The 115,343-nt window shown below is 45.7% G+C and carries 93 protein-coding genes (2 of these 93 only partly in view); 35 read left to right on the top strand and 58 right to left on the bottom strand.

Annotated features, from left to right (window positions below):
- Together NFI80_RS22395 and NFI80_RS22390 are read left to right on the top strand one after the other, a co-directional pair.
- Positions 1 to 531, top strand: the end of a protein-coding gene (locus NFI80_RS22395) for an FAD-dependent oxidoreductase (protein ID WP_254414161.1). The gene continues 1,032 nt to the left of window position 1, outside the view; only the last 531 of its 1,563 coding nucleotides appear in the window; the start codon falls outside the window, past its left edge; the stop codon is at positions 529 to 531.
- Between the two features lie 23 nt (positions 532 to 554).
- Positions 555 to 1,187, top strand: a complete 633-nt coding sequence (locus NFI80_RS22390; RefSeq protein WP_235163889.1) for a TetR/AcrR family transcriptional regulator — start codon at positions 555 to 557, stop codon at positions 1,185 to 1,187.
- A 1,065-nt stretch (positions 1,188 to 2,252) separates the two neighbouring features.
- Here NFI80_RS22390 and tal read toward each other — a convergent pair.
- From tal to NFI80_RS22360, 6 genes are all read right to left on the bottom strand, one after another.
- On the bottom strand, positions 2,253 to 3,359 hold the full coding sequence (tal, locus tag NFI80_RS22385; RefSeq protein WP_235166480.1) for a transaldolase: 1,107 nt from the start codon (positions 3,357 to 3,359) through the stop codon (positions 2,253 to 2,255).
- Positions 3,360 to 4,082: 723 nt separating this feature from the next.
- The gene (locus NFI80_RS22380; RefSeq protein WP_254414160.1) at positions 4,083 to 4,550 is read right to left on the bottom strand and encodes a hypothetical protein; all 468 of its coding nucleotides are present in this window, start codon (positions 4,548 to 4,550) and stop codon (positions 4,083 to 4,085) included.
- Positions 4,551 to 4,571: 21 nt separating this feature from the next.
- Entirely contained in the window at positions 4,572 to 4,823 is a 252-nt protein-coding gene (locus NFI80_RS22375) for a hypothetical protein (protein ID WP_235166482.1), read from the bottom strand.
- 120 nt (positions 4,824 to 4,943) lie between these two features.
- Positions 4,944 to 5,378, bottom strand: coding sequence for a response regulator (locus NFI80_RS22370; protein WP_235166483.1), 435 nt, complete (start codon positions 5,376 to 5,378; stop codon positions 4,944 to 4,946).
- Positions 5,379 to 5,423: 45 nt separating this feature from the next.
- Positions 5,424 to 6,443 carry a chemotaxis protein CheB gene (locus NFI80_RS22365; RefSeq protein ID WP_235179815.1) on the bottom strand — a complete coding sequence of 340 codons (1,020 nt, stop codon included), beginning with the start codon at positions 6,441 to 6,443 and terminating at the stop codon, positions 5,424 to 5,426.
- A gap of 60 nt (positions 6,444 to 6,503) precedes the next feature.
- The gene (locus NFI80_RS22360; protein ID WP_252172078.1) at positions 6,504 to 9,689 is read right to left on the bottom strand and encodes a CheR family methyltransferase; all 3,186 of its coding nucleotides are present in this window, start codon (positions 9,687 to 9,689) and stop codon (positions 6,504 to 6,506) included.
- Positions 9,690 to 9,911: 222 nt separating this feature from the next.
- Between NFI80_RS22360 and NFI80_RS22355 the strand changes: the two genes are divergently transcribed.
- Positions 9,912 to 10,334, top strand: coding sequence for a response regulator (locus tag NFI80_RS22355; protein ID WP_235166405.1), 423 nt, complete (start codon positions 9,912 to 9,914; stop codon positions 10,332 to 10,334).
- Between the two features lie 317 nt (positions 10,335 to 10,651).
- The gene (locus NFI80_RS22350; protein WP_235166404.1) at positions 10,652 to 11,962 is read left to right on the top strand and encodes an IS1182 family transposase; all 1,311 of its coding nucleotides are present in this window, start codon (positions 10,652 to 10,654) and stop codon (positions 11,960 to 11,962) included.
- 313 nt (positions 11,963 to 12,275) lie between these two features.
- Here the strand turns inward: NFI80_RS22350 and NFI80_RS22345 are convergent, their stop codons facing one another.
- From NFI80_RS22345 to NFI80_RS22305, 9 genes are all read right to left on the bottom strand, one after another.
- Entirely contained in the window at positions 12,276 to 12,860 is a 585-nt protein-coding gene (locus tag NFI80_RS22345) for a hypothetical protein (RefSeq protein WP_235166403.1), read from the bottom strand.
- Complete coding sequence (locus NFI80_RS22340; protein ID WP_235166402.1) at positions 12,857 to 13,792, bottom strand: relaxase/mobilization nuclease domain-containing protein; 936 nt, start codon at positions 13,790 to 13,792, stop codon at positions 12,857 to 12,859. Before NFI80_RS22340 ends, NFI80_RS22345 begins: the two co-directional genes overlap by 4 nt.
- Positions 13,782 to 14,159, bottom strand: a complete 378-nt coding sequence (locus NFI80_RS22335) for a MobC family plasmid mobilization relaxosome protein (protein WP_235166401.1) — start codon at positions 14,157 to 14,159, stop codon at positions 13,782 to 13,784. The genes NFI80_RS22340 and NFI80_RS22335 overlap by 11 nt, the downstream gene beginning before the upstream one ends.
- Positions 14,160 to 14,281: 122 nt before the next feature.
- Positions 14,282 to 15,211: a DUF8464 domain-containing protein gene (locus NFI80_RS22330; protein WP_235166400.1), complete on the bottom strand. Its 930-nt coding sequence runs from the start codon at positions 15,209 to 15,211 to the stop codon at positions 14,282 to 14,284.
- Positions 15,212 to 15,477: 266 nt separating this feature from the next.
- The gene (locus NFI80_RS22325) at positions 15,478 to 16,707 is read right to left on the bottom strand and encodes a primase-helicase family protein (RefSeq protein ID WP_235166399.1); all 1,230 of its coding nucleotides are present in this window, start codon (positions 16,705 to 16,707) and stop codon (positions 15,478 to 15,480) included.
- Positions 16,708 to 16,719: 12 nt separating this feature from the next.
- The gene (locus NFI80_RS22320) at positions 16,720 to 17,049 is read right to left on the bottom strand and encodes a helix-turn-helix domain-containing protein (RefSeq protein ID WP_235166398.1); all 330 of its coding nucleotides are present in this window, start codon (positions 17,047 to 17,049) and stop codon (positions 16,720 to 16,722) included.
- Positions 17,050 to 17,167: 118 nt separating this feature from the next.
- A complete protein-coding gene (locus NFI80_RS22315) occupies positions 17,168 to 18,181 on the bottom strand; it encodes a hypothetical protein (protein ID WP_235166397.1) in 1,014 nt (337 codons plus the stop codon).
- Between the two features lie 2 nt (positions 18,182 to 18,183).
- Entirely contained in the window at positions 18,184 to 19,437 is a 1,254-nt protein-coding gene (locus tag NFI80_RS22310) for a tyrosine-type recombinase/integrase (RefSeq protein ID WP_235166396.1), read from the bottom strand.
- A 363-nt stretch (positions 19,438 to 19,800) separates the two neighbouring features.
- On the bottom strand, positions 19,801 to 20,784 hold the full coding sequence (locus tag NFI80_RS22305; protein ID WP_235166395.1) for a phosphotransferase enzyme family protein: 984 nt from the start codon (positions 20,782 to 20,784) through the stop codon (positions 19,801 to 19,803).
- Between the two features lie 495 nt (positions 20,785 to 21,279).
- On the opposite strand from NFI80_RS22305, the gene NFI80_RS22300 reads away from it, so the two are divergent.
- The 6 genes from NFI80_RS22300 to NFI80_RS22275 all read left to right on the top strand — a co-directional run bounded on the left by NFI80_RS22300 (position 21,280) and on the right by NFI80_RS22275 (position 28,969).
- Entirely contained in the window at positions 21,280 to 22,680 is a 1,401-nt protein-coding gene (locus NFI80_RS22300) for an SGNH/GDSL hydrolase family protein (RefSeq protein WP_235166394.1), read from the top strand.
- A gap of 128 nt (positions 22,681 to 22,808) precedes the next feature.
- Entirely contained in the window at positions 22,809 to 24,251 is a 1,443-nt protein-coding gene (locus tag NFI80_RS22295; RefSeq protein WP_235166393.1) for an SGNH/GDSL hydrolase family protein, read from the top strand.
- Positions 24,252 to 24,549: 298 nt separating this feature from the next.
- The gene (locus NFI80_RS22290; RefSeq protein WP_235166392.1) at positions 24,550 to 26,106 is read left to right on the top strand and encodes a sialate O-acetylesterase; all 1,557 of its coding nucleotides are present in this window, start codon (positions 24,550 to 24,552) and stop codon (positions 26,104 to 26,106) included.
- Between the two features lie 129 nt (positions 26,107 to 26,235).
- Positions 26,236 to 27,816 (top strand): glycoside hydrolase family 43 protein, encoded by a 1,581-nt coding sequence (locus NFI80_RS22285; protein ID WP_235166391.1) that lies wholly within the window; start codon positions 26,236 to 26,238, stop codon positions 27,814 to 27,816.
- 79 nt (positions 27,817 to 27,895) lie between these two features.
- Positions 27,896 to 28,354 carry a hypothetical protein gene (locus tag NFI80_RS22280; protein ID WP_233797392.1) on the top strand — a complete coding sequence of 153 codons (459 nt, stop codon included), beginning with the start codon at positions 27,896 to 27,898 and terminating at the stop codon, positions 28,352 to 28,354.
- A gap of 3 nt (positions 28,355 to 28,357) precedes the next feature.
- Positions 28,358 to 28,969, top strand: a complete 612-nt coding sequence (locus NFI80_RS22275) for a TetR/AcrR family transcriptional regulator (protein WP_235166390.1) — start codon at positions 28,358 to 28,360, stop codon at positions 28,967 to 28,969.
- On the opposite strand, the gene NFI80_RS22270 is transcribed toward NFI80_RS22275, so the two are convergent.
- From NFI80_RS22270 to NFI80_RS22195, 16 genes are all read right to left on the bottom strand, one after another.
- On the bottom strand, positions 28,970 to 30,010 hold the full coding sequence (locus NFI80_RS22270) for an SDR family NAD(P)-dependent oxidoreductase (RefSeq protein ID WP_235166389.1): 1,041 nt from the start codon (positions 30,008 to 30,010) through the stop codon (positions 28,970 to 28,972). It abuts the gene before it with no gap.
- A 48-nt stretch (positions 30,011 to 30,058) separates the two neighbouring features.
- The gene (locus NFI80_RS22265) at positions 30,059 to 31,231 is read right to left on the bottom strand and encodes a glucuronyl esterase domain-containing protein (RefSeq protein WP_235166388.1); all 1,173 of its coding nucleotides are present in this window, start codon (positions 31,229 to 31,231) and stop codon (positions 30,059 to 30,061) included.
- Between the two features lie 68 nt (positions 31,232 to 31,299).
- Positions 31,300 to 31,716 (bottom strand): pyridoxamine 5'-phosphate oxidase family protein, encoded by a 417-nt coding sequence (locus tag NFI80_RS22260; RefSeq protein WP_233797396.1) that lies wholly within the window; start codon positions 31,714 to 31,716, stop codon positions 31,300 to 31,302.
- Positions 31,717 to 31,781: 65 nt separating this feature from the next.
- On the bottom strand, positions 31,782 to 33,998 hold the full coding sequence (locus NFI80_RS22255) for a TonB-dependent receptor family protein (protein WP_235166387.1): 2,217 nt from the start codon (positions 33,996 to 33,998) through the stop codon (positions 31,782 to 31,784).
- A gap of 22 nt (positions 33,999 to 34,020) precedes the next feature.
- The gene (locus NFI80_RS22250; protein ID WP_235166386.1) at positions 34,021 to 35,163 is read right to left on the bottom strand and encodes a DUF3179 domain-containing (seleno)protein; all 1,143 of its coding nucleotides are present in this window, start codon (positions 35,161 to 35,163) and stop codon (positions 34,021 to 34,023) included.
- A gap of 114 nt (positions 35,164 to 35,277) precedes the next feature.
- Positions 35,278 to 36,495, bottom strand: a complete 1,218-nt coding sequence (locus NFI80_RS22245; protein ID WP_235166385.1) for an MFS transporter — start codon at positions 36,493 to 36,495, stop codon at positions 35,278 to 35,280.
- Between the two features lie 17 nt (positions 36,496 to 36,512).
- Positions 36,513 to 39,284 (bottom strand): TonB-dependent receptor, encoded by a 2,772-nt coding sequence (locus NFI80_RS22240; protein WP_235166384.1) that lies wholly within the window; start codon positions 39,282 to 39,284, stop codon positions 36,513 to 36,515.
- A gap of 13 nt (positions 39,285 to 39,297) precedes the next feature.
- Entirely contained in the window at positions 39,298 to 39,870 is a 573-nt protein-coding gene (locus NFI80_RS22235; protein ID WP_235166383.1) for a carboxymuconolactone decarboxylase family protein, read from the bottom strand.
- A 29-nt stretch (positions 39,871 to 39,899) separates the two neighbouring features.
- Entirely contained in the window at positions 39,900 to 40,457 is a 558-nt protein-coding gene (locus NFI80_RS22230) for a carboxymuconolactone decarboxylase family protein (RefSeq protein WP_235166382.1), read from the bottom strand.
- Between the two features lie 144 nt (positions 40,458 to 40,601).
- Positions 40,602 to 41,156, bottom strand: coding sequence for a hypothetical protein (locus tag NFI80_RS22225; protein ID WP_235166381.1), 555 nt, complete (start codon positions 41,154 to 41,156; stop codon positions 40,602 to 40,604).
- Between the two features lie 74 nt (positions 41,157 to 41,230).
- Entirely contained in the window at positions 41,231 to 41,977 is a 747-nt protein-coding gene (locus tag NFI80_RS22220) for an SDR family NAD(P)-dependent oxidoreductase (protein WP_235166380.1), read from the bottom strand.
- Between the two features lie 283 nt (positions 41,978 to 42,260).
- Entirely contained in the window at positions 42,261 to 42,593 is a 333-nt protein-coding gene (locus NFI80_RS22215; protein WP_235160437.1) for a hypothetical protein, read from the bottom strand.
- Between the two features lie 138 nt (positions 42,594 to 42,731).
- Positions 42,732 to 43,904, bottom strand: coding sequence for a glutathionylspermidine synthase family protein (locus NFI80_RS22210; protein ID WP_235166379.1), 1,173 nt, complete (start codon positions 43,902 to 43,904; stop codon positions 42,732 to 42,734).
- Between the two features lie 11 nt (positions 43,905 to 43,915).
- Positions 43,916 to 44,527 (bottom strand): Cj0371 family chemotaxis-regulating polar lipoprotein, encoded by a 612-nt coding sequence (locus NFI80_RS22205; RefSeq protein WP_233797407.1) that lies wholly within the window; start codon positions 44,525 to 44,527, stop codon positions 43,916 to 43,918.
- A gap of 52 nt (positions 44,528 to 44,579) precedes the next feature.
- Positions 44,580 to 45,866, bottom strand: coding sequence for an aminotransferase class V-fold PLP-dependent enzyme (locus tag NFI80_RS22200; protein ID WP_235166378.1), 1,287 nt, complete (start codon positions 45,864 to 45,866; stop codon positions 44,580 to 44,582).
- A 67-nt stretch (positions 45,867 to 45,933) separates the two neighbouring features.
- Entirely contained in the window at positions 45,934 to 46,698 is a 765-nt protein-coding gene (locus NFI80_RS22195; RefSeq protein ID WP_235166377.1) for a M23 family metallopeptidase, read from the bottom strand.
- Between the two features lie 161 nt (positions 46,699 to 46,859).
- Here NFI80_RS22195 and NFI80_RS22190 point away from each other — a divergent pair, with 161 nt between their 5' ends.
- Positions 46,860 to 47,831, top strand: coding sequence for an aldo/keto reductase (locus tag NFI80_RS22190; RefSeq protein WP_235166376.1), 972 nt, complete (start codon positions 46,860 to 46,862; stop codon positions 47,829 to 47,831).
- Positions 47,832 to 47,871: 40 nt separating this feature from the next.
- Here NFI80_RS22190 and NFI80_RS22185 read toward each other — a convergent pair whose 3' ends face one another.
- Entirely contained in the window at positions 47,872 to 48,282 is a 411-nt protein-coding gene (locus tag NFI80_RS22185) for a DoxX family protein (protein ID WP_233797411.1), read from the bottom strand.
- Positions 48,283 to 48,476: 194 nt separating this feature from the next.
- On the opposite strand from NFI80_RS22185, the gene NFI80_RS22180 reads away from it, so the two are divergent.
- Both NFI80_RS22180 and NFI80_RS22175 read left to right on the top strand, forming a co-directional pair.
- Entirely contained in the window at positions 48,477 to 50,738 is a 2,262-nt protein-coding gene (locus tag NFI80_RS22180) for a TonB-dependent receptor (protein ID WP_235166375.1), read from the top strand.
- 149 nt (positions 50,739 to 50,887) lie between these two features.
- Complete coding sequence (locus NFI80_RS22175) at positions 50,888 to 51,199, top strand: isoamylase early set domain-containing protein (RefSeq protein WP_026628582.1); 312 nt, start codon at positions 50,888 to 50,890, stop codon at positions 51,197 to 51,199.
- 100 nt (positions 51,200 to 51,299) lie between these two features.
- Here the strand turns inward: NFI80_RS22175 and NFI80_RS22170 are convergent, their stop codons facing one another.
- Together NFI80_RS22170 and NFI80_RS22165 are read right to left on the bottom strand one after the other, a co-directional pair.
- Complete coding sequence (locus NFI80_RS22170; RefSeq protein ID WP_235166374.1) at positions 51,300 to 52,220, bottom strand: hydroxypyruvate isomerase family protein; 921 nt, start codon at positions 52,218 to 52,220, stop codon at positions 51,300 to 51,302.
- 80 nt (positions 52,221 to 52,300) lie between these two features.
- Complete coding sequence (locus tag NFI80_RS22165; protein ID WP_235166373.1) at positions 52,301 to 54,994, bottom strand: PVC-type heme-binding CxxCH protein; 2,694 nt, start codon at positions 54,992 to 54,994, stop codon at positions 52,301 to 52,303.
- Positions 54,995 to 55,364: 370 nt separating this feature from the next.
- On the opposite strand from NFI80_RS22165, the gene NFI80_RS22160 reads away from it, so the two are divergent.
- On the top strand, positions 55,365 to 55,781 hold the full coding sequence (locus tag NFI80_RS22160) for a hypothetical protein (protein ID WP_235166372.1): 417 nt from the start codon (positions 55,365 to 55,367) through the stop codon (positions 55,779 to 55,781).
- 54 nt (positions 55,782 to 55,835) lie between these two features.
- Here the strand turns inward: NFI80_RS22160 and NFI80_RS22155 are convergent, their stop codons facing one another.
- A complete protein-coding gene (locus NFI80_RS22155) occupies positions 55,836 to 58,919 on the bottom strand; it encodes a PVC-type heme-binding CxxCH protein (protein ID WP_235166371.1) in 3,084 nt (1,027 codons plus the stop codon).
- Between the two features lie 107 nt (positions 58,920 to 59,026).
- On the opposite strand from NFI80_RS22155, the gene NFI80_RS22150 reads away from it, so the two are divergent.
- The 3 genes from NFI80_RS22150 to NFI80_RS22140 all read left to right on the top strand — a co-directional run bounded on the left by NFI80_RS22150 (position 59,027) and on the right by NFI80_RS22140 (position 61,873).
- Entirely contained in the window at positions 59,027 to 59,617 is a 591-nt protein-coding gene (locus NFI80_RS22150; protein ID WP_235166370.1) for a hypothetical protein, read from the top strand.
- Positions 59,618 to 59,687: 70 nt separating this feature from the next.
- On the top strand, positions 59,688 to 60,617 hold the full coding sequence (locus tag NFI80_RS22145) for an alpha/beta hydrolase (RefSeq protein ID WP_235166369.1): 930 nt from the start codon (positions 59,688 to 59,690) through the stop codon (positions 60,615 to 60,617).
- Positions 60,618 to 60,685: 68 nt separating this feature from the next.
- The gene (locus tag NFI80_RS22140; RefSeq protein ID WP_235166368.1) at positions 60,686 to 61,873 is read left to right on the top strand and encodes a glycosyltransferase family 87 protein; all 1,188 of its coding nucleotides are present in this window, start codon (positions 60,686 to 60,688) and stop codon (positions 61,871 to 61,873) included.
- A 54-nt stretch (positions 61,874 to 61,927) separates the two neighbouring features.
- On the opposite strand, the gene NFI80_RS22135 is transcribed toward NFI80_RS22140, so the two are convergent.
- Complete coding sequence (locus NFI80_RS22135) at positions 61,928 to 62,341, bottom strand: T9SS type A sorting domain-containing protein (protein WP_233797419.1); 414 nt, start codon at positions 62,339 to 62,341, stop codon at positions 61,928 to 61,930.
- Positions 62,342 to 62,574: 233 nt separating this feature from the next.
- Here NFI80_RS22135 and NFI80_RS22130 point away from each other — a divergent pair, with 233 nt between their 5' ends.
- On the top strand, positions 62,575 to 62,796 hold the full coding sequence (locus NFI80_RS22130; protein WP_235160444.1) for a hypothetical protein: 222 nt from the start codon (positions 62,575 to 62,577) through the stop codon (positions 62,794 to 62,796).
- 3 nt (positions 62,797 to 62,799) lie between these two features.
- Positions 62,800 to 63,108 carry a type II toxin-antitoxin system RelE/ParE family toxin gene (locus NFI80_RS22125; RefSeq protein ID WP_235160445.1) on the top strand — a complete coding sequence of 103 codons (309 nt, stop codon included), beginning with the start codon at positions 62,800 to 62,802 and terminating at the stop codon, positions 63,106 to 63,108.
- Here NFI80_RS22125 and moaA read toward each other — a convergent pair whose 3' ends face one another.
- From moaA to NFI80_RS22100, 5 genes are all read right to left on the bottom strand, one after another.
- Positions 63,109 to 64,101 carry a GTP 3',8-cyclase MoaA gene (gene moaA, locus NFI80_RS22120; protein WP_233797420.1) on the bottom strand — a complete coding sequence of 331 codons (993 nt, stop codon included), beginning with the start codon at positions 64,099 to 64,101 and terminating at the stop codon, positions 63,109 to 63,111. It lies immediately after the preceding gene.
- A 9-nt stretch (positions 64,102 to 64,110) separates the two neighbouring features.
- Complete coding sequence (gene moaCB, locus NFI80_RS22115) at positions 64,111 to 65,019, bottom strand: bifunctional molybdenum cofactor biosynthesis protein MoaC/MoaB (protein ID WP_235166367.1); 909 nt, start codon at positions 65,017 to 65,019, stop codon at positions 64,111 to 64,113.
- Between the two features lie 102 nt (positions 65,020 to 65,121).
- Entirely contained in the window at positions 65,122 to 65,571 is a 450-nt protein-coding gene (locus NFI80_RS22110) for a molybdenum cofactor biosynthesis protein MoaE (RefSeq protein ID WP_235160447.1), read from the bottom strand.
- Between the two features lie 35 nt (positions 65,572 to 65,606).
- Positions 65,607 to 65,846, bottom strand: coding sequence for a MoaD/ThiS family protein (locus NFI80_RS22105; protein ID WP_235160448.1), 240 nt, complete (start codon positions 65,844 to 65,846; stop codon positions 65,607 to 65,609).
- A gap of 49 nt (positions 65,847 to 65,895) precedes the next feature.
- Entirely contained in the window at positions 65,896 to 67,086 is a 1,191-nt protein-coding gene (locus tag NFI80_RS22100; protein WP_235166366.1) for a molybdopterin molybdotransferase MoeA, read from the bottom strand.
- A gap of 478 nt (positions 67,087 to 67,564) precedes the next feature.
- Between NFI80_RS22100 and NFI80_RS22095 the strand changes: the two genes are divergently transcribed.
- Positions 67,565 to 68,329, top strand: coding sequence for a lytic transglycosylase domain-containing protein (locus NFI80_RS22095; RefSeq protein WP_235166365.1), 765 nt, complete (start codon positions 67,565 to 67,567; stop codon positions 68,327 to 68,329).
- Between the two features lie 129 nt (positions 68,330 to 68,458).
- A complete protein-coding gene (locus NFI80_RS22090; protein WP_026628598.1) occupies positions 68,459 to 68,902 on the top strand; it encodes a peptidylprolyl isomerase in 444 nt (147 codons plus the stop codon).
- Positions 68,903 to 68,973: 71 nt separating this feature from the next.
- Here NFI80_RS22090 and NFI80_RS22085 read toward each other — a convergent pair whose 3' ends face one another.
- The 3 genes from NFI80_RS22085 to purH all read right to left on the bottom strand — a co-directional run bounded on the left by NFI80_RS22085 (position 68,974) and on the right by purH (position 73,307).
- On the bottom strand, positions 68,974 to 70,593 hold the full coding sequence (locus NFI80_RS22085) for a sodium:solute symporter family transporter (RefSeq protein ID WP_235160451.1): 1,620 nt from the start codon (positions 70,591 to 70,593) through the stop codon (positions 68,974 to 68,976).
- Positions 70,594 to 70,753: 160 nt separating this feature from the next.
- Positions 70,754 to 71,629 (bottom strand): hypothetical protein, encoded by an 876-nt coding sequence (locus tag NFI80_RS22080; protein WP_235166364.1) that lies wholly within the window; start codon positions 71,627 to 71,629, stop codon positions 70,754 to 70,756.
- Between the two features lie 142 nt (positions 71,630 to 71,771).
- Positions 71,772 to 73,307: a bifunctional phosphoribosylaminoimidazolecarboxamide formyltransferase/IMP cyclohydrolase gene (gene purH, locus NFI80_RS22075; RefSeq protein WP_235166363.1), complete on the bottom strand. Its 1,536-nt coding sequence runs from the start codon at positions 73,305 to 73,307 to the stop codon at positions 71,772 to 71,774.
- A gap of 137 nt (positions 73,308 to 73,444) precedes the next feature.
- Here purH and NFI80_RS22070 point away from each other — a divergent pair, with 137 nt between their 5' ends.
- From NFI80_RS22070 to NFI80_RS22050, 5 genes are all read left to right on the top strand, one after another.
- Complete coding sequence (locus NFI80_RS22070) at positions 73,445 to 74,233, top strand: SDR family oxidoreductase (RefSeq protein WP_235166362.1); 789 nt, start codon at positions 73,445 to 73,447, stop codon at positions 74,231 to 74,233.
- Positions 74,234 to 74,281: 48 nt separating this feature from the next.
- Positions 74,282 to 75,610: a hypothetical protein gene (locus NFI80_RS22065; RefSeq protein ID WP_235166361.1), complete on the top strand. Its 1,329-nt coding sequence runs from the start codon at positions 74,282 to 74,284 to the stop codon at positions 75,608 to 75,610.
- A 203-nt stretch (positions 75,611 to 75,813) separates the two neighbouring features.
- Positions 75,814 to 78,555 (top strand): TIM-barrel domain-containing protein, encoded by a 2,742-nt coding sequence (locus tag NFI80_RS22060; RefSeq protein ID WP_235166360.1) that lies wholly within the window; start codon positions 75,814 to 75,816, stop codon positions 78,553 to 78,555.
- Between the two features lie 2 nt (positions 78,556 to 78,557).
- A complete protein-coding gene (locus NFI80_RS22055; RefSeq protein WP_235166359.1) occupies positions 78,558 to 79,769 on the top strand; it encodes a DUF4249 domain-containing protein in 1,212 nt (403 codons plus the stop codon).
- 11 nt (positions 79,770 to 79,780) lie between these two features.
- On the top strand, positions 79,781 to 82,171 hold the full coding sequence (locus tag NFI80_RS22050) for a TonB-dependent receptor (RefSeq protein WP_235166358.1): 2,391 nt from the start codon (positions 79,781 to 79,783) through the stop codon (positions 82,169 to 82,171).
- Positions 82,172 to 82,201: 30 nt separating this feature from the next.
- Here NFI80_RS22050 and NFI80_RS22045 read toward each other — a convergent pair whose 3' ends face one another.
- The 5 genes from NFI80_RS22045 to NFI80_RS22025 form a co-directional block, all read right to left on the bottom strand.
- Positions 82,202 to 85,537, bottom strand: a complete 3,336-nt coding sequence (locus tag NFI80_RS22045; protein WP_235166357.1) for a VCBS repeat-containing protein — start codon at positions 85,535 to 85,537, stop codon at positions 82,202 to 82,204.
- 3 nt (positions 85,538 to 85,540) lie between these two features.
- The gene (locus NFI80_RS22040) at positions 85,541 to 88,897 is read right to left on the bottom strand and encodes a VCBS repeat-containing protein (RefSeq protein ID WP_235160461.1); all 3,357 of its coding nucleotides are present in this window, start codon (positions 88,895 to 88,897) and stop codon (positions 85,541 to 85,543) included.
- On the bottom strand, positions 88,898 to 89,476 hold the full coding sequence (locus tag NFI80_RS22035; protein WP_235160462.1) for a hypothetical protein: 579 nt from the start codon (positions 89,474 to 89,476) through the stop codon (positions 88,898 to 88,900). It abuts the gene before it with no gap.
- An 87-nt stretch (positions 89,477 to 89,563) separates the two neighbouring features.
- Positions 89,564 to 91,054: a RagB/SusD family nutrient uptake outer membrane protein gene (locus NFI80_RS22030; protein WP_235160463.1), complete on the bottom strand. Its 1,491-nt coding sequence runs from the start codon at positions 91,052 to 91,054 to the stop codon at positions 89,564 to 89,566.
- 17 nt (positions 91,055 to 91,071) lie between these two features.
- The gene (locus NFI80_RS22025; RefSeq protein WP_254414159.1) at positions 91,072 to 94,149 is read right to left on the bottom strand and encodes a SusC/RagA family TonB-linked outer membrane protein; all 3,078 of its coding nucleotides are present in this window, start codon (positions 94,147 to 94,149) and stop codon (positions 91,072 to 91,074) included.
- A 426-nt stretch (positions 94,150 to 94,575) separates the two neighbouring features.
- On the opposite strand from NFI80_RS22025, the gene NFI80_RS22020 reads away from it, so the two are divergent.
- Positions 94,576 to 97,557, top strand: a complete 2,982-nt coding sequence (locus NFI80_RS22020) for an FAD-binding and (Fe-S)-binding domain-containing protein (protein WP_235166355.1) — start codon at positions 94,576 to 94,578, stop codon at positions 97,555 to 97,557.
- Positions 97,558 to 97,610: 53 nt separating this feature from the next.
- Here the strand turns inward: NFI80_RS22020 and NFI80_RS22015 are convergent, their stop codons facing one another.
- From NFI80_RS22015 to NFI80_RS21995, 5 genes are all read right to left on the bottom strand, one after another.
- Positions 97,611 to 100,403 carry a DUF5686 and carboxypeptidase regulatory-like domain-containing protein gene (locus NFI80_RS22015; RefSeq protein WP_235166354.1) on the bottom strand — a complete coding sequence of 931 codons (2,793 nt, stop codon included), beginning with the start codon at positions 100,401 to 100,403 and terminating at the stop codon, positions 97,611 to 97,613.
- A gap of 102 nt (positions 100,404 to 100,505) precedes the next feature.
- The gene (locus NFI80_RS22010) at positions 100,506 to 102,419 is read right to left on the bottom strand and encodes an AAA domain-containing protein (RefSeq protein ID WP_235166353.1); all 1,914 of its coding nucleotides are present in this window, start codon (positions 102,417 to 102,419) and stop codon (positions 100,506 to 100,508) included.
- A gap of 27 nt (positions 102,420 to 102,446) precedes the next feature.
- Positions 102,447 to 103,676, bottom strand: coding sequence for a multidrug effflux MFS transporter (locus NFI80_RS22005; protein WP_235166352.1), 1,230 nt, complete (start codon positions 103,674 to 103,676; stop codon positions 102,447 to 102,449).
- A 147-nt stretch (positions 103,677 to 103,823) separates the two neighbouring features.
- Entirely contained in the window at positions 103,824 to 104,018 is a 195-nt protein-coding gene (locus tag NFI80_RS22000; RefSeq protein ID WP_026628617.1) for a hypothetical protein, read from the bottom strand.
- Between the two features lie 24 nt (positions 104,019 to 104,042).
- Positions 104,043 to 104,255, bottom strand: coding sequence for a hypothetical protein (locus NFI80_RS21995; protein WP_026628618.1), 213 nt, complete (start codon positions 104,253 to 104,255; stop codon positions 104,043 to 104,045).
- A gap of 382 nt (positions 104,256 to 104,637) precedes the next feature.
- Here NFI80_RS21995 and NFI80_RS21990 point away from each other — a divergent pair, with 382 nt between their 5' ends.
- The 7 genes from NFI80_RS21990 to NFI80_RS21960 all read left to right on the top strand — a co-directional run bounded on the left by NFI80_RS21990 (position 104,638) and on the right by NFI80_RS21960 (position 112,386).
- Positions 104,638 to 106,803, top strand: coding sequence for a TonB-dependent receptor (locus NFI80_RS21990; protein WP_235166351.1), 2,166 nt, complete (start codon positions 104,638 to 104,640; stop codon positions 106,801 to 106,803).
- An 84-nt stretch (positions 106,804 to 106,887) separates the two neighbouring features.
- On the top strand, positions 106,888 to 107,541 hold the full coding sequence (locus NFI80_RS21985; protein ID WP_235166350.1) for a BRO1 domain-containing protein: 654 nt from the start codon (positions 106,888 to 106,890) through the stop codon (positions 107,539 to 107,541).
- A 45-nt stretch (positions 107,542 to 107,586) separates the two neighbouring features.
- Positions 107,587 to 108,645, top strand: a complete 1,059-nt coding sequence (locus NFI80_RS21980; RefSeq protein ID WP_235166349.1) for a sensor histidine kinase — start codon at positions 107,587 to 107,589, stop codon at positions 108,643 to 108,645.
- Entirely contained in the window at positions 108,642 to 109,394 is a 753-nt protein-coding gene (locus NFI80_RS21975) for a LytR/AlgR family response regulator transcription factor (RefSeq protein WP_235166348.1), read from the top strand. Before NFI80_RS21980 ends, NFI80_RS21975 begins: the two co-directional genes overlap by 4 nt.
- Before the next feature lie 60 nt (positions 109,395 to 109,454).
- On the top strand, positions 109,455 to 110,228 hold the full coding sequence (gene ku, locus NFI80_RS21970; RefSeq protein WP_233797448.1) for a non-homologous end joining protein Ku: 774 nt from the start codon (positions 109,455 to 109,457) through the stop codon (positions 110,226 to 110,228).
- 1 nt (position 110,229) lies between these two features.
- The gene (gene ligD / locus NFI80_RS21965; RefSeq protein ID WP_235166347.1) at positions 110,230 to 111,129 is read left to right on the top strand and encodes a non-homologous end-joining DNA ligase; all 900 of its coding nucleotides are present in this window, start codon (positions 110,230 to 110,232) and stop codon (positions 111,127 to 111,129) included.
- A gap of 78 nt (positions 111,130 to 111,207) precedes the next feature.
- Positions 111,208 to 112,386: a glycoside hydrolase family 18 protein gene (locus tag NFI80_RS21960; RefSeq protein ID WP_235166346.1), complete on the top strand. Its 1,179-nt coding sequence runs from the start codon at positions 111,208 to 111,210 to the stop codon at positions 112,384 to 112,386.
- Here NFI80_RS21960 and NFI80_RS21955 read toward each other — a convergent pair.
- Positions 112,383 to 113,111 carry an endonuclease V gene (locus NFI80_RS21955; protein WP_233797451.1) on the bottom strand — a complete coding sequence of 243 codons (729 nt, stop codon included), beginning with the start codon at positions 113,109 to 113,111 and terminating at the stop codon, positions 112,383 to 112,385. The genes NFI80_RS21960 and NFI80_RS21955 overlap by 4 nt on opposite strands.
- 71 nt (positions 113,112 to 113,182) lie before the next feature.
- Between NFI80_RS21955 and NFI80_RS21950 the strand changes: the two genes are divergently transcribed.
- Entirely contained in the window at positions 113,183 to 113,689 is a 507-nt protein-coding gene (locus tag NFI80_RS21950; protein ID WP_233797452.1) for a hypothetical protein, read from the top strand.
- Positions 113,690 to 113,759: 70 nt separating this feature from the next.
- On the opposite strand, the gene NFI80_RS21945 is transcribed toward NFI80_RS21950, so the two are convergent.
- From NFI80_RS21945 to NFI80_RS21935, 3 genes are all read right to left on the bottom strand, one after another.
- The gene (locus tag NFI80_RS21945) at positions 113,760 to 114,566 is read right to left on the bottom strand and encodes an isocitrate lyase/PEP mutase family protein (protein ID WP_235166345.1); all 807 of its coding nucleotides are present in this window, start codon (positions 114,564 to 114,566) and stop codon (positions 113,760 to 113,762) included.
- 10 nt (positions 114,567 to 114,576) lie between these two features.
- Positions 114,577 to 115,014: a carboxymuconolactone decarboxylase family protein gene (locus tag NFI80_RS21940; RefSeq protein ID WP_233797454.1), complete on the bottom strand. Its 438-nt coding sequence runs from the start codon at positions 115,012 to 115,014 to the stop codon at positions 114,577 to 114,579.
- Between the two features lie 171 nt (positions 115,015 to 115,185).
- On the bottom strand, positions 115,186 to 115,343 hold the final stretch of the coding sequence (locus NFI80_RS21935) for an IS110 family RNA-guided transposase (RefSeq protein WP_235166484.1). The gene runs 820 nt beyond the window's last position; 158 of the gene's 978 nt are visible here — the last part of the coding sequence; its start codon lies off the right edge, out of view; the stop codon is at positions 115,186 to 115,188.

Here is a 115,343-nt window from a genome sequence, read left to right as displayed (position 1 = left end):
CGCCAAGCGTTCGCTTACACGCTGGTAGAAACCACGGATCGTCTCTTCACCTTTGCCACAGCCGAAGGCAATTTTGCCGAATTCGTGCGTAACCGCATATCTCCGCTTTTCATCAGCGTTGCTTATAAGCTTGAAAGTGTACGGGAGTATATGTTTCGCGTCGTTTCTCAAACAACATTAAGTTATCATAAAAGTCCATTAAGTATTGGAAAGGCCGGTAGTGTCCATGGTGGTGACCGGTTACCTTGGGTACCCTTTTCAGGGAATGATAATTATGATTCGCTCTCAACAATACAATGGCAGGTACATGTATACGGTGAACCTAAACCGGATCTAAAAACATGGTGCGATCAACATAAACTTCCACTTCATACCTTTGCATGGCAATCGGCATATCAGAAAGCTGGTTTGGCGCAAGATGCGACCTATCTTTTGCGGCCTGACACTTACATTGCCTTGGCAGATCCGGAAGGATCAGTAGCTACACTTGACCAATATTTTAACGAGCGGGGAATTAATTTTAATTTATAAGTCCAAAGGGGGCAAAGATAAACGTGACAGACAACAAGCCTAAATGGAACCGACGTAAGGAGGCTCGGCCGACTGAGATTATTGAAGCAGCCATGCACGTGTTTATTGAACACGGGTTTGCAGCTACTAAGCTAACCGACGTCGCTAGTCGTGCTGGCATTGTCAAAGGAACCCTTTATCGTTATTACGAAACAAAGGAGGACTTGTTTCGGGCGGTTGTCCAGCACGCCGTTTCGGTCAATCTGCAAGAAATTGAAAATGCGGCAAAAGCTTTGCGAGGATCTTTTGTGGAACTGGTGCCAGATCTATTAGGACGTGCAGCTGAAAAGATGAGCCAGAGCCACATTCCGGCTTTGGCCCTGCTCGTTATCAGCGAGAGTCATAGTTTTCCCGATCTGGCCGGTATTTGGCATGACAATGTTGTGGCCAAAGTCCTGTCAATGCTAACAGACTTAATTACAGAAGCACAGAAACGTGGTGAGATTCGTCCCGGAGATCCAAAAGCTTTTGCGTTCTCAATAGTTGGCCCCATGGTAATGGCTGTCTTATTTCAGGAGGTGTTAGGTACTGGGAGTAACCACCTTCCAGACCTAGCAACCTTGGCCAAACAGCATGCCGAGACAATACTAAGAGGGATAATCGTTACAGAGGTCTAATCTTTGACTTCCCAACAAAATGCAGAACAACTAAAAGAAGTGACCAAACTCGTAGACGCTGGTATAATTCGAACGATCATTACAGCGGATCGACCGGTTGCTGATTAACTTGCCCAGGTGCATAAGGACTCTGGTAGCGCCAATGGCAAAGTTCTACTTGCGTTGAAAAACCTTAAAGTGCGTAGGTTAAGATAATTGGTCATCTACTAGCACAAGCCTGCTCAGCGTTCCCCGTGATCCATCGATAACATGTTTCAACAATCAATAATTTATTGCCAAATTGTAAGTAGGCTTTAATTGAAGTTTTCATGATGACTAGTGACTGTTTGAATAAACGAGCTATACTGCAAAGTATCGCTGTAATAAACAGTACAAAACAATTCTAAAATTCACAACAAAACGGGAAGGTAAACACAGGTGGTCTAGAGTACATAAATACCACCGAATTTTTTCACCTAGAATTGCATAGATATAACTTATAACTCGATATATATTGCGAGAATACGAGGCACCGTGTCAATTTGCCACATTCTATTAAACGTAGAATGGCAAATTGTCTATGGATAAGAAGTTTGAAGGTTTACGCTTATTATTTTAGAAACGTGAAGGTGCCTGGGTTGCAAATACCCACCAGATTCGCAATCAGCTTTACATGGTCTGGTTAAGCTGGACATTATACTTTGCAACTCGTCCACTGCCTGGCGGTAATGGTATTATACCAAAGGATTGGGCCACATACTAGCTAGAAACTACAATCAATTTTTAATCGCTAATAATAAATGGCTAAGCTGGAATCGGTGGGTTAAACAATTAGGTGGAGCACCATTTGTTTCCTAAGATCTGCCACGCCCATTACCCAGACAATGCTGGGACTGTAAAGAAGACCGCTGCTGAATTTGAATTGTCTTACCGTTAAACCTAACACTAATGGTTGCCTTAGAGGCCCCTACTGTTAGTCTGAAACATTTTGGAACACAGATTTTAGGATGCGATTGTATAAATATGCCTGATGATCACCGGACATTCAGAAATGAGCAGGCATATTATGATGGGTATAGCATTAGATTACACTCCGGCTTGTTCTTTCTGCTTTTCAATCGCATCCAGCAGTTTCTGAAAAGGCTCGGTGAACTTGTCTATTCCCTCATTTTCGAGCTGGACAGCCACAGCTTCCATATCAATCCCTCCGGCCTTTATTTTTTCCAAAATAGATGCTGCGCTGTCCAGGTCTTCTTCCAGGCGGCTTGCCGGATCTCCGTGATCCCGGAATGCTTCCAGCGTTTGCAGCGGAATGGTGTTGACCGTGTCTGGTCCAATGAGTGCTTCCACATACCGGGTGTCTTTGAAAGCAGGATCCTTACTACTGGTACTCGCCCACAGCAACCGCTGCGGTACTGCACCTTTTTCAGATAGCTTCTTCCAGCGCTCAGAGCTGAACAGTTTTTTATATATCTGGTAAGCCGTTTTTGCAGATGCGATGGCAACTTGCCCGCGCAGATCACCCAGCCCATTCTTGTCTAAAAACGGGTCTACCAAAATGTCGATCCGGCTCAAAAAGAAGCTCGCAACAGAAGAAACATGGTTAATGGGCAGTCCTTGTTTTTCCCTTTTTTCCAGTCCCGAAATATATGCTTCCACGACTGCTTCATAACGTATAAGGCTGAAAAGCAAGGTAACATTCACATTAATTCCCTCACTGATTGCTGTCTCGATGGCAATAATGCCCGCCTGGGTTCCAGGGATTTTAATCATTACATTGTCCTTATCAACCTGCTCCCAGAGCTCGCGCGCCTGCTTGATGGTAGCCTGGGTATCACGTGCCAGGAACGGGGACACTTCCAGGCTTACATAGCCATCAGCGCCAACCACGTCTTCTTGATTGTATACAGGTGCCAGCACATCGCATGCTAGTTTGATATCAGACACAGCCAGTCCAAAAAATACTTCATCCGTACTCAGACCTTCATTAGTCAGGCGGGCAATGTCCTGATCGTAATCGGAACTGCTGCTGATGGCCTTTTCAAAAATAGCCGGGTTGGATGTCACACCACGCACACCGTCTTCATCAATCAATTTCTTTAATTCTCCCGAGAAAATGATCTTGCGGTCAATGAAATCAAGCCAGATGCTCTGGCCATAATCATGTATCTGTTTTACCTTATTATTGTCCATATTCAAATCTGATTTTAGTGTATTGAATGCGATTATTTATTCTTTGTCAATCATGCCGGCAACTGACCGCAATACAGTTGCCAAAGCTGCCAGCAGTGAAGGCCTTCTCCTTCTGCGCCAATTTTCGGTGCGATCAGTAAATATGTTGCCAGCTCGTGCCGCGCTTCCCCAAAATCATCAAACTGATCAATGCTGCGGCAAATAAAGGCAAGCTAAAAAACTCTTTGAAGATCTGACTTGCCCCTGGTCTGATTACCTCGCCCGCTTTATCAGACCAACATATGATGGGGTGTGTAATACGTTGTCTATAAATGTCATAAAGTAATAATTAGTGCCGGATCTGGTGAATGGAGCCTTGCCTAGCAATTATCGATCCACTCAGCGCTTCTTACATCAAACTTTATTGATTTCCCAGACACGGCAGCAAGAAAGCTGCGCGAGAGATTGGAGCACTTTTAAACTAATTTAAGTTGCTCACCGATGGGATGTTTGGACCATATTTGTGCTATGCACTTGACACGCGAAACAAGCCATACTTGTAACAACCTTTACACCAATTCAGACCACATTTGGATCTATCTATCAAGGACAAGGTGGCACTGCACACCAGTTATCAGTTAATCCAGGATGCTGAGCCCCCTTTTAAATTGTCGGAGTTAATATTTCTTTTGGAAGGTTTTAACCACTAAAAGCCTGGTGCTTTTAATTGCCATTTGGAAAAAGTTACCGGAGTATTGGGGCCTTACCATAAATGATCAATGAACGAGCTGGCAGCGTCAACCGGACTGATTTACCATTCCTGTCTTCAACATTTAACTCGGCCGGGATTTGTTGGGGACCAAATAAAAGGTATAATTTTTCATCTGGTGCATACAAGTCTTTATCTATGGTTACATATACTATTGCCTGTTTATGCTGATCCAGGTTTATAGCACATAGGATTTCTTGCCCATTTAAAATCTTTGACCAAGCAAAAATCTTTTCTACACCACTAATATTACTGTTTGAGTTGGTGAATGTTGTCCCGTTCTCAGAACTCGGCCGCCAATAGTGCGAGCCATTTTTAATAGCTGGTTGCAAACCCATAAGTGATTGCAGGCCGGCCATCGCAGTAGGGTTTACTTTAAATTCTTTCCAAAAATTCTGTATTTCAGTGCCGGTATCGCCTGGTAGCCATTCGTTGCCATTCATTGTTTCCATTGTAATATCCATCTAAACACATGCCTTCAAAAAGTCTTTTACCTCATTTAGACTGGCTTGAAGCTCCGTTAAAAGCTGCGCAGTAACACGCTGCAAGCGCAAATTCTGCTTGATTTTCGGCTTGGTGATTTTGTCTTTCCCAAACGCAGACATGAAATGCTTCGAACCAATCCTTTCAATTTCTGCCTTATGTTGACTTGGCAAATTTTCATTTAATTGTATTTCGGGCAGCGTTTTTTTCTCGGCGCCATCTTCTTCTTCCATTTGTACTGGCCTAAGGCCTAGCCCTGCTCCTTACCTGGTTTTCGCGAGCTTTGCAGTCATTACTCTATGTCTTTCATCTAACCTGCAAACGGAGCCCAGTGCCTTCCCTACATTCACTTATTACTGAGCATTTTTGATATATTTTGGTGATTCACATTCTTGCCAGTACTCCACAATCTTTGCTATCATTTCTTTTAATCTATCATAATTACTTGGTTTGATAAAGAATCCCTGAATCGACCTTGAATACGCCTCGATCACATGCTTTTGTTCGGCACTGGTAGAAAAGAAAAGATATGGGATGGATTTGAGTCTCAAATCTTCATTGTTATGAATTTTTTCATACAGTTCCATCCCATTTAATTTTGGCATGTTAATGTCAGAAAGAACAAGAAAAGGTTCAATATTTATATGTGTCAAGTATTCCAAAGCTTGAACACCGTCTCCAAAGAAAACCAGCTCATTCTCATAATTCAATTCTTTGAATATTTCAGACAGGATATCCTGGTCGTCCATGTCATCTTCTATAATTACAATAGGTCCTTTTTTATTCATAACTGTTTATTGTTCTGATCCTTAGTAAGTACTGAAAAACGTGCATTAAGTGGGTGTATCCTGAGCAGTCCCCTTGTCATCAGCAAGCAGGATCGCCTTAATCCGGTCAATGTGCACCAGGGAAAGCTCTGCCCGTTCGAGCGCCGACTTCTTGATTGCCCCGGTTTGCTCTTTTGCAAAAGTGGTCAAAAGGTTCCTTCTTTCTTCAAACATCCGGAGCGCCGTCCACATCGTCTCTTCGATCTTCAAGGTTTGCTCGGCGATCAAAGCCTGCGCGGTATAAGCATGACCTGTATGGCAGCGGTAGCGTGTCAGAGGGCCTTTGTCCACTTTCCATAGCACACCACCACAGCCAGGGCAATTAAACGGAACCTGATCTCCCAGGGAATTGACAGCAGGTAAATCGCTTAACACGCGTTTGGCAATCTTTGCTTCGATCATTATATCTTTGGGGATCGGCCTGCTTTTTTCTGGTTTTGCCGCCAGGAGCTGATACAGTAAACCGCCCATTTCCATAAGAGGCAAGCAAAAATCGACTTCCACCTGTTTAATAGCATTGGCAGGCATATCAGGATATTCTGCATCTGCCGGATCTTGAACTATGCAGGTCCCGCCGCACCGCTTGATAGCAATCATCCCGGCCGTTCCGTCATCCAGATAACCCGTTAACAGAACCCCAATCACCTTGCTACCGAAAACAACGGCCGCCGACCTGAACAATGGATCAATCGCCGGCCGGGAGCGGTTTTCCTGCGCTCCTTTGGTAACCAGGATCTTCTGGTCATCACCAATCATCAAATGATGATCAGACGGTGCCAGGTACAAATGCCCATTTTTAAGGCTTTCCCCATTTACCGCATGCTGACAGTGGATATTGGTTTGCTTGTTAAGCACGTCTAAAAAAACGTCCCCCGTCGCGTCCGCTGAAATATGCTGGACAACCAGTATCGGCGCTGGAAAATCTTCTTGCAATTGGTTTATTAATATTTTCAATGCATTAAGGCCGCCAGCAGACGTGCCGATGACTACAACTTTTTCTGACGGGGAAAATTTGTTTTTTGCCATAGTAATTTGGTGATAAAGCGTAAATGATCTTGGTAAACCGTAGCACTCATTAGCTGTCTATTATTGCAGCCCGGCTACCGGGAAATAGATCACAAATTTGCTTCCCGTACCGAGTGCGCTTTCAACCCGGATATTGCCACCGGCAGCATCGATTATTTTCTTTGCCAGATAAAGCCCTATGCCCTGCCCTTCATGATCAGTTTGGAGCCTGTGGTATTTGTGAAAGATTTTATCAATGTCGCCTTCGGCTATGCCAGTCCCATTATCCTGGACTGTCAGGGCAGTGAATTCACCGACACGCAAAGTTTGAATGGTGACAACAGGTGTATCCTCTGATCGGTACTTGATCGCATTTGACACCAAGTTGAACAAGATGCTTCTCAGGTTCTTTTTAGAAAAAAGGATTTGACTCACTTTCAAATCGCTTGTGATCACCGCGCCGGTCTGCTTGATCTTATCGCCCAGGCTCCACAGGATGCTTTCCAAAATTTCATTCATATTAACCATCTCAGTCAAAAGAGCCTGGTCTTCAATTTTGGCTACTGTACCAATGTCCTTGATCAGGGCCCCGAACTTATTAACTGAATTGCCGATAATGTTTAAAATCGGTTTTAGTTCTACATCGTCTGCCCGCATTTCAGTTAATAGGCCGATACTGATACCTATATTACTGAGCGGTCCTAGCAGGTCATGAGATGCCGTATGTACAAAATTGTCCAGGTCGCCGTTAATGCGGGTCAGGATTTCATTCTTTTTGTCCAGCTGGTGTTGTATCTCTTTCAGGCTGGTAATTTCATTGAAAGTAATAATGGCACCCGTCCTTTTATTGCCAAGCTGCTGGATATAGGGCATCGTCATGACCTGGTACCATTTTCCATCATTGGCCTGGATTTCGCGGGTTATAGGATAACCGTTGTCCAGGACATGACTTATGTCATCAGAAAGGGTTTCGAACCTGAAATTGGTCGAGATATTACTGATTGGACGCCCAATGTCGCTTTCAACCAAGTTAATATGCCGGACGGTCCCAGGCGAAAATCGCATCAGGCGAAGATCTGAGCTGATAAAGAGCTGGCCATTGATGTTGCTTTTGAAATAATTGTTCAGATCATCGTTAAGCTCTAAGAGCTCGCGGTTCTTTAACTGGTAATCTGCATTAATCGTGTGCAGCTCTTCATTGATGGACTGCATTTCCTCATTGGTACTCTGCATTTCTTCGTTAGCCGAGAGTAGTTCTTCATTAAACGATTGCATATTCTCATTGAGTGCAAACAGCTTTTCGCTGGCAGCAGCCAGTTGCTCTTTCAGCTCTTTGTTTTCTTGCTCTAAAAACGTGGTATAGTCGTCCAGATAGAGCTTCTCGTCAAACTGCATTGCGCTTGCTGGCAAGCCCGAACCTTCATCTTCGGTGAACTGTACGACCAGGAACCCATTAGGCCGGCCTTTGAAGACCATCGGGCTAACCGACAGGGTTACTTTGATTGTCTGCTGTCCCTGCTGGATCTGCACCCCTGTGACCACTGCTTTTTTATGGGTTTCATTAACCTTCTTGCAGGCTGTCTTGAAGGCAATGTTTAATGGGCCTGGTAAAAGCTCGGACAGATCTGACGTTAAAATCTTTTGGGTAAGGAACTTGTCGGTTGGGCCATAAGATTTAAGGACCCTGTTGTTTTCATCAACACAAATCAGCAGGCTCTGGTCTTCGTTAAAGATGGTTTCATGGATTGCCCCATCCAGGGTGCGGTCGGGAATTTTATTTGTTTCTGGCTGAGAAACCCCTACGCTGGCCGGCTTATGGTATGTATATTCTGGCAGTGTAAACGTTTCAAAGTTTACCGAGGGGATAGCATCCAGTTTTTTATAGATCTTTGCATTTTTATCAATGACTTTAAGGCTTTTTAATATGGGCGACGGGTTCTCGCTAGACCCTAAAAACAGGTAACCCTCCGGTTTAAGCCCGAAAAGGAGCATGTGATAAATTTTCTGCTGCAAAGTCGGGGTAATGTAAATCAGCAGGTTGCGGCAGCTGATCAGATGCATATTGCAGTAGGGCGGGTTTTTTACCAAATCGTGCCTGGAAAAAATGACCATCTTCCGTAATGCAGCAGTTACCTTGTAATCTTCCCCTTCCTGCACAAAGTACTTTTCCAGGTAGGATTGCGGCATTTGGGCCACCACAGCAGCAGTGTAAATGCCTTTGCCAGCATGCGCCAGGGCAGCAGTGTCAATATCGGTAGCAAAGATTTTTACATCATGGTCTTGAATCTTTTCTCCCAAAAGTTCTCGCACCAGAATAGCCATCGAGTAGGCTTCTTCGCCCGTCGCGCAGCCAGTAACCCATATCCGGATCTCCTGGCCAGTGGAAAGACTTTTAATTATAGAAGGGAGTACCCGTTTTTTTAGCGTATCAAATGCTTCGGTGTCCCTGAAAAAAGCAGTCACGCTGATCAGGAAATCTTTGGCAAGCGCATCTATTTCATCTGGAGAACCTTTGGCAAATTCCAGGTAAGCTTCCAGGTGTTCGAAATTGTTATAGGCCGCCCTTCTTTTAATCCGGCGCAAAATGGTAGACTGCTTGTAATCTGAGAAATCCAGTGGAAGCTGCTGGCTGATAAGCTCGATCAAACCGGCCATGTTTTCTCCATCAGAGATGCTGGCAGCAAGTAGTTCAATTTCCCGCTTGACATATTCTTCGATGGCACCAGGCATCGCCTCGGGCTCCACAATGAAATCCACCATTCCAGTGGCAATGGCATTGGAAGGCATGCTGCTGAATTCAGTAGTTTCCGGGTTTCGGGCAACCACCATCCCGCCTGCTTTTTTGATGGCCTTGACGCCATCGCTGCCATCAGAGCCCAGGCCCGACAGGATCACGCCAATCGCCTTGGGGCCGTAGTCAGCGGCAAGGGAAGATAAGAAGGTATTAATGGTCATGTGCGGGCCACGCACGTTGGTTTTATCACTTAAATGTAAGTGTCCCCTTTTAATGGTCATAAATTTATCCCCGGGGATCACATAGACGAAATTGGCCGCAATGCCCGTCCCTTCTACTGCCTGCACCATGGTCAGCTCGCTGTACCGGGAGAGGACTTCTGTTAGCCTGCTTTCATAATCAGCGGATAAATGCTGGACTACAATGTAGGCAACACCATCAAGGGGTGTATTCTCAAAAAAAGAAATCAGCTCATCCAGTCCTCCGGCTGATGCGCCGATGGCAACGATGTGATTTGGTTCAATTGAATTCATTAGAAAGGTAAGGTAGGTGCATGATGTGACTATAAGTCTCACATCATCAAATAATTATTCCTATAAGGTATAAAAAGTTATTGGGGTTGGCACAATGTTTTTCCCATTAAGCAACCAGGCGTTAACTAATCACTTGCCTGTTTGAAGGTAAGCTATGTGTATGTGACTTAATATAACAAGCTTCATACGTAGGTGTTTAATCTACGCTAAACTTATTATCAAATGGATAAAAATGGCCCAATTATCATTATAGAAGATGACCCTGACGACAAATTCGTATTGGAAGAAGTTTTCTGTGAATTAGGATACCCTAATCCACGGATGTATTTTACGGATGGCCAATCGGCATTGGATTATCTTTATACCAGCAAAGACCTGCCTTTTATTATTATTTCAGATATTAACCTGCCACAGTTAAATGGATTAGAGCTTAGGAGAAAGGTACAGACCGACGCAGAACTCAGTCTTAAGTGCATTCCCTACGTTTACTTTACCACAGCGATCAATCAGCAGGTTGTTATTGACGCATATAGCACATCTGCACAAGGCTTTTTTGTTAAGCCAGGCGAATACGATGAAGTTAAGGCAACAATTAAAGTGATGATTGACTATTGGAAAAGGTGCGCGGCCCCTAATAATTTTTGAAGGCACCACATGATACCGGTTTGGCTCATTTACGAACCCCAATACAGTTAAACAGTTAACAATGAATACCAGTAGCATACGTCTTCGCAAGTGACATTTAAAGGTGGGTGCCATTTCTGTTTACTGTACTAGAAAGCCTTAATTTAGCTTCTATTCTAAGTAAATCGCATCAACCTCGCCTCTTGGAAGAATTTCGAAAATACCACGGTGGCCGTTGCAGAACTCAATGAAAAACAGCCTAAATCTATTCAATAGCTGCTGGGATTTTTGTATCTTCAGGAATGCAAGGAAGAAAAAATTACTCCGAAAAGTTATTCATGAACTTCCAGTTATCCGAGCGGATTCCAAAGGATAATTTTTACAGGAGGCTCAAAGAGACGCTCGATTTACAGTTTCTATACAACGACACGCGCGAGCTGTACGGCAAAACCGGTAATCCTTCAATCGATCCGGTTGTGTTCTTCAAATTGATGCTGACTGGATATCTGGAAAACATCACATCTGATCGTCGCTTGATGGAGCACTGTTCTATGCGAATGGATATTCTTTACTTTTTGGGATATGACATAGATGAACAGCTGCCTTGGCATTCCACAATCAGTCGCACGCGCCAGTTGTATCCTGCAGCGGTTTTCGAGAGCTTATTTAATAAGGTCTTTACCTTGTGTGTTGATAAAGGCATGGTCAGTGGCCATACTCAGGCAATGGACTCAGCTCCCATTAAGGCAAATGCTTCAATGGAAAGCCTCGAACTCAAAAAGCCATTTCAATCTATTGAAAGGCATTTTGAGGTTGTAGATTCAGAAAACAACCAGCAAACACAGGTCAAAATATCGAGTTCCGTTGGGTTGATTACCGCGCCCCAGCATCATTTGAACCGGGTTAAGTATAACCATGACAAACTGAGAAAGAATCCGGTCGGTGCCGCTGGCGCTGCACACGAAAAAGCTCAACTATATAGCAACAAAACGCATTACAGCCCTAATGATCCGGATGCCCGTATTTCAGTAAAACCTGGCAAAGCCAGAAAGCTCAATTATCATTGCAGCATGTCCGTGGATACTGCCGAAGGTGTCATTAGCCATATTCAGGCTGATTTTGCAGATGGACGGGATAGTCAATACTTGCCAGATATGACTGTTAAAGTTCAGTCCCGACTTAGAGAAAATGAGCTTCATATGACCGATCTTTTGGCTGATGCCGGCTATTCTAACGGTCCTAACTACGAATTTTTAGAGCTAAAAAACATAACCGGATGGATACCGCCTTTCGGTATGTATAAAGCAGAAAGAGAAGGGTTTGCTTACGACAAAGAAAAGGATGAGTTTACCTGCACTATGGGAAAGACGATTTCCTTCAAAAGATTTGACCGAAATGCAGATGGGCGGTTGCAAAAGAGTTACCGGGCATCTCGAAAAGACTGTATTCCATGTGTTTTAAAAGAATCTTGCACTCCAAACTTGCCGTGTAAAAGAATACAAACCACTGCATATGACGAACCCTACCGAAGAGCTCACGACAGACAGCAAAGTAAACGGGGACACAGAATGAAAAAGTTACGTCAAAGTACAGTGGAGCCAGTCTTCGGCAGTTTGGTTTATCATTACGGATTGAAAAAATTAATGTGATAGGCAAAGCAGGAGCCCATAAGGTTATGTTAATGGCTGCTACCTGCTTCAACCTCAAAAAATATCTTAAATCAATCAAAAGAAAGACCCTCAAAAGCGGAGCATTAGAAGCTCCGAAGTCCATAATCAACAACTTTATCGGCTGTCCACCTATTTCCCCTGCCTTTTCTCATGCATTTTGATAAAGAATCAGATAATCACAAATCTTGAACTTTTGAAAAACAGTTCTGCAACGGCCACGGTGGTATTTCTGTACCGACCGTCACAATATCATTTGTGAAGAGCTGATTGCACTTCTCCTCAATCAGGTAACTTATTCCTTTTTAAGTTGTTTGAGCAACTCCTTCGCTTTCTTGGCCTCCATTTGCTTGTGTTTCAAAAGTTCTTCCGCCTCTTTAATTGTTAGCTCATTTGCCTCACGCTTCTGGGTTTCAAGTTCAGCCAGGGCAGGATCTTCATAGTAAATACTATCCACTCGCGCGGTAAGCGCCGGACTGAGCTGCCTGGCAACACGAAATTTGAGATCCGTTTCTTTCAGTCGGCTGCTTTCGTTGTAATAGCTTATAGCTACTGCGATGCTTATGGCCGTTGAGAGCAGCAAGGCTGCTGCCGAGATAATGAAGCCCTTCGATTGAATGTCAAAATGATGGTGGTGCCTTACTTGGGATTCCTTGGGGACGTTTAAAACCGCTTGCTGAATCTGGGAAAGGTAAGTCTCTAAATATTGACTTGACAAATTGTGTTTTAAATGCTTTTTTAGCTCAATTAGCGTATCGGAAAGCGTCTTGTTTTGAGATTCACTGGCCGTTTGGATCAGCTTCTCAATCGATGCATTTTTCCTTATTACAAGTGAAAGCACTTCTTCAATCGATTCGAGTTGTTCTTCTATCTTTTTCATAAGCTTTGTCCTAAGTATTTTTTACGTTTTTTCTTTTTTGATGGATTCAAACTCTGCTGGTCAAATTGCTGGACAGGTCGTAGCAAGTCATCCAGTATTCGATCGTCCGGGATCTGCTGGGGGAGGGTTACAAGCCGGAATCTTTCTTGTGAGTAGTCAGGTGGATATTGGGGCTGCATCCGAAACTGCTGCGACATCATCAGTTTCTGGTTATGCCGGAGTAGTGCGTCCAGCTTGCCAAAGCTCAGGCTACGGTCGATCTTTGATCCTTTGAATTGCAAATCGCCTTTGGCGAAGCTGACACCCTGAATCTCACTTGTGCCAGATTTGTATTTAAAGATGGTCTGGATGCCTTGCCTTTCCAGCTTGGCGCGCAATTCATTCCAACTGCCAGCGGTTGCGCTTGCTGCCTTGATTGTATCATACAATTCATACCTGACTTCGTCTGCACCTTTAAGCTGCTGCCGGTTAACCTGCTGTTTTCCCTTCCCAAAATAATAGCCGTATTTGAGGGTGATCTCTTCGCATACTTTGTGGTTTCTTTCTTTTTGAAACCGGTCTGAGATCGTCTTGCCTTCATTGTTCACCCGGTTGTAGATGATATGCAGATGGGGATGATATTTATCCTGGTGCTCGACCAGGATAAACTGCGTGCCGGTGATCTTCATTTTTTCCATGTACTCCAATGCACGCTGCTTCATGGTCTCAGGTGATAGTCTGGCTGCATCTTCCTTGCTCCAACTAAGCGAGATATGCCCGACTGCCTTTGTCAGGTCAGGGTTCAGTTTTCTCTGCATATTGAAATCATCAATCACGGAGCGAACTTCATTTGTTCTCACACCTTCGGCTAGCAGCAGACTCGCCCCCTGCTTTTCCATCGCATACCGGATTACGCCGCCGAAGCTGCTGCCAATCGTTACCTTACCGATCATCGCTACCAAGCTTTTTCAGGATTGCATCGATTTGTGAAAGCAGCTCTTTGCAAGATTGCCGGATGAATGTCAATCCTTCCTTATGGGCAAGGTGCGTGAGCTGGTTCAAGTTATTAGCCACGCCTGTCAGTGTCCTCAGGTGCCTAAGGTCATCGGGTTTGAGCCTGGCTAAAACTTTTGCTTTCTTGGCAGCTTGCCGCATCCAGGCGCTTGGTCTCATGCCCGCATCCCTTGCTTTTTCTTCGATCAGAAAACGCTCGGTTTCTGTCAGCCTAACCATCAGCTGGCTCTGCCTTTTTACCTTTTTAGGAGGCCTGCCGCCTTTGGGATTGTAGGGCCTTCGGTCTTTGATTTCTGTCTTTTCCATCTCACATTCCATTATCTGTGTTAAACCTATTGCGACCAACGGGAGAAAAAGGCAAGTTTCAGTCACGCGGGAGCGGGACGGGTTTTTGCGAAGCGAAAACACAAACTTGCTCTCTGAAGACTTTACAAATGCAGCCCGCCAGACTTTTTGAAAGTCTGCTGTTTTTTGATCTGCTTTTCGGGCGATTTGCTTGCCATTAAAAGCTCGTTGAGATCCTTGTGGTTATGATAAATACCCGAGGCGTCCACGCACTTTAGTCCCGCATCCTGATATTTTCCTAATAGCTTTTTTCCTGCTTCGTCCCGGTCTGGATAAATGAAAGCGGTCCGGTAATCTTTGAGAATTTTCAGGCTCCGGTCTGCCAGACTGACGGAATTGAGCACCAGAAAATCGCTTTGGACCGGCGTGTGTTTTCGCAGTGTTAAAAGGGAAAGGAAATCCATGAAGCCTTCCAATACACACACTGACTTGTGCCCGCTATTGATATGGGTAATGTCCTTTGGGGATGATGAGCCTTTGAAGTGTAGGCTTCTGAGCTCAAAACCTCCTGAGCGATTCTCGAATCCCGCCGCATAGTAGCTTTTGTCTCCAACCTGATAGTAGACTTCCTTGCAATATTCCATGGCAATAGAGAGGTCAATGCCGCGATTTTGCAGGTATTGGCTGATAGCAACGTTACTACCCAAATCCTTTGTGTTTGTTATCTGGATTACCGGTTGTTTGGTTTCAGGCGTAACGTTCCTATCTATATGCGCATTCCGTTCAACGGACTGTTGCGGGTGAAACAAAAAATGTTCAGACCCAAATTTTTTCAGCAATGCTTTAGTATCGCACCGGAAAATCTGACGGCCCAAGTCTATGATATCGCCTCCCTGGCCGCTGCCGTGGTCATAGTATAGGTTCAATTTTGCATTGACCTTGAATGATGGCGTCTTCTCATCACGCAAAGGGGAGAGGTACCAATAGTCCTGGCCCCTGACGTATTGCGGATGGATGTTGCAGTTTTGCAGGAGTTCGACAATGGAAATCTCCCTGGCTTGTTCACAAGTCATAGTGATCGTTTTGATGTTGAATGAATGGATTTCGAAAACCGCGGTTTTTACGAGGTTAATGCACCTTGTTTTTTGATGATTTGATGAAAATTGTATTTAAGAACTTGAAAACAAGTAAGTTATCGCTCATCAGGACTTCATCATTTTCATCAACTTTTTGTCCTTTGAGCCGCAAACCTTCATCGTATTTGTATTTTAATGAAGCTTTGATGAACATTTGATGAATGATATCGTATTCACAAGCAGTTACTTATATTCTCTTTTCATCAAATCATCAGTTTATCAAGCTGGTCCTGGTCAATTTGATAGTAGCGCCCACGGTGCTGGCTTTCAAAGACACTGCTATCAGAAAGTAGGGTGTACCTGGTATAGGCATTCGAATTAGGGCTTGGTTTTAAGCCCCACTCGGTCTGCAATACACGCTTGATCTGTGTAGAATCGATACCACGCATCCCGCGCGTGGCAAGCCAGTTCAATGCGTCAGCTGTGCAAAAACATAACTTCGAAAGATCTCTGGCATCCATCACGTATTGAAGCGCCTCTATCAATTCAAGCTCGACCCTGCTGCGGTTGCGTTTGATCAGCTTTTTGAGCGCAGGTGTTTGGATCTGTTTCACATCAAACCACATCCTGGACTGGTTGGTGCTCCAAAGCGGGCGATTGAGCAAGAAATCCAGAAATGCCGGGATTTCTGAGTGCAACTCGGTTAGCAAGCGGATGTTTTCTTTTGCAAAAGGCTCGATTTTTCTGACCCAGTACCGGGTCTCACCAGGCTCGATGAAGACGAAACTGTCCTCATTATTGGAACAAAGCACGAACTTACCAAAGAACTCCACTTCGTTGCGGTCCTTGCCCTTTGCCTCAGACTTGTATTTAAGCGCCGTACTCAGGTTTTTGATCCTTTCACTATCCTGCTTTCGTTCCAGGAACGTCTCGTCGATCGCAATGATCAATGCCGATACCCAGTCATCATTGAAGTTCGAGCTGAATTCTTCATTGGTGTTAACGGTCATATTCCGGCCGAAAATCGATTTAAGAAAATTAAGGAAGGTTGTTTTTCCCGTGCTCCGTTCCCTGCTGACCAGACAAAGGATGGGCAGCTTCTGAAGGGGATTTTTCAAAAGCAACGTCAGGTAGTCAAGCCCAAGTTCGTACTGGTCCCCGAAGATATGCCTCACGAATTCTTGACATGTTTCACATTTTCCTGCCTTAGCCTCATGTTCAAAGGGGTGGTAAAGGTTATAAAACTTACCGACGACCTGTTGGAAACCGAAATGATCGGGGAACAGGCAGAAACCGTGCAGCTTGGGGATCTCTGAAACGAAATCCCTCCCATAATCGGCTTTGATGCATTCGACTGACCAAAGGGACAATTTACTTTCAAATGACCCGTCCAGGTTTGGACGGTCAACCAGTTTGTAATAGCTGGTCCCAATCCGGACGTATCCCGTCCTTGTTATTGCAGTGGCAATATATTGCTCGTGTTTGGCTTTCATGACAAGGAGGTTTTAGCGGTTTGACCGGAGCCATTCGATCAGCTCTTTGCGGAAGAAAATGTTTCGGCTGCCACTTTTGTGAAAGGGGATCTTGCCTTGTGAGCAGTAGGCATAGACCGTCTGCTTTGATTTTTTCACCAGCAATGCGGCTTCCTCGATCTCCATGGGGTGTTCGGTATCGTCGGCTATCTTTCTGGTGATCACGCGCTCTACGACTGTCTCGATCAGCGGCTCGGATACATTTAGCAGTGCTTTCTCGACAAGTCTCTGGACAAGGCCGTCAAATGTCGTCTCTTCCTCCCGGTAGGTGGTTTTGGTAATGTTTGATGGGTAAGTTTTCATTTTTGCAATTGTTAATAGTGGTTGATAAACAATTGCAAATGAAATTCGGAGAGGCGTCAAAATTGGTCATCTGACATGACAAGAGACCCGACATTGATAAACAGAAGTAAATAATGGATTAGTCGTGTAACCTGGAAGCATCTACCGAGGCGGTCACTTCATTGTAGAAAGCCCAGGCAACGTCATTTCTGTCTTTGTTTTCGAGCTGGGTAATGAAATCTGTGACAGCCAGATCAGATAGGATGTTCCGGCCGAACCGTATTGAAAAGCTGGCGGTATAGATATCAACCCGTTCCAGTTGGGTGCAATCGAAGAACCCATCACTAATCACACCGAGGTGCTTTAAAATGTAGGGTAATGCAAGGATGTGGGTGAGTTTATGGACGGTATTTTTCCTGGGGATGAAATCCAATGAGCTGTTCAAAATGCCGCGGTGACAGAGTTGCCCTTTGAAGCTTTCTACGTCCACGCCTTTCAAATAACTGTACATGTCACCTGCAGGACTTTTAGTAGGCCGATATACGGGAGCCGTCGGGGCGGAAGTTGTCGCCGGGATGTTTTGGGGCTGGGCTGTATGTTGGGCCAGATCAATGGCCCGTTGCCAAAACCTAAGTCCCATTCGTGGGTACTTGCTATAGCCATCAACAGGATAGAATTTGCTTTCAGCTGTGCGGAGCTTAATAAGATGTTCACTGACTTGCTTGGGACTAAGCTTATCCAGTATCAGCTGCCCTGATTCTATCCAATAATCGAATAGCGAGACATTGTTAAACGAAGCGGGTTGGCCGTAGATGACATAGTACAGGACTTCCCGCAGTTCTGTCCTGTTAAAATCAGGATCATCCTTTCCGAAAAAAGTTATCCCGGAAATGCGCTCAGAGAAGACAGCGAGTTCGCTTTCTCTGGAAGCAAGGAAACCGCCAATGATTTCTGACCGGAGATGAATTAATGCGGCCCATTCCACTAGCAGCTCGCCAAGTTGTTTAATAACGGCTTCCAGCTCGATGCCCCATTTTTGAAGGACTGTGGATTCACTTGTTGCAAACTCGATAATGCTGGGATCATCCTCATTGAAAAACCGGAAAAAACCATTTTTTTCTAGTAGAGCCAATCTTTCCGGAACGGTATCCATAGTTAAAAATTCAAAAGGCGGCTAGTGATCGTTTTTAAACGTTCGTCTTCAATACTTCCCACATAGCCCTCTGTGGTGGTGATACTTTTATGGCCGGTCATCGATTTGACCTCCATCAATGTACCACCTTCCGAGATCAGTTTGGTAACGAAGCTATGGCGCGCCACGTAGGTCGTTATCTCTTTTTCAATTTGAAGCTTCTCACCAATGCGCCGCATGTATTTGTTGATTTGCTTAACGAGCTGCTGCACAACCCTTTTCACTCTTAACGAATCCATACTTTCGTCCAGCACGGGGAAAATATAATTTTCATCAACAGGTGCATTGCCCCATTCCTCAATAATCTGTTTCATTCTAGGCAACAAGTGCACTTCTATCAGCGTACTATCGCGGTTGGTTCTTTTTGTTTTTTCACGCACAAAAACGACACGATCAGACCTAAGATTTGCATATTTGAGCCTTGCCATATCGGTTGGGTTCATTCCGTTACCCATGTACATGAAGAGCCAGTATGCCAGGTAGCGTTGTTCGAACTGGTCAGGTTGATAGTTGATGATTTTACGCAGATCTTCATTAGACAAAGCGCGTTTAGAATTCTTCTTGGTAGGGATTACATAGCGGCGAGGGCCAAATGGATACTCCTCCATTTTTTGTTTGTCGCTATCGATCATAATATTGACCACAGCACGTAGGTTCCGCAAATAAAATCCCACCGTAGTCAACGTGGCCCCATTGTCAACCATCCACTTCTCGTAGGCCCGCAGAAAACGGACATTGATGCTTCCCAATGAAAGCTTCTTTTTTGCGTGAAACTTCTTAAAACTAGTGAGGGCATTTTCGTAGGTGATCGCCGTCCCTATTCTGTCTTCGGATTTCAACGAAGCGATCTTTTCTTCGATCGCTTCAAAAACATCGTCCGAATCAGTAGAAGGCCGGTGGGCAGCCCGGTCCTCAAAAAAATCGAAGGTAAAAACCTTCATTTGGGAGATGATTTGATTGGCGTCATTGACGTGCTTGTTCAGACCATTGCTGACTGCTAGAAGCTGCGCGTACTCCTTTGTCCCAATGTATTTTTTTGCTCGCAGAAGCTCACAATCACGCTGCCTTACAAAATCTTCCTCAGTCATATCCTGACCTGTTGGGTAGTACTTGGATTCACGGCGGTACGTGATTCGAAGTTTTACCGGATACAATCCTTCTTTTTTTGCAAACCTTTTATCCAGGATGAGTGCCAATTTTGGGGCTGATGCTACCATACTGCAAGATTTTAATGTCAAAAATTTGCAAACAATTTGCAAACATTTTCAATAAATATAGGTAAACAGTAGTAAACTAAGAAATAAAAAACATCGAAATTAGCTCGTATGGGCGCTTTTACTTATAGGCATTTACCGCCATTTACCACTTTTCGCTGACTCATAATCAGTAGGTGCCTGGTTCGATTCCAGGTGGGCCCACTTGAAAATCAAGGACTTAGCTAAAAAAGCTAAGTCCTTTTTCTTTTGGTTGCAATAAAAGTTGCAATAGCTTTTGAGGGAAGTGGCATGCAAGACGCCGAAATAAAACTTTCCTGGGCATCAAAATGCCTTTTTGTAAATGCTGAACAGACAATGTTGTTTTTAGAACCAAAATTTCGTCTCTAGGTGTTTCAAAAATGTGACATAAACGTTCAATTGCGCAGGCTGTATAAAGCTGTAAAACTGATCATGGGTTGTATGAAAGCCCATATAAAACAACCAAAATCCAAGCGAGAGATATGGGACTGCCGCCAGCTCTTGCACACTAATTGCCCGATGTGACTGGTATCCGGAAAGGAAAATAGTATAGTTGTTATCAAAAGCCTGCTGCGTCATACGGCCTGCATAAACTTCGATAGCCATGTGTTGCCAGAATGATGCGATGTCATACATCAACCAACCGCGCCCCATAAAGTCAAAATCAAAAAATGTTATTGAATCTCCTACAAGGTGCATGTTTTTGGGAAGGAAGTCGAAATGACAATATCCGCTTGTAAATTTTGAGGTGTCAATGGAAGCCAAATGGCTGGCAACGCGACGCGCTGCATTTTGTAGCCAGGTGTAACTTTCCTGGTCATTCTCAAATGCTGCTTTTAGCTTGACCAACGGATCAAAAAGCGTCGTATTGTTATCAAAAGTCCATCTGTCTCCTGTTAATGTCAGCGCCGACGAAACCTTATGGAAGCGCGCCATTTGCTGACCAAAAATGTACAGCTGCCGTTCATTCAATGTTCTTTCTGCCTGACCAGGCGCGTAACTGAAAAGTACTGCACATCTTTGCCCTTCAATCGCGTTAATGGTCTGTATAGCTTCGCCATGACGGTCAATGATAGGATATGAAACGGGCACTGCTGCGTGCTTTAGAGTAAAAAGCAGCCCTACTTCCGCTTGAACATTAGAGAAGCTCCGATGAGACGAACGATAAAGACGAAGGATGAAGCGCCCTTGGAGCGAATTGATCAGGTACGTATCGCCTACACCCCGGACTAAAAGCGAGCAATCAACATTGTCTAATCTATAAGACTCTGCCACAAACTCCGCTAATGCAGACGGACATAGTGTAGAATAACTGGCAGGAAAGATCATTTTCTGGAATACTTGTTGGTCTGTCCGCATGTATTGTCGGCATTGGATACGTAATTAATTATCGATCAGACTAAATCAACGGTAAAATCATCTCAAAATAAGCTCTTTTTAAGTTTAGTCTTACATTATCATAAATTCGGGGAAGCCTGCAGGGCTTGCTCAATCTCCTTCTTAGCCGCCTTCCGGCATTCGACATTTACTCAATTTTCCGCTGCATTCGGAATTCATTTTCCGTTAAATAACCAGCACGGACCGCAGGAACATTATCCTATATTTTCGTCGCTTCGTTATAATGATATGCACTATCATTGAGCACAATTAACAGATAGTACTACAATCGTTAGATAATACTACAAGCATCCGACTCAACTTCATTTTCTGGAATCTGCCATTCAAAGCAGCAGGCATAATCACTTGTTATAACCCCAATTGTCTAATCTGAGGTTTTTCAGTGATCAGTTTCTGTTACATGTCCCATTTAAAAACAAATTGCGAATGAAGAAGTTGTTCCTATTAATCGCCCTCGCCGCATGTAATCAGCACTCACCCCGCTGGCCTGATCCGAAGCCAAAAGTGCCGGTTTACATTCCCACGGCAGAAGATTCCGCCAAAACGCGAGGGCCATTCATGCGCATTCACCCCATGGGCCGTTTTCCCGAAATGATTTATGACAATATTGAACGCAACCCAACACTCAAAATTGAAGAATGGCTATCATCGGAACTTCCTCTTGCCGATTTTGGCCGGATGCTCAAACCGGGACAGGAGATGGAGATGATTGCGTTCGGAGGCGGTCTGACTGCCGGAGTTATGAATGGCGGCATTACCCGGGAAAGCCAGCAAACCAATTACACAAATTTGCTCGCTCATCAAATGGGCATCAAAAACTTTGCGATGCCGCTGTTTGAAAAAGAAAATTATAATGGAACAGGTTATTGCGTATACCGTAATACGGAAAGCGAATACCCGCAATGGGACCGGGTTGTGAATAATACAATTTCGGTTGCTCCGGGCAGCCCGCCCACCATGCCCCGTTATCCGGGTAAGATTTCGAATTACGGATTATTTGAAGGCGGCACGGAATGGTTTGTTCCAGGCTGGGGCTGTGAGAATTGCGACTTGACTAAATTTCTGGTAACCAGATTTGACGGGCACATTCCAGCCGAAATACCCTACAATTTCGTAATCGTCGATGAGTTCTTCGACAGTTGGATGTATGGAATCCAAAATACACCCCGGATCGATCTTTTCAGTTATCCATTCAACGGCTCCATAATGAATACAGGCAGGATTGTGGATTATGCCATCAATTATAATTTTCACGGTAAGAAGGGTGTGATTTTTACCATCCCGCGATACCAGCATTTACCGTACATGAATTGGTATCCGATGGGGAAATTTAAAAATGTGTCTATCAGTTTTGATAAAAACCATGTTGGAGATGGTGCAATAAATCCTTTGAAACCATTTTCATTGATTCCGACTGCCAAGTTGGATGCCATTTGTAAAAGATCTCAAAATGGCTTTTTAGTCGCTAATTTTCCTGATGTCGAGGTAATTGACGCAGGAGAGACCTACGAGTCCGATCCACGACTATACTACAATCAAAAGATCAGAGACTACGCTGCAGAAAAAGATCTGGCCGTCGTCGATCTTTTTGATCTCTACCAGCGCATTTATCAAGGCGGCTATAAAACGGATGACGGAATCGCAATAGATGGCACTGCTCACGGCAATTTCTTTTCTTCGGACGGGATCTATCCTAACCCACTTGGACAGGCCATCATTGCAAATGAGGTAATCAAGGCGATCAATAATTATTACGGGGCAAAAATCCCTTTGATAGACCTTAAAGGGTTTGCTAAGTCCGTGGGGCCAGACAAGAATTTTCAATGATACACAAGCAGACATCTGTCTTCTGACCACGAATTCTCACAAAGTGTAACCTCGTAGCATTAGTTCACTTACTAACGATACCTGACTATAATTTTCATGTTCTCATATTTTATCTAAACAAAAAATCCATGAAGAAGTTGCTATTTCTCATTGCCCTTGTTGCATGTAATCAGCACTCACCCCGCTGGCCTGATCCGAAGCCAAAAGTACCGGTTTACATTCCCACGGCAGAAGATTCCGCCAAAACGCGCGGGCCATTCATGCGCATTCACCCCATGGGCCGGTTCCCCGAGATGATTTATGACAATATTGAACGCAACCCAACACTCAAAATTGAAGAATGGCTATCATCGGAACTTCCGCTTGCTGATTTCGGCCGGATCCTAAAACCGGGACAAGAAATGGAAATGGTCGCATTTGGCGGTGGGTTAACTGCCGGAGTCATGAATGGCGGCATTACGCGCGAGAGCCAGCAAACCAATTACACAAATTTGCTCGCTCATCAAATGGGTATCAAAAATTTTGCTATGCCCCTGTTTGAAAAAGAGCATTATAATGGAACGGGCTATTACGTATACCGTAATACGGATAGTGGATATCCGCAATGGGACCGGGTTGTGAATAATACCATTTCTGTCTCAGCTGGCGGCCTACCGACAATGCCGGAATATAAGGGGAAGATTTCCAACTTTGCATTGCCAGACGGTAGCGCAGAAAGGTTTATGATGGGCAATGATTGCGTAAACTGTGACTTAAATAAACTTTTTCTTTCGCGATTCAATCATTATAGGCGCCCATATCTGTCAGAAGCATTTAACGAAATCAAATCTGAAATACCCTATAATTTCGTGATCATTGAGGAATTTTTTGATCGATGGATGTACGGAATACAAACTGTAAGCCGGGTCGGCCTATGGGAATACTGCTTCAATGGATCGATTATGAATACTGGAAGGATTACTGACTCAGCAATTAACAACGTATTAAACAAGGGTCAGAAAGGTGTTATTTTCACTATTCCTCGTTTTCAGGATCTCGCTTATATGAAATGGTATTCGACCGAGGACCTGAAAAAGAGAACATCAAACATTTATATCACCTTTAATAAAAATAATGTGGGTGACGGGTTGGTAGATAGCGCAAAGCCGTTTTCCCTAATTCCAACAGCAAAACTTCATACTCTTTTTGAAAATTTTAAAGATGATGAGACTTTTAGGGCGAATCTTGAAGACAAAGAAGTTCTCGATTTCGATGAGTTATATATGGCTGACCCAGAGCTCTACTACAATCAAAAAATCAGAGAGTATGCAGCAAAAAGAGATTTGGCTTTAGTCGATCTTTTCGACCTCTATCAACGCATTCATAAGGGCGGCTTTAAGACGGATGACGGTGTATTAATCGACGGTTCACCTTCCGGAAATTTTTTCTCCTCTGACGGAATTTACCCGAGCCCACTTGGGCAAGCGATCATTGCAAATGAGGTCATCAAAGCTGTTAATCAACATTACGGTGCTAAAATTCCACTTATCAACATGTCGAATTTTGCAATGTCGGTCGACGTTAAAAGATAAAATTTATTGGTATCATCTATCATAATTCCTGACCATGAACATTTTTTCGAAATGCATATTTTTATGCACTTACTTAATATCCCAAATTTGCTGCGCGCAAACCGTATCGCTGTCATATCCGATCAACAATTCTGTGCTTCAGCGCAACATACAAAACAAGGCAACGGCAACAGTTTCAGGTCAACTTATTTCCAATAACCTTGCAGTTTCGCTGAGTTATAGGATTCGAACGGTAAGTGCAACAGGAATTCTTGGGGCGGCCGGGCCCTCTACCAACCTAAGTTTGGCAACAAACGGCATGTTTTACACTACACTCGTCGTCGATAAGGGTTGGTATTTAACTGAAATTCTTTTGAATGGTGTCGTGTATGCTTCGGCCAAATTTGGGATTGGCGATGTATTTATCATTGCTGGCCAGTCCAATGCGCAAGGAACAGGAAACGACAAAGATGCACTTCCATCAAATACAAATATTCCGGAGTGGGTGGTTGGCACCTTCGAGGATAAAACTTGCACAAAAAACTTTCCTGCATCTTTTACAAGCATGTTTTCATTGAATACCAGCGATCAAGCCAAACAATATGGACGATTAGGTCCATCGGGAAATAGCGTTTGGGCTTATGCTACGCTAGGCAAGCTTATCTCTGATGTAAATGGCGGAATGCCCGTTGCATTCTTCAATGCGGCCTCGGGAGGAACTACCATCACACAGTGGAAACAGGGCAGTGCGGGTGTTGAAGCCAAGCACCCCTACACGGGAGTACAGATATGTGTGGGACATAAGCAAGGTTCAATGATTCCTTCCGATTATTACGGCCAGCCTTACACAACGTTAAAAAATGCCCTGAATTATTATGGGTCTTTGTTTGGCGTACGGGCAGTGCTCTGGCACCAGGGAGAAGCTGACGCGGATTTGTCGATCAATGCCAGTTACAAAGCAACCAGTTCCGCAGATTATCAAACCAAACTGCAAGCCGTTATTGCCAAATCCCGCGCTGATTTCGGAGCACCAAATCTTACGTGGTATGTATCGAAAGCATCCATCAGCAAATTTGGACCTCTCAATTCTATGATTAGAACCGGGCAGGGCAACGTCGCAACAGGATTACCCAATCTAAACGGCTCCGAAACAGATTATGTAAGCGGAAGTTCCGGCACTACTACCGCAAGTGATGGCGGTGATGAATACCGAAGCGATAGCACCCACTTTTACGAAGGCGCTGGATCAATCAAAGGCCTTACCTGGCTTGCTAATAAATGGTTTTCGACCATTGGCGCATTAGTTAATCCGGTTGCGCCGGGCTGGGTGCCGCAACTGACCTACTCAAAAAATGCTGACTGGCGGACACTTACTGCACAAGGAGGGGCGGTTCAGTATATGTGGAGTAAGGTGGGTATCAATGGCCCTGCCGTGCCCGGTGGCAATGCGAGTGTGTATACGACGGATGAGAAATATTTGGGGATCCGCTGTTACATGAAGGATGCGAACGGCAACTGGCATGCATCGTCTGCGATCAATGTGGGAAAGTATGATAATCAGCGCGTAGCGGCTTACGTTGAAGAGAAGACAACAGAAAGTGAAGAACCCGGATTCGATCTGAATACATACCCAAATCCATTTACCGCACATTTCACGATTGCATTTGAAGTTCCTGAGAACAATAGCCAGGTCAGGTTAGAGATTGTAAACATGCAAGGCGAAATAGTAAAAACAGTCGTAGACAATCCCCACGCAAAAGGAAAATGGCAGTATGAAGTGCAAAACTTGCCTGACCAATCGACTGAAATTTTGTTTTGCAGACTGAAAATCAATGAGCATTCTACAATCAAAAAGTTGTTACAACTCACGAAATGATTGAAAAGAAGAAACATTCAACCTCATTTAAGCCCAAGGCACATAGATTTCGCGCAGACAGAATATCGATTTGGTTTCCTAAGTTGAAATAAAATCATTTCCTTAGCCGGAACAACCGATAACTGCAAAATGAAGCCTATATCCTTTCTTTTCTTTCTGATCCTGATTTCAATACCACATGCATTCGCACAAAAACCCAAGCCTAAACCAGCCCCTGGCCTGGTTGTCACTTACAGAAACCCGGTCATTGCGGGCGACTTTGCGGATCCTTCGGTGATCCGGGTGGGCGATATGTATTATGCTGTAGGGACTTCTTCGGAATGGGGACCGGCTTATCCTATATACAGCTCGAAAAATCTGGTCGACTGGGAGTATGTCGGACCGGTATTTAACGACTTGCCGGAATGGACGATGGGCAGTTACTGGGCACCGGAATTGTTTTTCCGGGATGGGACTTTCTATTGCTATTACACTGCCCGACGAAAATCCGATAAGCAATCTTTCATCGGTGTAGCAAGCACGAAGGATCTGAAACAAGGCTTCAAGGACCATGGCGTTATCATTGAATGGACAAAAGAGGCGATTGACGCTTTTATAGTGGAGGATAATGGCAAGCTTTTCATCACATGGAAGGCATATGGATTGGATAAGGACCGCGGGATCGAAATCCTGGGTGCAGAACTGGCTCCCGACGGATTAAAAGTGGCGGGCAAAGAATTTACCCTTATCAAAGCTGACCAAACTGGCTGGGAAGCCGGCGGCGCGGAAGGGCAATCGATCTTCAAACGAGGTAAATACTGGTATATGCTTTATTCAGGCAATGCTTGTTGCGGAGCCAATTGCGACTATCAGGTGGGTTTTGCAAGGGCGGAAAATTTGCAAGGACCCTGGACAAAATATGCCGGTAATCCTGCTCTTTTCGGCGATGAAACCTGGAAATGCCCGGGCCATGGAACCGTTGTGATGACGCCCGACAACCGCTATTTTTATTTACATCACGCCTACAACGGCGTTGACTTTACATTTGCAGGCAGACAAGGCGTTTTGAGCGAGCTGGTGTGGGACGAAACCACCAAATGGCCGGCTTTCCGATATGGAAAAACTACTCCCGCGCAGGCAGAAGCGCCCATCGCGATAGGTGCGCTGATCAACCACAACTTTTCGATCAATTACAATAAGGATACCCTCAAAGCACCCTGGGTTTATGATGTAAGCTTTTCTAAACCGAATTACGCAGTCCAAAACGGTGCATTACAAATCGAAAATGAGAACCGGACCAATACGGGGAATTTTCTGGGATTAACGATCAAAAATGGCAGCCATACATTCACAGCTGAGGTAACAGCCAAGAAAGACCTGACGCAGAACATCATGGTATATGGTGATGCCAAGAATGCGATCGGGTATGGCGTGCGGGATAACCACATTACATTGTGGCAGGTGAAGGATGGCGTGCAGGAAGTGATCAAAACGCAGGAGATTCCTGATAAATACAAAGACATTAAACTCAGCTTGCAGAGTCGTTATGGCCGTTTCTATGAATTTCGCTGGGATGTAAAAGGACAAAAGATCGACTCGCTGACGAGTGCGACGCAGATTGAAACTCCCTGGCTGCCACGCTGGGACCGGGCGCCAAGGGTGGGCGTAAATGTTGCAGGCAGCGGCTCCGGCAAAAGTGAGATCAGGGCCGTACAGATGAAGTATGATTGATATATTTTGTCCGTGAAAAATAACCGCTACATTTGCAAAACATACTGGTTAGTATGTTTTGCAAAATTGCTTTGCTGTTATGTATGCTATCCTTCTTTTCCTGCACGGAATTTTCCGGTGGCTCGTAGTCACGAGTCTTATTTACACGATTGTTATGGCCGTTAAAGGCTATTTCGAAAACACACCATTCACTAAAAAAACTGACCTGATAAGGCATTCAACTGCCACGATAGCGCATTTGCAACTCACGATCGGTTTTACGCTTTACACGCAAAGCCCTTTGGTAAAATACTTTTTCACTAATCCCAAGACATTCGATCTTTCTGAAATCACATTTTTCAGCATCATTCATGGAACGGCCATGCTCATTGCCATCATTGTTATCACAATCGGATCGGCGTTAGCAAAGCGAAAAGTGAATGACCGCGATAAATTCAAAACAATCCTCATTTATTACAGCATTGCTTTGCTGATCATTTTCCTTGCTATTCCTTGGCCGTTCTCACCACTTTCTCAGCGGCCGTACATCCGGTTTTAAGACATGAATAAATCTGCCGGAACACGTCTGGACATTTTGCAAAAGGCTTTTGAACTGATCTATAAGAATGGTTTTCAGCCAACGAGCATTGATACGATCATTGCCTCCACGAATGTGACGAAAGGTGCATTCTTTTATCATTTTAAAAACAAAGAAGAAATGGGTCTGGCATTGATCGCAGAAGTTCTATCGCCTGGCATGCACGAGGCTATGATCGAGCCATTACATCATGCCAATGATCCGCTTAAAGCACTTTATAAAATGATGCAGGGGCTGCTGATGGAAAATTCATTTTTCCGCATTGAATATGGCTGCCCGGCGGTGAACCTGACCGAGGAAATGGGGCCGCTTAATGAGCAATTTGGAAATGCATTGAGGCAGCTGCTGGTAACCTGGCAAAGCGCCATTCAGCTCGTGATTGAACAAGGGAAAAAATCAGGAGAAATTAAGGAAAGCGCTGATCCTGTGCACATTGCGATTTTTATCACCGCAGGTTACGCCGGAATTCGGAATATGGGAAAAATAATGGGAAAGGACTGCTATACCGGCTTCTTAGCACAATTCAGCACTTTTCTGGATTCGTTGCGGCCACACAGTCCTTTACCCAAACATTAATTAAGTTTCATTATTTTGCAGTGCGGCCCGGTCGCTGATTGACGCTACTTTTCCTTTCGATTTATCCGATTCACTCTCATAACCTTTACGGATCACAGCGCCTTCCGGGCCGGACTTGGGCAAAAATCTGTTTGCGATGGAAGCTGCCAGTGATACGAGGCTAGGGCTTGCACCCTGCAATGCAACGGCCATTTTTGCCGTATTCGTCAGGACGATTTCCGTTTCCTGGTAAGCGATAGCATCAACAATGTCTGCCGCCGCCTGGGCTGCATCCTGGGAAAGCAGCGGTGAAGAGCCCGCAATCTTGAACCACGCATATTCTGCCTCGTGGTCGCCTTTTAGGGAAACATTTCTTGGACTTCCAGTCCGCATCAGGTTTGGGATCACGGTTGTGACGTGAATGTTGTCTTTTTTCAGCTCTGCGTGAAGCCCTTCCGATAAAGCAACCATTGCAAATTTACTAACGCTGTAAGGCAGCAAATGCGGAACCGCAACTTTTCCCCCTATCGAGCAGATATTGGCAATCCGGCCTTCTTTCTGCTCGTGAAAATGAGGCAATGCGGCTTTGATCATGTACAAAGCAGCCCAGAAATTAGTATCCATAGCCGTTTTGTAATCTTCTACATCCATCACATTTTCCGGACCCACCAACATTACGCCCGCATTATTGATCAACAAATCAATCCGACCGAACTGAGAAATGGTGGCTTCAATGACGCGGGAAGCGTCACGCTGGTCACTGACATCCGCTTTCAAACCAAGCACAATGGAGCCCATTTGCCGGAGTTCCTGCTCAGCCACTTCAATCTGCTCTCCATTTCTTGAACATATCACCAGGTTCGCCCCTTTTGCAGCCAGCTCTCTCGCCAGCAACAGGCCCAGCCCACGCGCTCCACCTGTGATTACCACCACTTTATCCTGAAAATCAAACTTGATCATCTCTTTATAGAAATGTCTGGCCGCGGCATATAAGCCCAGTCCTGCGGCTGCCCACAAGGCCGTTTTCCCTGAAAAGAGTCCTTGATTGCTGTTATTTTCCATAATCAGTAGGTTCTAATGTGATTATGAAAGGCTAAAAATCTTATGCCTTTACGGGCGGGATTTCATAAGCCGGATGAAATTACCCCAGTCGTAAGCGGTCATATCGTGCTCGCCTTCGCGGTTATGATAAGCCAGCGGTGGCTGTGAAAGAGGCACATTAATAGCGGGAGGGTTTACCGGCAACTTAGACCTGCGGCCATAAAGCGCATATGTTTTTTCCGCATTTTTCAGCGCGAGGAATGTGCCCGTCGGATCGGCCCAAAGGTCCTTGGAGGCATTTGTGGCATATAAAGGCCTCGGAGCAATCAGTGCAATGAGCATATGCTGGTCTACGGGCAGGTCGTTTTCGTTGTTGTTAAACTTTTTGTAATTATTATTAAACCAATGCGGAAACGTGGTATTAATGCGGGCAATTCTCTCACCAAACTGCCGCCGGGCCAATGCCGCGCCTGTGTTTCCCGAACAATTTGTGACACAAACTGCAAACCGCCGGTCCTGCGCCGCTGCCCATAAGGAGGCTTTTCCACCCCGCGAATGCCCGACAACGGCTACATTTTTTGCATCAATATCTTTGTCATTTTCAAAATAATCCATCACCCGCGAAGCGCCCCAGGCCCATGCGCCAATGGCCCGCATGCCATTATCTGCTTCCAATTGTTCCGGATATAGCTGCAAAACGCCGTTCATAAATGTATCCTTATTGTCCGGTGCAAGGTCGCTCACATGGAAAGCGGCGATCGCATAACCGCTGTCAATCACCATTTCAGCGGGCCAGAACCCGCTTTTTACCTTCCTGGTCGGATCCGTGTTGTCCTTTCCACGGTTGTTGATCAAAACAAAGACCGGCGACGGCTTTGCAGCATTACCCGGGATAAACATAACCAAATGGATCTGAACCGATTTTTTGTTCCTGAAAACCTGTACAATCACTTCTTTCAGCCTGGCTTTGCCGTTCAAAGCAGCCTTATCCTCATTTTTCAATGTGTAACGAATGCTGTCATAGTCTTTCGGCATCTGCCCGTAAATGTTGTCTTCAAAAAGCCTGAGGATCTCAGGCCGCCGCACTTCTTCCCACATTTTCTTGCTTGTTACTTCTTTCCCAGCCGCCGTTTTCAACACCTCGGGAAGCGTGTAAGCCGGGACTTTGGCCTCGTCGTAATTCTGCGCCACAGAATTCGTGAGGCATGTAAGCAAGAGCAATGCAGTCAAAAGTTTTTTCATATCATATCAAAAAAGAGGATCACGCCGGTTATCGGCGTGATCCACAAATTAAAGCATTTATATAAAAATTATAACTTTACTTCTCCCTCTTCCTCACCCTGCCAGTATTTTATTCTTTTGGCTTTCACGGTAATCATTGCAATGCCGGGTGTATCCAGCCCCTCTTCAAACCACTGGTTCAACTCCTCTACCCAATGTTCTTCCATATCCTCACGCTCGCGGCTCACCTCCGCTTTTCCTGCAACCGAGATCCAAATGTCTTTTTGTCCCTGGAACGTAAGGTTCACTTTGCTGTCCAGCTCAATGTCACTGACCATCCGCGAGCCTTCCCATGTAAAAAAATAGGAATTACCGTCGTATTCCACTTCCCCGTTATTGCTCATCGGCCTCGAAGCCAGCATGCCATCGGTTGTGGTGGTGGTAAGCATACAAAGATCAATATCTTTCATTACTTCACTTACGTCTTTCAGCGTTTTATCTGCCATGATAGTTTGTCGTTTTTGTAATAGCAGATATTAAAATAATGCCAGGCAAAATTTTGCAAAAGAACCTAAATCTTCACCCCAAACGAAAGTCCAAAGCTGCGGCCATCGGAACTCCATATCCCTGCGCCGGGATACATGGTGGGCCTTTTGGTGAAATATTGCTTGTTGGTAACATTGTTTACGCCAGCCCGCAATGTGTAATTGCCGCCCAAATGCCATGTGGCATTGAGGTCGAGGAGCCCGTAGCCAGGGACTTTTCCGACTGTGCCGTTCGCAGAGGGCTCAATCGTGTTCAGCGGATTCGCAAAATTGGCGCTTACGTAGCTATACTGGCAGGTTACCGATAGTTTTTTATACAAAAGCTGCACACCGTTCCGGGAAATCCAGGTGGGCACGCCTTCTACTTTATTTCCGGCGACACTGGTGTTCTCGTTGTTTACAACTGCATTGCCTTTGATATACTTTGCATCAAAATAAGAGGTTGAAGTGAAAATAGAAAGCTCCGTGGGTGTAGATGATGTATTGATGCGAAGCGGCACATATTCGATGTATGCTTCCACGCCCCTCGTGCGCGTATCGCCTGTAACGGTGCGCAGAATGTATGCGTTAGCACCCTCGCGCATGGAAACGGTTCCCATCCTGTTGTTGATCAAAACCTGGAAAACGCCAATGTCATAGCGCAGGTTTTTGGTGCTTCCGTTAATGCCCGCTTCAACATTATGACCATAAGCGTCTTTCAGATTTTTATCCACTTTTTCCAAAATAGATCCAGGGATAATGTCCTTAAAAACCACCGGCCGGTAAGCCTGCGAAATGCCTGCATAAATGCGGTTCTGCGCATCGAGCCTGTATTGCGAACTGATCCCAAACAGTGGAAAACGATGTTTAATTTTGTTAGGAAGGTCTCCCGGATCGTAATAACTGATATTTCCGGTCATATCCGTCGCGCCGTTTTCGTAGCGGAAGCCCGGCGAAACGGTCCATTGCGGCGTCAGGTAAATCATGTTTTCCAAAAAGACAGCCACATTATTGGTCTTCATATAAAGGTCCCTGCCAAAAACCGGGTCGGTTAATGTCAAGTTAAAATCACTGCCCGTTGTGCCTTTGCCAAGTTGCCTTCTGCGCAGGTTGTTGTGCATGAGCTGCACACCGCCCGAAAGCACATTTTTGAAACCGGCCACATTGTAATGATGCAGCATCCGCAGCTCGGAAGTGAAGCTTTTGAAATTATCAATGTCCACCTGCCGCGCTTTGTAAGATTTCGTAGCCGCATTGATCGTGTCGGGAACATTGGCGAATGCATCAAACATCACACTATTACGCGCTCCATAAACACCGGAATTGGTCAATTTCATCTGCGTCGCCGGGCTGATCTGCCAGTCCAGGACAATGGAGGGAATGTAAATGTCGGGGTTAAAATAATTTCTCGAACGCGTCGATTGCCGCGGATCGGCAGCGAACATGGCGTCGGTGAGCGGGCCGGGGATTTGGTAAACATAAGAAGAGCGTCCCAGTTCTGCCTTGATGCGCAAAGATTGATTAAATTCATAAGCAAGACTTATAAACTGCGATTCCGCATCTGATTTAGCATTTTTTCTATATCCTTTGGAATGTCGTTTCTGGTAATAAGCCGAGTAAACCAACTTACCGACCTTACCGCCGATGGCATTATACGAGCTGAAAAGCCCGAACGAACCTACCGAGTTAATGCTTTCGAAAGAAAATGCTCGGGTCGTATCCGGCCCTTTGGTCACATAATTGATCATCCCACCGAACTGCGCACCATATTGCAGCGACCCGGTGCCCCTTACCAGCTCAATGCGCTCAATGGATTCCATAGCCGGGCTGTAATGGCTGGCAGGATAACCGTACATATCTGAGTTGGTAATGACGCCGTTTTGGCGAATGTTGTATTCCCACGATCGGTGCGGATCGAGGCCGCGTGTGGAAATATTGATCTGGTTGCCGCTGCCGTCCATGTCATAGACAAACACACCGGGGATTCTGGCGAAAATTTGCCTGCCCGTTTTCTCAGCGATATTGCCATTCACCCCGCCCAACTGGATCACTTCACTCTTTTTCCCCGCATGAATGTAAGTGTTCTGCACGTCAGGCAGGCGCTCGGTATGGATGATATTTTTTCGTTCTTCAATGGTAACCTCTTTCAGGTCCAGGACTTTGTCGGCATCCTGTTTTTCGTTTTGCTTTTCCTGCGCAAATGCGGCTCCTTTAAAAATTCCCGACAGCACAACCAGCGTAATCAGCGTAGATTTAATGTTCATTATTTAAATATTAATTAAAAATTCAATACTGCTGTGTATCAGGGTGAAAGGTGCGCCAGCTATGCCAGAATTCCTGGTAAGCATTGATCCGTTTCAAGTCCTCACCTTCTCCTGAAACGCGTTTTCCCAACAGGTTGTAAGCATTATTCTGAGCGTACAAAGTGTCATTTCTAATCTCGAATTCCTGTCCCAATTCCTTTTCAAAAGCGAAAAAGCTTTTGTTATCCTCCGCAATCACAACCGCCACAGGCGTAACTCCCACACGGTCGTTGATGACCCGGTGTTTTAACAATTTATGCCAGTCGTAAGCTTTGCTGTTCTTGCCCGCCTGCACGCCTACTACCCACGACTTATCCTTCCAGGCCGTTGTATCCGTTTTGGTCAGCGCCGATCTTCCCTTCCCAGATTCGTAACGGCTCATGGAATCGTATTTGGCCTGGTAAGCTGGGTCGGGCTGCATGATCTGGCTGTTGGGATGCATTTTGAGCCATTGCGAAACGGTTGTTTGCGTGGTAGGAAGTTCGGGCAGCATCTGGCCTTTCAGTGGTCCGGCAATGGCTTCACCGTTTGCCTGCCGCCACCAGCTTCCCGTGCGCTCGTCCTCAAACATAGCATTGAAATGATCCATTCCTACCAGCCTGAACGCATCCGGCTTGCCTTCTATAATAGGCTCGAAAACCCTTCCTGTGCGGCAAACCGTGCAATAGGTGACAATCACAGGTTTTCCGCCCAGCACGTCCCGCACCTGATGATGGTAACCGATGAATTGAATGGGATATGCCTTGGCCTCGCCATTAATTTCCACGCCGATAACGAGGCGGTCGTCCTGCACCTTGTTCTGGAAAGCATTGTGTAAAATCACCTGCGAAGGCTGGTAGAACATGGTGTCGGCGGCCATTTCGTAGTTGGTGCCGTAAGTCACCGCGCCCGCCGCCATGAGCAGGATAACGGTGATCCATTTCCTTTTTCCCATTAATGCCGTGGTGCAGCCCGCAATGATCATCAGCCAGAACACGATCCGGAACGCCCAGCGCCAGGTGTGAAGAAAATAGGCGATGTCGATGCTGTTCATCTGCTGGCTTCCGGGCATAGGCATGATGAAATACACCTTTGCGATCTCATAGAGGATAATGCCGGTAATGCCCAGGTAGAGTAATTTTTTCATTGATATAAAATGCTGTTTATCAAAAGATTGAAACAAAAAAAAGAAAAAAAAAGAAACGGATTCGCCATATGGCAAATCCGTTTGCCTAATTATTAACCTATGATAATATTTTTATTACTTGCTTCTGGCAGTAACAAGGAACGCAACCAGGAAAGGGACCGTGAACACAAGCAATGCATTCCCGAAACCACCCAGGACCGCCACCAGCGAGCCGATAAAGAACACCGCCGTGGCCGTAAAAAACCGCCCTACATTAAAGCAAAAGCCCGTTGCAGTTCCCCGGATCGAAACCGGGAACAGCTCAGGAATATAACTTGACAACGCGCCCTGGCTGATCCCGAAACAGAAAGCCAGCACGGCCGTTTCTACATATATAATGTTTGAAAATGTGCTGTTGGTAAGGAACAAAATGCAGCACATGAGCAGGCAGGTGCCGAAAGTGAACATTAATGTGGCCTTTTTACCAAATTTATTGATCAGCATTCCGGAAAAAACACCACCTGTGATGCCGCCCGCACCCAGTAAAATCATCACCAGCCCCCGCTCCCTCTGGCCATCCTGACCAGCCGTGAGCAATGTCTGAACCCAAGTAGGCAGCCAGGAAAAGATCCCCCAAAGCCCGATGAGCACGGAACCGAAAATCAGTGAGCCCGAAAGCAGATTAGCCCGGTTATTTTTATTGAAAAGGCCTTCCGGTTGATCGACATGCGTCCGGGTTGAACGCCATTTATCTGATTCGGGGAGTAAAAAAAGAACGAGTACGGATACGACAACAGGGATAAAACCTATGCCAAAAGCGCTCCTCCAATCGGAAAAAATGAGATTGAGACTGCCCGTTGTCACAATGCCAACCGGGAAGAAAACGGCCAGGATCCCGAGCATGACTGCTCTGTTTTTATCCTGCCAGATCTCCGAAATATAAACTGTTGTGAGCAGCAAAACCCCGCCTATGCCCATGCCCGCAAAGAACCGCAAGGCCAGCAAACTATACCAATCCGGAACAATGGTAACGAGGCAAGTGGAAATTCCGTAAAGGCCGATGACCAATGTCAGTGATCTGACACGACCGATGCGGTCGCTCACGAAACCAAACAGCAGACCGCCAACCATCCAGCCATAAAGGAATATGGCATTCACATAAGCACCGATCTCACCCAGCTCGGCTTGCGAAACGGCCTGCCCTTTCAGCTCGGGAATCGCCACGGGCAGGTAAACCGACATTAATGTGGAAACTGTCCCGCTCAGCATGTAACTCACTCCGCACAAGCCAAATGCAAGCCATTTTGAGCCTGTTCCCTTTTCTTCTAGATTAGTCAATTCCAATGTTTCCATGTTCGTAGCAGCCGTTATTATCTGAAAAGCTGATCAAAATTGAGACTTACATAATACAGTCCGCCTACCGCCGGAGAGCCGTATGCTTGCACAATGTATTGGTTTGTCAGATTCGCCGCGCCCAGCTTCACGATCGTTTTCAGGCTCGGAATGCGATAGCTTATCTGCGCGTCCAGGAGGTTGTAGCTTTTCACTTTTCCAGGCGCGTTTTCTGTGAATGTGCCATACCAGTCGAAGCTGCTCTGCCAGTGCCACGCCACATTGAAGCCGATTTTCTCGGTCAGTTTTGAATTGCCCAAAATGAGGTTGGTTTTCCATTCAGGCGTGTTGAAAGCCGGAATGTTGTTTTGGTCCGCATCGCCAATGTTGAAATCGATCCAGGTTGTGTTTGCGCTGATCTTGTAGTTTTTGGGCAGTGAATAAGTCAACCCGGCACTTACGCCCTGGATGGAAACTTTGTCAGCCGCATTGGTGTAAAGTTGGAAAAGCTGTCGGTCCGCTCCGAGCAATTCGGCAGCAGCCGCAGGGTTCACCTTCCCATCCGGCAAAAGGATATCCGATTTCGCTCTCGCCACCACCGTATTGATCATAAAATCAGTGTACTGGCTGTAATAGTAATTGACGTCAAACAAAAGCTTTTTGGCAATAATCCCCTTATAACCAATCTCGTAGCTTTTCACTTTTTCGGACTTAATGTAAGGAACATTGGATTTCACCAGTTTGTCTTTGTTGTTGGCAATTGCCTGTGGAAATGGTGTTCCTTTCGCCATATCCGATCCGAATGCACTTGCAAATGCACCAAAAGAAGCGATGGTCACCGAGTTTTCATAAGCATTGAGCCCGGCAGAGTTCACCGGCGCACCACCCAGAATGATGATCGGGCCTACATTGAGCTTAATGTATTGATCGCCAATGGTAGGGTTGCGGAAGCCGGTTTGGTAAGAAACCCGGAAATGGTGGTTTTCATTTGGAGAAATCACCGCCGAAGCGCGCGGTGTAAAACGACCGTCGAAGTTTTCATTCTTGTCGTAACGGCCCGAAACGGTCAGCTTTAAAACATCTTTCCAGAACGACTTGGATGCTTGAGCAAAAACGCCGTATTCCTCATTGGTGAGGTTTTTGTCTTTATCATCAAACAGCGTCCCACCTGTATTCAGGTAATATTTGCGGTAATTGCCGCCTATCTGGAAGTTGATAAATTTCAATGCTGAACTAAAATCATACATGCCTTCCACATGACGCAGGCTGCATTCGCTGAGAATTCCGGCTCCGGACAGTCCGCGTGTCTGGATCAGACGGTCTTTGGCCGATTCATATTCACTGGATCCCGGCAGAATGCGGCCCTGATCCGCAAAAGTGCGGGCAAGTGAATGATCTTTGCTTCCTACCGAGGCAATGGCGCCATTGTAAGCAGCTGTATATCTTTCAAACCAGGTTGCATCCGCTTTGTCGGGCGAAACTGTATTTCCAGCCAGATCCTTCACCCAGGTCCTGTTGATGTGCTGACCCAGCGCGCGGGTGTTGTAAGAGTTTGTCGAGCGTTCCTGATTGGAGTAAGCGCGCACGTAAAAGTTGCTGCCTCTTAACTCTAACCGATGTTGAATGAATTTGAAATCATTGATCACGAAGCGGTTACTACCCGTATATTGAGCCGTTCCCTGATTAAAATTTCCCTGATAAATGGCTTCCAGCCTGTCAGTAATGCGGTAATGCAATGCGCCGAGCAGTTTCAGGCTGTAAACGCCGTAAGTCGCAAGATCTTTTTCTTCATAACCTGTGCGCGAAACGCGGCCGATGCTCGGAATGGTTTGTGCGACTTCGTCACCGTAAATGTTCAGTGCGTTTCTACCGGGATTAATCGGGCCTCGGTTTGCTGCTGGTGTGTTCGGGTCAATGTCGGTGTAATCATTTGCATACCAGTCGGTTCCTTTCAGGTAGGAAGCAGCAGCTTTGAAGGCAAACTTGTTGTTAAATGCTTTGGCATAACGAACGGCCAGGTCATACATGGGTTTCGCTCCCATGCCCGTTCCGTCGCCAATGTGGTTGACGCCGAATTTTGTCTGTGCGCTCAGTCCCTGATATTCATATGGATTTTTGGTGCGTGTATTGAGCATGCCGTTAAAAGCAATAGGGCCATACAACGCGGATGCCGCGCCTGGAATCAGCTCTGCGCTTTCCACATCGATGTCATGCGGGCCAAAAAGATTTCCCATCGCAAAACCAAGTCCGGAAGGCTGGTTATCAACGCCATCCACCAGTTGCAGGAAACGGCTGTTACCCGTTGAGTTGAATCCACGTGTATTAATCTGCTTGTAAGTAAGGCTGCTGGTAACCATATCCAGTGATTTCATATTGACCAGCCCGTCAAAATAATTGGCGGAAGGTGTTTGCTGCACCGCTCGGGAGTCCATTTTTTCAATGCTCACCGGCGAACGTAATATGCTCTCTTCCACCCGTGAGGCCGAAACCACAACCTGGTTAAGCTCTTCCGCAGCCGGAACAAGATTCACATTAATAGCCTGCGCAGAAGCAACTTCCACTTCCTGACGCGCATAACCGATCAGCGAAATCACCAGCGTGGCAGGCACATTGGTTTTTAATTCAAACAGGCCGTCACCGTTCGTGATAGCACCTGTATTTTTCCCCTTAACCGACACAGAAACGCCTGAAAGTGGCTTTTGGGTGCCGTTATCCGTAATGCGCCCCGAAAGCTGCGTGGATTGTGCCTTTGCATTTTGCATGAACAAAACGCAGAGGATTGAAAACATCAAAAGTAAAGTTCTTTTCATAGAGGAGTCAGATTTAAGAGGGTTGTTGTTGTTTCAAATGATCGTATCCATTGGCCAGCCGGTTATAGCCATGGTCGACCAGCCGCTGGCCGAGGCCTTGGTAAAAATCAGGATTGGATGGCGCTATTGTGGCCATTCCGTCTACATAGCGGTTGTACAGGCAAAACAAGGCGGCAATGAGCACGGTGTCGTGGATTTCGAGATCCGTAGCACTGTTGTCTTTCGCAGCTGCAATGGCTTCGGGCGTTACGGCCTTCCCGCTTATCTGCACTTGTCTGGCGATTTTTAATAGTGCTTTCATTTTGTCGCTTACCGGCGCAGCGTCAATGTCCTGCTTCATGATTTCGCAGGTTTCGGTGTTGCCGATCAGCAGATCAGCGGCGGCAGTGTGTGCAGCAGTGCAAAACTTGCATGCATTGTTGTGCGAGACGATGGTCGCGATCAGCTCCCTTTCTCCGGGTGTTAATGTGGATTCACCGCGCAAAAGGAATTGCGTTAGCGCACGGATCGGCGCGGCGGTTTCCTTATTGTATTCGAGCAGACCTGTTATTCCCGGCAAATGTTCCGGCAATGGTATATGTGGCATTGCTATTGAGTGAAAATGGTTTAGATAAATTATTCAGCTGTTTGCTCAACCGAAGGAATGTAACCCTTGAAGGCCATACGTTGTCCCATTGCGCGGTAATCTTCGTTTTCCCGAGGCGCCCATGTGCCCAATCCGTCTACGTAGCGGTTGAACATGCAGAATGACGCTGCGATCAAAACCGTGTCATGAATCTCGCGGTCAATGGCCCCTTCGGCTCTTGCCGCAGCAACGTCTTCTTCGGAAACTTCCTTACCGCTTTGCTGCACTTTGGCAGCGATTTGGAGTAGCGCGCGCAGTTTAGGCGTGACCGGAATTTCCTGAAAACCATTGCGGATATCTGCGATCTGGTCGAGATCACACGACAAATGCGCCATCGCAGCCGAGGCGTGCGACATGTGGCAGAACCGGCAGTCGTTCAGATGGGAAACGTAAGCGGCAATGAGTTCGCGTTCGCCGCTGGTAAGTGGGGATTCGCCCCGTAACAAGGTGTCTGCCAGCCAGCGAAGGGAAGAAGCCGTTTCGGGACGGAAATTAAACAGGCCAACGATCCCAGGAAGCGATTCGTCGGGCAATGTGATATGCGCCATTTTTAAGAAAATCTGTTGTTAGTAAAAGATTTCTTCTCCTGGTTCAATGGCCCAAAACAGCATATAGGCGCTGATTTCGGTTCAAAGCCGACATCTGCATTTCTGATGAAATGCGGTCAAAAAGGAGATAATGAAATGATATTACTAAGCCAGATCGGGTGGCGGCGAGGGAATTGTAAATTGTCTTTCTGAAAAATGAAGTTGCACCGAAGAAACGGCAACTTCGCGGGCGGGTGCCCATTCAAGCAAATAAAACACATGTTTCCTGTCTTGGGACATGTATTCTTTTACAAAATTTTTGAGGATGGTCGAATGTGAATCCTTCTGTGGATTAGATGCATTGCCTGTTACCTGATCATTGATTTTGGTAGCCAGGTCACTGAAACGCTCACGCGCTCCCTGGTCGTACTCGCAATGCACATACATGGTGTCATTGATCAGCTGTCGGCTTTTCATCTGATAATATTGCCCTTCATGCAAAATCTGGCCTTCCACTTGTTCCGGTGCGTCCCAATTGGTCTGGTAAGGAACAGCAACCGGCACTTTAATGACAATGTCCTGTGAATGATCCGACTGCTGAATCAGGTCTTTTCCACGCTCGCTAATGGTATGCGTTTCTTCCGACAGGTAAACTATCGAATAGCCTACCATGTTGTAAAGCAGCAACCCAAGAAGCAGTATGGATAAAATCCTGCGCAATGTTGTAATATTAAAATTCAGTGGGAATATGCAAATGTATAAAAAGCAATACGAATAGCAAAAAATACTGAAAATCAGTAAGTGGCCCTTCCTCCCGAGAGATCGAATGTAAAGCCGGTGGTGAAACTGTTTTCTGCTGAAACAATGAATGCAGCCATATTAGCGGCTTCTTCAAGCGTTCCGCAGCGGCGCATGGGAATTTTGTCGGTCATGTACTGCACTTGCGTGTCGGGCATAGCCTCCACGAGCGGCGTTCTTATTACTGCCGGGGCTAATGCATTGATGGTGACTCCGGTTTCCGCATATTCTTTCCCTTGCACTTTAGCCATGCCTATGACGGCTGCTTTGGAGGCCGAGTAAGCGAGCATCCCTGCATTTCCTTCTTTTCCCGCAATGGATGCAATGTGTAAAATGCGGCCATAACCGTTGGCGAGCATGTGGGGCAAAACGGCTTTTGAAGTATTAAAACTGCCCATGAAATTGATTTCAAAAACCTTTCTCATGTTCTCCGGATCCACCTCATGGCTTTTTATATTTGTGGCACCTGTAATGCCCGCGCAGTTGATCAGTATATCAATCTTGCCAAAGCGGGCAACAATCTGCTCCACACCTTTTTCAACCATTGCCGGATCGGTCACATCCACGCTCACAAATTCTTCCTTGTCTGGATTGCCAATAAATTCCTCCCGGAGGGCTTCTATATTCACATCAAAAAGACCAACATAGGCCCCTTCATTCAATAATTTGTGAGCGATTACAAGTCCAAGGCCCGAGGCGGCGCCTGTAATGATTGCGACTTGTGCATTAAAACCGGTTTGCATGATTTTTAATAACGTTAAGTAATGTCGTTGAGCTTATCTTAAAAGCAATTCTTATATGCTTTTTAACCTAAAATATTAACGTTACAGCACAATTAGAGAGAAAGGTTTTAAAAGTAGGAAATGTGGCGATTATCTTAAAACGGAACGACTTAACAATATAAAAGCGGACAAAATAACTTCATTTAAATGAAAGTTATCTGCCCGCTTTGTAAGTGAAAATCCGATGTGAAATTGATTTGCTTAAACTGTGTTGTTTTTACAAATCCGGCAATGCAATTGAGTTTTAAACTAATTCCCTTTCAAACTGTAAGCCTATCTGCGCCGCAGGGAAACTTAATACGGTATTAAATTCTGCAACTGCCTGATTGACTTGCCGCTGGGAGATCCCGCTATATTCTAAGACAAGTAATTTCGCTTGTTGCGACGACAATCTTTTGAGTTTCCAAAACTGCGGATGATTAATCCCGATCGGTGCACGGAAGTATTTTTCTTTCGGCTCCCTGATCAATATCTCATATTCTGTGCTGCGTTGCGGATTGTCGTGCAGAAAGTAGCCTTTTACTATGACCTTGACTTCCCGTCCACTTTTAAGTTTAAAAATTTTCTCGTGTATCATGACTGGTTTTGTTTAAGAATTATCGGAATGCGCTGATGCTGCTCTAACGATCTCACAAACTTTGTCAGACAAAACGATATTTACACACAATGATTATCAAACGGTCGATCCGTTTAGTCTGCGGTCATATTCAATGGTTTAGCTTACCAAATGGCCCACAAATTGTGCCTTGTTATCCAGGATCCTGCCGCCTCGTCGAAAGCCCAGCGCACAAGCTTCACCTGCATAAAAGACGCCGGCCTGATAAGAATTTCCAGCGCCATCGGTGGGAAAATCAAGATATTCCTGATAGATCTTTGGCTGGTCATCATACTCACCCTCAACCGTTTCCAGCACTTCTCCGCCTTTTTCCAAAATAGAAACATTAGCCCCTTCGCGGCCGAAGAGCACTTTACGCACCGACTTTTTATGAGGCAATGCATAGCGCTCGGTTTGGAGCAACAGCGGATGATATGGATAAAGGTCCCACAAGACTTTCAGTATATATTTTGACTGAAATAACAATGTATAGGCAGGATTGAGAATAACTGCTTTCCGGTTTTTGACAATTTCTGTCAGCATTCCGGCGAGTTCCGGCTCGTCATTTCCGATATATTCCCAGGGGACAAGCTTGAACCAGAAATCGAACCGCAGAAAATCGTTGGAATCAGGCACCATTTTAAAAATGCCTTCTCCATTCGAAAATTCAACTTCCTCGACATAAGCGAAATCCGTGTCAAATCCTGCTTCCCGCGCAGCCTCGGTCAGTAAGGCAACATTGGTGTCATCTTCGGGATAACCGCGCATTGTTGAAAACAAAATAGAAGCATCCAGGTCATTGTTAGCCTCTTTGAGATAGCGGAACTGATTAACCAACGTTTCGTAAAGGGTATTAAACTGCTGCGATTCATCAAGCCCGTTCATCCGCAGATGCGCCCATTGCACAACAGCGGTCTCGGGAATGCAGGTTGCGGTGTCCGCATTAAACTCGATCAGCTTGACTGGTTCACCATCGATTCCGCCAGCGAGGTCAAAGCGGCCGTAAAGATGGATGTGGCGGTCGTCCTGCCACGAAAGCTGGATAAGCTCTACCAGGTTTTCAGGAATGCCCATTTCTTTAAAAAGCTGGTTATCAATAGCATATTGCCCAGCCTCGATGAGCATTTCATATAACGTCCCCGCCGCTTCGTAATATTGGATTGCCTGCTCTTCGCTGACAACCACAACGTCACTGACCACATAAGGAGCCGTGTCGGCGCCAAGCATCCAGTCCCAGCCTACTTTTTGCAGCGCTTTTTCCGGATGATTGGCTAGCGATTTTAATTGAATCATGTTTTATAAATTTAACCTCCGCTTCTGCCTGCGGAACGTCCGAAGAAACCATTTCTGCCGCCCTTAGGACGGGACGTCACCATGCGCGTGCTGCGGGAAGCATTTGCTTGCTGAACAGCGCTTTGCGATTTGTTATAAACATTCGGATCGCTGTAAAAGCCTCTGGCCGCACTGCCGTTCCCACGATAATTGTTCATGTATGCATTGTTGGAGCTTCTGCCGAGCATATAACCCATTCCTCCGTATAACAGCATGGTAGACAAGCCACTATGGTGCCCCACAGATGATTGGTTATTGCGGATCTCGTCATCGATCAATGCCTTGGCGGCAGTTGTGCTGAGCGAGTCGGTGTGGCCGTCGAGGTAAGTGACAATGGCAACGGACTTGTCCGCATCTACGCTTTCTTCGTCGGTAATCTTAAATTCTCCGGGCTTAACCTCCTTAATGTGCGAGCGGATGCCTTTGGAATAGGTGGTTTCTTCGTAACTATAAGCTTCTTCATCTTCGCTGGAACCGCATCCCGTCATCCCGATTCCGGATGATAAAATGGTGATTGCCAAGGCGCTGCTAATGCTTATATCTTTGGCCCTTTTGAGGAAAGAGCCCTTTCGTAATTGGGTCATGTGATTGGGTTTTTAAGCTGATGATCTTAAAGATAACGCAAAAATCCTTTCATCAGGCTTTTTTAGCGATCTTTTCCAAAGCTCCCACAAGCTTGTCCAGGTCACTGATTTTGGTATAAACATGAGGCGTAACCCGCACACAATGAATGTTTTCCCAGTTGATTCCGACAGTGTGGATCTGGTAATCTTTCATGAGCTTGCTGTCCAGCTCTTCTGGTTTCATTCCATCAATGCTCACACCGGCAATGGCGCAGGAATATTCAGGTTTTAGTGATGTATGGATTTTCACACCGGGAATCTGCAGTGCTTTTTCAGCCCAGAATTTTTTCAAATAATGCACCCTTTCCTGCTTTCTTTTGGAACCGATGCCTTCCTGGAAATTGATGGCTTCACCAATGGCTTGCTCTATGCAAAAACTGCGTGTCCCCAATGTTTCAAATTTGCGGATGTCTTTGCTCTTAGGCTGGCTGTTGCATAACAATGGCCATATTTTTTCTATTTTATCCTTCTTTACCCACATCATACCGCTTCCCACCGGAGCGCTCAAAAACTTGTGCAAGCTCGTTCCGAAATAATCGCAATCCAGATCAGGGATTTTATAATCCAGCAAACCAAATGTATGCGCGCCGTCCACAACCACCTCGATGCCTTTGCTATGCGCCATATCACAAATCTTTTTCACCGGCATAATCTGCCCTACCCAGTTGATAATGTGGGTTACGTGAATGATCCTGGTCCTGGGTGTAACAGCGTCGGCAAAAGCTTTCACAATCTGCTCGTCATTTTCAATAGGGAAATCAAATGATAATTGTTTGTAAACCAGTCCATCGCGCATTTCCCTTTGTTTCCAGGCCTGGATCATGTTGGGATAATCCTGAATAGTGCCAATGATCTCGTCGCCTTTTTCGAGTGGTAGGCCAAAAATAATGGTGTTAAGTGCTTCCGTAGCATTCCGGTTAATGGCAATTTCCTCTGCATCGCAACCGGCCAGTTTGGCCAGATGCTGCCGAAGCGGCTCGCGGCCTTTATCCATAATCCGCCACATGTAGTAAGAAGGACCTTGCGCAGCAGCTTTGTTGTATTTTTCCAAAGCTTCCTGCACGGCAATGGGCGAAGGCGAGACGCCGCCGTTGTTGAGGATAATAATGTCGCTTTTACTCGCCGTGTAAGCATCCTGGATTACCGACCAGTAATCTTCATTGTCTGCACTGTTATCGTTCCAAAGCTTCTCGGCTTCACTAAAACTTTCTGCGTGCAATTCGTTATAAAGACTGTTCAGGCCGAAGGCACCAAGGCCGATGGCCGCGCTCTTTCGGAAAAAGGACCGGCGATTGTTCATAAAAAATGGTTTATAGGAATAGTAATCGAGTGAGCTACAATTTATTAATTAATAGCATCAATCCCAATCATTCCGTAACGTAACCATCCTTTACGGTTGACATCAGCAACCATTCATAAGTGTTCACAGGAAGCGGCATGGCGTATTCGTCCAGTTGCAGATACATCAGGTGCAGGTGCGTTGGCGAACGTTTTTGATAAGCATTATAGCCGGAGCGGCCCATTTCGGCAATTTTATCACCGGCATTCACCCATTGTCCGGGCTGGACTTCGATCATATTGTTGTGCGCGTAGTAGAAAAGGCCGTCCAGGCAGGGATCGTAAATCCAGATCCAGTTACCGCCCCGGAATTCACTGTTGTATTTCCAGCCTGTTTCCGTTGCCAGAACGATCCCGGAAGTAAATGCCATCACGTCAACGGGCTGCCAGGTTCTGTCATCCAGATTGTCCTGATCCTTATCCTTTACAAAAAGGTCGTGTGCAGGATGGCTTCCGCGCACATTGTTGTCGAAAAGGTCGAAACCTTCACCGCGGTAACCTCTTCCGCGGCCTCCTATGGATTCGCGGGGCGTATAGCCTTTAATCGGATAAGCAAAATAAGACGAGTCAATGACGCGGCAGGTGTCCCTTTTGAACTCACTTCTGATCTGCTGCATGATCGTGCGGAAAGCAAGCCGCCCGGAGTCGGGGGAAATTACATTGTCACGGATATCCAGCTGGAGCTGGTTGAATGTGGCGCAATATTCATTTAATTTTTCCGAAGGTTTATCCTCATTGACCCAGCCGCAAATGCTGAGGATCAGGACCATTCCGGCGATTCTTTTTATCGTCATCAACAATGCATTTACCATCAACCCTTTATCTCTCACCTATCCGTTTAATTGAAGAACGTTCTACGAGTTTTTCTGAACTTAATATCTTACAAATGTATTTCTAATACATTAAAAAGACACAATCCGAGGCTTTAATCCACGAACACTAAATTTACTTAACAATGCAAAACCGTCGTTTTGGGCGTAGTGGCTGGCAGATCAGCGAAATAGGTTACGGAATGTGGGGACTTGCAGGCTGGACGGGCTCCGACCGTAAGGAAACAGATGACTCTCTTAATCTGGCAGTTGAATCAGGCGTTAACTTCTTTGACACGGCCTGGGGTTATGGTGAAGGCCTCAGCGAGCGCATTCTCGGCGACCTGATCCGCCGTTACCCGGACCGCAAATTATATGCGGCCACCAAAATTCCACCTAAAAACCGCCAGTGGCCATCCAAAGCGGACTCTTCGTTACAGGAAGTTTTCCCTGCCCATTACATTATCGAATACACAGAGAAAAGCCTTAAAAACCTGGGCACGGAGCGCATTGACCTGCTTCAATTCCATGTTTGGGAAGACAGCTGGTCGCAGGAAGACGAGTGGAAAGAAGCGATTCAAAAATTGACGCAGGAAGGAAAAGTGGAACGTTGGGGCATCAGCGTTAACCGCTGGGAGCCGGATAATGTCTTAAAAACCCTTGAAACGGGATTAATAGACGCTGTTCAGGTGATATACAATATTTTTGACCAGGCGCCGGAGGACAACCTCTTTCCGCTTTGCAAAAAGCTCGATATCGGCGTCATTGCACGTGTTCCGTTTGATGAAGGAACATTAACAGGCACATTTACGAAAGAAACAACTTTCCCGGCCGACGACTGGCGGTCGACTTACTTTGTGCCGGAAAACCTGAATTCCAGTGTAGACCACGCTGAGGCGCTGAAAGCTGACATTCCGGAGGGAATGACAATGCCGGAGCTTGCATTGCGGTTCATATTGAACAATCCGGATGTGCATACCACCATCCCGGGCATGCGCAAACTGCCGCACGTAAGATCCAATGTTTCAGCCAGTGATGGTAAACTGCTGGATCCGAAGCTCGCAGAGAAACTGAAAGTACACCGCTGGGACCGCTCTCCAACCCAATGGTCGCAATAGCATTAAAAAGGCGTTTCCAATGTGGAAACGCCTTTTTTTATTATTTATAAAGACCGTTATCCACGGACATTTTGCCCGGGCCGGTCAGAAACAATGTGACATATACAATCAGGAACGTCAAAGCGTGTTCCTTGTCGGCCAGCGGATCAGGGCCGTGTACAATAAAGAAAACCACGGTCATGGTGATGATCAACGGAATGAGTGCCGCCCTGGTGAACAAACCAAGAATCACCAAAATGGAGCAAACAAACTCTGCGCCAATCGTCAGATAAAGTGATAACTCCTCTCCAATCCCGATCGGATCAGCAAATGAATGGTCACCTTTTAACAGGTTTTGCAGCTTTGCATAGCCATGCGTGAGCATGAGTAACGAAATTCCGACCCGTAAAATCAGCACGCCCCAGTCGGCGGACGCCGGAAGCTTGATTGGTTTCAAAAATTTTTTCAGCATAATCATTTTTATAGGTTATCCATAGCCGGTGAAAATCATTTCATCCGGTGTAATCTCCCTAACCCTAAAAAACGTGTAGTTAGTTTCAATAATTTTTTCAGGCGATCAAATTAATAGTTGTTGTTTATCAAGTTTAATTTTTAGATTTGTCTAAATTAATATTGAGGATTAGTTAAATATAAGATTAAGTATATATGAAGTTACTCATACTAATGCTGTTATATACACTCAGCCTGCCAGCACTGGCGCAACATTCGCTTTCCGGGAAAATAATCCTGGAAGAAGGAAATAGCCCGGCGTTTGGCGCATCGGTCTATATTAACGAATTAAAGATCGGAGCGACTGCTGATTCGCTGGGACATTATAAGATCTCGGGAATTCCAAATGGAAGTTATTCGCTACGGGTCAGCTTCATCTCTATGCCGAACACTACCGAAAAAAGCGTGCGGATTGAAAAGGACGTCGTGCGTGATTTCGTGCTAAAATCCGGTGCTAATGCTTTGGATGAAGTGGTGGTTACAGGCACGATGAAAGAGGTTTCAAAGCTGGACAGCCCAGTTCCCGTAGACATTATCACGGCTAAATTCATTTACAAAAACCCCGTTCCAAGCATTTTTGAAGGCCTTAGCTATGTTAATGGCGTGCGCCCGCAGCTTAATTGCAATGTATGCAGCACCGGCGACATCCATATCAACGGCCTCGAAGGACCGTACACCATGGTGCTTATCGACGGCATGCCCATGGTAAGCGGACTTTCCACTGTTTACGGCCTGTCAGGAATCCCAAACAGCCTGATTGACCGGGTCGAAATTGTAAAAGGCCCTGCTTCAACCCTTTACGGATCGGAAGCCGTGGGTGGATTGATCAACATTATCACAAAAAACCCTTCAAAAGCACCCATATTCTCCGCGGATGCATTCAGCACATCGTGGCTGGATTATAATATCGACCTTGGCGTGAAATTTACCGCAGGTTCCAAAGCAAGTTCGCTCCTTGGTGTGAGTTATTTTAATTACCAAAACCCGATTGACAACAATAAGGATGGTTTCACAGACCTGACATTGCAGAACCGCATTTCTGTCTTTAATAAATGGTCGTTTAACCGTAAAAATAATCGCCAGGCGAACATTGCGGCGCGTTACTATTATGAGGACCGCTGGGGTGGGCAAATGAACTGGAACAAAACATATCGCGGCGGAACGGAGGTTTACGGGGAAAGCATTTACACCAAACGCTTCGAAGTTTTAGGCAACTATCAGCTTCCTATGGCCGAAAAAGTGACATTGCAGTATTCTTTCAGCTCGCACAACCAGAACTCGACCTATGGCCATGTAATGTTCAATGCAGATCAGAAAATAGCATTTGCGCAGCTGTTATGGGATAAAGAAGTCGGCAGGCATAACCTGCTTTTCGGAACCCCATTCCGCTATACTTTTTACAATGACAACACCACCGCAACCCGCTTCCTCGACGGCAAAGACCATCCCGACAAAATTTTGCTACCTGGTATTTTTGTCCAGGATGAGATCAAAGCCGGGCCGCATTCCCTGCTGCTGGGCGCCCGGTATGACTATAACAGCCGCCACGGAAGCATTTTCACGCCCAGGCTTGCCTATAAATACAAGTTCAACCAAACGGATGTGGCCCGACTGAACATTGGCCGCGGCTTCCGCATTGTAAACCTCTTCACGGAGGACCACGCTGCGCTCACCGGTTCACGGCAAGTGATTGTGAAAGAAGCGCTTAATCCTGAGCAAAGCTGGAATGTGAATGTAAATTATGTGAAAAAGATTGTAACGGGAAGTTCTTTCATTGGCCTGGACGCCTCCGTTTTCTACACTCATTTTACAAACCGCATCCTGCCAGACTACGACACGAATCCAAATGAGATCATTTATGATAATCTGGATGGTTATGCTGTTTCAAAAGGCGTTAACCTGAATCTGGATTTCAACTTTCCTTTTCCTTTGAAGATCATTGCTGGGGCGACTTACATGGAAAATTTTCAGAAGGAAAACGGAGTCCGGTTCAGGCCTGTGCTGACAGAAAAATATACAGGTGTCTGGTCTGTTTCTTATGAGTTTCAAAAGTCGGGCATATCATTTGACTATACAGGCAATATTTACGGTCCTATGCGGCTGCCGGTGCTGAGTGAAGAAGATCCGCGCGCAAAGATTTCACCGGTTTGGTCATTACAAAATATACAGGTCACCAAGAAGTTTGACAATGGCCTTGAAATCTACGGCGGAGTAAAAAACCTGCTCAATTTCACTCCTCCCGCCAATTCCATTGCAAGATCGAATGATCCTTTTGACAAAAATGTAAAGTTTGATGACAGCGGCCAGGTGATCGCAACGCCTGACAATCCTTACCGGCTGACATTCGATCCATCTTATGTTTTTGCGCCTAATCAGGGCATCAGAGGCTTTCTCGGCATGCGCTATACATTGCGGTAAATATGGTTGAAATGGAAAATAAACACACGTATTACTACGTTTAATTATGATTATTCAAAGATGAAATTCCTTTATAATATTGATATTCATTGATTTGAATAATTTTTGATTGTATATTTGTTCCATCAACTATTTAACACTACATAATCATGGCATTAACAAAGCAATTTGTAAAGAGTAAATCACTTTATAAAGTAACATTTACAGTTCCCGCAGAAGCAGCAGTTGAAGTAAAAAAAGTTGCGTTGGTTGGCGAGTTTAACGGATGGAATCCTGAGGAAGCAATCGCATTGAAAAAGCAAAAAGACGGCTCATTCAAAACAAGTCTTGAACTTGCTTCAGGTGAGTATCAGTTCCGTTATATCCTTGACGACGAGAAGTGGGAAAATGACTGGGAAGCAGACAAATACGTAGCTGCCGGCGTTGACGCAACTGCTGAAAATTCAGTTGTTGTATTGTAATTTACTATTTGCTCCAGGGCACAAAAAACACCGTAAAGTAATTGCTACTCTACGGTGTTTTTTGCTTTTATATTATATCAAAAACGGCTTGCGAAGAACATTAGATCGTAAAGCTGTCGCTCTCTACATAAGCCTTGATAAGCGCTTCCTCCCCTTCTTTGCCCGGTGAGAAATTGCCGTGCTCCATGCCCATAATGAACGACTTGTTTTCTTTCTTGCTGCGGTCGTAAATGTATTTGAAAATATTCTTATAGTTAATTTCTCCTGTTGTCGGCTCTTTGCGGCCTGGCTCATCCCCAATCTGGAAATAATCGATTTCGCTCCAAGTCCGGTCAATGTTGTAAAGCAGGCGTCCTTCGTTTTTCTGCATGTGATAAATGTCGTACAAGATCTTGCAGGACTTGCTGTTCACACCGCGGCAGATTTCGTAAGTCTGGTCGGAAGTTCTCAGGAAGAGGTTAGGCGAATCGCTTAGCGGCTCTAAAACCATTACCAATCCATGCGGTTCAAGGATTTCTGCACCGCGGCGCAATGCATCGATCACATGGCCGGTTTGCACGCCGATGGGTAAATTCCTTTCAAAATCTCCCGGTACAACCGTCATCCATTTCGCATTTACGCGCTTGGCTGTTTCCACTGCTTTTTTGCAGCCATTTAAGAAAATATCAATGTACTCCTGCTTGCCTGCCGCTAATGTATTGGCTCCGTTTCCACCCTTATCCACCACAAAAACGCCCATTTCCATGCCCAGGCGCGTCATTTCCTTGGCTATGGCTTCCTGTTGCTCCTTCGGACGGCCCATCATGCCGTTATCTTCCAATGCCATAAAACCCTGGTCAGCCATAAATTTCAGCTGATCAATCACATCTTTTCCGGCGCTGTTCTGAAACATGCCGAAGTGGGATGCGTATTTAAGCTTGAATTTATTTTTAGCCGTTGGCGCCGTTGCGAAAGCATCTCCTGCTGCAATTGCTGCACCAGCCAGACCAAGGGAAGATTTTACAAAATTTCTGCGGAGCATATTTTTTTAATGTTTTGTTTAGGAATGTAAAGTTGTAGCGTTGTCAAATATACCGCAAACGGCCTTGGAAACTTGCATTCCTAGCCTCTCCTGCGTTTTCTCTTCCTTTCTTTCTTGCTGTCTGACTTCGAGGGCTCGGCCAGTTTATCATCGGTCAGCTGAGGGAAATAGGGAGCAAGCTGCACCTTGATTTCTTCTCTGAACGCATTTCTCACACCTTCCAATGCGGCCTCTTTCACATCGCCAGCCATTTGATCATCGCGAAGCATTTTCACCACTGCTTCTTCTCCCGGCCAGCTCGCCCCCAGATATTTGGCCGCGTTTTTACGCACAGACATAGGCTCATTGGAATTCAAAGCTGTGTTCCTTAATAAATAAACGGACTCGGGACTGCCTACTGTTTGTATCGACGCCAGAAGCGAAGATTTTTTCTCTTCATTTAAACCAGCGAGTTTTTGCGTCACGTACGAAATGCCAGCCTGTTCCAGCAATAATGCCCCGGCATCCCGTCCCACAACTTCATCCGATTTATCCAAAGCCATTTTAAACAACCGGTCCATCTCGGAATCCAGCTCATAGCGGGTCATTAAATCAATGTAATGTTCCGTTCCATAAGTTTCGTCGAGAAGCTTGTTTAATGCGGTGAGCCCTTGCTGGGAGTTCGTAACAAATGATTTATCCAAATGCAGCAATGCAAGCTTGCTTACTTCAATTCGGTCCGAAGAATTGACATTCATCACATTCAGCAGTGCCTGCGATTTTTCATAACCTGCATGGAAGAAGTCGAATGCGCGGAAGTAGCGAAGCCTGCTTTTGAAATTCACACTGGTATCCGAAGCAGCCGTGGTCAGATACGGAATTGCCTGCCGTGTTCTTGCCAGCCATACAATGTCTTTTCCTGCACTCGTGGCCACAGGATTAGCGCCTGCCTGCGCAAGCCACGCCGGGAAAATCCGTTCCCATTGGTCAAAGGCACCTATGCTCAATGCTTCCACCGACCAGCGATCGTTTCCTTTGTATTGTCTTGCCAACTGCAACCAAACGTCCAATGCTTCGTAAGTATGGTTATGATTGATCGCCAAAGCGCATTCTCTTCTCACTTGCGGGTCAGGATCAGCGGTAAGGCGCTTGATATATTCCGTAGGATCGCTGTTGCGCTGTCTTACCGCGCGCAATGCTGTGATCCGCAGATTTGGGTTCATTTCCCTGAATGCAATGTCCAGGCTCCTGTAATTAAAACCTTCGATCCGGTTCAAAACCCACAATGCACGCGCCCTGACCCGTGGATTGACAACTATTGACCGAAAGAGCTCTTCCAGATAGGGTTCAGCCTGCCAGCCATGCTTTACACAAGCATTCCAGGCCATATAACGCATGGATAAGTTGGGACTTTGCAACGCTTTTACTGCCTGCTCGGGAATGGAGAGGTCAAATACAGGGATTTTATACAGTGAGTCCTTGGGCGCAACGCGGAAAATCCGGCCACGGCTCCTGTCCTTCATTTTATGCGAACCAATTACAGGATCATACCAGTCGGAAATGATCAGTGAACCGTCAGGCGCTACGCATACATCCGTTGGCCTGAACCATTTATCGCGTGTTCCTTCGACGATAGGAAGAATGCCGGTGGACTTATATCCTGCACCATCATTCACGACCGGGAATCCGCTCACGCTTTGCTGGCCTGCATCGGCGAGTAGAATTTGATTCTGATAACGCCGGGGCAGTAAATCACCTTCATAGATGGTCATACCCATCGGAAAACCTGAGCCCGTTTCAATGAGGTTAGGAACAACGCCCGGATCATTCTGATGCCAGTGCCTGCGCGGGATTTCGTCTTCCAGATTGGTGCGGTTCAGACGCCAGCTTGCACCCGTCATTTCATCAATGTATCCGAAATTCCCGTTTTCCATCACATAGGAAACGCGGTCGCCGCCATTGCCAGGCTCTTCCTGATCCGACTGCCACATAGTCCCGAAGCTATCGACGGCAACTTCAAAGCCGATCCGGAAATTTTGTGCTAATATTTCAACTTTGGTAAAATCCTGATCACATCTGAAAACGACACCTTGTTTGAACTGCCTGAAATCGATCGGCCTTTCATATTTATCAAGCAATGGCCTGTCCTGACCATCAACTAGCTGCCTTCCTGCATTGCCGAAATTGAAATAAAATTTCCCATCCGGCCCGAAAACGAATGCGTGAACGCCGGCGTCATTCTGCGAGCCGCCAATTCCCTTGAATAAAATTTCCTTTTTATCGGCCTTATCATCACCATTTGTATCGGTAAAAAGCCATACATACGGACTCTGCGAAACAACAGCCTTGTTACCCATCACCCAAATTCCCAAAGGCGAATTCAGCTCCGGCCCCTGGTAAAAGACCTTGGTAACATCCGACTTCCCATCGCCATTTTTATCCTCCATGATCACAATGCGATCCCCCTGCCCCAGCTCCGACTTACCATTCACAGCGGGACGATAATTATAGGCTTCGCAGGCCCAAACCCTTCCCCGATGGTCCACATCAATGTTAATGGGATTGATAACGTCCGGTTCCGAAGCAAAAAGCGTTGCTTGCAGGCCATCGGCCACTTTCAGGCCAAGCACCGCATTCCGGGAAAATCGCTTTTCAGGCTCCGAAAACGTAGCATACAAGCTATCAGGATCAGTAACGACTAGTGAATCAGGAAGTTGACAAAAACCGAAGAAGTTGAGAAGAGTTGTAAAACCTGCAATTAAGAATGCAGATTTAGTAGAATTAAATTGTTTCAAAACAAAAATTTGATGATGCAGAATATCCTAATAACGTATAAAAATACCTGATGTTTCCGGGATTAGGAAATGAAGTTTGAAAGAATAAAAGATATTACTAACTTTGTTTTGTTATATTACAAAACACACAAGATTGCTTTTTTCACATACTATACACTCATAAATAGTGAAGCATATACTTAAACAGCTTATAGCTGAGCATTTAATCCGTAGAGGCGAATTAAAAATCAGACTCAAAAACTTGAGCACTATGACAAGTCCTTCAGATGAGTTACAAAATATTGTTCTAGATGAACTATTGGACGTTAATCAGAAGATCCAACAACTGGAGGACATCTACAAGTCACTTTAAAATCAACGAATACTCGATATGGAACATATATTTAAACGAATGAGAGAAGCGGGCAGTCTAGCTGAATATGAAGCAGCAAGTAATGAGTGCCTGGACTATTTTCAAACCGCAACAGAGGCCGAACGGGAGGTGATTGGAAAGTTCATGGTTCAAGAGGCAGAAGAATTGCTTGCACAATCTAGAGAGACCCGCAAAAAAGCAGATGCTTTAATCGCAGAATATCATAAATCCAAAGACGTCAACATTGAAATAAACGGTCAGAAATATCCGCTTAGTGAGTGGGTTACGATGAAGGAATATTGCAGACGATTTGGATTGAAGAATACAATGATCATTAACAACTGGATTAGCAGAAACATTATCCCGGAAGAAAATATTCTTAATATCAGCCAGTTGAATAATCTTCGGCTTATTAAGGCTGTTCCCTACAAATGATAAAAAAAGGAGCATATGCGCTCACATATGCTCCTTACAATTCTTTAAGTTGATCTATTTCTTCTTCAACCCACTCAAATAATCAACCAGACTAACCAGCTCCTCGGTGCTCATGGCATCCTGCAAGCCAGCGGGCATCATGGAATCGTTGAGTTGTTTGATGGACTTTACTTGCGACATTTTGTATTCCTGGGTCGAGCCGCCAGGGAATTTCAGGATCAGGTCGGTTTCGGTTTTGCTGGCGACGATGCCGGAGACGGTTGATCCGTCTTTTAATGTTACCTCGAAACCCTCATATCCAAAGCCAATTCCCGCGCTGGGCTCGAAAATGGCTGCATACTGTGCCTCCTTTGGCAGTTTGCTTCCGATTTCAGAAAGTTTTGGACCAAAATCCATTCCCTCCCCATTCACCTGATGGCAAACCGAGCAATAGGACGTAAACACCTGTTTCCCCTTCGACAAATCGCCTTTCATACCGATCAGGTCTTTCACTTGCGGATGCTTTGAAACTGCTACGGTTCCGCCATCTGTGTATTTTGCCGCTTCCATTTTGACTGATTTTCTCCAAGCGCCGCTTAATCCTTTCACAGCTGCGGCTTTCTGTTCACCGCTTAGTTTTCCGTCTTTTAATAATGCTATAACCTGATCTTCACCATTCATCGTCCCGCCCAATGACCTGGCGGCAATCGTGCGCAAGCTAGCCGGATATTTATCGTCCAATGCAACGGTTTGCAGGATTTCCAATGATTCTTTGCTTCCTACGCCTCTCAATGCTGAAACAATCCCCTCACTTTTAGAGGCATCGGATCCTTTGATAACACCCCAGACCATTTTTCCACCACCCTGTTTCATCAACTGCATCGCAGCCGCCGGCCCTGTCCGGGTTGACGCCTGGCTGATGGCCATATCCAGTAACCTTGGATTTTCTGACTCCAATTCGTATTTACTTACTAATTCAAGATAAGCAGGGGTTCCGAATGAGGAATCGAGCAACTTTTTGAGCGCTGCCATTGCTTCTGCATTTTGTTTAACAAATGCCGGGTCCAAATGTCTTAATGCCAGCTCATTTACTTTTGTCTGCTCGGGAGAATTCCCTTTCATGATCTGCAAGAGCGCCATTGATTTTTCATTGGCAGCAGTATTAAAATCAAAAGCGCGGAAGTAACGGAGCCTGCTTTTCAAATCGGTTTTGGAATCACCAGCGAGTGAAGCCAGCAACGGAACCGATTCCTTACCGCGTGAACGCCAGACAATGTCTTTGCCAGCCTGCGTTGCAATGGCATTGGAACCAACTTTGGCTTGCCACGCTTTGAAAAACGAATCCCACTGCTCGTCTGCGCCAATGCCCAATGCTTCCAGATACCAGCGATCTTTGCCATCGTATTGCATTGCCAGTTCCGCCCATAGTGCAGGAGCCTTCGGCGATTTGTTATGATGCAGGATCAATGCACATTCTCTTCTCACCTGAGGCTCAGCATCTTTTACCAATAGACTAATATAACTGGTAATGTCTACATCTTTCAGCTCACTGGCCGCGCGTAATGCTGCTATCCGCATGTCAGGATTTGCGTCCTTGATGGCGATATCAATGTTTTTCTTGCCAGAAGTCGGCCATTTGCTCAAAACCCACAATGCCCTTGCACGCATGCGGTCGTTTGCCTTTTTATCTTTAAATAACTTTTCCAATGACGGAATCGCTTTTTCACCCATTTCGGTCAAAGCCATCCACGCCTGGTAACGAACGGAAAGATTTGGGCTTTGCAATGCTTCCACTGCGCCGGTTGCCGTTGTCAGGTCTGTTTTTGGAATGCGATAAGGCGTGTTTGCAGGTGCTATTCGGTATAAACGGCCGCGGTTCTGATCACCGGCCTGGTGGCCGCCGACGCCCGGATCATACCAGTCGGAAACGATGAGTGAACCATCGGGAGCCACACAAACGTCTGACGGGCGGAACCATTGATCCCTTTTACCATCGACCAAGTTCACGATCTTGGCTGTATAACCTGCGCCGGATTTCTGGACCGGATACGAACGCACCACATTATGCCCCGGCTCGCAATGGATCATTTGATTTTGAAATTCTTTCGGCAACATTGAGCCTTCATACAAGACCATTCCCGTGGGCGATCCGGAGCCTGTCTGCAACAAATTCGGAACCACGCCCGGGTCATTCAAATGCCAGTGACGGAATGGAATGGAATCTTCCATATTCGTGCGGTTTGCACGCCAGCCTGCACCGGTAACCTCATCGGTATAGCCGTAGTTGCCATATTGCATCACGTAATTGATCCGCACGCCTTTGTTTCCGTCGTCATCATTGTCGGACTGCCACATTGTTCCGTAACTATCCACCGCGACTTCATAGTTGTTCCTGAAATTATTTCCCAAAACCTCAATGTTCTTAAAATCAGGATCGCAGCGGAACACCATTCCCTGTTTTAACTTTTTGAAATCAATAGGCTGGCCATCTTTTCCAATCACCGGACTTCCTTTTCCGTCCAGTAAATGTCCTCCCTCGTTACCAAAATTGAAATACAACTTTCCATCCGGCCCGAAAATGAATGCGTGCATGCCGTGGTCGTGCTGCTCACCGCCTACGCCCTCGAAAATAACTTCCTTTTTATCTGCTTTTCCATCATTGTTTTCATCCATAAAAAGCCAGACATAAGGACTTTGAGAAACCACCACACGATTGCCCATCACCCAAATCCCAAGCGGAGAATTAATTTCTTTCCCCTGATAAAAAACAGTGGTTTTGTCCGATTTCCCATCGCCATTCGTATCCTCCATGATCAGAATGCGGTCGCCTTCGTCTTTGGTAGGGTTACCATTGATCGCAGGGCGGTAATTATATGCCTCGCAAACCCAAACCCGGCCCAAATGGTCTACATCAATGTTGGTGGGGTTGGTAATGGTGGGTTCCGAGGCGAACAATGTTGCTTCCAGTCCGTTGGTTACAGATAATCCTGCAACCGCATATTTAGGCGAGCGCTTCTGGGCGTCGGTGAGGTCTTTATAAAGGCTGTCGAGTTTCGAACTTTGGAAAGTGCTTGGGTTAACGTGCTGGTAAGAAGCGACCATCAGGGTTGCCAACAAACATCCTGCGGGAAACAGTGCCAGCGTTTTTTTTAAGTTCATGGGGATTGTTAATTACAGTCGGTAATGCGGAAAAGATTTGTACAAATCTTTAATAAAGATTACTAATTTTAAGCATATAAGAGACAAACCACCTGTCATTTACTACCATGAACAAGACTTTTTTTTCCGCAATCGCACTTTGTCTGGCTGCTGAGGCAATGGGCCAAACTGCCGTTTTATCCCCTGAAATTCAAATCAAAACAGCTGTTCTGGCCGCGCCCGCAGATAAGCGCGAAGGCGCCAAGGTTTACGGTTACGCGCCCGACGGTTCTTTCAAAGTCCTTCGCGCCGGCAACAATGATATGGTTTGCATTGCCGACGATCCAAAAAAGGAAGACGTAAACGTTTCCTGCTATTTTGCCGGACTGGATGCATTTATGGAAAGAGGCCGCGTGCTGGCTAAGGAAGGAAAAAACCCGAAGGAGATTTTCGACATTCGGGAGAAGGAAGTAAAGGATGGCAAATTGATGATGCCGAAGCAATCCTCTACGCTTTTCGCATTGTCGGGAACGAAGGATAATTATGATATGGCCAGCGGTGAGCTGAAAAACGGTTATCTCCGCTATGTCGTTTACATTCCCTTTGCGACGGCAGAAAGCACCGGACTACCGCTTAAACCAGATGTTGCCGGCATGCCGTGGATCATGGACCCGGGAACGCACAGGGCGCACATTATGATCAATCCTGCAAAGCCTTAGTAACATTTTCCGGCATTAACGCATGGTATATTAGCTTGGAGACCGACTTATTGGATTAAAAAATAATGTGATGAAGAAAATAACCGGTCTCCTGCTTGCATTGGCACTATACGCTGCACCTGATAAATCCATGGCTCAAAACGAAGTAATTAATCTGTGGCCGGAAGGCAAGGTTCCCAATTTTAAAGCGAATACGGTTGAGGAAAAGTCTGTAACCGGCGATGACAACATTCTCAGGATCAGCGGCGTTTCCGTTCCGACGATGACGGCTTACATCGTTGCTAAAGAAAAAGCAACCGGCGCGGCGGTGGTGATTTGCCCTGGCGGAGGTTATGGGATTCTGGCGGCGTCGCACGAGGGAAGTGATTTTGCAAAATGGTTTAATGATCGCGGAATTTCGGCTTTTGTGCTGAAATACAGATTACCAAGCGAAAAAACGATGACTACGCAGCATGAAGTGCCGTTGATGGACGCCATGCAGGCCATGAAGCTGGTCCGCCAGAGCGCTGGCAAATGGAATATTGATGTGAACAAAATCGGTGTGATGGGTTTCTCGGCGGGCGGTCACCTGGCAGCCACATTGTCCACGCATTTCAATATGGGTAAAACAGCTTCTCCGGACGGAAAGCCCAATTTCTCGATCCTGATTTACCCGGTAATTTCCCTGACGCCCGAACTTGCCCACGGCGGTTCGCGCGACAACTTATTAGGTGCTGCAAAATCCGACGAACTGATCAAATATTACTCCAACGAACTCCAAATAAGCCCCGAAACGCCTCCCGCATTTCTTGTACATGCGATGGACGACACCGGCGTCCCCCCCGAAAACAGCATTGCCTATTACCTGGCACTCAAAGCCAAAAAAATCCCTGCTGAAATGCATTTGTATCCCAAAGGCGGGCATGGCTACGGTATGCGCACAGAAGGAAAAGGCTCTCTGGCAGGCTGGCCGGCTGCTATGGACGGATGGTTGAAATCGATGGGTTATGCAAAGAATTGAATCATAAAAACGCTGATTTATCCCTAGTTTTGGTTTTCAATCAAGATAATGGATAATTCTGACCTCCAATGCGTGCTGTAAATCGTTTTTTAGTAAATCAAAAATACCTGCTCATCCTGTTTCTGGGCGTGGCGATCTTCGCCAGCTTGCAGTCCTACTTTGGCGGAATGAAAAGCTTTGTTGAAGGCGGCAGGCTTTATACGACTTACAACAACTACATTATATTCAAACAGTCCTTTTTCCACCTGATCGAATCGAAGGATCTGTATGATTCGTTTGTGGAGGAACAGGGTGATTTGTTTAAATACAGTCCCGCATTTGCATTGATTTTTGGCATCCTGGCCATCCTTCCTGATGTGCTGGGACTGTCTTTATGGAACATTCTGAATGTGACGGTGCTGTTCTACTCCGTCTATTATCTCCCGCGCATTGATCTTAGGACCAAAGGTTTGATCTTGGTTTTTGTGATCGTGGAAATGCTTACCGCCACTCAGAATGAGCAAAGTAATGCGCTGATTGCCGGGCTGTTCCTGTTTACTTTTGGCTTTTTAGAGCGGGGAAAATATTGGGTGGCATCGTTTTGCCTCGTTTCCACTATTTTCATAAAGCTGTTCGGCATTGTGGGGCTTGCTTTATTTCTTTTATATCCGAATAAACTAAAACTTACCTACACAACTGCCGTTTGGGTGATCGTTTTTACGGCGCTTCCACTGTTGGTCGTGAATGTGGATCAATTCGTCTTTCTTTATAAAAGCTGGGCAAATTTGCTTTCCAATGACCATTCCATTTCTGACGGCTTGTCTGTAATCGGCTGGTTGAAAACCTGGTTCGGGCTTCAAGTGAACAAAACTTACGTCAGCGTTGCGGGCGCAATCCTGTTTTGCATTCCGCTTTTACGGATCAACCAGTATAGCAATTTCACATTCAGAATGTTGTTACTGGCCTCGATCATGATATGGGTGGTTATTTTCAATCACCGGGCTGAGTCGCCCACATTCATTATTGCCATTACAGGCGTTGCGCTTTGGTATTATGCGCAGCAGCAAAAGCCGGAAAATTATGTGCTGCTTGTGCTGGCCTTCGTTTTCACAGCCTTATCTCCTACCGACCTTTTTCCAAGATTTATCAGAAATGAATGGATGAAACCTTATGTTGTAAAGGCCGTTCCGTGTATTTTAATTTGGGCTAAAATAACCTACGACCTGTTATTCGTGAAGCTTTTACCCAGGACAGAGGAACAACCGGCAGAAAAATAAAAAGCGTTACAGGAATGCTGCGGCTGCATGCCCGTAACGCCACATTGTTGAACCTTAATTTATGCCGACTAATGTCCGCTCGACTTCTCTTATTTCGTTCGTAGCCAGGTAAATACTTTTCACAATCTTTTCATAATCATTGGAAACTTCCAGGGTGTAAACTCCGTCGTTGATCTCTTCGAAATTCAGCTTGCGTCCATATTTGCTGAGATGCCTGGGAACATATTCTTCATGGAGGACTTTGCCTTTGGCGTTCATCAGGCGGATTACCACGCGTTCGCCTTTTTCTTTTTCCATCAGCAGATTCATAGAAGTTGTGTTTTTGACCCTGTACATGCCGATTTTAAACTTTTCGCAGGAGTTATTTTTGCATTCCGCTTTTGGTTCAACGCGCGGTGTTGCGGATACATTGGTTACTAGCAGAAGGGTAAACGCTGCGGCGGCAATCATTTTCATCACGTTTCTCATGGCTTTTGAAGGTTACTTTGAGTAAATACTTTTTGAAGATTTTTACCAATGATATCCCCGCAACCGCCAATGTTGCACGCATTATTTAAACGGCAGAAATTAGTGTTGAATGGTTTTAAGTATATTAATCAGATGGATTGGTGACGTTTTGAAGGGGAGGATTTGTGAAACGAAGATAAAAAGTTACCTAATCCTCGTTATCTTTGGTAAGCAACAACTTAGATCCCATACATATGGCAGTTACTTATCACATCACTATCAAAAAAGATTATGCAGCATCTCTTATTGAAGATTTGCAAAAAGTTGATGCAATTGATTTGATTAAAGAAAACGATGAAAATTTCGTCGTTACGAGAGCGCAGATGGACGAAGTGAATGCACGGGTAAATAAGTATCAACATCATCCTGAGCTGCTTATAGACGAAGAGGAGGTCTTCAAAATGCTGGATGCCTGATCTATGGCATTGTACAAGCTAAAATTTACACCTGAGGCAATTGAAGATATTGCTGGTGCTGCTGAATATTATGATGAGTGCCAGCAAGGCCTTGGCAAAAGGTTTCGATCTGAAGTTAAGCGAAAACTGAAATTGATCAAAGAAATCCCACGAATATACACGCTTAGATATGGTGAAGTAAGGTTTGCGCTGCTGGATGTCTTTCCTTATGCCATTCATTTCTCAATCAATGAGCAAACACAAATTGTGCAGATACATGCCATTCTCTGCCAATTCGAGAACCCTTATACAGCCTGGAAAAATTTTCAGTAACTACCCCCCGATAGCAATCATATTCCGGTTTTGTTCGTAATCTGATTTAGCTTGTTTTTCGGTGAAGTTTACGTGGCCGCCGTGGGCGAAGTGTTTTTTGTGGAAATGGGCGTGGATGAGGGCGCGGACGTCCTGGCCGGCGCGGAGAGGAGTCAGCAGATCTGCTTCGGAAGTGTCGAAGAGGCAGTTTTTAAGCTTTCCGTCGGCAGTGAGCCTGATGCGGTTGCAGCCGGAGCAGAATGGATGTGTCACCGTCCCGATAATCCCAAAAGTACCCGCGCCGCCGGTTACCTGGAAACGATGTGCTGTATCCTGCAATTCACCAGTTAATTGTTGAAAATCAAATTCATTATTGATATCGGAAAGGAGCTCGTTGTAGGAAACGATCTTTGACATATCCCACTGATTGCCCTTAAATGGCATAAATTCAATAAACCGGACGTGCAGATTGGGTTGTTCGAGGGTCATCCTGACGAAATCATTGACTTCGTCTTCATTAATGCCCTTCATCACCACCATATTGATCTTAACCACGAATCCTTCTGCCAAAAGCAACCTGATATTTCCCAGGGTTTTGGTAAAATGGTCCCGCTTCGTGACCGCTCTGAACCTGTCTTCCCGCAATGTATCCAGGCTGACATTCAGCGAATTGACACCTGCTTCTTTCAGATTATCAATAAACTGATCAATGAAAACAGCATTGGTGGTCAGCGTCAGCGAAGTGGGCAGCTTGCCGAGGTCGGAGACAATCTGACCTACGTCTTTGCGGATTAATGGTTCTCCACCCGTTAAACGTATTTTATCAACACCCATCTCAACGAATATCTCGGCGAGCGCTTTGATTTCATCGGCTTGCATTAGCCATTTGGAAGGCATAAACTGCATGTCCTCCTGCGGCATACAATAGGTACAGCGCAGATTGCACTTATCAGTCAGCGAAATTCGCAGATAAGTGTGCTTGCGACCGAATGTATCTACAATGGGTAAGGACATTATTTTATTTTAATCGTGCTTTTTTCCTTCAATGACACTAAAAACATGCAGGACTTGCGGGAACAATGCATCCATATATTCTGCAACGCCGCCTGTGCTTCCCGGCATTGTAATAACCAGTGTTTCACCAATTAAGCCGCCAACAGATCGTGATAACATGGCTGTGGGCATACGGTCCTGACCGTAATTCCTGGCTGTTTCCGCAATTCCCGGAATCTCTTTTTCAATTAATTCTGATACTGCTTCCGGTGTAACATCCCGGTGAGACAACCCGGTTCCGCCTGTGATCAAAATAAGCTGATAATCTGCCAGGCAAAGGCTTTTGATTTTCTCCTGAATGCCGGCCTTATCATCGGCAACTATGCTGTAATCGCTGGCCGCAATTTTGAGCGTTTCCAGTTTTTCAATGATTTTTTTGCCCGATTTATCTTCACCAATTCCATTTGAAATGCTGTCCGAACAAACAATTACTGCGGTTTTCAGGTTTTCCGGTATAGCTTTCCGATCGCTCTTTCCACCTTTTTTCTCCAATAACCTGATATTCCTGATCTCAACGCCTTTGTCGATTGGTTTCAGCATATCATACATGGTGAGCGCAACCACCGAAGCGCCGTGCATAGCCTCCACTTCGACGCCTGTTTTATATATTGTCTTGACAGTCAACTCAATGACAATAGTCAGATCTTCAATGCGGTAATTCACGCCCGTATATTCGACCGGGATCGGATGACAATCGGGCAGCAGGTCCGGCGTTTTTTTCACAGCGAGAAATCCGGCTGCTTTCGCCATTTCGAAAACATCCCCTTTTGGAACATTCCGCTCCCGGATGGCCGCTATGGTCTCTGCTTTGCTAACCTGCACAATGGCCTGGGCGGTTGCAATGCGTAATGTGTTGCTTTTATGCGTAATGTCTACCAATTGTAATTTTGAATGACCGGGTCGCCGGTGCGATGAATAATTAAATGAGTGAATGAGTGAATGAGTGAATGATTTCTAGCAAATTTTGAGCGGTTATGCTTCTCAGTTGTTTTCCTTCCATACGTATGTTCCTCCTTCGCCTACCAGCTCTTTTCCGAAGATCGGAACATTGGCTTTGATTTCCTCTACAATATATTCGGAAGCTTCAAAAGCGGCGCGGCGATGAGGTGAAGAAACGAAAACAAACAGGCTGATTTCGCCCGTGGGCACAATGCCCAGGCTATGATATATATGCATGCATGTAAGCTCGAACTGCTCAAAAGCAGCTTCCCTGATCTCGTGGAATGCATTTTCGGCCATTTCTTCGTGAGCTGAATATTCGATGCCGGTTACTGTTCCCTCTGCTTTCTGGTCTGCCCGGATCTGCCCTAAAAATATAGCATGTGCGCCAATAGTTGTTTTCGACTGGTGGCTTGCGATCGATTTGGAAACAAAATCAGGACTGATCGGTCCCTGAACGAAAACTTTTTTATGCTTATGCGCTTTTTCCATGAAATGGTTCTTGGGGTTTAGGCCCGTATAATGTTTCAGCCTCCTGCAAATGGCGGAAGCAGTGCAATTTCGGATGCATTATCAATAGAGACGTAATCTTGCGCAATCTTTTGATCCACTGCAATTTTAAATTTTTTCTCCCGCATAGCAGGATATCGCTCGATAATCTGGTTACGAAAATCACCCACAGTCAGATTTTGATCAGCAACCCAAACCTCGTTCGCCTGGCCGGTAATCTCTGCTAACATTCCATAATAGGATACCTGAATGCTCATTGCTTATATTTTCTATTTTAAAGCCTAACACATTTTTTCAAAAACCGATTCAGCCGGGAAGCAAATGAACCTCAACCAAATCGCCTGCATTCACCACATTTTGTGTTAAGGGCAGATAAATAATGGCATTAGCGATGGCAAAGGAGCGCAATGCAAACGATTCCTGGCCGTCCAGCGGTATCACTTCCCCGTTTACAATCAAGCCTTTCAGAAATTCATCCCGCTCGCCATTGAACGAATAAGCATATTTCGCAGGCATTTTTAATGTTGTTAAAAACGGATCTTTCCGGCCCGACATTATTCTCAAAGCTGGTAACACGTACTCGTAATAACAAACCAGCGAAGAGGCCGGATTTCCTGGCAATGCAAAAAACAGCTTATCATCCTTTTTTGCAAATAGTAAGGGCTTTCCGGGCTTCTGACGCACCTTATAAAACACCGTTTCGGCGCCCAATGCAGCCACGGCTTTCCCCACAAAATCATAATCACCCACCGAAATTCCGCCAGAAGCAAGTACAACATCATTGGATTCTGCCAGCTCGTTAAGTCCGTTGATTGTTGATTCCAGATCATCTGCCGCATATTTTATTTCAAAATCTGCTATTCCTTCCTGCTGCAATGCTGCGGCAAGCATGGCTGAATTGGATTCAAAAATTTTACCATGGACCAGCGAATCGCCCTTATGCAGCAGTTCGTCGCCCGTAATCAGCAATCCGATCTTGGGCTTTTTATAAACATTAGCTTCGCGAACATCCATTCCCTGCAAAAATCCAATACTTCCCGGCGACAGGAAAGTGCCTTTTTCCAGTGCAACAGCGCCTTGCTGAATCTGCTGACCAATATTTCTGACATTCTTACCTTCCGGAACCGGAAATTCCTGGATCATTACACTTCCGTTTTCTGCCGAAGTATTTTCCTGCATGATTACGGCAGTTGCGCCGTCAGGCACAGGCGCTCCCGTAAAAATGCGCATCGCAGATCCCGATCTTAGTACCTGTGTGGAAGTTTGCCCCGCTTTTGATTCCCCCTCTAGTTTCAGAACAGTTGCTGTTTCAGTTATATCGCTGTGTATGACCGCATAGCCATCCATGGACGACTGGCGGAATGAAGGTAATGCCAGCGGTGCCGATATATCAGTCGCCAAAACATGCCCCAAAGCGTTTCCGATCTCCACAATATGAGCGGGCAGCACCTTGACATTTTCCAGAATCTTTTGTTTCGCCTCTTTAACTGTGACCATAATCTCGCAAAATAGTGCAAAAACGCAAGTTACTATTTCTGCAATTCTGAAAGTTTAAAACAATGTACCATTGGCAAGGAATTTGTGAATTTTAGTCCGGCACAACGTGATTAGTCTGAATAACGGTTTTAACAATGATGCTAAAACTTTGATTATCAGTAATTGATGTCACGTTTTTACAATTATTTCTATATTAAGTGATATGAATTGTAAATTTTCGCGTTTGGTAATTCGGCGTTGAGCGCAGGTTAAATTTTGGTTTTATGCTTTTTTACAAAGGAAACCCAGGAAATGAGCGTGAAACACCAAATGCGAATGTCTTGAATTAATACTACACAGCGGTTACATAATTGTCTATAAATCAAAGTTTTACAGAAAAATGAAATATTTTTAATTCAAACCGCGTTATCTTTGCTCCGGCTTTAAGCCTTAATACTATGTTCCACGAAATGAAAAATGAATGATTAAACTTATCTTTATGGCCCTCTCAATCGCAATAATGGGTAATGAACCAGTGAGCGAGGTGGGGGTGGAAAAGAAGGAACTGAAAGAGACAACAATTATAGATTCAGATCTTCTTGCTATTGACTTCTGTGGCGAGGCCATTCCATTATCAGAGCTTCGAATCGCTGAGCGATATCAAAAAATGATCAGAAATTACGACAACCCCACCTTTCGTAAGCTGATGACTAAGACCCAAAAAAGAATCAAGATTATAGAACCGATTCTTAAAAAGTATGGAGTACCAGCCGATTTCAAATATCTTCCCCTGATAGAGAGCGCAATGAATGACGACGCAAAATCGCACCGTGGCGCGGGAGGCTACTGGCAGCTGATGCCGGCAACAGCTAAATCTCTTGGACTGGTCGTTAATGAAACCAGGGACGATCGCAAACACCTCGTCAAATCAACGCATGCCGCAGGAAAATATCTGCGCAACCTTTATCGTCAGCTTGGTTCATGGACCCTTGTAGCCGCTGCTTATAATGCAGGGCCTACGCACATTCAGAATAAACTGGATGCTCAGAACAAGGACGATTATTTCAAATTGCGTTTAAACTCAGAAACAACCCGTTACATCTATAAGTTACTGGCTGTCAAAGAATGGTTTAACAACCCCGAAAGAAGCAAAGAATGGGTAAGCGGAGACGTGGTAGACCGTTTGGCTGAATTCAAGGTGGAGCAGAAAAAAGCAGACGTTCAGTTGGCAAAACAAATTGAGAAGCCACTCACTGACTCCTGATTAATCATTTATTTTGGCATATAGTTGAAGAAAAGGATACATTATCCTTTTCTTTGTGTTGTTATGAAACGTCAGTTCGACTGACCGGAAACAACTTCAATTTTTATTCAAATTCTCTTTTTAATCAATATGACAAAAGCAGAAATGATCACCGATAAAGGCACGATGCTGATTGAGTTTTACGATGCGGACGCACCCGGAACGGTGAAAAACTTTGTTGATCTTTCAAAAAAAGGATTTTACGACGGACTGATCTTCCACAGGGTTATACCTGATTTTATGGTGCAAGGCGGCGATCCAACCGGAACCGGTCGTGGAGGTCCTGGCTATAAAATTGATTGCGAGCTGAATGGCGGTAACCAATATCATGACCGTGGCGTTCTTTCCATGGCACATGCAGGACGTAACACCGGCGGATCGCAGTTCTTTATCTGCCATAGCCGCAAAAACACAGCACATCTGGACGGAAACCATACTTGTTTCGGCAAAGTGGTGGAAGGCGTTGATACAGTGGACTTGCTTCGTCAGGGTGATAAAATCCAGAAAATTACCATTATCGAAGAGCAGGCTTAATCTCCTGATCGTCTCAAAAAAAGAAAGGCTTGGATCGCTCCAAGCCTTTCTTTTTTGCCCTTCCTCTTCTATTACCAGAAGTAGGCGTATAAGAATACAATGATGCCGATAACAACTGCTGCACCGACGATAAAGCTGCGGTGCGGGATGAACATGGCCGTATCGATCGCCAATCCTTTCTTTTCATCAGGCATTACCAAGCCTAAAATCACCATTACCACCACGCATATCAGGAATACCAAGCCCATACGGTCCAGGAACGGAACTTGCGTCCAGTCGGCAAACGGGAAATAATTGTTGTGCATGGCTAATGCAATAAGGAAACCACCCACAATGGCGAATAATGCACCTGCGGAGTTGGTACGCTTCCAGAAAAAGCCCATGATAAACGATGCAAAAATACCCGGCGATAACAACCCCGTCATTTCCTGAATAAATTGGAAACCACCTTTTTTATCAATTCCCATATAAGGAGAAACCACGATCGCAAGGATCATAGAAACTACAACTACGATACGTCCAATGCGTACGAGTGTTTTTTCGTCCGAATTCTTTCCAATATAATTTTTGAAAATATCGAGTGTAAAAATCGTTGAAATACTATTTGCCTTACCAGCCAGCGACGCCACAACAGCGGCAGTTAATGCGGCAAACGAAAGTCCTTTCAAGCCTGCTGGAAGCAGGTTAAGCAATACCGGATAGGCTTTATCTGCATTGATCTGCCCATCTGCATCCAGCATTTCTGCCTGGAACATTCCTTTACTGTAAAGCGCGTAGGCTGCTATACCTGGCAAAACCACGATCACCGGCATTAAAAGTTTCAGAAATGCCGCGAACAGGATCCCGTTACGGGCAGTTTTCAAATCCGCTCCCAAAGCACGTTGCGTAATGTATTGGTTACAACCCCAGTAGTTCAGGTTTACAATCCACATCCCGCCAAGGAGAACCGTCAAACCAGGCAATTGCATATAAAATGGACTTGTTTTAGGGAAAATCATGTGGAAATGGTCGTCGTGATTTTCACGCATCATTTTGATACCGGTCATTACACCATCAATGCCCGCCTCTCCCGAAACAAGGTTAATAGCCAGATAAGTCGTTGCCAAACCACCGATTACCAGGAAGAAAACCTGAATAACATCCGTAAAACCAATCACTTTCATCCCGCCAATGGTGATAATGATCGCAAAAACGGCGAGTGCGATCATACAAAACTGGAAATCCAATCCGGAAATACCCGAGACCGCAAGTGCGCCCAGATAAAGGATAGAAGTAAGGTTAACCAGAATGTACAACGCCAGCCAGAAAACGGCCATAATTAAGCTCACCGTCGGATTATAACGCTGGCTCAGGAATTGGGGCATTGTATAAATCTTGTTTTTGAGATAAATGGGCATAAAAAAAACGGCTACAATCACAAGTGTCGCCGCTGCCATCCATTCATATGTTGAAATACCCAAACCCATGGAGAACCCGTTTCCGGACATTCCGATGAATTGCTCTGCTGAAATATTGGAAGCAATTAATGATGCTCCGATCGCCCACCAGGTCAGCGAGCCTTCCGCCAAAAAGAAATCCTTGGTTGACTCGACTGTTGACCTTTTCCGTTGATAAATCCAATAACCGTAACCGGAGACGACGATGAAATAAAAGAAGAAAACAATATAATCCAGGCTCTGTAATTGTTGCATTTCAAATAATAAAATAGATGAATGTATGAGGTTGATTGGTTTAAATCGAAAGGTACATTATTTTCAGAAAATAGTGCAAAATGAAAATAGACATGGGAATAATAGTCCTGTTTTCAAATGCGTTCATAAATATAGTTACAAGTGTTAAATCGACATGTATTTATTCCGATATTTTCTTTGAATCCTGAAATCGGAGCGGGTTCGTTGGCAGTTTCTTAAACCAGTAAGCACGTTTTTTGCCTTCCGCACGCTGATAGGCCTCTTCAAATGATTTCCCGGCCTTCATTTCCCCTATCAGCCGATGCAAACCGTCCTCCTCAGAAAGGATAAGCCAATAGGAAACTTCGAGACCGGCCGACATATAAGCAAGCATCACCTGCTTTTGATTTGAATTAAAAAAACCTTTGATCGATGCCAAATCCCTGAGCTCCAAAATCTGCTGACCACCGCCTGTGTAGTAGAGCCATTCGTCCATGTAATCGAAATAGCGGCCAATTTTATCCGGGTTGTTCACAAACCGCCTGTCGAGCATGAGCGCAATGCCTTCGTTAAACCATTGCGGAATTTCCGTAGCAATGGTCCACCAACCCAGTCTTTCAAGCAGTTCCGTATGGCTCATTTCGTGGCTGATCACATCCACATTCATACCCTGCGCATTAAGGATCACAAACGAATTGCCCCAAGGCGTCCCCAAGCTGCACCCCGCCCCTTCTGTGCTGCTGCAATATTTCTGATATTCCTGCGGATCACGACAAACAATAATGGTAGGACTGGATTTTTTGCCCTGAAAGAAAGAGTCGACCCTGGCTTCGGAGCTGGTGATGATCGATTTCAGCTTTTTATAATGAATAGGCTTAATCTCCGGACTAAAATAAATTGTTCCTGTCTCAGATCGGAAACCGGAGAAACGGATTAATTCACAGTAGAAAATTTGTGGATATAGGAAGAAAAGACTGGCCGTAACAACAATGAATCCAATAACAAACAGCTTTCCCAGCTTGAAAAAGGGGTGCTGGGAAGTGTTGTTGGGGTTCAAAGAGTTGGTTGGATTGTGGGTTGATGAAGCGAAGAAGGTACTCCCCCTGTCAGCCTGAGCGGAGCCGAAGGCGCGTTACTGGCTTGGTAACGCGCCTTCGGCTCCGCTCAGGCTGACAGGGCAAGTAGCTTCTTATACTGACTTAATGCTTAAAGTGCCTCACGCCCGTGGTAACCATCGCTACGCCATTGGCATTGCAGTAATCCGTGGACTCCTTATCCCGAATAGAACCGCCGGGCTGTACAACAGCGGTAATTCCTGCCAAATGTGCGATTTCAACGCAGTCTGCAAATGGGAAGAATGCGTCTGAGGCCATTACAGCGCCGTTCAGGTCGAAGTCGAATGCATTTGCTTTATCAATTGCCTGGCGTAAAGCGTCCACGCGGGAGGTTTGACCCGTTCCGCTCGCTAGTAACTGGTTTTCTTTGGCCAGAACGATCGTGTTTGATTTTGTATGCTTGCAGACTTTCAATGCAAATTCCAGCGCAGTAAGCTCGCTTGCTGTTGGAGCCTTTTCGGTAACCGTTGTGAATTGAGACTGAACTTCGGTTGACAAATCTTTATCCTGCACCAAAACGCCATTCAGAATGGTCTTGAACATGATTTGCGGCAAAACCACGGCATTGCGTTTCAGCAGAATCCTGTTCTTTTTAGATTTTAACAACTGCAATGCATCTTCATCATATTCCGGAGCGATCAGAATTTCCATGAACAGCTTGTTAAGCTCCTCTGCCGTAGCCAGATCCACCTTTGTATTGGTAATCACCACACCACCAAACGCCGAAACCGGATCGCAGGCCAGTGCATTGTCATAAGCTTCTTTTGCGGTCGATGCAGTGGCAATTCCGCAAGCATTGGTGTGCTTAATGATGGCAAATGTCGGTCCTGATTCTGCAAATTCATCAATCAGGCTTACACAAGCATCAACATCTACCAAGTTATTATAAGACAGCTCCTTACCATGTAATTTATCGAAAATCCCTTCCAGATCACCGTAGTAAGTCGCATTCTGGTGCGGGTTTTCGCCGTAACGCAATGTTTGAGACGACAGGCTTGTGAAGTCGAAAAGCGCCTTGTCTGTTTTTTCTTTATCCGCTGTGAAAAAGCGATTTATGGCTCCGTCATAATGAGAAGAAACCGCAAAAGCCTGGCCTGCATAGAAACGACGGTCTTCGAGATCAGTCGCGCCGGCTTTCGCAGTCAGCAACTCTACAACCTCCGCATATTGGCTGCGTGATGAAACGATTAATGTATCCTTAAAATTTTTGGCCGTTGCGCGAATCAGCGAAATGCCTCCAATGTCGATTTTTTCAATGATATCCTCTTCTCCGGCGCCCGAAGCAACCGTTTCTTCAAAAGGATAAAGATCCACCACCACCAGATCAATGGCAGGAATGTTGTATTGCTGCGCCTGTGCCACATCGCCAGCGTCATCGCGGCGATACAAAATACCGCCCATAATGGCCGGGTGCAATGTTTTTACGCGTCCTCCAAAAATAGATGGATAACCGGTCAGTTCTTCCGCGGCAGTAACGGGAATGTTCAGGTTTTCAATGAAAGTCTGCGTGCCTCCGGTGGAATAAAGTTTTACACCTTCGTTGTGCAGCAGGCGAACCAATGGTTCAAGTCCGTCCTTATAGTATACAGAAATAAGAGCGGATTGGATTTTTTTCGACATTGTGGGATGTTAGACTAATGATTTCTCTGACTGAAAAATAAACCGCAAAGATAGCCGAAAAAAGTACGAAGTTTGAAGCAGAAACTGCTAAAATCGAAGAGACAACGAACGAATTAAAGAGACCTAAATCAAAAGCAATGAATCTTGATCTGACTGGAAAAACGGCATTGGTTTGCGGAAGCACGCAGGGAATCGGCCTGGCGTCGGCCCTTGAACTGGCATTATTGGGCGCTAATGTAACATTGGTCGCGCGTAATGAGGAAAAATTAAGGGAAGCAGTTGACACGCTCGATACATCAGCCGGACAACTGCACCGCTACGTCGTAGCAGATTTCGCCGATCCTGAAAATGTAAAGGAAGCCATCGAAAATTATCTCCGCCTCGTTCCCGACGTCCACATTCTTGTGAACAACACCGGCGGTCCGTCTGGCGGCCCGATCATTGACGCCGATCCGGATCAGTTTCTTAAAACCTTCCAGATGCACGTCATCAATAACCAGTTTTTGGCGCAGGCTGTTGTTCCATCCATGAAAAGAGCTCATTACGGCCGTATCGTGAACATTATCAGCACATCGGTAAAGCAACCGATCGTGGGATTAGGCGTTTCCAACACCATCCGCGGCGCCGTTGCGAGCTGGTCAAAGACATTATCACTTGAATTGGGCCCGTTCGGCATCACTTCCAATAATGTCCTCCCCGGCTACACCGTCACTTCCCGCCTCGATTCGGTTTTAGACATGCGCAGCCAAAATTCAGGTAAATCAAAAGACGAAGTCGCCCAGGAACTGCAATCCAGCATTCCTATCCGCCGTTTCAGCGAAGCCGAAGAAGTGGCAGCAGCAGTCGCATTCCTATGCACCCCGGCGGCAGCAAGCATCAGCGGAATCAACTTGCCGGTTGATGGTGGCAGGACGGAGAGTATGTAGTATTAATTTTATAAAAAATTAAGTAAAATTGAGTTTACTTTGATACATTTGGAGACCACTCCAAATGTATTTTTTGTGCGACCGTTCCGGCTCTTCATCTTCTGCATCACTTTTTCGCTCATTTCCATTCTTTCCTTCGCTCAAATTGATTCCGTTTTTCTGAAAAATCAGATAAAACCAGTTATCGGCAAAGCAGTTCCTTTGTATAAACAGAACGCAGTGTCCGTCAATAGCGGCGGTAAAAAGCAATTAATCTCCTTTGCTGACATCGTGGAGATTAGGAATGCGAATGGAAAATATTACGTGAACAAGTCCGCAGGGACGGATAACACATTATTTGTGTTGCTGGTCGAGGGCCCGTTCAGCCTGTTGTTCAATGAGAAAAACAAGCTCTTTTATATCGAGAAAAGAGATTCGATGCTTGTTATTTCCCAGCAGCATATGAACCGGGCGCTGCCCATTATTTTTGGAAAAGAGCTTGTGAACTCCTATTACGCCAAGTCCAACATTAAAGCCCAATATTCAGCGCGCTATCTCAAAAATCTGACACTTTTCGCCAATCAATCCCAGGGAGCTTATTCCAAGTTATTTGAAGAATCCCTGAGTCAAATGAAAACTTCCATACGGATAGGGCCATATGCTGGCTATTCGTTTAACAGGACAGCTTTTGACCTTAATTCTGCACCAACCGGATTAGCAACTAATAAGCGAACGGAATATGGAAGCAGCAATTCCATTCCGCTGGGCCTCCGGGTCGACATTGACCTATCAAAGAGAATTGGCATCAACCTTGATGCTTATATAAACAATACAACGGCCAAAAACCTCTTGCTTAGCAATACCGGATTTCACGCCATTCCATTTCCAAATTCCATTATTATACCCGAAAAGTATGATAAGGATCTTAAAATAACCGGGTTTTCAAGTAGGACCTTCCACCTCGACCTGTCCATGACCATTGCTTTGAACCGCGATCTCAGAAGTAAGATCAAGCCGTATGTTTTCGTAGGCCCTTCCGTTGCATTTATGCTCAAAAACGATGTAATGCAAGCCGCTGGCTATCAGGAAACACCTGAATCGGAGATGGGTTACTTTTACCGCTGGTCAAAACTGGACGCGAAGAAATACTTAGTTGGTTTCAATGTTGGATTAGGTGTGGATTACACGGTGACGGAGCGCGTTTCGATCACAGCCTCTGTGAAGTATTTAGGTGGAATTTATCAAAAAATGATGAACAGGAGTTTTTTACCAAAAACCAGGAATGACACCACTGTCCCAGATAGTTCATTCGGAGTTTTCAATTCTCACTTATTTACTTTCTATGATCAACACGTCAAAATGGTGAGTGTTGGACTAGCCGCGACTTACAAGTTTTAGAACCTAACAATTCATCCTGTTACCCCACCGGCGCCGTTATCGTTTTCAAGCAAGGAGCTGCTGTGATCGAGAGAACTACGACATTCAATTATCAGCATTGTCAATGATGATCAACATCCCAAATAATTAAACAATAGCCAGGAATATTTGTTTTATTTGACTTAATTTTAGGAGAGAGCGCTGGGTGCGGCGGATTTAAGTCTATGACATACAAATACTTCCTTGTTTTGCTTTTTGTAGTTGCGGGTAAGCTGTCTTTCGGCCAGGGAGCAGGCAATTTTATAAGCTACGAGAAGGGCAAAGGCAGTATCAGAGTCCAGGGCAGCAAAGGTGTGTTGCTTATTCAGAGTTTCTCCCCGGAAATATTTAAGGTGCAAATGCTTCCGGCTAAAAATGCGCCCGGTCTGGACAGTTCCTACTCCGTAATTCTGCCGCCTTCAACAGCTGCGCTGAACATCGTTGAAACCAAAGACAACATTGAGATCCGGACTGAAAAGTGCACGCTGGCAATCGGCAAGTTCCCGCTTAATGTTGCATTGAAGTCTGGTAATGCAGTTAAAATCAAGGAAACGCGGGGTTTTGTGCAGGCAAAGGATTCGGTCAGCTATCTTTTCAACATTAATCCAAAAGACGTTTTTCATGGCGCGGGCGGTCGCCCTTTCGGCCCGGATCTTGCGAGGAAAGGTTTCGACTTTTATAACTCCTGGGAACACGAATATTTTGACCAGTCAACAGGTTTGTCACAAAGCCTGAATGTGCCTTTCATTGTTTCGTCCCACAAATATGGCCTTTTCTTCGATAGCGACAGACCTGGTTCCATGCGCATGTATGTGGGCGCTGTGGATTCGACATTGATGCGCGTAGAGTCGGCGAGCACGGGGAAGTGGGCTTATTATCTGATCCATGGCAATGATAATGATGAGATTCTGGCTAATTATACGCTTCTGACGGGCCGCCAGCCGCTGCCTCCGCGCTGGGCGTTTGGTTACATTCAGTCAAAATCGGGTTATGCCAATGAGAGTGATGCTACGGTGGCCATTACGAAATTGCAAGATCAGGGATTTCCCGTGGATGCCTTGGCGTTGGACTCACATTGGTATGGCGGACAGAATGTGCGGGGGAATATGGATTGGGATACGAAAAACTGGCCTAATGCAGTGGGAATGGTGAAAAGCTTACTGGATAAAGGTGTCAAAACCATTTTAATTGCAGATCCCTACATTAGCAACAAGTCCATTAGTTACAAACCAGCGGAAGCGCAATCTCTTTTTACAAAAACTCCTAACAGCGGCCAAACCTACGCAATGAACGTAGGCACTGCAACGACCGGACTGCTTGACATTTTCAAAACTGCTGCCCAAACCTGGCTTTGGGAAAAACACAAAAAACTGGCCGCTCAGGGCGTTGCGGGCTGGTGGAGCGAGAAAACAGAGCCGGACCCGCACCCGATGAATGCCGTGCACGAGCTGGGCAATGCCTTTCAGATACATAATCTGTATTCTCTTTTTTGGTCCAAAACCTTTTACAATAACTTCACAAAAGACTTTCCTGAAAAGCGGATTTTTCACATGACACGTTCTGGCTGGGCGGGTTCGCAGCGCTATGGGGCTTTGCCCTGGAGTGGCGATGTGAGTCGCTATTGGGCTGGTTTGAAGCTCCAAATCCCGATGCTGGTTCAGGCTGGCATGTCGGGAATGGGTTATATGCATTCGGATGTGGGTGGGGCTTTTACTATGTCGGATAAGGCAGAAAAGGATGAAGAACTGGATCTGCGCTGGTTTCAGTTTGGGACATTCACGCCGATTTTGAAAGTGGCCGGTCAGCGCGAGAATATAGAACCGTTTAACCTCAGCGAACCGTTTTACAGCACGGTCAAAAAATATGCAACCGTGCGTTACCAGCTTCTGCCCTACATTTATTCACTGGCCTGGAAAAACAGCACATCGGGAAGGCCAATCTGCCTGCCTATGGACTATTTTAATAATATCAGGGCGCTTGGTAACCTCGGCGATCAGTATTTCTTTGGAGAAAATCTGCTGATTGCGCCCGTTCTGCTGCACGGAATGCCGTCTCGAAAAATCGTTTTGCCGCCTGGGAAATGGTTTAATTTCTGGAATAACGAAGTGCATAATGGCAACACGAATATTTTCCCAAAACTGACCGTGGATCACATTCCGGTCTATGCCAGAGGCGGCAGCTTTATTCCTATGTCCACTTCCACGACCAAAAAATCCACCGACCAATACACTTCCGACAGCCTGACGGTGCGGTTTTACCAGGACATTTCAGTTCCGACATCTACATTCACCATGTTCCACGATGACGGCATTGACCCGAATTCTTTGACAAAATCAAAATATGAACTCGTCGAATTTGGAGGGAAGGTTTCCAAAAATCTGGTAAATGTGACGGTTCAGCGGATAAAAAACTTTGATAAATCCCTTGCCAAGAGACATTTAATATTTGAAATAAAAAACTTTACGTCCAATCCAACTGCCGTAACGCTGAATGGTCAACCGATCCCGGTCGTTTATACAAGCTCCGAATTCAAGAACAACACGGCTTATTACGACTTGCTGGGCAAGCAGCTGCAAGTGCAGTTTGACTGGGATTGCAATACAACAGCCAACATTGCAGTCACGCGTGTGGGCCTCGACGTGATTACCGGCTCCGAGCCGAAAGCGGATGATCTTGTGCTGAATGTTTTTCCAAATCCGGCCCGGTCCCCTGTTTCGGTAAAAGTGAATGTTCCTGAAACCGGCTACTATGAACTGGAAGTGTACAATGTTGCCGGGGTTTCAATTTATAAAAGTGCATTAGGGCAGCACAGCAAGGGTAAAATGCTGGATTTGAGCCTGGACCTGCGCGTTTCGGGCGGTGCGTATGTGGTGAGGCTTCGGAATGGGCAGGGGCAGTTTTTTACAAAGAAAATAGTTATTCAATAGCCATGAATTACAGGCTTTCGTTTTTGCTAACCTTGCTGATCACCGGCATTACGGCCTGTGTGGAGCCATATGGCGTCACTTTTGAGACGGCGAAGGAATATATTGTGGTGGACGGTGTGCTGACGGATCTGGATGTCCCGCAGTTTATTTCCTTATCCAAAACCAATCCGGAAGCAACCAACGAAAGTTCTGAATTCACGCAGACGGTCTGGACCAAAGGCCTGTCCACATTGCCTCTGGAAAAAGCAAAGGCGAAGGTGATCGTAAACGGGACACAAGTGCTTAACCTTACCGAAACGGAGCCGGGCATTTATCAGTTGCCTGCCAACTTCAAAGGTAAAGTAGGCGATGCCTATGAGCTGGAATTTTTAACAGAAAAAGGAAAATTTTATAAATCTTCCTCTGAAATCATGCCGCCGGTTTCAGCCGTAAACCGGGCGTATGACGTTTTTAACCCCAAAGGAATCCCAAAACTTTCGGAATATTACGGTGAATTCACGCCCAGCAACGACATTTATCTTGATTTCGATGATCCTGCGGGCGAGAAGAATTTTTACCGCTGGCAATGGACGCTCTGGGAATTGCAAAAAACCTGCACAACCTGCAATCAGGGAAAATACTATCTTTTTGATGCGGAAAACGGTGTGGATGGCGACTGTTTCAAAGACCTGACATTAAAATACAACGACATTTACGATTACACCTGCGAGGACCTTTGCTGGGATATTTTTTACAGCAAAGACATCACCATTTTCTCAGACATTTACACCAATGGGCAAGGACAAAAAGACAAGCTCGTGGCGCAGATTCCGCTTTTACAATCCAATCCGTGCCTGGTAAGCCTGCAACAGAATTCGCTCACGCCTAATGCTTATCGCTTCCTGAAACTCATTCAGGATCAGGCAAATAATTCAGGAACACTGGCAGACACGCCGCCCGCGCCCATTCAAGGCAATGTTACCAATCAGAAAGACAAAAATGAGCTGATCATCGGGTTCTTTACTGCTTCCTCCGTTTCGGAATACCGGACAATGCTCTGGCGGAAAAATATCAAGAATGCGGCGGTGTTGAACCAGCTTTTCAAAACCATTCACAACCGCGACCCGATCCTGGAAGAGCGCTCCGCCGGGCGGCCATACATTCCGCTGGCGATTTGTAAAAAAAGCAGGTCGCGCACGCCGTTTTTACCCAAAGACTGGAAATGGACGCAATAAATGAATTGTGAATGAAGGGATTATACATTTTTCTTTTCTTACTGGTCAATGTTATCACCGCTTCGGCACAGGGGCTCACCGTCACGGGCTCGGTGCGAGATTCGGCTACGCGCGCGCCTTTGCCGGGAGCCAGCATCGTGATCGATTACCGAAAAAGCTGGTCGGCGGCGGAAATGGATGCGAAAGGCAATTTTACCATTAACCTTCCTAATGGCGATCATGTGCTCGTGATCCGGCACGTGGGTTACGAAGCATTCAAAGTTTTTATCAAAAGCGGCACGCAGAAAGCGCATTTTGATGTGCTAATGAACACAACATCGAGCCAGCTGGAAGAAGTTATCATTACAAGCAAAGGTTTTGACCAAACCATCCGGCAGCCCATTCTCGGCGCCTTGCAGATCAACATCAAGACGCTCGAAAAGCTGCCTTCCGCCTTTGGTGAGCTGGATATTTTGCGCAGCCTGCAAATGTTACCAGGCGTTTCCAGCGTCGGTGAAGCCTCCAACGGTGTCAATATAAGAGGCGGGACGACGGACCAAACGCTCATTTTGCTGGACGATACACCGATCTTTAATCCCACGCACATGTTCGGGCTGTTTTCGGTTATTCCGCCAAATACAGTTAATAGTCTTGATTTGTACAAAGGCAATGTGCCTGCGCGCTTCGGCGGCCGGGTGGCATCCGTCCTTGATATTTCAACCAAAAATCCTAATCTGGAAAAACTCAGACTCGAAGGCGGTATCAGTCTCATTTCAAACCGATTAATGGTCGATGTGCCGATTATCAAGGGGAAACTGGGTGTGTATGTAGCTGGGCGTGGGGCTTTTAATGATTTTATTTTGCCCAAACTCGACAAGCAGCTGAATAACATCAGCGCCAAGTTTGGCGAGCTTTCTGCTAAGTCGTTTTGGAAGATCAATCAAAAGAATACGCTCACATTCATGGGCTATTACAGCAATGATTATTTCAAAACAGACCTGCTGACTAACCTGCCCAATGTGGTCGGGACGGACACTTATTACAAGCACATTACGACCAACGGCATGCTGCGCTGGCTGCACGTGATCAGTCCGGAGGTTACATTGCAAACGACTGCCATTTATGCCAAGTACACGCCTGACATTGGCACAGCGGAAAAGGAAACGGGCAATGTCGTGAAGCTGGAATCGGCCGTGGAGCAACGTCAGGTGAAGTCGAACATTAACTATCAATTGGCCAACCACAAGTTTGAAACGGGATTTATCGGCACGCAATATGTAATTGCACCCGGCACCTTGCAGCCGGGACTGAGCAAGAGCGTCAACTACATTGCAACGCCCACTGAGCATGCCAATGAAGTGGCCTGGTATGCTGATGATGAGATCAATTTCTCCAAAAAACTGGCCGTTTCGCTCGGATTGCGTTATTCGTTCTTTATGGCGACGGGCAAGGCTATTGTCAGAAATTATTTGCCCGGCCAGCCGAGGGATGATTTTTCGGTTCTGGATTCAACCGTTTATAACAAAGGTAAAGTTTCGAAATCCTACGGGGGGCCGGAGCCGCGTGTGGGTGTGCGCTATGCGCTGAATGACCGGACTTCGCTCAAATTCGGCTACAACCTGATGCGGCAATACATTCAGGTGGTTTCCAACACGGCCACGCCTATCCCCACTTCCCGCTGGAAAACGAGCGATACGCACATTAAGCCGCAGATCAGCCATTTGTTTACGGCTGGATTCTACCAATCGTTTGATGAGGACATTTATGAGATCACGCTGGAAGGTTACTACCGCAATGCCAGAAACATCATTGACTACAAGCCAGGCGCGGATTTCCTGTTACAGCAATATCCCGAAACGCAGATGATCCAGGGCAGAAACAGGTCCTATGGCCTGGAAATGATGCTTTCTAAAAAGAAAGGGAAACTTAAAGGCTGGGCCAATTACACTTATGCAAGATCACTGAACATTGCAGACCGGGACGCCGCATTGATCGAACAAGTAAACCGTGGCGACTGGTATCCAGCCAATTACGATAAACCGCACACATTCAACGCTTCCCTGGACATTACGGTTGACACGCACAATTCCTTCGGATTCACCTTCGCGTACAGCACCGGAAGGCCTTATTCTGAGCCGATTGGCTTTATCAATTACCAAAACAATGTTTACCCATTCTACGACAAGCGTAACAACAAGCGCATTCCCGACTATCACCGCCTCGACTTTGCATGGAACATTTACAATCCGATGATGAAAAACCGCCGCTGGCAAGGCCATTGGACATTCTCGATCTACAATCTGTATGCCCGCAAAAACGCTTATTCCGTTTTTTTTAAGACCGAAAACGCCGTTACCAAAAGCTATAAGCTGAATATTTTCGCAACGCCGATCGCAACGGTTGCTTACAATTTCACATTTTGAAGAACACCACGAATTTGTAATGCTGCGTGACTATTTCTTACGCCGGATCACCACGAGCTTGTCGTCATTCCGCGCAGCCACGATGGCATTGCCGCTTTTCAACTTGATGTTTTTCAAATGCTTCACCTGCCCTTTGACCTGCAAACCTTTCAATGATTCGGGCGTGAAGTTGCAGTTGCCGCGGTTGATGAGCACCGTGCCAAAATCGCTGTCGTAGCGGCCCATTTGAATGTTGCAGTTATAGAAATTACCCATAATCAGCACATCGGGCAGTTTGTCGCCGTTGGCATCAATGATTTGCGCGTCGTAAAATGGCGTCCATTGCGCTTTGTATCCCAATGGTTTTACTTCAAAATTGCCTTTGCCATCATTGACCAAAACGGCATTTTCAAAATAATCTGCGGATAAAACCTGCGCTTCTTTCAGCTTGTCTTCGCCTACTATATCGCCAATGTTGGCTCTGGCAAAATCGGTTGCGAAAATGTACTTTTTACGGATCACGGGCATTTGTTTTTCCATTTCCAGCTTGGTCGGAAAAAGTGCTTCTTTGCCATTCAGGTTATAAGTTAGCAGCGGTTCCTTACGGCCATTTCCGTCATAATCATTGATATACATTTTCACCGGCTGCGCAGCATTGGCTTTCAACCGGCTGTTCAAACCCAGGTTTCCAGCCAGGATATCCAGGTCACCGTCGCCATCAAAATCATAAGGCATGACGAAATTCCACCAGCCTTTTTTGTCCGTCAGCATTTTTTTGGAAAAGCTTTTGCCGTTGTTCTGCATCATCACAATCCCGTCCCATTCCAACGCGAGCACCAGATCCTGATCCCCGTCTTTGTCCAGATCAGCCAGTTTGGCATTTTTTACATAACCAATGTTCGAAAGTTCCTTCCCATACTGACTCGTAACATCCGTAAATTTCCCCGAACCATCATTTTTGAGCAGATAAGACTTCGGAATCTCACCATAATTGAGCGGCACAGCACGACCGCCAATGAACAGATCCACGACCCCATCACCCGTAAAATCAAACGGAATGACGCACGAAGCGGTCACGTAAATATTGGCAAATGCATCCGCCCTAGCACTCAGATTTCCCTTGCCATCATTCAGATAAATCCGCGGCATCTGGAATTCGGAGTTGTTCACATACTCATTCCCGCCCGTCGCCACCACGAGGTCCACATGTCCATCCCGGTTCACATCCACCCACTCCGCACTGACTTCCTCATAAGTGCTGTCTTTCAGCAAAGCCTGCTGTAATGATTCCTTGAAAACACCTGCATTCGTTTGCAAAAACAGATGATTCCGATGCTTTTTGGAAGACCCAACGAAAATGTCATCCAGGCCATCGTGGTTAATGTCTGCAATCGCCAAAGCTGGTCCGTCGGCAGTTACTTCAAAGGGAATGAGTGAGTTACGATCAAACTCAACGAAATTATTTTCCTCATGCTTCACGTCCACACCCAGCTGCGCTGCAATGTCTTCGAATGTATAATCCTTGGTTTCTCTGCTGGTTTTGAATGTTTGATAATCGAAAACAGGCAGGTCATTTTTGTAGGTTAATGTCAGCGAATCCTTCAAATCAGCCGATTTAAGCACTTGAAAACGGTTATCCGGCCAGATTACAAACACGGAATCCACATCGGTCTTTTTGCCCAAACCAAGATGCAAAGGCACTTCCATACTCGACTGAAAACCCCGAACCGGGAATTTCTCAAAACTCAGCACTTTGTCCTTTTTAAAAACCAGACATTTGGTGCCGATGGCATTGCGGTTGCCCTGTTTCCCTTTGAGATAAAGCTTTGTAAAATCACCTTTACCAGCCTTTTTATCATTCAAATTTTCGTAAACAAATGCCTTTTCGTTAATGTTATTGGTCGCAATGTCCAGGTCGCCATCATTGTCCAGATCGGCATATACCGAACCATTGGAATACGAAACCTGATCATTCCGGATCAAGCCGTCCATATCCGTGAACGCCAGATCGCCCTTATTGGCAAAAAACTTGTTATTCAGCTTAATTTCAGGCAGTTTGTCTGCTAAGCCCGGATCATTTTCGTCGAAGTTTTTATTCCGGATCTTCTCCTGAACCACGTCATCCGAAACAAATTTGATGTAATCCGTATCATTCATCCGCTTCGGAATACCATTGGAAATGAAGAGGTCTTTTAAGCCGTCATTATTGAAATCGGAGAAAAGAGCTGCCCAGGACCAGTCCGTAGAATGCACGCCGGAATACATGCCGATCTCGCTAAATGTGCCGTTTCCGTTATTGTATTGCAGATTATTTCGTGCAAACTGGTAATTATAACCCTGCCGGATCTTGTATTTGAAAATGCTGTACATGTCCTCCCCTTCCGATTTTTTGAGGATCTCATAGTTGGACGGAAGCATATCCAGCGAGACGATTTCAGGAAAAATGTCATTGTTCAGATCCCCAATGTCCACGCCCATTGAAAACTGGCTCGTATGCATCAGCGACGAATCCGTCATATCCCGGAACGCGCCATTTTTCTGATTGATATACAAATAATCATTTTCATGAAAATCGTTACCAATGTACATGTCGGGATAACCGTCAAAATTAATGTCGCCAACGCCCAGTCCAAGGCCATAACCCAGCGCAGAACTGTGAATACCGGTTGTTTTGGAGACTTCCACATATTTTCCGTTGTCATTTCTGAACAACTTGTCGCCAGCCAGCGGATGATATACATTCTCAAAAAGCGCCCTGCGGCCAAATGTGCCATTCTGGTGAACCGAGTGATTGAGCTGGAACATGTCCAGATCGCCGTCCAGATCATAATCAAAGAACATCGCCTGCGTTCCAAAAACGACCAGATCGAGCCCATATTCCTTTGATTTTTCAACATAAACCGGCACGCCATCCTTGATTTCCTGGCATACAAAAAGCAGGTTATGCCCCTTCATCGACTCAAAATCCCCAACCTGACTAATGTAAATGTCCAGCATGCCATCCTGGTTAATGTCCACGATCGAGACACCATTAGACCAGCCCTTATCACCCTTGAAATTCGCCTTCTCCGTCACATCCTCGAACTTCATGCCCGACTTGTTCAGGTAAATGCGGTTGGGCTCCTGGTTGGCCGTAAAGCAGAGGTCGATCAGTCCGTCGTTGTTCAGATCCCCGGCTCCAACCCCGCCTCCATTGTAAAAATACATGTAGTAAAATATGTTGAAATCCTTGGTCGGTTTCAGCGTGTTGGAGAAGTCGATCCCGGTTTTTTCCGCGGTTAGCAGGTCAAAATCATACTCGGCAATGTCCTTTTCCCTGGCGCAGGAAAAACCGGCCAGGATGACAGCAATGAGCAGAATTTTGGTAAATATTTTTTGAAAAAGCATGAACTACAAATTGGCCTGTTGCGGCTTGTTAATCTTGAAAAGGACGGGCTTGGCATTGCTCACCAGATTGATCAGGTAAGGCGCGCCCTGAATGTTGATCGGACTGATCTGTTTCACTTCACCGTCGATGGCATAGCCGCTTTGCGTGCTGAGCAGCACATCAAACTGCATATTTCCCTTGTTAATGAGCACATTACCGCGGCATGCGTCCAGCGCGCCGAGCTGTGGAATGAAATGCGTATAATTACCGCCAACGATCAGGTCAGGTTTGCCATCGCCGTTCACATCTTCGCTTTCAATGGCATTCAGACAGGAAATTTGTGCAATCGCAGGCAGTTCCTGCAATGCAAACCGGCCTTTGCCATCATTCACAGCAACCGCAGATTTAAGATAATTCACTGATTTCTCGATCGCAGATTTCAACAAATCCTTCGGAAACAGATCCTGCACGGACTTATTAGCATATTCAGAATGTTTAAGACTCTCCTTTTTCAGGAAGGGAAATTGCGTGGTGATCTCACGTTTGAGCAGCACCGGCATATCCTTGCCTTCGACGGTTTTGGTCATTACTTTTTCAATGGTCCCGTTCTTATTGAAATCATTAATCCAGATTTTCAGCGGCGTGTCAGCCGAAGCTTTCAAAGAAAAATTCTCGCCTATATTGCCAAAAATAATGTCCTGATCGCCATCACCGTCCATATCCGCCACTTTCAGGCAACCCCAGAACCCAGTGTAAGCTTCAAGGCCAGACGCTATTTTTTCAAATTTGCCGCCATTATATTTAAAGATCGCGGGCGCCATCCAGTCGCCTGCAATGATCAACTCTTTGATTTTATCACCATCCACATCCGCCCAGGAAGCGTCCCGCACCATGCCCAGCTTGGTGAGCTCTGGCAAAATCGTTTTGCCAATTTCCTTAAAAACGCCCTTTCCATCATTCTGGTAAAGATAACTCCTCGGACTCGATCCGTATTCGCGCGGCACGCTGCGGCTTCCCACGAACAAATCAATGTCGCCATCATTGTCATAATCATGTGCCGCAATGACCGCCGTGTTCATAGAATTGGGCGGCAAAGCCCGCGTATTGATCGCAAAATTGCCTTTTCCGTCATTCAGATAAAGTCTTGTGGGTAAATCGGGGCTGGTTACTAATGTTTCATTCCCGCCGCTTCCTACCACCAGATCCAGGTCGCCGTCGCCATCCGCGTCAAAGAATGTGGCCGCCGTATCTTCAAATCCGGCCAGATCCATGAACACTTTTTGGCTTGATTTTATAAATGACGATCCTTTTTGCAGATACAATTGTCCACCCTGCCCTTTCGCGCCACACACATACACATCCGCCTGCCCATCGCCGTTCACATCCCCGATGGCCGCCTTTGGACCTTCCTGTGAGAGGAGCATTGGAATGTTACGCTCGTGGTAAAAATCTTCGTATTTATCCTCCTGGTGCGCATCAAAGCCGTTGCCTGCGACCTCGGTCAGCATCATTGTTTTCTGCTTAACCGCATTATTGAAGTCTGCTCCTGTGCTGGTAATCTTAAAATTCAATGTTGTATCCGCATTGATTTTCGAATGCATTGTAACCTTCCGATTTGGCCAGATGATGCGAATGGAATCAATCACACTGGTTTTTCCCAAGCCAATCGTTATCGGATATTCCGTACTGGATTGAAAGCCGCGTGCGGGGTTAACCTGCTTGCTAAAAATCTGGCTGCCTGCAAAAACTTCAATTTTAGAGCCAATCGCATATGTGTTCTTGCCTTCTCCGGCGAGTTTGAGCTTGATATAATGGTTCTTTTCTGCCTTCGCTTCGGACTTGTTTTTGTAAACAAAACACTTCTGATTCACATTGTTAACCACCAGATCCAGATCGCCATCGTTGTCCAGATCCGCGTAAGCTGCGCCGTTGGAAAACGACTTTTCGCCTAACCCAAATTCATCTGCACGCTCCTTGAACTGCAAGTTGCCCTCATTATGAAAAAAGTTATTTGGGACCGGATTGGAAGGCATTTTATCAATAATGTTCTGCATATTCTCCTTCTCGCCCGACATCACCATTTTCTGCGTCACTTCGTTAGCAAAAAAATCGATAAAGTCCTGATCCAGAATGTCATGGTAAATGCCGTTGCAAACGTAAATGTCCGTTTTGGCATCATTATCTGCGTCAAAAAGCAAAGCCCCCCAGCTCCAATCGCTCGCAGCCACACCCGAATAATTTGAAATCTCGCTGAATGTGCCATCCTGATTGTTCAATTGGAGGCTGTTCTGCATATATTGATTGTAAAAACCCTTTTCTTTTTTAAGATTGAAGAGATAATGGTTCTCAAATGAAGTGGTCGTTTTGTAGCGATATTCGTCACGCGGAAGCATGTCCGTAACGAAAAGCTCGGCATAACCATCGTTGTTAATGTCGCCCATATCCGCACCCATAGAAGCCAGACTCGTGTGTTTCACGCGTTTTTCGAGCTCCTCGGCGAATGTTCCGTCCTTTTGATTAATGTATAGATAATCCTTTTCGTAAAAGTCGTTGCAAACATAAATGTCCGGATACTGGTCGCCATTCATATCACCTACGGTAACGCCCAAACCGAAGCCGATCAGACTTCCGTAAATGCCGGCTTCTTTGCTCACATCTACAAACTTACCATTATCATTACGCAGCAATTTGTCGCCGCCGCCTTTGAGAAAATCCTTTACAGGCCAGTCTTTCGCACGCATGTTGCGGTCGTTGGCGTAGTTGAGTGTGTTTACTGGGATGAAACTGTTATTTAGAATATAGGCATCTAAGTCGCCATCGAGGTCATAATCAAAAAATGCGGCGTGTGTGGTGTAGCCGGTTTCGTTCAGGCCATATTTTGCGGCCGATTCGGTGAATGTCTGGTCGCCGTTATTAATGTAAAGCGAGTTGCCTTGCTTGTTGACGAATTTCTGGTAACCCGCATTGCAGACGTAAATATCCAGCAAATTATCACCATTAATGTCCACCATCACCACGCCCGTGCTCCATTTGTCAGGCTCCGCAACGCCGGCTTTGGCTGTAATGTCTTCGAATTTGAAATTGCCTTTGTTGAGATAAAGTTTGTTATCGCCCATGTTGGCGGTGAAGTAAATATCAGGCAGGCCATCATTGTTAATGTCCCCGATCGCCACGCCGCCGCCGTTGTAGAAGTTGCGGTAATTGAAAATGTTAACGTCTTCTTTGTCCTCAACTTTATTGACGAAATCAATCCCCGTTGCCGAAGCATCCATTTCCTCGAACAAGCCGTCCGGCTTGCTGGAATCTTTACAGGAAGAAATAATGAACAGGAAGGTCAAAATAGCTGCCGTGTGCACGGAGCCCATGTATTTTGTTATCATTTAATTCGAAATCGAGGAGCTGAAAACTTCTTTTTCAGTAATGTTGCCCAAACTTACTGCGGGCTTTTTATAAACGATGAAGCCCTCTGCGGGAATATATTTGTCGGGTTGCTGGAAGTCGCTATATTTTCCGACCTTACCTTTAATCCGAAAAACCATTTTGTCTTTTGTAAATGTGGTAGCTGTGATCTCGCCCTCAGCCATCATGTAACCCTCGCCGATCATCTGCGCTTTGTTAATGATCTTACCCATTTTAATGCTTGTTTCAACCGGGCCGTTGGCTGTGATTGCCTTGCTAATAGGCTGCGCCGCATACCATTTCTCCCCTCCCAGATTAATGATCGTTTTCCCCTCAAACTGATCCGTTAATGTCAGGTTCATCATATTATCCGAGATCAGCGCCTGTCCGGAGAAAATGCTTTCTTTTGGGTAAAACTCCTTCCCTCCGATCTTGACCACAATTTTGGCCTCATTATCTTTCAATGTCTGAAAAAGCGCGTCTGCGGCCTGTTCGGATGAATCTTTTGAATTACAATTAAAAACAAAGAGCGCTAAAAACAGAAGTAAGCAACGGGTCATTACACTGGGATTCAATTGGTACGCCAATAATAAAACAAAAATGCCCGAAATGATCGAGCATTTTTGTCAAAAGATATGATTTGAGTCTTAATATCCTGGATTCTGTTCAAGGTTTGCATTGGAAACCAAGGCAGCAGAAGGAATTGGATAAAGCACTGTATAAGCGTCTTTGACAGACGTTCCTGTTCCGGTTGTAAACTTACCGAAACGGATTTCAGTAGTTCTTTTACCACCTTCCCAGTACAACTCGCGACCGATTTCGTCGAAAAGATTAGCCTCCGTCAACGATGCCAATGCTGTTGCTCCACGAACTTTTCTAAGTGCGTTCACCTGTGTAAGGGCACCGGCTGCATTTCCACCTCTCAGCATTGCTTCTGCTTTCATCAGGTAAGCATCTGCGTAACGCATCAAAAGATATTTTCCAGAGTTTGCAGGGTGATATTTGATCACGCGGATACCTTTATCGGTAGCTGCACCAGCCAAAGGAACGTCTTTCGTGAATTGCAAAGGCTTCTGCGTACGTGTATCAATGATCGGCTTACCTTTTTCATCATACTGCTGACCGATCAGGAAACCGTAGCTGATACCTGAAAACTCAGTTCCATCTTTTTTCGCAGGCTTTCCGATACGCGTATCTTTTGCTTCGAAAGTGTCATAGAAATCAGCAAGTGTAGCGAAACCATTCCATCCCGATGGGTTCTGGCCATAGTGCAATGTCATCATCCAGCGGTTCTGAGCAGTTCCTTCCTGAACGTTGAAAATTGGCTCAGTTTTAGCAGTTGCGGAGAATGCAGCGAAGTAATCCGCTTCTAATGCGTATCCGTCCGCTGTAATGGCATCTACGTAAGCAATCACTTTGTCCATATCAGCCTTATCAAATGTGTAGGGCCCTTCTGGTGTAGTGCTTTTGTAAACTGCCTTGTTAAGATACATTTTAGCCAAAAGAAAGTTGGCAGCCGCTTTCGAAGCGGTTCCGTTATTTACAGATGGCCCTTTCTTAGGCAGGTTAGGAAGTGCTTCTTCCAGATCCTTAATGATGTAATCAAATGCTTCCGAGCGTGTTAACACTTTTGGAAGATCATTAACACCTTGTGTAACTTCCCTGACCGGAACTGAACCCCAGTAATCCATAACCCAGTGCATATTATATGCCCTCAGGAACTGCGCCTCTGCCTTCTGAACAGCGGTTGGATTGGATGCGATGATCTCAGTTGCTTTATAAGCTCTCTGGTTCAATGCGTTCCATGCGCTCAGAATATAGGAGTGAGAAGCATCCCAGGTATGTTGGTCAAGCGTACGCCACACCCCATTATCACCCCAGTCAACACCACGTGTTGGCGGGATCATTTCTGCTGTTGTATGCTGGCCAAGGGCGTAAACACCCGCCTGATCTGAGTAAGTAGAAAGATCTTTGTAAGCAGACGAAAGCGCTTCAACCACATTCACCGGTGCGAAATTACCTTCCACCACTTCGTTTACCACGGAGTCCTTTTCCTCGTTAACAAGGTCAGTACAAGCCGACAGCGTCGCCATGCAAACCCCGGTAACCATTATTTTATATATCTGACTGGTTTTCATTTTATAATTAGTTAGAATTAGAATGATACATTAACACCAACTGTCCACGTTCTTGCTCTCGGGTAAGCGGTATAGTCAATTCCGAATGAAGGGATGTCATTTAAAGATTTGTTTGTGCTCACCTCAGGATCTTGTCCGCTGTATTTAGTGAATGTCAACAAGTTCTGACCAGTCACAAAAAGTCTTGCATTGCTGAGCACTTTGTTCGCTTTCATCGGAACACGATAGCCTAGTGAAAGGTTTTGCAGACGGACAAAATTGCCTTTTTCAAGGAAACGGGTCGAAACATCAGGAGCATTCAGAGCACCTTCTTTATTTCCGATAACATCTTTCGTTACGTTACGTCCGTTGGCAAACGAACCTTGTGTAAAGAATGCGTTAGCAGTATTTGAGTAAATGTAATGTCCGAAAACACCGTTGAAGAACAGACTCATATCAAACGCTCCGAAAGTTAAGTTATTGGTTAAACCGGCGTTAACTTTTGGAAGCGGGCTTTTTCCACCCAGGAATTGCTGGAAGTCACCATTTGGATAAAGTGAGTTTCCGTTGTCGTCAAATCCGCCGAACTCGCGAAGGAAGTAAGCGAACAAAGGCTGGCCTTCTGCCAAACGCTGTGCAAATGCACCCGAAAGACCCTGACCGTTGATCTCACCTGTATCATATGTTCCGATCAGGTTTTTAACAAGGTTTTTGTTATAAGATCCGTTCACGACCATTTCCCAGGAGAATTTCTTGCCGTCCACGATCACACCAGTCAAAGCCAATTCAATACCACGGTTTTGAATGTCTGTGTCAAGATTGCGGAATACAAATGGGTTCGGTGCAGGCTGAGCTGCAACAACTTTGAAAAGAAGGTCTTTTGTACTCTTGTTATAAAGGTCAAGTGTTCCGCTCAATCTTCCTTTCAAGATCGAGAAGTCAAGTCCAAGGTTGAATGCAGCAGTTGATTCCCATTTAAGATCCGGGTTGTTGAAAGCTACTGCGTTCAAACCACCACCTGTAATGCCATCAGCACCCTGGTTGATCGCGTAATCGCTGTATCTGTCACGTCTGTCGTATACATTGTGAGGGATCGCCTGGTTACCTGTAACACCATATCCAATTCTAAGAGAAAGATCTGTGAAGACAGTTTTAGGAACAAAATCCTCTTCAACCAATTTCCATTTGAACGCTCCTGATGGGAAGTAACCATATTTATTGTTACCACCGAATTTAGAAGAACCATCCACACGCAATGTACCAGTGAACAAGTATTTGCTTCCGAAACCAAGGTTTACACGACCGAAGTAAGATTGAAGCTCATCTTTTACATAGCTTGAATTCTGGATAACAGAACCAACACTTGAAAGCGATGTTGCATCTTTAACACCAACAGTTCCTGCAATACCCAGGTTGTTGATCATCAGATCCAGGTCGTTGGTACGGAAGTTGGCAGCAGCCACGTTCTTGCTTCCATTTTCGAAGCTCTGATAAGAATAACCCAGAAGCGCATTCAATGTAACGTTTCCGATTTCCTTGTCATAAGTAAAGTAGTTTTCCATCAACTGGTTGTTACTTTCCACATCGCGAATATACACGCGGCCAATTTTGTCTGATTCTTGAGTACCACCAATACCTGCAACAACCAGATCTCTTGAATAAGCCTGTTTTCTTGTAGACATTGATTTGTCAAAACCAAGAACCGTTTTGAATTTCAAACCGCTGAAAATTTCCAGTTCAGCATTGATGTTACCCAGCGCGCGAAGCGTGTTGTTATTATCTTTTGAAAGATTAACAAACGCAAGCGGGTTAGGCTCCGTAGTTGTAGACTGGTTCAATGTATCGCCTCTATACGCTGGGCGTGTAGGGTTAGCTTTCAGAATGCTACCCATCAAATCACCTTCAAAACCAATGTTTTCAGAAATTGGAACACCTGTATCTTGCGTGTTTGCAAAGTTCAGATTGCTTCCTACTGTCAATTTATCACCGATGAATTTTTTCTGTCCGCTGAAACCAACGCTGTAACGTTTAACATTGGAAGTCTGCACGATACCGTCCTGGTTCATGTAACCCAGTGAGAAACGATAGTTACCCGAAGCGTCACCGCCACCATAAGACAAGTTGTGCTGATGTGTTAGTGCAGTTCTGAAAAGCAGGTCCTGCCAGTCAGTATCCGATCCCTGATCCTGTCCGCCTGCTGCTTTGTATTCCGCTGCATTCAGAAGATCATATTTCTTTGTGATATTGCTTACACCCAGAGAATACCCATAGTCTAAGGATCCTTTTCCTCTTCCTCTTTTTGTAGTGATTAAAACAACACCATTTGCACCGCGTGAACCGTAGATCGCTGTTGCAGACGCATCTTTAAGAATGTCCATGCTCGCGATATCGTCCGGGTTCAGGAAGTTCAGCGGGTTTTTCGCTGGCTGACGGCCAACACCCTGGTTATCACCACCTGACGAAGTATTATCGCCGCTCAAAGGCACACCGTCGATTACGAATAACGGGTTGTTACCACCCAAAACAGACGACGTTCCCCGGATACGCACGTTAATACCACCGCCCGGCTCACCGCTTGACTGGGTAATTTGCACACCCGCAACGCGTCCCTGCATCAATTGCTCAGGAGAAGTAACGATCCCTTTCTGGAAATCCTTCGATCCCAAAGCGGACACCGCACCGGTTGCATCCTTTTTCTTTACCGTTCCGTAACCAACTACAACAACTTCTTCCAAAGCCTTAACGTCTTCGGTGAGTGTAACGTTGACGGTGGATTTATTACCAACTGCAATGTCCTGAGTCTCATACCCAATGGCACTGAAAGTCAATGTTGCATTTCCCGGAACACTAATCTGGTAGTTACCTTCAACATCCGTATTTGTTCCTTTTGTACTCCCTTTTAATGTGACTGTAACCCCTGGTACTCCACCAGCTCTGGCGTCAGTAACCTTACCGGATACATTCACATCCTGTGCAAAAACATTTGTGCTTAAACCGATCAAGATCATCAGGAAGCCGAAAAGCCCTGTGTTGCGCCCTGCTAATCTCGCTTTCGTCACAACATTCTTTTCATTGCTTGAATCATGTCGACGAAACACATGAAAGGATAAATTCATCATAGGTCTGTTAAGTAAATAGTTAAATCTGGTCACCGCCTGTGTATCATTTTAACATTTGCGTTCATCTTCGGTAAAAAATGCCCTATCACACTCAATTCGGGCTTTTTTATGAATTTTACTATGAAAAAGTTAAAGTAATTCAATGACGGTCATACAAAATAATATAAAAGAGCCGGATAATACAATATGGTTTTCTTTAAACCTGCTTAAATAAATCAACTTTTAAGCAAGAAAGTTATATTATATAATTATAGTGCAAACGCTATATTTGAGAAGTACAAAAGCTGCCCGTTTCGGTGACTTTTTTAATTAAAGTTTAATTTTTTGGGCAACGGACCGATATAGCTTTCTGAAAATATTTTGCTGGAAATCCTTGATCGTTGTTCGTAACTTTGGAGCTGATTTTCCCGCTTATCCAACACCATGACTGCGCCGCTTTCCGTAACTAACAGTGATTTAAGTCTTCTTGCCAAACAACTAGAGGGTGAACTGCATTTCGATAATACGATGCGCACCCTGTACGCAACTGACGCTTCTGCTTACCGTGAAATGCCACTTGCCGTGGCCATCCCGAAATCAGAAGCTGATATCAAAACACTGATCAGATATGCCACCGAAAAACGCATTTCGCTGATTCCAAGAACCGCCGGAACGTCTCTTGCAGGGCAGGTTGTGGGGAACGGCATTGTGGTGGACGTTTCACGGAATTTTACAAAAATCCTGGAAATAAACGCGGCCGAAAAATGGGTCCATGTGCAGCCTGGTGTGGTGCGTGACGAGCTGAATATGGCTTTGAAACCGTACGGACTTTATTTCGGGCCGGAAACCTCCACGGCTAACCGCGCCATGATCGGCGGAATGGTCGGAAACAATTCATGCGGCTCCAATTCTATCGTTTACGGCAGCGCCAGAGAGCATACATTGGAAGTGAAAGCAATCCTGGCAGATGGTTCCGATGCAGAATTTAAGAATATAACAGGAGCGGATTTCAGAAATCTGCTGACAAGTGCGCAACAGAAAAACGGAAGTGCGACGCTTTTGGATAAAATCTATCTCAAAACAAATGAAATTTTACAATCACCTGTAAACCAGGATGAGATTAGAAGAAACTTTCCAAAGCCCAGCATAGGCAGAAGAAATACGGGTTACGCATTGGATATGTTGCTTCATACCGAGCCATATTCTAATCAAAATGCCCTTGGTGAGCCAGCACAGCCATTTAATATGTGCAGCTTGATTGCAGGCTCGGAGGGAACATTGTGCTTCCTGACAGAAATAAAGTTAAACCTCGTTCCGCTCCCGCCTAAAACGCAGGGATTGGTTTGTGTGCATTGCGATACGATTGACGAAGCATTAAGGGCAACGATTTTAACCCTGAAATATCAACCGCACGCAGTTGAATTAATAGATGACTACGTCCTTGAATGTGCCGCTACGAACGCAGAACAGAAGAAAAACGCATTTTTTGTGAAGAACAAACCTGACGGTAAATATCCGGCCATCCTGGTTGTGGATTTATCGCGGGAAACGAAGGAGGAGGTTGAAGCACTTTCAACAGAAATGATCAAAGAGTTGCAGGATGCGGGCATGGGTTTCCATTTTCCGTTGCTCTTTGGTGACGATACAAAAAAGATCTGGACATTAAGAAAGGCAGGTCTGGGGTTGCTCGGCAACATTCCGGGTGACGAAAAAGCGGTTGCGGTGATCGAGGATACGGCTGTTGATGTTTACGATCAGCCCGATTATATCCGCGATTTCAATGAAATTTTGAAAAGACATGGCATGTCGGCCGTGCATTATGCGCACGCAGGAACAGGCGAAATCCACCTGAGACCTATCATTAACCTCAAAACCAGCGAAGGACACCGCCAATTCAGGATGATCGCGGAAGAGATTGCGAACCTGGTAAAAAAATACGATGGCTCGCTTTCCGGAGAGCATGGCGATGGGCGGTTAAGGGGAGAATTTATCCCAAAAATGGTTGGTGAGCACAATTACCAGCTTTTCAAAGACATTAAGAGGGTGTGGGACCCTAACAATATTTTCAACCCGGGAAAAATCGTGGATACGGCCCCGATGGACACTTTCCTGCGCTACGAAGCCGATCAGCAAACACCCGAATTCAAAACATATTTCCGCTTTCAGGACCAGGATATTTTGCAGCACGCCGAGCAATGCAACGGTTCAGGCGACTGTCGCAAAACGCAAATGAGCGGCGGGACAATGTGCCCGAGTTTCATGGCCACCCGCAACGAAAAGGACACAACCCGTGCACGGGCCAACATTTTAAGGGAGATGCTGACGCGTTCTCCTAAGGAAAACCGGTTTGATAATAAAGAGATTAAGGAAGTGTATGACCTCTGCCTGGCTTGCAAAGGCTGCAAAGGAGAATGTCCTTCCAATGTGGATGTTGCGAAATTGAAAATGGAATTTTTGCAGCAATATCACGATGCAAACGGCATTCCGCTGCGTTCCTGGCTGGTCGGGAATTTTTCAAAAATGACAGGCATTGCTAGCTATGTTCCCTGGGCTTATAACCTGGTTTTCAAAAACGCACCACTTCGGAAGATAGCCAACACCATGGTAGGCTTCCATCCCGAGCGAACTATGCCCCTCCTGCACAGCACGACGTTGAAAAAGTGGTATGACCAGCGCAAAGCAACAAAATCCACAGGTCGGAGAGTGTATCTTTTCTGTGATGAGTTTACCAATTATAATGATGTTGAAATTGGTAAAAAATCCATTCTGACCCTTGAAAAGCTGGGTTATGAAGTGATTATTCCAAAACATGCCCCTTCCGGCCGTCCCCAGCTTTCGAAAGGACTTTTGAAGGATGCGAAAAAAATTGCCGAGGAGAACATTAACCTGCTCAAAGACATCATTTCGTATGACACGCCGCTCGTCGGCATTGAGCCGTCGGCAATCCTAACTTTCCGCGATGAATATCCGGACCTGGTTAGCGATGAACTTGTGGAAGAATCCAAAAAACTGGCGCAAAACGCATTGCAGTTTGACGAGTTCATTTCACGCGAAATTGAGTTAAAACATATTTCCAAAGATCAGTTCACTAAGGAGAAGCGGTTGATCAAATTGCACGGACATTGCCAGCAAAAGGCCATTTCGAGCATGATACCAACGAAAAAAATGCTTTCGCTGCCAGAAAACTACAATGTTCAGCTCATTCCGTCGGGATGCTGCGGCATGGCCGGGTCGTTTGGTTACGAAAAAGAGCATTATGACATTTCCATGCAGATCGGAGAACTGGTCCTTTTCCCAGCCGTCCGCCAGCAACCCGAAGAAGTCATCATTGCCGCCCCCGGAACCAGCTGCCGCCACCAGATCCACGACGGAACCGGCCGCCACGCCATGCACCCGGCAGAGATATTGTGGGAAGCGCTGGTGTAAATTAAAACAGACTTTTCAAGCACAGGTTTAGCCCAATGCTTGAAAAGTCTTCCCTAATTCCGCCCTAAATTAAAGTTCATAGTAGTCCCGATCCTAAACACCGTGGTTTTATACTTAAAGCGCTCGAAGTTGCTTACGACTTCGATGCGGAAGGGGAAGCGGATTCCTACGTCGAGGCCGTAGCCTAGTTCGGTGTAGTTGTTGGAGGCTGGGGTGGCCAGGTAATGCAGCATGAAATTTTCCTTGATGCCCAGGACGCGGAACCAGGTGATTTGGGTGAGCAGGAATTTGCGCAGCTCGCTCAGGATATGGGCTTCGAAAAACTGGTCCGACGTGCTGTAACGATAATAATCAAGCATTCTGAATGTTCCGACGGGATCGCCGAGCTGAAAGAAAAACCGGTTTCCTGCGAAATGCTGAAAGTCGGGATAGCGGACGTGATTTGTGTTCAGGAATTTTCCGGCACTTAGTTTATAGCTTAGCTTACTCCGGATCCCCGTGTCAAATCCATGCTGGATTCCAACCTGCAAAAGGTCGAAATCCACGTCGCTGCCAAAAATGTCATTAATTCCTTTGCGATAGTTCAATGTTAATTTCGGCGAATCATCGTCGTAATAGGTTGTCCTTCCATTTTTGGTGCGGTATTTCTGCCAGGGTTTGTAGTTTGCTGTAATCCCGATGGTCAGGGCCTGGTGATTGGTCATTTGGGTGAATGTCTCCCCTGATTCTCCACTCGGGTAACGCGTAAACGGGTGATTAGAAGTAAATTCCCTGCGTTTCCAGTCGATCCAGCGATATGGATTCGTGTTGTACAAATTGCGGAGCGGGCTGCGGTCAGCGTATTCAATGTTAGCTTTCAGCTCGAAATGTTCGTTTTCACGGGCGGTTGCAAAGTCGAGCCGGACGAACTTCTTTTCGTAGATTTTGATAAAATTCTGCTCCAAAAACAATGTGGTAATAGAATTCAGCAACGGATGCATAGGGTTTTCACCGTTGAACTGGGAAACCTTCTGGCCGCCTGATAAGTTGAGTTTGTTGCGTTTCCAGCTATAATCAATTCCGCCAAATGCCATTAATTTCTGCCGGGCGAACAAGTAACGGGTGAGCGCATTAATGGACAATTCCTGCCCTTGCCGAACAGAAAAGCGCTTAACGCCATCAGAACCAATCTGGACTACTTCCTGATTCTTCTTTGGATCGCCCCCCTTATAACGCAGCTTAAAACCGCCCCCATTCAAAACCAATCCCTCAACCGTGTTTACCTGCGCGCCCAGCAGCGGCGTCACATAATCCAGCCGCCACGGGCTTTTCTTGCCCAACCGGAAACTGTGGCCCGTAAAAATATCGCCTACAAAGCCCAGTCCCCCGCCTTTCTTATTGTTTTTAGAAGTGTCGGATTTGGCAACTTTCAAACTGTCTTTCTGCTCCTCAGTGCCTTTGGTCATCACCACAATGCTATCCAGTCGCGTGTAACTTTTCACCTCCGCCGTCGTCAACGGAACCGTTCGGATGGAATCCCAGAATGCCGTGCTGCGCATACTGGCCATGGAATCCACCACCGTTGTATCGTTTCTGGTGAAGTTCAGGTCTATGTCCTCTCCTTTCTCCTCTTTTGTTTTCAGGTCCTGCTTTTCATATTCCTTCATGAGCTTGCGCAGGTTTTTGGCCGAAAATTCCTTTTGCTTACTGACCACCTCCTCCAATTTCTGCGACTTGATTTCCCGGCCCGTAAGCTTTACTTTTTTCGCTTCATCCTTCTGTTTTTTATCATCCACCACAACAATGTCCGGCCTGAATGCAGGATTGATCTTAATGTCGGAGAACGATTGAGAAATCACGAAATCCCCTTTTCCTTTTAACCCATAAATGCCTCCCTGCACGTGAAACTGCTGATTAACAGGCATCCACACGCCCTGCACCGGACTGTAAACCTGCTTGATATCAATGGTAAAACCCGTATTAACGGTCGTCAGATCGAGGCTGTAAATACTCCATTCATCTTCTATAATGTGAATGGTCCCTTTGTAAACGCCTTCACCATAAGCGCGCGGAGTTACTTTTATTTTATTTACTTCAATGCCATTTTCACGAAAAGCACCCAGATATTCAAACTTATAATAAGCAAATGCCCGGGGCGACAGCGGGGAAACGGCCTTAACAACTTCGGGCTGGTAAAAGCTTGTCAGCAAGTAGGCATTCGGGTTTGCGAAATCCTTATCCTGACTGTTACGGGCGGCGATAACCTTCTGTTTGTAGGTGTTAGGCTGTTTAAATGTTACTTCAGAAACGCTTTCATTGAGGATAGGAACGCCTTTTTTAAAATTCGTTTCCTTTTCCATCTCCTTTAATTCCTTTTTATACAAAAATTCCAACGGAAGATCGGTGATCACTATGGAAGATTTGGAATAGGCTTTGGCTTTATAACTATCCACTTGGAGCAAATGATAGCGACTTTTGGCAATGGCGCGGCGCATAATGGTGTACGCAGGATCTTCGTCGCGGCTTCCTATACGCACTTCGCCCAGGTTCAGCGCCTGTTCTTCCATGGTTAGGTCAAAGGTTTCCATCCTGTTTTCGACCGTAAACGCTTTTTGCCCGGTTTTGAAACCTAAATATTGAAAAATGACCTCGTAGTAACCAGGTTTCAGATCCAGCTGATAACGCCCTTCTTCGTTGGAAATGGTGCTGATGGATGTGCCTTTGACAACAATTGCGGCAAAAGGAAGCGGCTCGCCTTTCCTGGTTTTGATAATCCCCTTGATCCCGCCCGACGAAGTGCCTTGCGAAAAGCATTGAGTAGCAATTAGTAAGAAAAGAAAAACGATAGTAAAGTAGCGTTGGAGCATAGAAAGATCGGGGCCCGGATGTAAGATGCCTGTTGTATGTCAACAAGATGCATTTAAATATAAACGGGTTGCATTAAAATGCCAACAGATTTTTCCGATCAGTTACATATCCGCAAATTCCCAGGCACTCTGGTAGGCGCCCAGCGCTTCAGCGTAAGAAATAAAGTTTGAATAAAAGGGCAAATTCGAGAGGGTTGCGCTGTCGCCGATCACGACCAGTTTTTTGCGTGCCCGGGTCATCGCCACATTCATACGGCGAATGTCAGACAGGAACCCGATCTCACCCTCAGGATTGCTGCGGGTCATGCTGATGTAAACAATGTCGCGCTCCTGACCTTGAAAACTATCGATCGTGTTGACTGAAATTTTCGATATAAATGGCTGTAAAAGAGCATTATGAGCCAATTGCTCTTTCAATAAACCAATTTGCTCTTTATAGGGAGAAATGACTGCAATGCTTGGAAACTCGCCAGCGTTGAAACTTTTGGCCTGCATGAATTCGCTCACATATTGCGTCAAATGTTTGAATAAAAATACGGCCTCGTCCGGGTTCGTGGAGCTGGTTCCTTCGAGTTTTTCGTCATAACCGCAGCCTGCTGTGTCAATAAAAGCCAATGCATTATCCGAGGGAAAAACCAGGTGATGCGCGACAGCCTCGTTGGCTTTCAGTTTGTTTTGATAAAATATTTGAGATGAATAACCCATAATCGCCTCATTCATCCGATACTGCTCTTCGAGTAATGTTACGGATTCCGGATGCAGCGCGACGCATTTTTCCAGCAATGTAGTGGCTAACCCATTTCTAGCAGCCTCGGCTGACTTAATGGTGGGCGCCAACTGGAAATGATCACCTGCCAGCACCACTTTTTCGGCTTTCAGGATCGGGATCCAGCAGGCCGGTTCCAGTGCCTGTCCGGCTTCATCGATCACCACAGTTTTGTATTTCAAATTGCGGACCGTATAATGGTTAGCGCCCACCAATGTGGCTGTAATCACCTGCGCTTTGCCCAGAATATCCTCTATCGCATATTGCTCCACGCTCCCCACCTCTTTCATGATCTTGTGGGCTTCATCAAAAAGCGCTTTCCGCTGGTCGCGTTCGGCTTTCCCAAAATTGCGTTTGTATTTGTGTGCGAGGTTTTTGTATTCGTTTGCCTGCTTTTTGAGCGCCTTAATGTCCTTCATCCGCACGTGCTGCGAGATTTTACTATCGAGTGTGAGCGACATCAGGCGTTCCGAAACACGCACCGGGTTACCAACCCTCAGCACATTCAAGCCCTCGTCTGTCAGCTTTTCACTTAGCAGATCCACAGCCGTATTACTAGGCGCGACTACCAGGATCTGCTGGTGATCCTGTTTGATCAAAGCCTTTATCGCCTGTACCAATGTGGTCGTTTTTCCCGTCCCGGGAGGGCCATGCACAACGGCAAGATCCGACGCGGAAAGGATTTTATGAACAGCCTCATTTTGTGAGCTGTTCAATTTGGGGATCGTTATTTTTGGAAGTTGGTCGTTAAAAGAAGGCGATTTTTCTCCGGTCAGGATTTTGACCAGACGGCCCTCTTTTTCATTTTCAAGCAATGCAGTTGCGGCCTTAATCGCACCTTGCATTTCGTCGTAACTATTGTCATCAAAAAGCAGGTCGATGCCCAGCTTTCCATCGCGAGACCATTCGGGAAGCTCATCCGTCCGAAGCGTGATTTTGAGCCGGTTACCACTCTGATGCGTAATAATGCCTTCTAACCTATCCTGCTTTGGCTCGTGATTGGAAAACAAAACAGCCGGCATGCCAAACCGGAGCTGATGGGAAAGATCCTGGTGCGTAGTGCGTTCGATTTCAACGGTTAGATAGTCGCCGCGGCTCATTTCCGAGCCTCTTATGGCAATGGGATACCAGCTTAACCCACTCGCGCGCCGCTCGGAAACCGATGATCTTTCGGTTAGTCGCTGGTAAGCAAGTCTGTCTTCTTCCCTTTCAGTTTTAAGTAAATTGAGGAGGTTTTTGAAATAATCCATGCACAAATAAAGTCAGGAAAACTGGTTTTAGTGTATCATAGCAGCATCTGCACCCTGCTGCACTTCCACTTTTTCCTTGATAAAACGCCTGCCAAAAACAAGCATCGAAAGCGCCAGAAGCGAAGAACCGGCCATTGAAGCCACCATCGGAATAACGGATGGCTCTTCAAAAATACTGATGACAATGGATATCAATGTGCCCATTCCCATCTGAAAAGCACCCATTAATGCGGATGCGCTGCCTGCATTTCTCGTAAAAGGAGCCAATGACAGCGCTGCGGCGTTGGGATAGGTGTAACCAATGCAGCAAAGAAAAAAGAACAGAAAAACGATCACGACCGGAAGTGTCAGCATGCCTGCCAGTGCCGCTGCGAGAAATGCGAAACTGACAATAACCTGGCAGATCAGCGCCGTATTCACGACTTGCTCGCTGGTGAATTTTCTCAAAAACAATGTATTCAATTGACTCGAACCTATAAAACCAACCGACAGAAAAGCGAAGATCCATCCATATACCTTGCCATCTGTATGGAAAACCTCCATAAAAACCAGCGGAGAGCCTGCTACATAAGCGAACAGACCGGAGAATGCAATCGCTCCCGTCAACGCATAAGTGTAAAACTGCGGCTCCCGGATCACTTGCAGAAAATTGAGCAGAATGGGTTTTGGCTTCAAGGAAAGGGTTTTATCAGGCTTATAACTATCCGGCAGCCAAAGCACCGTTGCCAGAAGAATGGCCACACCCATGCCTGTGAGGATCCAGAACACGGCATGCCAGCCGAATGCATCGGTAACATAACCGCCCACGGTGGGTGCGATCATTGGGGAAACGCCAACAACCAGGAGCAGCAACGAAAAAACCTTTGCATTATCCTTCACCGGAAACAGGTCCCTAACCATCGCAACCGACGCAACCGTAGCCGCACAACTTCCTATTGCCTGGATAACCCGCAGCAAAATCAAGTCATTAATGCTATTGGCCATTGCGCACCCTACTGAGGCCAGAATGTAAACCACCAACCCGATGAACAAAGGCTTTTTCCGACCAAACCGGTCAAGGAGCGGCCCGTAAAGCAGCTGACCAACTGAAATCCCAACAAAAAACCCGGATAATGAGAGTGAAACCTTGGCTGCTGTGGTGTGCAGGTCTTTGGCAATGGCCGGAAAACCGGGCAGATACATATCAATCGAAAAAGGGCCGAGTGCCGTTAAGCTGCCTAGAATCAGGATGAGAAAGAAATATGTTTTTTTGGACATTATGGAGTGATGTGGCGTAGCAGTAGGCCGTATAACGCGGATATGCTTTGGGTGGTTCGGGGTAATTGGATTTTTCTCACTTGCCGGGCACAAAAAAAAAGGCTTCATTTAGAAGCCTCGCTCTCTCTTCACTACTATGATCGTGTTTCAGGCAGCGATCCAGTCCAACTTCTTATAAACTTCGCGCTCGCTCTCGCTCACTGCGTATGGAACCTTGTTTTTCAGATAAATAATGCAACCGGGTCCTTCTTGTATCGGTGCTATTTTGACTACGTCTTCTTTGTGAATGATAATATTAATGAGCTTTTGGCCCAGCAATTGAAATGTACCTGATTGTACCATGACTAATTTAAAGATAATAATTACTTACGCGATGCCGCTTACAGGACTATCAGACTTCGAATACAACAGGAAATAATTTTCTGAAATTGAAAAATAGCTAAGGTCAGTTCTATTGCTCATTTGAAGAAAATCTGCAATCTCTTTCTGCGCATCCATTTCGTTTTGCGCGTCAGAAACTGTAAGAACTGCGCCAGGCTTCAATGTATTTATTGCGTTATTACCAAGTGTAGCGATCATGTTATATTCGAAATTAAGAGTTAGTCGATGTAAACTGTTTTGCAATGGTCGGTTAAATAAGCATGCCAGCATGGGCAGCACATTCGCTATTTCTGTGGTTTCAAGATTGATTCTCGTTTAAATAAACCAAAACTTGTTAAGCAAAATGCTGATTTTGAACATTTTGTAAAAATTTAAAAAATTTTACATTAAGTGCTGTAAAAATAAAAATTAAACCCGTTTTGCTCCTATAATAAGCATCCGGATTTCCGCAAATCAGCTACGTTGAAATGACACTTCGGTCAACAATTTCCGCAGTTCATAGAACAGTTTCTGAACTCCGGTAACCTTGCTTTTTCCACGATTATCATTCTGAACAACTTTGGGTCAAACCAAGGGACAAATGAAAATCGGCTTTACACTTCTGCTTCTTATTCTTACATCAGCTGCAATAGCTCAAATCTCCATTTCGGGCCGGGTATCGGATCACAAAGGCCAAGCAGTGCCGGGCGTCAACATTTACCTGAAAGGCACTTATGACGGAACCACTTCAGGTGCGGACGGCCGTTTTGCTTTCACTACAACCGAAGCGGAAAACCAAACACTAACCGTTCAGGCGATCGGTTTTAAAAGCCAGGAACTGGTTCTTGAACTTCGGGGACAGCCCATAACCGCGAACATTGTGCTCGCAGAAAGCATTAATCAACTGAATGCAGTAACCATTTCTGCGGGCGCGATGGAGGCGGGTGATGAGAAAAAATCGGTGGTGCTTAAACCGCTCGACATTGTAACAACCTCCGGTGCCATGGGCGACATTACTGGCGCATTGCTCACATTGCCAGGCACTTCCACCGTAGGTAACGATGGGCGGCTGTTTGTACGCGGCGGTGATGCCTCGGAAACTTCTATTTTTATTGATGGCCTGCAAGTGGGAAATGCATTTGGCAGCACCACTTCCAATGTGCCGACCCGCAACCGGTTCAGCGCCAATTTATTCAAAGGATCGTTTTTCAGCACAGGCGGTTATTCCGCCGAATATGGGCAGGCGCTCTCATCGGCTTTGGCATTGAATACGGTGGACCTTCCGCTCAGAAACCAGGGAGATGTGAGCATTATGTCATTGGGCGGCGGTTATACGCAAACGTTGGTGAAGGACAACCGCGCATTGACTGCCTCGGCAAACTATTACAATCTGGCCCCTTACCAATCGCTTGTTAAGCAAAATTTTGATTGGGAAAAAGCGCCATCGAGCTGGGATTCGGAGATTTCATTGCGTCGTAAATGGGGAAATGCGGTGACGGGCAAAGCGGGTTTTATCAAGGCCTATTTTCACACAGAAGGCAGCAATATGGCGATCTGGCAGAAAATCCCTGGCAATGATGGCCGCGGCGACCGGGTTAAGCTCAACAACCGCTATCACTATGGCAATGTTTCTTTCCGGCATTCGGGAAGCAAAGGCTGGCTCTTTTACGGAGGTGCGGCGCTGTCCGACAATAGGGACGCTATTCAGCTCAATGCGGATGATATCCGGCAGGTCAACCGGATTTTTCATTCCAAAGCGGTAACGGTTAAAGACTTCTCTGCGCAGTTTTCCCTCAAAAACGGCTTGGAATATTACGCCAAAACCTACTCGGAAGCATTGCCCGGCCAGAACCTGAAAAGGCAGTTTACGGATCACCAGTTCAACCATTTTTTGGAAGCGACTTACTATTTCAGTAACCGCTTGATCATGGTCGGCGGCCTGCGGAGCGGGCACAGCACATTGGCAAAAGAAACCTGGTTCACGCCGCGCTTTTCAGTCGCCTATAAACTGGATAATCAAGGGCAATTCTCTTTTGCAGCTGGCAAGTTCAAACAACTGGCAGAAGAAAAGCTGCGGGTGCGCCAGACCGACCTGAAAAATTCCGCGGCAACACATTACATTCTTAATTACTTCACAGTCAACAACAACCGCACATTCCGCGCGGAGGCTTTTTATAAAAACTACGATAATCTGGTCACTTACAAAGGCTTGGCGAGCGATCCTGAAAACCTGGCTCTGAATGGTGCTGGCTATGCGCGAGGCGTTGATTTTTTCCTGCGCGACAAGCAAACCATAAAGGATACCGATTTCTGGATCACGTACAGTTTTGTGGACAGCAAGCGCAGGTTTGCGGCCTACGAAACCAAAGTCCAGCCATCATTTGCACCCAGACACAACGGCTCGGTCGTGGTGAAACATTTTGTGACGGCTATGAAATCCTTGCTGGGAACATCCTGGTCGTGGAACAGCGGCTATGCTTTTAACGATCCCAATCTGCCCGGTGAAATGCAGCGCAAAACGAAGCCATATAGCGATCTGAGTCTGAGCATCAGCTATCTGCCCAAACCCAATGTGATCCTGCATGTGGCTTGCTCCAATGTTTTGGGTAGGCAGAATGTATTCGGCTATCAATACGCGACGCAGCCGGATGAATCGGGTTCCTATGCAAGCAGGCCCGTAGGACAAGGCGCCAAGCGCTTCCTTTTTGCCGGACTTTTCATCACGCTTTCAAAGGATAAAAAAGCCAATCAGCTGAACAATTTATAAAGCACCGCCAAGCATTCACAAACCAATATCAAGTCGGCTATAAAGCATCATTTAAAAACTATAATCTTTTCAAACATGAACATTATGAAAAAGCAAGCCCAGATTATCATCCTTTTGTTACTTTCATTCTTTACCGCTTCTGCACAGGAATCACCTTACCAGAAAGCGATGAAAAAGGAAATTGCGAAACTTACTTCAACCGACTCACTTCCTGTTTTGCAGCAATCGGCGAATGCGTTCGGGCGAATCGCGGAGTTGAATCCGGGGGAATGGCTGCCGGTTTATTATCAGGGACTTGCGTACACATTCCAGGCCATGGACAAATCCCTTTCGCTGGATAGAAAGGACGAAGCGCTTGCTAAGGCGGACGAATTGGCTCAGAAAGCCGACGCATTATCCAAAAACAATGCGGAAATCGTTGCTTTGCAAGGCTTTGTATTAATGGCCAAACTCAATGCGGATGCGGCAAACCGCGGGCAAAGCTTGTCGGGGCCGGTGTTGCAAACATTTGGCAAGGCGCGTGCAATGGATCCGAAGAATCCGCGTGCTTATGCGTTAACGGCCCAAATGGAATATGGAATGGCCAAATTTTTCGGCTCCGGAACCGAAAAAGCTTGCGGATATGCAAAGGAAAGTCTGGCTATATTTGCTTCACAGGATGAGCCGGCGCTCAAAGCCGCCTTAATGCCAACCTGGGGCAAAGGCCTTGCCGAACAAATGGCCAGAAGCTGTCAATAACCGAGCATAGCAACGTAAAACAATCCTTTCTGACACCAATCATTCATGAAAATTACCACCCGGGGCTCGAAAAAATTCTGGAATTTCTCTCCGGCTTTTCTTGCGGGAAACCTGCTGATCGCGCTCGTGATTTCCATAGGCTCCTTTGCTGAATGCATTGCGACCGGGGAAGGTTACGGGGATCTTGCACAGGACATCCTGATTTCATTCGTGATGTCGACGACGCTGAGTTATGGCGGATTTTTGATGGAAGATTATTTTGACAGGACCATCTCCTGGATCCAATATCCCGTCAAAAGGCTTATTCTGGAAAGTCTGTGCTATTTCCTGTATGTTTTTTGTGCGAGCATTGTCATCATTTTCCTGTTCCAGTTTTTTGTGATAAAAAACTTTACATTAAATAACATTCCGTGGAACAGACTGGTTGGCTGGACGCAGTTTCCGATGAAGGTCTCCTTTGTGATCCTGTTCATATTAATCAGCCGGTCGTTCCTGCTGGAATGGCGCACAGCGGCGATTGAATCGGAGCAGCTGAAAACGGAGCGGTTTGCCCAGCAATATCAGTCGCTGAAAGACCAGCTGAATCCGCATTTTTTATTCAATTCACTCAATGTGCTGAGCAACCTGGTTTACGAAAATCCGGACACGGCGGCGAAGTTTATCCGGCAGCTTTCCAGCATTTACCGTTATGTGCTCGAAGTCCAGCAGGAAGAGTTGGTGACATTAAAACAGGAGTTGGGTTTTGCGGAAAACTATCTCTCCTTACAAAAGATCCGTTTTGAAGAAAGCCTGCAATATCACATCCGCGTGGATGCCCATGCAACCGGCTCCTTACCGCCCCTATCGCTTCAACTATTATTGGAAAACGCCATCAAGCACAATGTGGCTTCTATCAAAATGCCTTTAAAAATCGATATTGAGCTCATTAAGAATCAATTGATTGTTAAGAATAATGTCCAGCCCAAAAGCAGCTTGCCGGAGGAATCAACCGGCATCGGACTTTCCAATATCAGCAAGCGCTACGAACTGCTGAGCGAAGAAAATATCGCTGTCAGCAATGCCGACGGCCAATTTACAGTAACATTACCATTGCTTTTTCCATGAAAATTCTGATCATCGAAGACGAAAAACCAGCCGTAAGGCGCTTAATTCAGTTGATCAACCAGCAATTGCCGGAAGCGCAGGTCATCGCTAGTCTCGACACGGTAACGGCTGCTATTCAATGGTTTGGCAATAATACTGAACCTGATCTGATTTTTCTTGACATTCAGCTTGCCGACGGAATTAGTTTTGAAATTTTCGAAAAAGTAAAGGTCAATGCACCGATCATCTTCTGCACGGCTTACGACCAATATGCCATCAAAGCATTCAAGCTCAACAGCATCGATTATTTGTTAAAGCCCGTCGATCCAGAAGAACTTACACATGCACTGAATAAATTCAATTCAGGCAAAAATGAACCTGCCATTTCTCTCGATCAGATTCGCAGCTTGATCCAACCCGCCGCAAAAACATTCAAAACACGTTTTCTGGTAAAACTGGGCGAGCGTATACAGACCATTGACATACAAGACATTGCCTTCTTTTACAGCGAAGACAAAGTGACCTTGCTTCAAACCCGGCAGGGAAAGAAATACACATTGGATTATATTCTCGATGAGATTGAGGAAATGGTCTCTCCAGAGCAGTTTTTCAGGATCAACAGGAAATATATCAGCTCCATTTCCGCCATTAAAGACGTTTTCACATACTCCAACAGCCGGTTGAAAATCCATCTCGAAAACTGCGCCGATAGTGACATTCTCATCAGCCGCGAGCGCATGGGGCCATTCAAAACCTGGCTCGGGCAGTAACCCGGCACGGATTTTTAAAGCGTTGTCTCTCACAATAATTGATCATTTTCGACAAAAGATATGAGAGCAATCTGGTCCGGGGCCATCGGATTTGGCCTTGTCAACATTCCCGTAAAATTATTCAGCGCGACCCAACAGGCCGAGCTGGATCTGGATATGCTGGACAAAAAAGATCACGCTAACATTAAGTATCAGCGTGTGAACGCCAATACAGGCAAGGAAGTAGATTGGGACGACATTGTGAAGGGTTATAAAGTTGAGGATGAATATGTTGTCCTGGACGATAAGGATTTTGAAAAAGCCAGTCCGGAAAAAACCAAGATCATCGAAATTGCAGAATTTGTCAATGAAAAAGACATTGACAGCATTTACTACGAAACGCCTTATTATCTGCAACCCGAAAAATCGGGCGGCAAACCCTATGCATTGCTGCGCGATGCTTTGAAAAAAACAGGAAAGGCTGGTTTGGGCACCTATGTGCTGCGGAACCGCGAAAGCCTGGTTTTGATAAAGGCTGCTGGTGATCTTTTGATTTTAAATAAAATAAGGTTTCAGGACGAAATACGCGAAACGGAAGAGCTAACCATTCCGGATGTGAAGATCAAACCTGCGGAAATGGCCATGGCTGTGCAGCTAATAGAGCAGCTGACGACGGATTTTGACATTTCGAATTACAAAGACACTTATAATGAGTCGCTGCTGAAACTGATCATGGCGAAGGCGAAAGGCAAAAAACCGACAGCACCGAAGATGAAGATCGTGCATTCGAAAAGCAAGGATCTGATGGCCCAGTTGAAGGAAAGTTTGAGCGCACCGAAACGTAAAGCATCGTGATATGAAAAAGAAAGCGGAACTGACGCACCTGGACAAAATCTATTGGCCGGACGAGCAGATTACGAAAGGTGAATTACTGGAATATTACAGTGAAATAGCGCCTTTCATTATCCCTTATTTGAAAAATCGCCCCTTATCGCTCCGCCGCAATCCGAATGGCATCAACGAACCCAGCTTTTTCCAGAAAGATGCCGGTGACAATGTTCCGGATTGGATCAAAACGGAGGAGATCCTGGCAGAATCGACAGGAAAAATGGTAAATTATTTCATTTGCAACGACCTCGAAACGTTGCTTTACATTGCCAATATGGGGTGTATTGAAATGAATCCATGGAATTCCACCATTAATAAGCTCGATAACCCCGATTACATTGTGATGGACATTGACCCGTCCGATAAAAATACATTTGAAGATGTGGTAGATGTTGCGCTGGTGATCAAGGAGATCCTCGATCAGACTGGCATGACGGGATTCTGCAAAACTTCCGGGTCCAGCGGGCTGCACATTTACATTCCTTTTGGCAAGAAATATACTTACGACGAAAGTCGTGATTTTGCCGAAATCCTGGCAACGCTTGTTGTAGAACGTCTTCCTGAGCTCACCACACTGGAACGGTCGCTTTCGAAACGCAGGAAAGATCAGATTTATGTCGATTTTTTGCAGAACAGGATCGCGCAGACACTCGCATCCGCATATAGCGTACGCCCGAAACCAGGCGCAACCGTATCCGCGCCACTCGAATGGAGCGAGGTGAAACATGGACTTAGCCCCAGGGATTTTACCATTAAAAACATGCTGAAACGGGTCGAGGAGAAAGGTGATCTGTTCAAAGGGGTTTTAGGCAAAGGCATTGACATGCAGAAAGCATTACAAAAAATGGAGGCACTGCACGGGGAATAACGGGATTCAATGAAGATCGCATGAGGAGATGTTTTGAAGTAATAGTTACTTTTATCGCTTCAACCATAACCTAATCCCATGCAGTTTTTAAAACTTACCAAAACCCTGCGATCACCCCTGGCAGCCATGTGCATAGTGGCTCCCTTAATCCTTGCAACGGCCTGTAAATCCGAAGAGAAAAAAGACGAAGCTGCCACAGCAACGGACAGCACAACCACAAAACCAGTTGTAATTGGCTACGTTGGCGGCTTTCGCGGGCTCGTCAATACAGATCGCATTGAAGTGGACAAGTTGACCCACATTAACTATGCATTTGTAGATGTTCAGAAAGGAAAGGCGTTTTTGACCAATGAAAAAACCGACTCTACCAATTTCCGCAAGCTCAAATTGCTGAAAGAAAAAAATTCCGATCTTAAAATCCTGATCTCTCTGGGCGGCTGGACCTGGAGTGAAAATTTCTCCGACGCAGTTCTGACAGAAGCTTCCAGAAAAATATTCGCAGCAAGTTCTGTTGATATTATCAGGAAATACGACCTCGATGGTGTGGACATTGACTGGGAATATCCCGGAATGCCGGGTGAGGACGGCAACGTTTACAGACCTGAGGATAAGCAAAACTTCACTTTAATGTTCGAGGCGCTCCGTAAAGAACTGGACGCTTTTGAAAAAGAATCGGGCAAGAAAAAGCTGCTTACAACCGCTGTTCCCGGCTTTACTTCTTTCCTGAAAGTAGTTGAAATGGGCAAAGCAGCTGCATTTCTGGATTATGTGAACATGATGACTTATGACCTTTTCCAGGGCGACACGGCGGTCCATCATGCCGCATTATATTCGTCTGACATTTATAAGGCGAGCCATTCGGTGGATAATGCTGTAAAAGCATTTTCTGTGGAGGGAGTTCCGATGAATAAGCTGGTTGTAGGTTTGCCGTTCTATGGAAGAATGTTCCGCGTCGCGAAGTTGGATAAAGGCCTGGGCCAAAAACACATCAAGCAAGATTATGTAGACGGTTATACCATGATCAAAGACAGCATGGTAAACAAAAAGGGCTTTAAAGAATACCGTGACGAGGTGGCAAAAGCACCCTACCTGCTCAACGCCAAGACCGGAGACGTTTTAAGCTACGACGACGAGCAGTCTGTGAGAGAAAAATGCAAATATGTTTTAGACAAAAAACTCGCCGGAGTAATGTTCTGGGAATATGATTCAGATTCAAAAACATATCTCCTCGACGAAATAGACAAGACATTTAACTAGAACAAACCCCATTGTTCCAGTTCGTGATATCCTTCTTTTAACTCGCCGATCCGGAACCGGTTCACAAATTCGTGCGCCTTTCGGGTCGGCTCAGGGAGCCGGTGCTTGCCGAGACATTGCATTGTAATGTCCATACTGTCTTTCAGGCTCATTTTGTGACCCGGGGAAATAAAGACCGGTTTTACATTATTCTTGCTCCTTAATGCAAATCCAATCGTGTCGCCTCTGTCTGTTACCAGTGAATAGTCACCTCTTGTTTCACCGGGATCTGCATAAATCCCGGCCAGCTTTTTCTTGGCACAACCCATCGTAACCGAATCCGTAAGGACCCCAAAATGCGTTGCAATCCCCATTCGCCGGGCATGTAAGATGCCGTTGCCATCGAACATGATGCAATCGGGCTTCACGGGAAGCTGCTCGTAAACTTTCAACAGGCCCGGAATTTCCCGAAAGGCGAGAAAACCTGGCACATAAGGAAAAATATTGGTGGTTTTGACGAGCGAATAGGAAATAGGTTTCAAATCAGGATAACTCAGCACGACCATCCCGGCATAAACCGTATCGCTGTAAAGGTCCAGTGAAATATCAGCCCCCGCAATGGTCTTGATCTCCCCTTCCATGGGCGAAAGCTTCACAATGCCTTTCAGCTTTTCCTGTATGGCCGTAGCTTCGGCAATCGTCAATTGCCCATAGTTTGATTCCGGTGTTTCAATATTATTGTTCATATGCAACTGGCATGATATTCTTTGTATAACCTAGAAACATCTCAGGTTCATTAAAAAATCAAGCCATCCTCATGGAACAAGTTACTGTTAAGCGTAAATGGGCAAATTGGAAATTCATTGCCTTCGTCGTCATTCTCATAGCTATTTTTATCAAATTCTTTGTGCTCGGTGACGGCGATGAAAACGCACCTGTAACCGTAGAACTAGACTTGCCGAAAGTAGCGCTTCGCAGCGTAGAAGAAGTAGAAGCCGTTTTAGGCAAAGGAACATTGGACAGCTATTATAAAGATGAGGTGGCTGGCTGCGAAAAATGCCCCAAAATGATTTATCGGGAGGGGAAAGTCGAGATCATTTATATCAATGAAATTGCCGATCAGATCCAGCTTAATAAGCTATCAGATTATGATTTTGAAGATCGTGTTGTGCTCGGTATCCTTAATCTGAAAGAGAACATTAAGCCTAATATCGACGACAAGCAATTGAAAAGGTGGGATAACTACGAAAAATATTCCCAGATCTCAGCATTCGGTAACGGCAGCAAGATTGAGTATATCCTTATCAAAGCTAAGACTGAATAGCATATTGAATGATTCCAAAGATTAAAGGAGAACCTAATGGCTCTCCTTTTTTGTGCCTTTTAGCAAAAGATCAATATACACTTGTGATCGCGTTGTGGCTAAAAGTTTCCTTAATCTGCTTCAAAGAAGCTTTCATGGCTAACAGCATTGCTTTTTGAAAATTCGGTCCGAAGCTAACCCTGGCGACGCCCAGGTTTTCAAGCTGTTTCAGTTCGGGCGTTCCTTTCGTGATTAATATGTTTACAGGGACAGAAAACTCCTTAACAAGGGTCGCAATGGCACTTTCTTCCTGCACAAATATGGGATAAATGCCATCCGCACCCGCGTCTGCATAAGCGCATCCACGCTCGATGGCCAGTTTCAATTTCTCATCACTTGTAAGTGTACTGGGTTTCAGGAAAACGTCTGTCCGGGCATTAATGAATAGCCGCACACCTGCCTTTTCCGCCGTTTTCCGGATCAGCCTGATCCGTTCAGCTTGCAGGTCCACGGGCAGCAGCTGATTGGTTTTCGGATCGCTGTCTTCGATGTTAATGCCGGCTACGCCTGTTGCTAAAATTTTACGAACATTTGCCTTTAATCCTTGCAGATCAATCGCATAACCAGATTCAATATCAGCGGTAACCGGCACTTCCACAGCATTTACGATCTGGCCGATGACATTTAACGCCAGCTCAAAAGGAATTTTTTCGCCATCCTGATAACCATGGGCGCGCGCAATAGCCGCACTAGCAGTGGCAACAGCCGGATAACCGGTTTCCTCAAGTAATGCAGCACCCGTAACATCCCATATATTAGGTAAAACAAGCATCTGTTTACTATAATGCAACTTTTTGAGCAGATCCGCTTTTTCGGATTGTGTCCCTTTCCTCTTCATAGCATCTTGATTATTTCAAAGGCAACTGATCTGTGATGGCAATGCGGTTCCAGGCGTTAATCGTGATGACGCCCATCACGACGGCTTTCGTATAAGCTTCCCCAAATAATGCCACGGCATTATTATACACTTCGTCGCTCACACCGTGGTTGGCAATGGACGTTACTTCCTCGGTTAATGCTAAAATGGCACGCTCCTCTTCCGTGTAAAGTTCAGTCTCTCGCCACGCGTTGAGCAAATAGATGCGCTGTTCCGAAAGCCCCAGCTCCCGCGCTTCCCTTGTATGCTTATCAATGCAAAAAGCGCATCCATTCATTTGGGAAGCCCTTATTTTGATGAGTTTGTAATGGATTTTGTCCAACCCCGATTCGGAAATATATTTCTCCAAACCTCTCACGGCTGCATAAGCTCCGGGGTCAATATCAATTGTTAAATTCCGCTTTGACATGCTCCTAACAAATAATTTAAGGTTGCTCAGCAGACAAACTTAACAGACAACAGGACTACAAAAATGATCCATTTAAGAATTTTTCAGTAGTCCAATTAAGTGTAGGGGCGTTGCAATTGTACGTTAGAAGAACGACAAGTAATAAGCCCCCTAGCCCTGTCACCCTGATTTCTATGATAAAACCAAGTGATCTTGATAGGTTGCTTGGTTTTTTATTAGGGCAAATATGATGTGGACGATTTTGTTTCTGACTGCATTGAGCACGGACATTTTATTTTTGCCTTCTGCTACTTTTCTTTGGTAGTAATCTCTTAATTTGTTGTCGAACC

The organism is Dyadobacter chenhuakuii, from assembly GCF_023821985.2.
GTDB classification, from domain to species: Bacteria; Bacteroidota; Bacteroidia; order Cytophagales; family Spirosomataceae; genus Dyadobacter; species Dyadobacter chenhuakuii.
The sequence above is the reverse complement of the archived record's forward strand: the minus strand, read 5'-3'. Positions and strand labels throughout refer to the sequence as shown.

Bases quoted from the DNA above. Each gene is read 5' to 3' on its own strand.
- NFI80_RS22285 (WP_235166391.1), top strand. From the start codon at position 26,236: ATGAAGCCTATATCCTTTCTTTTCTTTCTGATCCTGATTTCAATACCA.
- NFI80_RS22290 (WP_235166392.1), top strand. From the start codon at position 24,550: ATGTTTTACACTACACTCGTCGTCGATAAGGGTTGGTATTTAACTGAA.
- NFI80_RS22275 (WP_235166390.1), top strand. From the start codon at position 28,358: ATGAATAAATCTGCCGGAACACGTCTGGACATTTTGCAAAAGGCTTTT.
- moaA (WP_233797420.1), bottom strand. From the start codon at position 64,101: ATGTCCTTACCCATTGTAGATACATTCGGTCGCAAGCACACTTATCTG.
- NFI80_RS22060 (WP_235166360.1), top strand. From the start codon at position 75,814: ATGACATACAAATACTTCCTTGTTTTGCTTTTTGTAGTTGCGGGTAAG.
- NFI80_RS21975 (WP_235166348.1), top strand. From the start codon at position 108,642: ATGAAAATTCTGATCATCGAAGACGAAAAACCAGCCGTAAGGCGCTTA.
- NFI80_RS22265 (WP_235166388.1), bottom strand. From the start codon at position 31,231: ATGAAAAAACTTTTGACTGCATTGCTCTTGCTTACATGCCTCACGAAT.
- NFI80_RS22235 (WP_235166383.1), bottom strand. From the start codon at position 39,870: ATGCCACATATACCATTGCCGGAACATTTGCCGGGAATAACAGGTCTG.
- NFI80_RS22220 (WP_235166380.1), bottom strand. From the start codon at position 41,977: ATGCAAACCGGTTTTAATGCACAAGTCGCAATCATTACAGGCGCCGCC.
- NFI80_RS22260 (WP_233797396.1), bottom strand. From the start codon at position 31,716: ATGGCAGATAAAACGCTGAAAGACGTAAGTGAAGTAATGAAAGATATT.
- NFI80_RS22295 (WP_235166393.1), top strand. From the start codon at position 22,809: ATGAAGAAGTTGCTATTTCTCATTGCCCTTGTTGCATGTAATCAGCAC.
- NFI80_RS21990 (WP_235166351.1), top strand. From the start codon at position 104,638: ATGAAAATCGGCTTTACACTTCTGCTTCTTATTCTTACATCAGCTGCA.
- NFI80_RS22180 (WP_235166375.1), top strand. From the start codon at position 48,477: ATGAAGTTACTCATACTAATGCTGTTATATACACTCAGCCTGCCAGCA.
- NFI80_RS22055 (WP_235166359.1), top strand. From the start codon at position 78,558: ATGAATTACAGGCTTTCGTTTTTGCTAACCTTGCTGATCACCGGCATT.
- NFI80_RS22270 (WP_235166389.1), bottom strand. From the start codon at position 30,010: ATGGAAAATAACAGCAATCAAGGACTCTTTTCAGGGAAAACGGCCTTG.
- NFI80_RS21945 (WP_235166345.1), bottom strand. From the start codon at position 114,566: ATGAAGAGGAAAGGGACACAATCCGAAAAAGCGGATCTGCTCAAAAAG.
- NFI80_RS22205 (WP_233797407.1), bottom strand. From the start codon at position 44,527: ATGACCCAATTACGAAAGGGCTCTTTCCTCAAAAGGGCCAAAGATATA.
- NFI80_RS22320 (WP_235166398.1), bottom strand. From the start codon at position 17,049: ATGAAAACTTACCCATCAAACATTACCAAAACCACCTACCGGGAGGAA.
- NFI80_RS22130 (WP_235160444.1), top strand. From the start codon at position 62,575: ATGGCAGTTACTTATCACATCACTATCAAAAAAGATTATGCAGCATCT.
- NFI80_RS22160 (WP_235166372.1), top strand. From the start codon at position 55,365: ATGGAACATATATTTAAACGAATGAGAGAAGCGGGCAGTCTAGCTGAA.
- NFI80_RS22230 (WP_235166382.1), bottom strand. From the start codon at position 40,457: ATGGCGCATATCACATTGCCCGACGAATCGCTTCCTGGGATCGTTGGC.
- NFI80_RS22340 (WP_235166402.1), bottom strand. From the start codon at position 13,792: ATGATCGGTAAGGTAACGATTGGCAGCAGCTTCGGCGGCGTAATCCGG.
- ku (WP_233797448.1), top strand. From the start codon at position 109,455: ATGAGAGCAATCTGGTCCGGGGCCATCGGATTTGGCCTTGTCAACATT.
- NFI80_RS22020 (WP_235166355.1), top strand. From the start codon at position 94,576: ATGACTGCGCCGCTTTCCGTAACTAACAGTGATTTAAGTCTTCTTGCC.
- NFI80_RS22145 (WP_235166369.1), top strand. From the start codon at position 59,688: ATGAAGAAAATAACCGGTCTCCTGCTTGCATTGGCACTATACGCTGCA.
- NFI80_RS22135 (WP_233797419.1), bottom strand. From the start codon at position 62,341: ATGAGAAACGTGATGAAAATGATTGCCGCCGCAGCGTTTACCCTTCTG.
- NFI80_RS22110 (WP_235160447.1), bottom strand. From the start codon at position 65,571: ATGGAAAAAGCGCATAAGCATAAAAAAGTTTTCGTTCAGGGACCGATC.
- ligD (WP_235166347.1), top strand. From the start codon at position 110,230: ATGAAAAAGAAAGCGGAACTGACGCACCTGGACAAAATCTATTGGCCG.
- NFI80_RS22000 (WP_026628617.1), bottom strand. From the start codon at position 104,018: ATGGTACAATCAGGTACATTTCAATTGCTGGGCCAAAAGCTCATTAAT.
- NFI80_RS22305 (WP_235166395.1), bottom strand. From the start codon at position 20,784: ATGATCTTTCCTGCCAGTTATTCTACACTATGTCCGTCTGCATTAGCG.
- NFI80_RS22355 (WP_235166405.1), top strand. From the start codon at position 9,912: ATGGATAAAAATGGCCCAATTATCATTATAGAAGATGACCCTGACGAC.
- NFI80_RS22185 (WP_233797411.1), bottom strand. From the start codon at position 48,282: ATGCTGAAAAAATTTTTGAAACCAATCAAGCTTCCGGCGTCCGCCGAC.
- NFI80_RS22365 (WP_235179815.1), bottom strand. From the start codon at position 6,443: ATGGCAAAAAACAAATTTTCCCCGTCAGAAAAAGTTGTAGTCATCGGC.
- NFI80_RS22050 (WP_235166358.1), top strand. From the start codon at position 79,781: ATGAAGGGATTATACATTTTTCTTTTCTTACTGGTCAATGTTATCACC.
- NFI80_RS22280 (WP_233797392.1), top strand. From the start codon at position 27,896: ATGTATGCTATCCTTCTTTTCCTGCACGGAATTTTCCGGTGGCTCGTA.
- NFI80_RS22125 (WP_235160445.1), top strand. From the start codon at position 62,800: ATGGCATTGTACAAGCTAAAATTTACACCTGAGGCAATTGAAGATATT.
- NFI80_RS22150 (WP_235166370.1), top strand. From the start codon at position 59,027: ATGAACAAGACTTTTTTTTCCGCAATCGCACTTTGTCTGGCTGCTGAG.
- NFI80_RS21995 (WP_026628618.1), bottom strand. From the start codon at position 104,255: ATGATCGCTACACTTGGTAATAACGCAATAAATACATTGAAGCCTGGC.
- NFI80_RS22105 (WP_235160448.1), bottom strand. From the start codon at position 65,846: ATGAGCATTCAGGTATCCTATTATGGAATGTTAGCAGAGATTACCGGC.
- NFI80_RS22045 (WP_235166357.1), bottom strand. From the start codon at position 85,537: ATGCTTTTTCAAAAAATATTTACCAAAATTCTGCTCATTGCTGTCATC.
- NFI80_RS22155 (WP_235166371.1), bottom strand. From the start codon at position 58,919: ATGAACTTAAAAAAAACGCTGGCACTGTTTCCCGCAGGATGTTTGTTG.
- NFI80_RS22040 (WP_235160461.1), bottom strand. From the start codon at position 88,897: ATGATAACAAAATACATGGGCTCCGTGCACACGGCAGCTATTTTGACC.
- NFI80_RS21960 (WP_235166346.1), top strand. From the start codon at position 111,208: ATGCAGTTTTTAAAACTTACCAAAACCCTGCGATCACCCCTGGCAGCC.
- NFI80_RS22360 (WP_252172078.1), bottom strand. From the start codon at position 9,689: ATGAATTCAATTGAACCAAATCACATCGTTGCCATCGGCGCATCAGCC.
- NFI80_RS22300 (WP_235166394.1), top strand. From the start codon at position 21,280: ATGAAGAAGTTGTTCCTATTAATCGCCCTCGCCGCATGTAATCAGCAC.
- NFI80_RS22345 (WP_235166403.1), bottom strand. From the start codon at position 12,860: ATGAAAAAGATAGAAGAACAACTCGAATCGATTGAAGAAGTGCTTTCA.
- NFI80_RS22245 (WP_235166385.1), bottom strand. From the start codon at position 36,495: ATGGAAACATTGGAATTGACTAATCTAGAAGAAAAGGGAACAGGCTCA.
- NFI80_RS22315 (WP_235166397.1), bottom strand. From the start codon at position 18,181: ATGGATACCGTTCCGGAAAGATTGGCTCTACTAGAAAAAAATGGTTTT.
- NFI80_RS22175 (WP_026628582.1), top strand. From the start codon at position 50,888: ATGGCATTAACAAAGCAATTTGTAAAGAGTAAATCACTTTATAAAGTA.
- NFI80_RS21940 (WP_233797454.1), bottom strand. From the start codon at position 115,014: ATGTCAAAGCGGAATTTAACAATTGATATTGACCCCGGAGCTTATGCA.
- NFI80_RS22255 (WP_235166387.1), bottom strand. From the start codon at position 33,998: ATGAACATTAAATCTACGCTGATTACGCTGGTTGTGCTGTCGGGAATT.
- purH (WP_235166363.1), bottom strand. From the start codon at position 73,307: ATGTCGAAAAAAATCCAATCCGCTCTTATTTCTGTATACTATAAGGAC.
- NFI80_RS22140 (WP_235166368.1), top strand. From the start codon at position 60,686: ATGCGTGCTGTAAATCGTTTTTTAGTAAATCAAAAATACCTGCTCATC.
- NFI80_RS22240 (WP_235166384.1), bottom strand. From the start codon at position 39,284: ATGAAAAGAACTTTACTTTTGATGTTTTCAATCCTCTGCGTTTTGTTC.
- NFI80_RS22375 (WP_235166482.1), bottom strand. From the start codon at position 4,823: ATGGAAGAAGAAGATGGCGCCGAGAAAAAAACGCTGCCCGAAATACAA.
- NFI80_RS22010 (WP_235166353.1), bottom strand. From the start codon at position 102,419: ATGGATTATTTCAAAAACCTCCTCAATTTACTTAAAACTGAAAGGGAA.
- NFI80_RS22070 (WP_235166362.1), top strand. From the start codon at position 73,445: ATGAATCTTGATCTGACTGGAAAAACGGCATTGGTTTGCGGAAGCACG.
- NFI80_RS22090 (WP_026628598.1), top strand. From the start codon at position 68,459: ATGACAAAAGCAGAAATGATCACCGATAAAGGCACGATGCTGATTGAG.
- NFI80_RS22170 (WP_235166374.1), bottom strand. From the start codon at position 52,220: ATGCTCCGCAGAAATTTTGTAAAATCTTCCCTTGGTCTGGCTGGTGCA.
- NFI80_RS22325 (WP_235166399.1), bottom strand. From the start codon at position 16,707: ATGAAAGCCAAACACGAGCAATATATTGCCACTGCAATAACAAGGACG.
- NFI80_RS22350 (WP_235166404.1), top strand. From the start codon at position 10,652: ATGAACTTCCAGTTATCCGAGCGGATTCCAAAGGATAATTTTTACAGG.
- NFI80_RS22250 (WP_235166386.1), bottom strand. From the start codon at position 35,163: ATGAAAAAATTACTCTACCTGGGCATTACCGGCATTATCCTCTATGAG.
- NFI80_RS22085 (WP_235160451.1), bottom strand. From the start codon at position 70,593: ATGCAACAATTACAGAGCCTGGATTATATTGTTTTCTTCTTTTATTTC.
- NFI80_RS21950 (WP_233797452.1), top strand. From the start codon at position 113,183: ATGGAACAAGTTACTGTTAAGCGTAAATGGGCAAATTGGAAATTCATT.
- NFI80_RS22015 (WP_235166354.1), bottom strand. From the start codon at position 100,403: ATGCTCCAACGCTACTTTACTATCGTTTTTCTTTTCTTACTAATTGCT.
- NFI80_RS22195 (WP_235166377.1), bottom strand. From the start codon at position 46,698: ATGACGATAAAAAGAATCGCCGGAATGGTCCTGATCCTCAGCATTTGC.
- NFI80_RS22380 (WP_254414160.1), bottom strand. From the start codon at position 4,550: ATGAATGGCAACGAATGGCTACCAGGCGATACCGGCACTGAAATACAG.
- NFI80_RS22005 (WP_235166352.1), bottom strand. From the start codon at position 103,676: ATGTCCAAAAAAACATATTTCTTTCTCATCCTGATTCTAGGCAGCTTA.
- NFI80_RS21980 (WP_235166349.1), top strand. From the start codon at position 107,587: ATGAAAATTACCACCCGGGGCTCGAAAAAATTCTGGAATTTCTCTCCG.
- NFI80_RS22370 (WP_235166483.1), bottom strand. From the start codon at position 5,378: ATGAATAAAAAAGGACCTATTGTAATTATAGAAGATGACATGGACGAC.
- NFI80_RS22030 (WP_235160463.1), bottom strand. From the start codon at position 91,054: ATGAAAACCAGTCAGATATATAAAATAATGGTTACCGGGGTTTGCATG.
- NFI80_RS21985 (WP_235166350.1), top strand. From the start codon at position 106,888: ATGAAAAAGCAAGCCCAGATTATCATCCTTTTGTTACTTTCATTCTTT.
- NFI80_RS22310 (WP_235166396.1), bottom strand. From the start codon at position 19,437: ATGGTAGCATCAGCCCCAAAATTGGCACTCATCCTGGATAAAAGGTTT.
- NFI80_RS21955 (WP_233797451.1), bottom strand. From the start codon at position 113,111: ATGAACAATAATATTGAAACACCGGAATCAAACTATGGGCAATTGACG.
- NFI80_RS22200 (WP_235166378.1), bottom strand. From the start codon at position 45,866: ATGAACAATCGCCGGTCCTTTTTCCGAAAGAGCGCGGCCATCGGCCTT.
- NFI80_RS22330 (WP_235166400.1), bottom strand. From the start codon at position 15,211: ATGACTTGTGAACAAGCCAGGGAGATTTCCATTGTCGAACTCCTGCAA.
- NFI80_RS22335 (WP_235166401.1), bottom strand. From the start codon at position 14,159: ATGGAAAAGACAGAAATCAAAGACCGAAGGCCCTACAATCCCAAAGGC.
- NFI80_RS22215 (WP_235160437.1), bottom strand. From the start codon at position 42,593: ATGATACACGAGAAAATTTTTAAACTTAAAAGTGGACGGGAAGTCAAG.
- NFI80_RS22210 (WP_235166379.1), bottom strand. From the start codon at position 43,904: ATGATTCAATTAAAATCGCTAGCCAATCATCCGGAAAAAGCGCTGCAA.
- NFI80_RS22035 (WP_235160462.1), bottom strand. From the start codon at position 89,476: ATGACCCGTTGCTTACTTCTGTTTTTAGCGCTCTTTGTTTTTAATTGT.
- NFI80_RS22095 (WP_235166365.1), top strand. From the start codon at position 67,565: ATGGCCCTCTCAATCGCAATAATGGGTAATGAACCAGTGAGCGAGGTG.
- NFI80_RS22190 (WP_235166376.1), top strand. From the start codon at position 46,860: ATGCAAAACCGTCGTTTTGGGCGTAGTGGCTGGCAGATCAGCGAAATA.
- tal (WP_235166480.1), bottom strand. From the start codon at position 3,359: ATGGACAATAATAAGGTAAAACAGATACATGATTATGGCCAGAGCATC.
- NFI80_RS22025 (WP_254414159.1), bottom strand. From the start codon at position 94,149: ATGAATTTATCCTTTCATGTGTTTCGTCGACATGATTCAAGCAATGAA.
- NFI80_RS22100 (WP_235166366.1), bottom strand. From the start codon at position 67,086: ATGGTCACAGTTAAAGAGGCGAAACAAAAGATTCTGGAAAATGTCAAG.